Annotated in this window: 82 protein-coding genes; 44 read left to right on the top strand and 38 right to left on the bottom strand. The window is 72.1% G+C overall.

Features of this window, described 5'->3' with window-relative positions:
* Positions 1-374: response regulator (locus tag ABD466_RS28595; RefSeq protein WP_344660292.1), on the bottom strand; the 374-nt coding region annotated here is incomplete at its 3' end.
* 577 nt (positions 375-951) lie between these two features.
* Complete coding sequence (locus tag ABD466_RS28600; RefSeq protein WP_344660293.1) at positions 952-1,542, bottom strand: DUF3000 domain-containing protein; 591 nt, start codon at positions 1,540-1,542, stop codon at positions 952-954.
* A 516-nt stretch (positions 1,543-2,058) separates the two neighbouring features.
* Between ABD466_RS28600 and hemE the strand changes: the two genes are divergently transcribed.
* From hemE to hemQ, 3 genes are all read left to right on the top strand, one after another.
* Positions 2,059-3,186: a uroporphyrinogen decarboxylase gene (hemE, locus tag ABD466_RS28605; RefSeq protein WP_425558768.1), complete on the top strand. Its 1,128-nt coding sequence runs from the start codon at positions 2,059-2,061 to the stop codon at positions 3,184-3,186.
* A 92-nt stretch (positions 3,187-3,278) separates the two neighbouring features.
* Positions 3,279-4,709 (top strand): protoporphyrinogen oxidase, encoded by a 1,431-nt coding sequence (hemG, locus tag ABD466_RS28610; protein ID WP_344660367.1) that lies wholly within the window; start codon positions 3,279-3,281, stop codon positions 4,707-4,709.
* Positions 4,706-5,461: a hydrogen peroxide-dependent heme synthase gene (gene hemQ, locus ABD466_RS28615; RefSeq protein ID WP_344660295.1), complete on the top strand. Its 756-nt coding sequence runs from the start codon at positions 4,706-4,708 to the stop codon at positions 5,459-5,461. The genes hemG and hemQ overlap by 4 nt, the downstream gene beginning before the upstream one ends.
* A 13-nt stretch (positions 5,462-5,474) precedes the next feature.
* On the opposite strand, the gene ABD466_RS28620 is transcribed toward hemQ, so the two are convergent.
* Entirely contained in the window at positions 5,475-5,636 is a 162-nt protein-coding gene (locus ABD466_RS28620; RefSeq protein ID WP_344660296.1) for a DUF3761 domain-containing protein, read from the bottom strand.
* Between ABD466_RS28620 and ABD466_RS28625 the strand changes: the two genes are divergently transcribed.
* From ABD466_RS28625 to ABD466_RS28650, 6 genes are all read left to right on the top strand, one after another.
* The gene (locus ABD466_RS28625; RefSeq protein WP_344660297.1) at positions 5,635-6,087 is read left to right on the top strand and encodes a hypothetical protein; all 453 of its coding nucleotides are present in this window, start codon (positions 5,635-5,637) and stop codon (positions 6,085-6,087) included. The genes ABD466_RS28620 and ABD466_RS28625 overlap by 2 nt on opposite strands.
* Positions 6,088-6,167: 80 nt before the next feature.
* Entirely contained in the window at positions 6,168-7,232 is a 1,065-nt protein-coding gene (locus tag ABD466_RS28630) for an AI-2E family transporter (RefSeq protein WP_344660298.1), read from the top strand.
* 390 nt (positions 7,233-7,622) lie between these two features.
* Positions 7,623-9,263 carry an amidohydrolase gene (locus ABD466_RS28635; protein WP_344660299.1) on the top strand — a complete coding sequence of 547 codons (1,641 nt, stop codon included), beginning with the start codon at positions 7,623-7,625 and terminating at the stop codon, positions 9,261-9,263.
* 144 nt (positions 9,264-9,407) lie between these two features.
* Positions 9,408-12,086 (top strand): DUF4118 domain-containing protein, encoded by a 2,679-nt coding sequence (locus ABD466_RS28640; protein WP_344660300.1) that lies wholly within the window; start codon positions 9,408-9,410, stop codon positions 12,084-12,086.
* Entirely contained in the window at positions 12,083-12,781 is a 699-nt protein-coding gene (locus tag ABD466_RS28645) for a response regulator (protein WP_344660301.1), read from the top strand. Before ABD466_RS28640 ends, ABD466_RS28645 begins: the two co-directional genes overlap by 4 nt.
* Positions 12,782-12,887: 106 nt before the next feature.
* On the top strand, positions 12,888-14,000 hold the full coding sequence (locus ABD466_RS28650) for a hypothetical protein (protein ID WP_344660302.1): 1,113 nt from the start codon (positions 12,888-12,890) through the stop codon (positions 13,998-14,000).
* Between the two features lie 57 nt (positions 14,001-14,057).
* Here ABD466_RS28650 and ABD466_RS28655 read toward each other — a convergent pair whose 3' ends face one another.
* Complete coding sequence (locus ABD466_RS28655) at positions 14,058-14,468, bottom strand: RidA family protein (RefSeq protein ID WP_344660303.1); 411 nt, start codon at positions 14,466-14,468, stop codon at positions 14,058-14,060.
* Between the two features lie 134 nt (positions 14,469-14,602).
* On the opposite strand from ABD466_RS28655, the gene ABD466_RS28660 reads away from it, so the two are divergent.
* Positions 14,603-15,454, top strand: a complete 852-nt coding sequence (locus tag ABD466_RS28660; RefSeq protein ID WP_344660304.1) for a DegV family protein — start codon at positions 14,603-14,605, stop codon at positions 15,452-15,454.
* On the opposite strand, the gene ABD466_RS28665 is transcribed toward ABD466_RS28660, so the two are convergent.
* On the bottom strand, positions 15,435-16,364 hold the full coding sequence (locus ABD466_RS28665) for a LysR family transcriptional regulator (RefSeq protein WP_344660305.1): 930 nt from the start codon (positions 16,362-16,364) through the stop codon (positions 15,435-15,437). The genes ABD466_RS28660 and ABD466_RS28665 overlap by 20 nt on opposite strands.
* Positions 16,365-16,495: 131 nt before the next feature.
* On the opposite strand from ABD466_RS28665, the gene ABD466_RS28670 reads away from it, so the two are divergent.
* Positions 16,496-17,824, top strand: coding sequence for an MFS transporter (locus tag ABD466_RS28670; protein ID WP_344660368.1), 1,329 nt, complete (start codon positions 16,496-16,498; stop codon positions 17,822-17,824).
* 5 nt (positions 17,825-17,829) lie between these two features.
* Here ABD466_RS28670 and leuS read toward each other — a convergent pair whose 3' ends face one another.
* The 3 genes from leuS to ABD466_RS28685 form a co-directional block, all read right to left on the bottom strand.
* On the bottom strand, positions 17,830-20,706 hold the full coding sequence (gene leuS / locus ABD466_RS28675; RefSeq protein ID WP_344660306.1) for a leucine--tRNA ligase: 2,877 nt from the start codon (positions 20,704-20,706) through the stop codon (positions 17,830-17,832).
* A 200-nt stretch (positions 20,707-20,906) separates the two neighbouring features.
* Positions 20,907-21,587 carry a lysoplasmalogenase gene (locus ABD466_RS28680; protein ID WP_344660307.1) on the bottom strand — a complete coding sequence of 227 codons (681 nt, stop codon included), beginning with the start codon at positions 21,585-21,587 and terminating at the stop codon, positions 20,907-20,909.
* Positions 21,588-21,637: 50 nt separating this feature from the next.
* A complete protein-coding gene (locus tag ABD466_RS28685) occupies positions 21,638-23,638 on the bottom strand; it encodes a phosphatidylglycerol lysyltransferase domain-containing protein (protein WP_344660308.1) in 2,001 nt (666 codons plus the stop codon).
* Positions 23,639-23,930: 292 nt separating this feature from the next.
* On the opposite strand from ABD466_RS28685, the gene ABD466_RS28690 reads away from it, so the two are divergent.
* Together ABD466_RS28690 and ABD466_RS28695 are read left to right on the top strand one after the other, a co-directional pair.
* On the top strand, positions 23,931-25,055 hold the full coding sequence (locus ABD466_RS28690) for a peptidoglycan-binding protein (protein WP_344660309.1): 1,125 nt from the start codon (positions 23,931-23,933) through the stop codon (positions 25,053-25,055).
* Positions 25,056-25,326: 271 nt separating this feature from the next.
* Positions 25,327-27,186 (top strand): peptidoglycan-binding domain-containing protein, encoded by a 1,860-nt coding sequence (locus tag ABD466_RS28695; RefSeq protein WP_344660310.1) that lies wholly within the window; start codon positions 25,327-25,329, stop codon positions 27,184-27,186.
* Between the two features lie 283 nt (positions 27,187-27,469).
* Here ABD466_RS28695 and ABD466_RS28700 read toward each other — a convergent pair whose 3' ends face one another.
* A complete protein-coding gene (locus ABD466_RS28700) occupies positions 27,470-28,243 on the bottom strand; it encodes an SDR family NAD(P)-dependent oxidoreductase (protein ID WP_344660311.1) in 774 nt (257 codons plus the stop codon).
* 1 nt (position 28,244) lies between these two features.
* Positions 28,245-29,840, bottom strand: coding sequence for a Rossmann-fold NAD(P)-binding domain-containing protein (locus ABD466_RS28705; RefSeq protein ID WP_344660312.1), 1,596 nt, complete (start codon positions 29,838-29,840; stop codon positions 28,245-28,247).
* A gap of 158 nt (positions 29,841-29,998) precedes the next feature.
* Here ABD466_RS28705 and ABD466_RS28710 point away from each other — a divergent pair, with 158 nt between their 5' ends.
* From ABD466_RS28710 to ABD466_RS28735, 6 genes are all read left to right on the top strand, one after another.
* Positions 29,999-31,231: a PucR family transcriptional regulator gene (locus ABD466_RS28710; protein WP_344660313.1), complete on the top strand. Its 1,233-nt coding sequence runs from the start codon at positions 29,999-30,001 to the stop codon at positions 31,229-31,231.
* A 79-nt stretch (positions 31,232-31,310) separates the two neighbouring features.
* A complete protein-coding gene (locus tag ABD466_RS28715; RefSeq protein ID WP_344660314.1) occupies positions 31,311-32,504 on the top strand; it encodes an acyltransferase domain-containing protein in 1,194 nt (397 codons plus the stop codon).
* 32 nt (positions 32,505-32,536) lie between these two features.
* Entirely contained in the window at positions 32,537-33,574 is a 1,038-nt protein-coding gene (locus ABD466_RS28720; protein ID WP_344660315.1) for a ketoacyl-ACP synthase III, read from the top strand.
* 65 nt (positions 33,575-33,639) lie between these two features.
* Complete coding sequence (locus ABD466_RS28725; protein WP_344660316.1) at positions 33,640-33,891, top strand: acyl carrier protein; 252 nt, start codon at positions 33,640-33,642, stop codon at positions 33,889-33,891.
* A gap of 82 nt (positions 33,892-33,973) precedes the next feature.
* The gene (fabF, locus tag ABD466_RS28730) at positions 33,974-35,218 is read left to right on the top strand and encodes a beta-ketoacyl-ACP synthase II (protein WP_344660317.1); all 1,245 of its coding nucleotides are present in this window, start codon (positions 33,974-33,976) and stop codon (positions 35,216-35,218) included.
* Between the two features lie 22 nt (positions 35,219-35,240).
* Positions 35,241-36,701 (top strand): carboxyl transferase domain-containing protein, encoded by a 1,461-nt coding sequence (locus tag ABD466_RS28735; protein ID WP_344660318.1) that lies wholly within the window; start codon positions 35,241-35,243, stop codon positions 36,699-36,701.
* A gap of 25 nt (positions 36,702-36,726) precedes the next feature.
* Here ABD466_RS28735 and ABD466_RS28740 read toward each other — a convergent pair whose 3' ends face one another.
* Both ABD466_RS28740 and ABD466_RS28745 read right to left on the bottom strand, forming a co-directional pair.
* Positions 36,727-37,752 (bottom strand): glycoside hydrolase family 130 protein, encoded by a 1,026-nt coding sequence (locus ABD466_RS28740; protein ID WP_344660319.1) that lies wholly within the window; start codon positions 37,750-37,752, stop codon positions 36,727-36,729.
* A gap of 14 nt (positions 37,753-37,766) precedes the next feature.
* On the bottom strand, positions 37,767-38,273 hold the full coding sequence (locus ABD466_RS28745) for a tetratricopeptide repeat protein (protein ID WP_344660320.1): 507 nt from the start codon (positions 38,271-38,273) through the stop codon (positions 37,767-37,769).
* Between the two features lie 116 nt (positions 38,274-38,389).
* On the opposite strand from ABD466_RS28745, the gene ABD466_RS28750 reads away from it, so the two are divergent.
* From ABD466_RS28750 to ABD466_RS28765, 4 genes are all read left to right on the top strand, one after another.
* Positions 38,390-39,370, top strand: coding sequence for a DUF5937 family protein (locus ABD466_RS28750; RefSeq protein ID WP_344660321.1), 981 nt, complete (start codon positions 38,390-38,392; stop codon positions 39,368-39,370).
* A gap of 91 nt (positions 39,371-39,461) precedes the next feature.
* Positions 39,462-40,034: a hypothetical protein gene (locus tag ABD466_RS28755; RefSeq protein WP_344660322.1), complete on the top strand. Its 573-nt coding sequence runs from the start codon at positions 39,462-39,464 to the stop codon at positions 40,032-40,034.
* 31 nt (positions 40,035-40,065) lie between these two features.
* The gene (locus tag ABD466_RS28760) at positions 40,066-40,602 is read left to right on the top strand and encodes a SigE family RNA polymerase sigma factor (protein ID WP_344660323.1); all 537 of its coding nucleotides are present in this window, start codon (positions 40,066-40,068) and stop codon (positions 40,600-40,602) included.
* Entirely contained in the window at positions 40,599-41,162 is a 564-nt protein-coding gene (locus ABD466_RS28765) for a hypothetical protein (RefSeq protein ID WP_344660324.1), read from the top strand. The genes ABD466_RS28760 and ABD466_RS28765 overlap by 4 nt, the downstream gene beginning before the upstream one ends.
* Positions 41,163-41,186: 24 nt before the next feature.
* Here the strand turns inward: ABD466_RS28765 and ABD466_RS28770 are convergent, their stop codons facing one another.
* Complete coding sequence (locus ABD466_RS28770; protein WP_344660325.1) at positions 41,187-42,065, bottom strand: LysR family transcriptional regulator; 879 nt, start codon at positions 42,063-42,065, stop codon at positions 41,187-41,189.
* A gap of 70 nt (positions 42,066-42,135) precedes the next feature.
* Between ABD466_RS28770 and ABD466_RS28775 the strand changes: the two genes are divergently transcribed.
* Together ABD466_RS28775 and ABD466_RS28780 are read left to right on the top strand one after the other, a co-directional pair.
* Positions 42,136-43,080 carry a nitrilase family protein gene (locus ABD466_RS28775; RefSeq protein ID WP_344660326.1) on the top strand — a complete coding sequence of 315 codons (945 nt, stop codon included), beginning with the start codon at positions 42,136-42,138 and terminating at the stop codon, positions 43,078-43,080.
* Between the two features lie 35 nt (positions 43,081-43,115).
* On the top strand, positions 43,116-43,712 hold the full coding sequence (locus ABD466_RS28780) for an HAD family hydrolase (protein ID WP_344660327.1): 597 nt from the start codon (positions 43,116-43,118) through the stop codon (positions 43,710-43,712).
* Positions 43,713-43,820: 108 nt separating this feature from the next.
* On the opposite strand, the gene ABD466_RS28785 is transcribed toward ABD466_RS28780, so the two are convergent.
* On the bottom strand, positions 43,821-44,339 hold the full coding sequence (locus tag ABD466_RS28785; protein WP_344660328.1) for a DUF3145 domain-containing protein: 519 nt from the start codon (positions 44,337-44,339) through the stop codon (positions 43,821-43,823).
* 313 nt (positions 44,340-44,652) lie between these two features.
* On the opposite strand from ABD466_RS28785, the gene ABD466_RS28790 reads away from it, so the two are divergent.
* Positions 44,653-45,453 (top strand): DUF2071 domain-containing protein, encoded by an 801-nt coding sequence (locus ABD466_RS28790; protein WP_344660329.1) that lies wholly within the window; start codon positions 44,653-44,655, stop codon positions 45,451-45,453.
* Here ABD466_RS28790 and ABD466_RS28795 read toward each other — a convergent pair.
* Entirely contained in the window at positions 45,405-46,076 is a 672-nt protein-coding gene (locus ABD466_RS28795) for a TetR/AcrR family transcriptional regulator (RefSeq protein ID WP_344660330.1), read from the bottom strand. The two genes, ABD466_RS28790 and ABD466_RS28795, sit on opposite strands and share 49 nt — an antisense overlap.
* Positions 46,077-46,162: 86 nt before the next feature.
* On the opposite strand from ABD466_RS28795, the gene ABD466_RS28800 reads away from it, so the two are divergent.
* Positions 46,163-48,379 carry an MMPL family transporter gene (locus ABD466_RS28800; RefSeq protein ID WP_344660331.1) on the top strand — a complete coding sequence of 739 codons (2,217 nt, stop codon included), beginning with the start codon at positions 46,163-46,165 and terminating at the stop codon, positions 48,377-48,379.
* Between the two features lie 66 nt (positions 48,380-48,445).
* Here the strand turns inward: ABD466_RS28800 and ABD466_RS28805 are convergent, their stop codons facing one another.
* Positions 48,446-49,399, bottom strand: a complete 954-nt coding sequence (locus ABD466_RS28805) for a 2-hydroxyacid dehydrogenase (protein ID WP_344660332.1) — start codon at positions 49,397-49,399, stop codon at positions 48,446-48,448.
* Positions 49,400-49,445: 46 nt separating this feature from the next.
* Between ABD466_RS28805 and ABD466_RS28810 the strand changes: the two genes are divergently transcribed.
* Entirely contained in the window at positions 49,446-49,997 is a 552-nt protein-coding gene (locus tag ABD466_RS28810; protein ID WP_344660333.1) for a DinB family protein, read from the top strand.
* On the opposite strand, the gene ABD466_RS28815 is transcribed toward ABD466_RS28810, so the two are convergent.
* From ABD466_RS28815 to ABD466_RS28825, 3 genes are all read right to left on the bottom strand, one after another.
* Positions 49,985-50,881, bottom strand: a complete 897-nt coding sequence (locus tag ABD466_RS28815) for an amidohydrolase family protein (protein ID WP_344660334.1) — start codon at positions 50,879-50,881, stop codon at positions 49,985-49,987. The genes ABD466_RS28810 and ABD466_RS28815 overlap by 13 nt on opposite strands.
* Positions 50,882-50,886: 5 nt before the next feature.
* A complete protein-coding gene (locus ABD466_RS28820) occupies positions 50,887-53,595 on the bottom strand; it encodes an SCO7613 C-terminal domain-containing membrane protein (RefSeq protein WP_344660335.1) in 2,709 nt (902 codons plus the stop codon).
* A 183-nt stretch (positions 53,596-53,778) separates the two neighbouring features.
* A complete protein-coding gene (locus tag ABD466_RS28825; protein WP_344660336.1) occupies positions 53,779-54,663 on the bottom strand; it encodes an NAD-dependent epimerase/dehydratase family protein in 885 nt (294 codons plus the stop codon).
* Between the two features lie 133 nt (positions 54,664-54,796).
* On the opposite strand from ABD466_RS28825, the gene ABD466_RS28830 reads away from it, so the two are divergent.
* Positions 54,797-55,657 (top strand): helix-turn-helix transcriptional regulator, encoded by an 861-nt coding sequence (locus ABD466_RS28830; protein ID WP_486334157.1) that lies wholly within the window; start codon positions 54,797-54,799, stop codon positions 55,655-55,657.
* Positions 55,658-55,684: 27 nt separating this feature from the next.
* On the opposite strand, the gene ABD466_RS28835 is transcribed toward ABD466_RS28830, so the two are convergent.
* From ABD466_RS28835 to ABD466_RS28845, 3 genes are read right to left on the bottom strand one after another with little or no spacing between them, the layout of a single operon-like run.
* Entirely contained in the window at positions 55,685-57,277 is a 1,593-nt protein-coding gene (locus ABD466_RS28835; RefSeq protein WP_344660337.1) for an FMN-binding glutamate synthase family protein, read from the bottom strand.
* A 10-nt stretch (positions 57,278-57,287) separates the two neighbouring features.
* On the bottom strand, positions 57,288-58,676 hold the full coding sequence (locus ABD466_RS28840; RefSeq protein WP_344660370.1) for a GntP family permease: 1,389 nt from the start codon (positions 58,674-58,676) through the stop codon (positions 57,288-57,290).
* A 29-nt stretch (positions 58,677-58,705) separates the two neighbouring features.
* A complete protein-coding gene (locus tag ABD466_RS28845) occupies positions 58,706-59,266 on the bottom strand; it encodes a gluconokinase (protein ID WP_344660338.1) in 561 nt (186 codons plus the stop codon).
* A gap of 148 nt (positions 59,267-59,414) precedes the next feature.
* Between ABD466_RS28845 and ABD466_RS28850 the strand changes: the two genes are divergently transcribed.
* Both ABD466_RS28850 and ABD466_RS28855 read left to right on the top strand, forming a co-directional pair.
* The gene (locus tag ABD466_RS28850) at positions 59,415-60,161 is read left to right on the top strand and encodes a FadR/GntR family transcriptional regulator (protein ID WP_344660339.1); all 747 of its coding nucleotides are present in this window, start codon (positions 59,415-59,417) and stop codon (positions 60,159-60,161) included.
* Positions 60,162-60,273: 112 nt separating this feature from the next.
* Positions 60,274-62,289, top strand: a complete 2,016-nt coding sequence (locus tag ABD466_RS28855; RefSeq protein ID WP_344660340.1) for an NACHT domain-containing protein — start codon at positions 60,274-60,276, stop codon at positions 62,287-62,289.
* A 67-nt stretch (positions 62,290-62,356) separates the two neighbouring features.
* Here the strand turns inward: ABD466_RS28855 and ABD466_RS28860 are convergent, their stop codons facing one another.
* Positions 62,357-64,195 carry an alkyl/aryl-sulfatase gene (locus ABD466_RS28860; RefSeq protein WP_425558766.1) on the bottom strand — a complete coding sequence of 613 codons (1,839 nt, stop codon included), beginning with the start codon at positions 64,193-64,195 and terminating at the stop codon, positions 62,357-62,359.
* A 180-nt stretch (positions 64,196-64,375) separates the two neighbouring features.
* Here ABD466_RS28860 and ABD466_RS28865 point away from each other — a divergent pair, with 180 nt between their 5' ends.
* The 5 genes from ABD466_RS28865 to ABD466_RS28885 all read left to right on the top strand — a co-directional run bounded on the left by ABD466_RS28865 (position 64,376) and on the right by ABD466_RS28885 (position 67,915).
* Positions 64,376-65,101: a GNAT family N-acetyltransferase gene (locus ABD466_RS28865; protein WP_344660342.1), complete on the top strand. Its 726-nt coding sequence runs from the start codon at positions 64,376-64,378 to the stop codon at positions 65,099-65,101.
* A gap of 75 nt (positions 65,102-65,176) precedes the next feature.
* A complete protein-coding gene (locus tag ABD466_RS28870) occupies positions 65,177-65,899 on the top strand; it encodes a DUF4352 domain-containing protein (protein ID WP_344660343.1) in 723 nt (240 codons plus the stop codon).
* A 148-nt stretch (positions 65,900-66,047) separates the two neighbouring features.
* On the top strand, positions 66,048-66,500 hold the full coding sequence (locus tag ABD466_RS28875; RefSeq protein WP_344660344.1) for a universal stress protein: 453 nt from the start codon (positions 66,048-66,050) through the stop codon (positions 66,498-66,500).
* A gap of 116 nt (positions 66,501-66,616) precedes the next feature.
* Positions 66,617-67,687 carry an alpha/beta fold hydrolase gene (locus ABD466_RS28880; RefSeq protein ID WP_344660345.1) on the top strand — a complete coding sequence of 357 codons (1,071 nt, stop codon included), beginning with the start codon at positions 66,617-66,619 and terminating at the stop codon, positions 67,685-67,687.
* A gap of 63 nt (positions 67,688-67,750) precedes the next feature.
* The gene (locus ABD466_RS28885; protein ID WP_344660346.1) at positions 67,751-67,915 is read left to right on the top strand and encodes a hypothetical protein; all 165 of its coding nucleotides are present in this window, start codon (positions 67,751-67,753) and stop codon (positions 67,913-67,915) included.
* Between the two features lies 1 nt (position 67,916).
* Here the strand turns inward: ABD466_RS28885 and ABD466_RS28890 are convergent, their stop codons facing one another.
* Genes ABD466_RS28890 through ABD466_RS28910 form a run of 5 tightly spaced genes read right to left on the bottom strand, consistent with a single transcriptional unit; the run spans position 67,917 to position 72,149 of the window.
* The gene (locus ABD466_RS28890) at positions 67,917-68,222 is read right to left on the bottom strand and encodes a DUF6510 family protein (RefSeq protein ID WP_344660347.1); all 306 of its coding nucleotides are present in this window, start codon (positions 68,220-68,222) and stop codon (positions 67,917-67,919) included.
* A 2-nt stretch (positions 68,223-68,224) separates the two neighbouring features.
* Positions 68,225-68,980: a ferredoxin reductase gene (locus ABD466_RS28895; protein WP_344660348.1), complete on the bottom strand. Its 756-nt coding sequence runs from the start codon at positions 68,978-68,980 to the stop codon at positions 68,225-68,227.
* On the bottom strand, positions 68,950-69,549 hold the full coding sequence (locus ABD466_RS28900; RefSeq protein ID WP_344660349.1) for a sulfite oxidase-like oxidoreductase: 600 nt from the start codon (positions 69,547-69,549) through the stop codon (positions 68,950-68,952). Before ABD466_RS28900 ends, ABD466_RS28895 begins: the two co-directional genes overlap by 31 nt.
* A gap of 26 nt (positions 69,550-69,575) precedes the next feature.
* A complete protein-coding gene (locus tag ABD466_RS28905) occupies positions 69,576-71,126 on the bottom strand; it encodes a dihydrolipoyl dehydrogenase family protein (protein WP_344660350.1) in 1,551 nt (516 codons plus the stop codon).
* Between the two features lie 51 nt (positions 71,127-71,177).
* Positions 71,178-72,149: an aldo/keto reductase gene (locus ABD466_RS28910; protein WP_344660351.1), complete on the bottom strand. Its 972-nt coding sequence runs from the start codon at positions 72,147-72,149 to the stop codon at positions 71,178-71,180.
* 89 nt (positions 72,150-72,238) lie between these two features.
* Here ABD466_RS28910 and ABD466_RS28915 point away from each other — a divergent pair, with 89 nt between their 5' ends.
* Positions 72,239-72,664, top strand: coding sequence for an SRPBCC family protein (locus tag ABD466_RS28915; RefSeq protein ID WP_344660352.1), 426 nt, complete (start codon positions 72,239-72,241; stop codon positions 72,662-72,664).
* Positions 72,665-72,674: 10 nt separating this feature from the next.
* A complete protein-coding gene (gene chrA / locus ABD466_RS28920) occupies positions 72,675-73,844 on the top strand; it encodes a chromate efflux transporter (RefSeq protein WP_344660353.1) in 1,170 nt (389 codons plus the stop codon).
* On the opposite strand, the gene ABD466_RS28925 is transcribed toward chrA, so the two are convergent.
* Complete coding sequence (locus ABD466_RS28925) at positions 73,833-74,789, bottom strand: SAM-dependent methyltransferase (protein ID WP_344660354.1); 957 nt, start codon at positions 74,787-74,789, stop codon at positions 73,833-73,835. The genes chrA and ABD466_RS28925 overlap by 12 nt on opposite strands.
* Before the next feature lie 365 nt (positions 74,790-75,154).
* Between ABD466_RS28925 and ABD466_RS28930 the strand changes: the two genes are divergently transcribed.
* The 4 genes from ABD466_RS28930 to ABD466_RS28945 all read left to right on the top strand — a co-directional run bounded on the left by ABD466_RS28930 (position 75,155) and on the right by ABD466_RS28945 (position 79,693).
* Complete coding sequence (locus ABD466_RS28930) at positions 75,155-76,291, top strand: sugar ABC transporter substrate-binding protein (RefSeq protein ID WP_344660355.1); 1,137 nt, start codon at positions 75,155-75,157, stop codon at positions 76,289-76,291.
* A gap of 103 nt (positions 76,292-76,394) precedes the next feature.
* Positions 76,395-77,156 carry an ATP-binding cassette domain-containing protein gene (locus ABD466_RS28935; RefSeq protein WP_344660371.1) on the top strand — a complete coding sequence of 254 codons (762 nt, stop codon included), beginning with the start codon at positions 76,395-76,397 and terminating at the stop codon, positions 77,154-77,156.
* Positions 77,157-77,158: 2 nt separating this feature from the next.
* Entirely contained in the window at positions 77,159-78,442 is a 1,284-nt protein-coding gene (locus ABD466_RS28940) for a sugar ABC transporter permease (RefSeq protein ID WP_344660356.1), read from the top strand.
* Positions 78,443-78,493: 51 nt separating this feature from the next.
* Positions 78,494-79,693, top strand: coding sequence for an ROK family protein (locus ABD466_RS28945; RefSeq protein WP_344660357.1), 1,200 nt, complete (start codon positions 78,494-78,496; stop codon positions 79,691-79,693).
* A gap of 17 nt (positions 79,694-79,710) precedes the next feature.
* Here ABD466_RS28945 and ABD466_RS28950 read toward each other — a convergent pair whose 3' ends face one another.
* Positions 79,711-81,048 (bottom strand): cryptochrome/photolyase family protein, encoded by a 1,338-nt coding sequence (locus ABD466_RS28950; protein WP_344660358.1) that lies wholly within the window; start codon positions 81,046-81,048, stop codon positions 79,711-79,713.
* 168 nt (positions 81,049-81,216) lie between these two features.
* Here ABD466_RS28950 and ABD466_RS28955 point away from each other — a divergent pair, with 168 nt between their 5' ends.
* Positions 81,217-82,533, top strand: a complete 1,317-nt coding sequence (locus tag ABD466_RS28955; protein WP_344660359.1) for a Cys-Gln thioester bond-forming surface protein — start codon at positions 81,217-81,219, stop codon at positions 82,531-82,533.
* Between the two features lie 122 nt (positions 82,534-82,655).
* On the opposite strand, the gene ABD466_RS28960 is transcribed toward ABD466_RS28955, so the two are convergent.
* Positions 82,656-83,768, bottom strand: coding sequence for a hypothetical protein (locus ABD466_RS28960; RefSeq protein ID WP_344660360.1), 1,113 nt, complete (start codon positions 83,766-83,768; stop codon positions 82,656-82,658).
* A gap of 233 nt (positions 83,769-84,001) precedes the next feature.
* Here ABD466_RS28960 and ABD466_RS28965 point away from each other — a divergent pair, with 233 nt between their 5' ends.
* Positions 84,002-84,934 (top strand): endo-beta-N-acetylglucosaminidase H, encoded by a 933-nt coding sequence (locus ABD466_RS28965; RefSeq protein WP_344660361.1) that lies wholly within the window; start codon positions 84,002-84,004, stop codon positions 84,932-84,934.
* A gap of 132 nt (positions 84,935-85,066) precedes the next feature.
* Here ABD466_RS28965 and ABD466_RS28970 read toward each other — a convergent pair whose 3' ends face one another.
* Genes ABD466_RS28970 through ABD466_RS29000 form a run of 7 tightly spaced genes read right to left on the bottom strand, consistent with a single transcriptional unit; the run spans position 85,067 to position 97,654 of the window.
* The gene (locus ABD466_RS28970; RefSeq protein WP_344660372.1) at positions 85,067-87,820 is read right to left on the bottom strand and encodes a helix-turn-helix transcriptional regulator; all 2,754 of its coding nucleotides are present in this window, start codon (positions 87,818-87,820) and stop codon (positions 85,067-85,069) included.
* A gap of 59 nt (positions 87,821-87,879) precedes the next feature.
* Complete coding sequence (locus ABD466_RS28975; RefSeq protein ID WP_344660362.1) at positions 87,880-91,380, bottom strand: discoidin domain-containing protein; 3,501 nt, start codon at positions 91,378-91,380, stop codon at positions 87,880-87,882.
* Between the two features lie 3 nt (positions 91,381-91,383).
* The gene (locus ABD466_RS28980) at positions 91,384-93,087 is read right to left on the bottom strand and encodes a glycoside hydrolase family 5 protein (RefSeq protein WP_344660363.1); all 1,704 of its coding nucleotides are present in this window, start codon (positions 93,085-93,087) and stop codon (positions 91,384-91,386) included.
* A 20-nt stretch (positions 93,088-93,107) separates the two neighbouring features.
* Positions 93,108-93,944 carry a carbohydrate ABC transporter permease gene (locus ABD466_RS28985; protein WP_344660364.1) on the bottom strand — a complete coding sequence of 279 codons (837 nt, stop codon included), beginning with the start codon at positions 93,942-93,944 and terminating at the stop codon, positions 93,108-93,110.
* Positions 93,941-95,116: a carbohydrate ABC transporter permease gene (locus ABD466_RS28990; protein ID WP_425558767.1), complete on the bottom strand. Its 1,176-nt coding sequence runs from the start codon at positions 95,114-95,116 to the stop codon at positions 93,941-93,943. Before ABD466_RS28990 ends, ABD466_RS28985 begins: the two co-directional genes overlap by 4 nt.
* Before the next feature lie 7 nt (positions 95,117-95,123).
* Positions 95,124-96,383, bottom strand: coding sequence for an extracellular solute-binding protein (locus ABD466_RS28995; protein WP_344660365.1), 1,260 nt, complete (start codon positions 96,381-96,383; stop codon positions 95,124-95,126).
* 14 nt (positions 96,384-96,397) lie between these two features.
* Positions 96,398-97,654, bottom strand: coding sequence for an ROK family transcriptional regulator (locus tag ABD466_RS29000; RefSeq protein WP_344660366.1), 1,257 nt, complete (start codon positions 97,652-97,654; stop codon positions 96,398-96,400).
* Positions 97,655-98,188: the final 534 nt, after the last annotated feature.

The raw sequence follows: 98,188 nt of genomic DNA on the forward strand, positions 1-98,188 counted from the left end.
GTGATCACCGGGCGGGCGCCGGTGATCACGAAGCCGCGGACGCCGCTGGCCAGCGCGGCGCGCACGGCGCCGGCGTCGTCGGCCGCGGAGACCGCCAGGCCGCCGGCCCAGCCCGCGGCCCGCATCTCGGCGAGCAGCTGCAGGCCGCTGCCGTCGGGCAGGTGGATGTCCACGACCGCCAGGTCGCGGGTGGCGGACATCCGGCTGCGCGCCTCGGCGGCGGTCTGCGCCTCCAGCACGTCGCGGACGCCGAGCGCCCACAGGTGCCGGGTCACCGACTGGCGGACTCGGGGGTCGGCCACGACGACCATCGCGGTCAGCCGCGCCGGCCGGTATGCGATCAGGTTGGCGGTGTTGTCGACGAGTACCGACACCGAACCTCCTCCTGGGGGTGCTGCGAGCTTGTGCTCAGCGGCCGGGTCCGCTCTTCGCGGATCGGTCCATTCAGGTCATCGGCAGATCAAGCAGGCACCTTTAGGGCTAATGCCCGCAACTTCAAGGAAGGGGACGCCGTCGGGCATATGATGATCCGATAAAGCCTTCTGAGCTGGGGAAACGCCCGAAGTGGCAGCACCCGGTCGGGCGTACCGCACCGGCGCCGCCGGAGTGATGAGACGCGTCGTTGGACGTCTTACGTGCGGCTCCGCGACCCGTGGTGCGCGACGGGCGCAAGGGGTCCGGGGCTGGGCCGTACGGGGGAGGCGGCTCGGCTGTTCAGGTGAGCAGGACGTAACACAATGAGGCGGGCGGGAGCCGGAGGACCGGCGGTGCGGGCGGGGTCCGGAATCCGGGCCGGGGACGGCGGGCACGGCGGGGACAGCCGGGGATGGCGAGGAGGGCGGGAACGGTCGGGGAGAGCGGGAATGGCCGGGACGGCAGGGACCGGGGGGATGCCAGAGATGCAAGGGACGGCGGAAACAGCGGGAACGACGGTGGCCCGCGGGGCCCGCGCTACCGCCGCGATCCGGCGGGCAGGTTCGCCACGCCCTCGTACTCCGGCGGCAGCCCGGCGCACATCATCATCAGCCCGCACCACGCCTGCAGGTGCGCCCCGAAGCCGATGCCGTCCGGTCCGGGGACCGGGGTCCAGGACGCGCGGATCTCGACCGCGGTGGTGGCGGGGCGGGCGGACAGTCCGCCGAAGCCCCGCGAGGACGAGCGGGAGACCGTGCCGCTCTCGGCGGTGAAGCCGGCGCCGTGCTCCTCCAGCGACTCCAGCAGCCAGGACCAGCCGACCTCGGCCAGCAGCGGATCGTCGGCGATCTCCGCCTCCAGGTCGGCCTCGACCAGCACCACCAAGCGCCACGCGCCGCGCCACTCCTCGTGGCCGCCGGGCCGGTGCAGCAGCACCAGCCGGCCGGTGGCCAGGTCCTCCTCGCCGGACGCGGACAGCACGGCGCCGCCGATCGCGTGCGTGAAGGGTGCGAGGTTGACCGGTGCGGGCAGCGTTTCGAGGTCGATCACGGCCGGCAGCGGCGCCGCCGACAACGCGGCGACCGCCTCCGCGAACTCCCGCGGGTCGTTCGGGCGGCTGGGTGCCATGGGTGAAGCGTACGCCGCCGCTCCCCGAGGACACCGTGCGGCACGCTGGCGAACGGCGCTTTCCCGTGGCGGGCACTGGCGATCCGGTCCGGGTGGACGGTCCGGCACCGGGCGGCGACGCGGCCACGATCCGGCCACGATCCGGCCGGGACTGCGGGACCACCGGCTCTCGACCGGCGGGCGAACCCGGCTCCCGACGGTGCTCGACCGGCCCGCGACCAGCCCGTCACCGCGCCACGTTCCAGCCCGTCACCCCGCCACGAACCAGCCCGTCACCGCGCCACGATCCCGGCGGCGACCGGTCGGGGGCTCGGGCACCGACCGCCCGCCATCGGCCCACGGCCGGCCCCGACCGCGGCGGTATGCCGACGCCGCGTCGGCAAACCCCTGCTCATCCGGCCACCCCGGCGCCGAGCACCCCGCCGGGCGTGCGACCATCGAAGGGTGACCGACGACAGGAGCGATGCCGTGCGCGAGAGCGTGACCGAGAACCCGAACCCCGCGGTTTCGGCGAGGATGGCAGACCTTGATCCGTCGGCCCCGGAGACGTCCACCGAGGTGCCGGGCCCGCGCGGCGAGACCCCGGCGCGGACCGCCGCCGATTCGCGATCGGCCGTGCGCGACAGCGCCTTCCTGCGCGCCGCGCGGCGCGAGCCGGTCCCGTACACCCCGGTGTGGTTCATGCGGCAGGCCGGCCGTGCGCTGCCGGAGTACAAGAAGGTCCGGGCCGGGATCCCGATGCTCGAGTCGTGCATGCGCCCGGACCTGGTGACCGAGATCACGTTGCAGCCGGTGCGCCGCTACGGCGTGGACGCCGCGGTCTTCTACAGCGACATCATGACGCCGCTGAAGGCGATCGGCGTGGACCTGGAGATCCAGCCGAACGTCGGCCCGGTGATCGCCGACCCGGTGCGGGACTTCGCCGGCCTGGAGCAGATCCGGCCTCTGGATCCGGAAGCCGACCTGCCCTTCATCACCGAGGCGGTCCGGCAGCTGACCGGTGAGCTGGGCGGCACGCCGCTGATCGGCTTCGGCGGGGCGCCGTTCACGGTGGCCAGCTACCTCATCGAGGGCGGGCCGTCGAAGAACCATGAGAAGACCAAGGCGATGATGCACGGCGCGCCGGAGCTGTTCGCCGCCCTGTTGGACCGGCTGGCCGATCTGACCGTCGGGTTCCTGAAGGTGCAGATCGAGGCCGGCGCGAGCGCGGTGCAGCTGTTCGACTCGTGGGCCGGGGCGCTGTCGCCGCGCGATTATCAGCGCCATGTGATGCCGCACAGCGCGAAGGTGCTGGCCGCGGTGGCGGACTACGGCGTGCCGCGCATCCACTTCGGCGTCGGCACCGGCGAGCTGCTGCCGCTGATGGCCGCGGCGGGCGCGGACGTGGTCGGCGTGGACTGGCGGGTGCCGCTGGACGAGGCGTCGCGGCGGATCGGCCCCGGCTACGCGGTGCAGGGCAACCTGGACCCGGCGGTGGTGTTCGCGCCGTGGCCGGTGATCGAGACCAAGGTGCGGGAGATCCTGGACGACGGCGCCCGGACCCCCGGGCACATCTTCAACCTCGGACACGGTGTGCTGCCGGATATGGACCCGGACGTGCTGCAGCGGATCGTCGAGCTGGTGCACGAGGCGTCGGCGCGCTGACGGGAAGCACGGTGAGCACGGTGAGCACGGTGAGCACGGCGGGCACGGCGAGCACGACACAGAAGGCTGCGATCGGCGAGTCTCAGGACTCGATGTCGGGCGAACGGCCGCGCACCGTGGCGGTGATCGGCGGCGGCGTCTCCGGCCTGGCCGCGGCCTGGTTCGTCAAGCGGGCGGCGCCGGAAACGGCCGTGACAGTGTTCGAAGGTTCTCCCCGCCTGGGCGGCAAGCTGGCGGTCGGCGAGGTCGGCGGGATCCAGGTGGATCTCGGCGCCGAGTCGATCCTCAACCGGCGGCCGGAGGCGGTGGACCTGGTACGGGCCGTGGGCCTGGCCGAGGACCTGGTGCACCCGGCGACGGCTTCGGCCTCGGTGTGGAGCCGCGGCGAGCTGGTGCCGATGCCCAAGGGGCACGTGATGGGCATCCCGGGCGACGCGAGCGTCCTGGCCGGCCTGCTGTCCGCGGAAGGGCTGAAGCGGGCCGGGGCCGGGGCGGCGCTGCCGTCACGGGAGCGGCTGCGGGCCGAGGCCGAGGCCGACGACGTCGCGGTCGGCGGGTACGTGGCCGACAGGTTCGGGCGCGAGGTCGTGGACCGGCTGGTGGAACCGCTGCTCGGCGGCGTCTACGCCGGGCACGCCGACGAGATCTCGCTGCGGGCGGCGATCCCGGCGCTGGTGCCGGCGTACGAGTCGGGCGAGCCGGTCGACGAGGCCGTGGCCAAGATCCTCGCCGCGCAGGCGGCCGCCGCCGATCCGAGTCCGGTGTTCGCCGGGATCCGGGGCGGCGTCGGGCGGTTTCCGGCGGCGCTGGCACAGGCCTGCGAAGCGATGGGCGTCGTGATCCGGCGCGAGACCATGGTCAGGGAGCTGACACGCACACCGGACGGGTGGCGGCTGGTGTCCGGCCCGGTGCCGGCGGCGCGGGCGACCGAGGCCGACGCGGTGATCGTGGCCGTTCCCGGGGCGCCGGCGGCCCGGCTGCTCGGTGCGGCCGCGCCGGGCGCCGCCGCCGAGCTCGCGGCGATCGAGTACGCCTCGGTCGCGTTGGCGACCTTCGTGTTCGACGACGCGGCGCTGCCCGCCGGCAGCGGGTTCCTGGTGCCGCCGTCGGACGGCCGGTTCATCAAGGCCTCGACCTTCTCCAGTGTGAAGTGGGCGTGGCTGGCCGAGTCCGGGAAGACGGTGGTGCGGGCCTCGGTGGGGCGGCATCGCGAGACGGCGGACCTGCAGCGCGAGGACGCGGAGCTGGCGGCGCTGGCGCTGGCCGACGTGCGGACCGCGACGGGCGCCGGCACGGCGCTCGGCGAGCCGGTGGACTGGCACGTGCAGCGCTGGGGCGGCGGCCTGCCGCAGTACGCGGTCGGGCACGTGGCGCGCGTGGCCCGGATCCGCGAGGCCGTGAGCGCGCAGCCGGGACTGGCCGTGTGCGGGGCGGCCTACGACGGCGTCGGAATCGCGGCGTGTGTGGCGTCGGCCCAGCGCGCGGCGCAGGAGATCACCCGATCAGGAAGAATGGCGACATGAGCGACAGCAGCGACAACACGAACGAGCAGCGCGCCGGTGTGGTGAGCAACGTCCGCATCGGCAAGCGCGCGGTGGAGCTGAACGAGGTCACGCGGTACGCGATGTGGTCGGTGTTCAAGGTGCGGCACGAGCTGCCGGCCTCCGAGGACGCGCGCGCGGACCTGGCCGCCGAGGTGGAGACGCTGTTCGAGGCGCTGGCCAAGGACGACGTGGTGGTGCGGGGCGTGTACGACGTGGCCGGGTTCCGGCACGACGCCGACGTCATGCTGTGGCTGCACGCCGAGAGCTCGGACCAGCTGCAGGACGCGTACCAGCGCTTCCGCCGGACGGCGTTCGGACGGCTGACCGAGCCGGTGTGGTCGCAGATGGCCCTGCACCGGCCGGCGGAGTTCAACAAGAGCCACATCCCGGCGTTCATCGCCGACGAGCAGTCTCGCGGCTACGTCGCGGTGTACCCGTTCGTCCGGAGCTACGAGTGGTACCTGCTGCCGGACGCGGAGCGGCGGCGGCTGCTCGCCGAGCACGGGATGATGTCGCGGGAGTACCCGGACGTGCGGGCCAACACGGTGCCGTCGTTCGCGCTCGGGGACTACGAGTGGATCCTGGCGTTCGAGGCCGACGACCTGGACCGGATCGTGGACTTGATGCGTCACCTGCGGGGCTCGGAGACGCGGCGGCACGTGCGCGAGGAAGTGCCGTTCTACACCGGCAGGCGGCGCGGGATCACGGAGATCGTGAACGCGCTGCCGTAGGCGCGTCCGGCGCTCAGTAGTACCAGACCTCGACGCCGTTGTGGTGCGAACACGTGCCACTCGGCGTCGTGCTTTCGCTGTAGGTGCCGTCGTGGCACAGCGCCATGGCACCGGCGGGATGCGGTTCGCCGGCGCCGCAGCGGGCGGTGCCCTCGTCGATGGTCGCGTGGTGCATGCAGAGGGCGTGCGCGGCCGTGGAGGGCTTCGACGTCGGAGCGGCGGACGTCTGGTGCGTCGACGAGGCGCTGGTGGTGTGGGTCGTCGGGGCGTGGGTCAAGGCGGGTGTCGTGGCGGGCTTCGCAGAAGGCGAAGTCGACGACGGCGCCGCCGGCGACGACGACGAGGCCTCGGAAGAGGCGGCCGCGCCTTCCGGCGAGGCGGCCGTCGTCGGCGTCGTGTCCGGCGAGGTCGCCGTGGAGCTGGCGCTCTGCCCCGCGCCGACGGCCTGTGGTGAGGCCGATCCGGACGTCGCCGACCCGCACGCCGCCGCTGCCAGAACCGTGAGTGCGCAGGCCAATGCCGACGCCCATCGCTGCCGGAGCATGGGTTCCCCTCCCGAAGGCCAGGCGCCCGCCGCCGGCCAGAACCCCACCTTGGCAGACGTCAGTAGTAATAGAAACGCTTAAGCCCTCGACAGCGAAGACACTGGCGAGACACCGCTTACGGATACCGGGGATCGGCGGCTTCAGCGGTGAGACTGGCGGGCATGACCGAGTCCGCCGTCCCCCGCTGGCTGCCGCGCGCGCTGGTCCTCGCGCTGCTGTTCTACGCCGGGTTCCTGATCAGCCAGTGGGCACTCGGACGGTTGAAGGACCTGCTCGTCACGTTGCTGGTGTCGTTGTTCGTGGCGCTGGCGATCGAGCCGGCGGTGGACGCGATGGCCCGGCGGGGGATGCGGCGGGGAATCGCGGTGATGATCGTGTTCGTGGTGCTGCTGGCGGCGACGGCACTGTTCGTGTTCGCGCTCGGGTCGCTGTTCGTGGACCAGGTGGTGCAGTTCGCGGGGAACCTGCCGCGCTACGTCGACTCGGTCGTGTCGTGGATCAACCGGACGTTCGAGCAGAAGATCTCGGTCCGGGACCTGCAGTCGAAGCTGCTGAGCGACTCGAACGCGCTGAAGACGTACGCGGAGAAGCTGGCGGGGAACGTGTGGGGCGTCTCGTCGTCGGTCCTGGGCGGGGTGTTCAGGACCTTCACGGTGGCGCTGTTCACGTTCTATCTGGCGGCCGACGCGCCGAAGTTGCGGGCGGAGGTGGTGTCGCTGTTCCCCCCGCGGAAGCAGGCCGCCATCACGCGAGCCTGGATGATCGCGTTGGACAAGACGGGCGGATACATCTACTCACGGGCCCTGATGGCGCTGGTGTCGGGGGTCGCCCACGGAATCCTGTTCTGGGCGATCGGGTTGCCGTACGCGCTGGCGCTGGCGATCTGGGTGGGGCTGGTGTCGCAGTTCATCCCGACGGTGGGGACGTATCTGGCCGGAGCGCTGCCGATCCTGATCGCTTTGACGAACGGCCGGCCGGGGGCGGCGCTGGTGATCCTGGTCTTCGTGGTGGTGTATCAACAGTTTGAGAACTACATCCTGCAGCCGCGGATCACGTCGAAGACGGTGGACATCCATCCGGCGGTGGCGTTCGGAGCGGTGATCGCGGGAGCCGCACTTCTGGGCGGGGTGGGGGCGATCATCGCGATTCCCTTGACGGCCACGGCCCAGAGCTTCTTGTCGGCTTATGTGAAGAGGTATGAGGTGGCGGCCAGCGACTCCGGCTGAGGTGTCAGCGGCGTGGATCGGGGGCCGAAGCGATACCGGCTCCTCGAAGCGAGGTGGTGCGGGACAGCGCTGGAGACCCGACGCCTATGGGGCCGGCACGCCCCGCCGCGCACCGACCCCTGGTCGATCCTTCCCCGCCCGGGCCGGGCCCGGTCCCCGATGCGGGATGCCGGGCCCCTCCCGGCCGGTCAGCCGGTGCCCGACGGGGCCGGGTGGGCCTTGTCGAGCGCCAGGTTCAGCGTCACCACGTTCACGGGCCCGCCGTCCCCGCAAGCGGGATGCAAACGCGCCGGTCGGATATGCGCACGAGGCCCAAACATGCGACTGCGTAGCCGTCCGCCTACGATCCGTGAGGTCACCACTTTCCGGAAAGAACTCCAGGTGCAGCCCATGAGCGACATACCGGTGATCCGTCAGGCCGACCTGATCGTCCGCGGCGGCCGGATCCACACGCTGGACGCCGCCGGGAGCGTGGTGTCCTCGCTGGCCGTGGCCGGAGGCCGGATCGCGGCGGCCGGGGACGACCGCGAGACCGCCGCACTCCTGGGGCCCGCGACCGAGGTGGTCGACCTGGACGGGCGCACCGTGATCCCCGGGCTGCACGACTCCCACCTGCACCTGGCCGACGCCGGCAACAGCTGGAACCTGCAGGTGCGGTGGGACGGCGTGCCCTCGCTGGCCGACGCGCTGCGGCTGCTCCGGCGCCGGGCCGCCGAGGCCGTCCCCGGGCAGTGGGTACAGGTGATCGGCGGCTGGTCGGAGAACCAGTTCGCCGAGCACCGGCTGCCGACGGCCGCCGAGATCGCGTCGGTGTCCGAGGACGTGCCGGTGCTCGTGGTGTTCCTGGACGCCGCCGCGTTCCTCAACGGCGCCGCCGTCCGGGCCCTCGGCTACACGAAGGAGACGCCGGACCCGCCCGGCGGCGAGCTCCAGCGCGACGCGGCGGGGAACCCCACCGGCCTGCTGGTCGCCAAGCCCAGCCCGGCGGTGCTGGCGCTGGCGGTGCTGAGCGCGCCGCAGCTGGACGACGAGGGGCGGCTGAACTCCACGCACCGGTTCCTGCGCGAGCTGAACCGGCTCGGCGTGACCGGCGCGGTCGACGCCGGGGCCACCGGCTTCCCGGACTGCTACGGCGCGCTGCGGACGCTGTGGGCGCAGAGCCGGCTGGGCCTGCGTGTGGCGCTGAACGTGTTCGCCACGCATCCCGGCCACGAGCGCGAGGAGCTGGAGCGGCTCACGGCGGACCTGGACCTGGGCAGCGACGACCTGCTGTGGTTCAACGGCGTCGGCGAGGCGCTGACGCTGGACGGCGTGGACTTCTCCAACTTCACCCAGCCGCGGCCTGAACTGTCGGACGCCCTGGGGCGGCATCTGGAGCCGGTGGTGCGGCTTCTGGTGGAGCGGCGGTGGCCGTTCAGCTTCCACGCCACGTACGACGAGTCGATCCGCCGCTTCCTGGGCGTGCTGGAGAAGGTCGACCGGGACCTGCCGTTCGACGGCCTGCGCTGGGCCGTGGAGCATGCCGAGACGATCCGGCCGGAGACCATCGACCGGGTGGCCGCCCTGGGCGGCGGGATCACCGTGCAGCACCGGATGGCCTACCGCGGCGAGCATTTCCTGAAGCGCTACGGCCCGGACGCGGCGCGCCGGGTGCAGCCGGTCATGGAGATGCTGACCCGCGGCGTGCCGGTGGGCGCCGGCACGGACGGCACATGGATGGCGGCGGCGAACCCGTGGGACGCCCTGCGCTGGTTCACGACCGGCACGACGCTCGGCGGCCTGGAGATGTGGCGTCCGGAGGACCGGCTCGACCGGACGCTGGCGCTGCGGCTGTTCACCGGCGGCAGCGCGTGGTTCACCGGCCAGCAGCGGGAGCGCGGGGAACTGGTGCCGGGGATGCTCGCGGACTTCGCGGTGTTGTCGGCGGACTACTTCAGCGTGCCGGCCGACGAGGTCGCGGGGCTGGAGTCGGTGCTGACCGTGGTCGGGGGGCGGATCGTGTACGAGGGCGGGCTGTTCGCGCGGCCGTGAGGGTCCGGGTGCCGGGCCCGCGAAGGCCGCGAGCCCCTCGCCCCATCGCAAACGCGATGCAAACGCCCATGGTCAGATGCGCATTGGCGGGCGTGGGACGATCGATCACGTGGCAGTAGCAGGAACGCACGCGGTGGTCGCGCCATGAGTGCGCGGGGCCGCCTGCGCATCTATCTGGGTGCGGCGCCCGGCGTGGGCAAGACGTACCACATGCTCGACGAGGCGCAGCGCCGGGCCGAGCGGGGCGGCGACGTGGTGGTCGGGTTCGTCGAGACCCATGACCGGCCGCACACGCAGGCGATGCTGGACGGGCTGGAGACGGTGCCGCGGCGCCGGATGGAGTACCGGGGCGCCGAGTTCGAGGAGATGGACCTCGACGCGGTGCTGAGGCGGCGTCCGCAGGTCGCCATCGTCGACGAGCTGGCGCACACCAACGTGCCCGGGTCGCGGAACACCAAGCGGTGGCAGGACGTCGAGGAGCTGCTCGCGGCCGGCGTCGACGTGGTGACCACGGTCAACGTGCAGCACCTGGAGTCGCTCAACGACGTGGTGCAGAAGATCACCGGGGTGCCGCAGCGGGAGACCGTGCCGGACGAGGTGGTGCGCGCCGCCGACCAGATCGAGCTGATAGACCAGGCGCCGGAGGCGCTGCGGCGGCGGATGGCGCACGGCAACATCTACAAGCCGGAGAAGATCGACGCCGCCCTGTCCAACTACTTCCGGCCCGGCAACCTCGGGGCGCTGCGCGAGCTGGCGCTGCTGTGGGTGGCCGGGCGGGTGGACGAGGCGTTGCAGCGGTATCGCGGCCAGCACGGCATCGACAAGGTCTGGGAGACCCGCGAGCGCGTGGTGGTGGCGCTGACCGGCGGGCCGGAGGGGACCACGCTGGTGCGGCGCGCGGCCCGCATCGCGCAGCGGGCCGGCGCCATGAACTCGGATCTGACCTCGGACCTGCTGGCCGTGCACGTGGCCCGTTCCGACGGCCTGACCGGGGCCTCCCCCGCGGCGCTGGCCGAACAGCGCGAGCTCGTGGAGTCGCTCGGGGGCACGTTCCACTCGGTGGTGGGCGACGACGTCCCCGAGGCGCTGTTGCAGTTCGCGCGCGCCGAGAACGCCACGCAGCTGGTGGTCGGGGTGTCGCGGCGGGGCCGGCTGGAGCGGTTCGTCGGCGGCTACGGCATCGGCGAGACCGTGGTGCAGAAGTCCGGCGACATCGACGTGCACATGGTCACGCACGAGCGGTCCGCGGCCGAGCGCAGCCGGCTGGCCGCGCTGCGCCGGGTGCTGCGGCAGCCGGAGACGGGGCCGCGCTGGTGGGGGCCGGTGGCCGGGCTGGTCGTCCCGATCCTGCTGACGCTGGTGCTGGCGAACCTGCGGGACCAGCTGCACCTGGTGAACCAGGTGCTGATCTTCCTGGCCGGGGTGGTCGCGGTGGCGCGGCTGGGCGGGCTGCTGTCGGCGTTCTTCGCCTCGCTGACCGCCTCGCTGCTGCTGAACTACTACTTCATCCCGCCGTTCCACCGGCTGACGATCAGCGATCCGCAGAACATCCTGGCGCTGGTGGTGTTCTCGATGGTGGCGCTGATCGTGGCCTCGGTCGTGGACTTCGCCTCGCGGCAGGAGCGGCGGGCGGCGAAGGCCTCGGCGGAGGCCGAGACGCTGTCCGAGCTGGCCCGGTCGGTGCTGCGCGGCGACGAGGCGATCGGGGCGTTGCTGGCGCGGTTCCGGGAGACGTTCGGGATGGAGTCGGTGGCGCTGCTGGAGCGGACCGAGCCGGCCACGCCGGTGCTGCCCGACGAGGCGGACGACCCGGACGCGTGGCGGATCGTGGCCGCGACGTCGGGGTCGGGGTCGATGCCGTGCCGGACGCCGGCCGAGGGCGACGTGGTGGTGCACGCCGGACCGGACGCGATGCTGGTGCTGCGGGGGCGCACGCTGCCGGCGTCGGACCAGCACGTGCTGACCGCGTTCGCGGCGCAGGCGGCGGTGGCCCTGGAGCGCTCGAAGCTGGCGCGGCAGGCGGCCGCGGCGGTGCCGCTGGCGGCCGCGGACAAGATGCGCACGGCGCTGCTGGCGGCGGTCTCGCACGACCTGCGGACGCCGTTGTCGGCCGCGAAGCTGTCGGTGGCCTCGCTGCGGGACACGTCGGTGGAGTGGTCGCCGCGGGACCGGGCCGAGCTGCTGGCCGGGGCCGAGGAGTCGCTGGACCGGCTGTCGCGGCTGGTGGACAACCTGCTGGACATGAGCCGGCTGCAGGCTGGGGCGCTGAACCTGCGGCTGGAGGACGCGGCGGTGGAGGACGTGGCGGCGATGGCGCTGGACTCGCTGGGGGCCGACCGGGACCGGCTGGAGTTCCGGGACCGGCCGGCGTTCCGGGACCGGGTGCAGTTCCGGGACCTGGAGGACGTGCCGGACGTGGTGGCCGACCCGGTGCTGCTGGAGCGGGCGGTGGCGAACCTGATCGCGAACGCCCTCAAGCACGGCTCGCCGGACCTGCCGGTGCTGATCACGGCGTCGGAGCTGGCCGGGCGGGTGGAGCTGCGGGTGGCGGACCGGGGCCGCGGCGTCCGGCCGGAGGACTGGGACCGGATCTTCACGCCGTTCCAGCGGCTCGGCGACCGGGACAACACCACCGGGGTGGGGCTCGGGCTGGCGCTGTCGCGGGGACTGGTGGAGGCGATGGGCGGGACGCTGACGCCGGAGGAGACACCCGGCGGAGGGATGACGATGGTGGTGTCGCTGCCGGCGGCTCACCATGATGGGCAGGCCGGCGTCCCCGACGACGCCGGCGCCCCCGACGGTGCCGAGGAGCCCGCGCGATGATCAAGGTCCTGGTGGTCGACGACGAACCGCAGCTGCTGCGCGCGCTGCGGATCAACCTCACCGCGCGCAAGTACGAGGTGGTGACGGCGGTGGACGGCACGTCCGCGCTGGCGCTGGCCGCGCGCACCCTGCCCGACCTGGTGGTGCTGGACCTGGGCCTGCCGGACCTGGACGGCGCCGAGGTGATCAAGGGCCTGCGGGGCTGGACCGAGGTGCCGATCGTGGTCCTCTCCGGGCGCGCCGACGCCTCGGACAAGGTCGAGGCGCTGGACGCGGGCGCGGACGACTACCTGACGAAGCCGTTCTCGATGGAGGAGCTGCTGGCCCGGCTGCGGGTGGCGCGCCGGCACGCGGACCGCAACGCGCCGAAGGCCGCGGTGCAGCGGATCGGGGACTTCGACGTGGACGTGGCGGCGCACTCCGTGACCCGCTCCGCGGACGCGCCGTCGTCGGTCCCGGGCAGCGTGCACCTGACGCCGACCGAATGGGGCATCGTGGAGGTGCTGCTGAAGAACGCGGGGCGGCTGGTGTCGGCCAAGCAGCTGCTGAGCGAGGTGTGGGGGCACGGCTACGAGAACGACACGCCGTTGCTGCGCTTCCATTTCACGAAGCTGCGACGGAAGCTGGAGCGCGAGCCCTCGCGGCCGGAGCACCTGCTGACGGAGCCGGGGATGGGATACCGCTTCCAACCCTGACACACTCCGATCATCTGAACGGTCGACGAGTCGCAGAATGTGCCATTGGGTGTAAACGGCGGCGCGCCACGCATAACAGAACGCCGATATCCCGATTACTGGAAGCATGCGTTCCTTGCGTTTCGTGGCCGCGTTGGGACTCGGCCTGACCCCGCTGCTGGGCTCGGCGGCGGCCGGCACCGTGCCGGCCTTCGCCGGCGGCGGCGCCGGCATGACCCTGACCGCCACGATGGAGGGACAGGACCAGCGCCTGCCGGCGGGCACCCGCCACGTGGTGACCATCACCCTCGCCGACACCCCGGGCGAGGCCGACCTGCGCGACGTCTGGATCGGCCTCGACGACCTGGATCCGCATCCCCTGCCGGTGACGTGCCCGGCCGGCGAGAACGGCCACCTGGCGCTGGAGCCGGGCCAGTCGGTGCGGTGCACGGCGACGGTCACCGCCGAGGTCGGCTACCGCACGCTGCTCGCCGAGGCCCGGGCCCGGGTGCCCGGCGGCGGCGACCTGGCCCGCTCGGTGCCGCTGCACTACACCGGGTTTCTGCCGCCGCCCCCGCCTCCGCCGTCGGCGACGCACACCGTGTTGAAGGCGCCGACGACGTCGGAGCCGGCGGCGGGGCGGCCGCATCCCCCGTCGGTGGATCCGCCGGCGGTGGTGGTGGTCCCGGCGGATCCGCCGAGCAACTCGCAGTCCGCGGATCCCCCTGCGCACGGGGCTTGTGGGAGCTCAGCCGCGGAGGAGTGCTGCGCGGACGGGAAGGCGAGCGTGTGCTGCACCGGCGGGAAGGCAGGTGTCGGTGCGGCGAGCGGATGCTGCACCGGCGGGAAGGCAGGTGTCGGTGCGGCGAGCGGATGCTGCGCTGGTAGCACGGGGAGCCAGTGCTGTACTGACGGCAAGGCGAGTCAGTGCTGCGCCAATGGCAAGGCGAGTCAGTGCTGCACTGCTGACAGGACAAGTGGATGCTGCGCTGACTCCAAGGCGAGTGTGTGCTGTCCCGACGGGAAGGCCGGTGCTGAAGCAGCGAGCGGATGCTGTGACCCGCACAGCCACGGCTCCGGCTGCTCCAAGCCCGCCGAGGCCTCGGCCGGCACGCCCCGCAGTCACGGCGCTCTGGCCTTCACCGGCCTGTCGGCCACGATGTTCGGGACGGCTGCCGCGATCGGTCTCGCGCTGATCGCCGGCGGCGCGTTGCTCGTCCGCCGAGTCTCGCGGCGATAGCCACATCATCGGAGCCCGGTTCCGGTCGAAGAGATCAGATCCGGGCTCCGGTGTCGCTCACCCCTCCAGAGCCGCCGTCAGATCCACCTCGATCAGCTGTCCCCCGTATCCCAGCGCCGCCACGCCGAGCAGCGTGCTCGCCGTCCGGAACGCGGGACCCAGCTCCGAGGCGGTCAGGCGGTCCCAGGCCGCGGCGAGGACCGCGCTCTGGTCGCTGACCACGTAGATCACCGAGCGGACCACGTCATGGGGCGTGGCTCCACTGGCACGGAGGATGGTCAGCGCGTTGGCGACCAGCTGGTCGATCTGGGTGTCCAGGTCGGGGCCGACGACCTTCTCGTCGGCGTCGAGGGGGCACAGGCCGGCCAGGTGGGCGGTGCGGCCGGCGGGGGCGATGGTGACGTGGGCGTAGCCGGAAGTGGGGTGGAGGCCGGGCGGGTTGAGGAGGGTCAGGCGGTCGTCGGTCATGGTGGCATTGTGGTCCGGGGCCCAGGGGCGGGTCCTCAGGTTTTCCGGGGCGCGCGGCGGGATCAGGGCCGTCCGGGGGCGGTCCCGGCTCCCGCCCATTTGCCCGGACGCCACCTCCGGATAACCTCGGCGGTATGCCCCGTATCGCGCTCGTCACCGACTCCACGGCCTGCCTGCCCGCCGAGTCGGCGGACGCTCTCGGTGTCACCGCGGTCCCGCTGGAGGTGATCGTACGGGGGGCGCCGCACAGCGAGGCCGCGCCGGACACGTCGAAGCTGCTGGTCGAGGCGTTGCGGGCGCATGAGGCCGCCACGACGTCGCGGCCCTCGCCGGAGGACTTCGCGGCCGCGTACCGGGCCGCGGCGGAGTCCGGCGCCGAGGGAGTGGTGTCGCTGCACATCTCCGCCGAGCTGTCGGCCACGCTGGAGTCGGCGGAGCTGGCCGCGAAGGACGCGCCGCTGCCGGTGCGGGTGCTGGACAGCCGCACCATCGGCATGGCGCTCGGCTTCGCGGTGCTGGCCGCCGCCGAGGCGGGCCGGGACGGCGCGCACGACCTGGACGCGGTCGCCGAGATCGCCGCCAAGCGCTCGGCCACCGCCTCCGCGTTCTTCTACGTCGACACGCTCGAGTACCTGCGCCGCGGCGGCCGCATCGGCTCGGCGCGGGCCCTGCTCGGCTCGGCGCTGGCGATGAAGCCGCTGCTGCACGTGGCCGACGGCCGCGTCGAGCCGCTGGAGAAGGTCCGCACCTCGGCGCGGGCCATCGCGCGGCTGGAGGAGATCGCGGTCGAGCGGGCCGGCGGCGACGGGTCCTCGGTGCAGATCGCGGTGCAGCATCTCGACGCCACCGAGCGGGCCGAGGCCCTGGCCGCCCGCCTGCGCGAGCGCCTGCCCGGGCTCAGCGGGATCACGGTCTGCGAGGTCGGGGCCGTGATCGGCGCGCACGTCGGCCCGGGGGTGCTGGGTGTCATCGTGTCGCCGCTGTAGGGGTCCAGAGCCGCGCGCCCTCGGCGGACCCCGGCCCTGAGGCGAGGTGCCGACGCAGCGCGGCGAGCCCCGGATGCCGGTCGTCGCTCCTCCAGAGCAGCGAGTGCGGGTACGCGGGCGTCGGATCCCGCACCGGAATCCGCCGCAGATCGTGCCCGGCGGGCCAGGCCAGCCGCGTCTTGTCGCCCAGGAACGTCGCCACGTCGGAGGCGCCGGCGATGACGTCCATGAGGTGGTCGGTCCCGAAGTTCGGTCCGATGCCGTCGATGGCGAGCCCGAACGCTGAGGCGAGCTGCTCGTAGTAGACGGCCCACTCGGCGCCCGGGACGATCCCCGGGATCCAGACGCGGTGCCCGGCCAGCTGGGCGAGAGTGACGGTGCGCGCGTCCGCCAACGCGTGGCGGGGGCCGATCAGCACGTCGAGCGGCTCGTCGAGGACACGGGCGCAGGCGACCCCCGAGGGCAGCCGCCGCGACGCCGCGACGTAGCGGAACGTCGCGTCGATCGTCCCGGCCAGCACCGCCGCGATCGCCGTGTCGGCGTCGAACAGGGTGACGACGTCGAGGTCCACGTCCGGATGCGCCTCGTGGAACCCGCGCAGCAGCACGCCGGGCGCGCTCCGCATCGTGATGACGTCGACCCGCAGCGCCCGCGAGCCCGGCCGCACCGACGCGATCGCCTTCTCCTCGGCCTGCAGCAGGGCCCTGGCATGCGGCAGGAACGCCTGGCCGTCGATGGTGAGCAGCGCCCCGCGCGCCGAGCGCGTGAACAGCCGCACCGCGAGCTCCTTCTCCAGCGCGGCGATCCGCTTCGACACGGCCTGCTGGGTGACGGCGAGCTCCGCGGCCGCTTCCTGGAAACGGCCGCCGTTCGCGACGGCGACGAAGGTGCGCACGGCTTCGAGATCCATGGCCGCTCAGCCTAGAGGGACAACCACGGGTTGTGGAAATGGGGACCGATGGTTGTTTGACCTGGGGTTTGTCTGCTCGCTTTGATTCCGTTGACCAGCCGGTGGTTGTGGGAGCGAGCGGTGAGGCGGCGATGGGCGTGGCGGACGGGCGACGGCTGGGGCGGCGGTTCGGGTGGCTGTGGTCGGCGTACGCGGTCAGCACGCTCGGCACCTGGCTGGCGTTCAACGCCTTCAACGTCATCCTGATCAGGGTTCTGCACGCCGGGCCCGCGCGGGTCGCGGCCCTGGCGGCGGCCGGTACGGCGGTCGCGGCGCTGGTGGCGGTGCCGCTGGGGCCGTGGATCGAGGTCCGGCGCAAGCGCCCGGTCATGGTGGCGATGGACTTGGTCCGGTGCGCGGCGCTGCTCACGCTGCCGGTCGCGTCCGCGTTCGGAGTGCTCGGCTTCGCGCAGCTGCTGGCGGTGTCGATCGTGGTCGGGGCCTGCGACATCGCGTTCGGCGCGGCGAGCGGCGCGTACGTGAAGACGATCGTCGCCCGCGAGGACCTGATGGTCGCGAACGGGCGGTTCGAAGCGACGACGTGGTCGTCGATCGTGGTGGGGCCGCCGCTGGGCGGGGCGGCGGTCGCGATGTTCGGGCCGGTGGCGACGGTGGTCGCCGACGCGGTGAGCTTTCTGCTGTCGGCACTGGGGATCCGGGCGATCGGAGGCCGGGAGGCGGACGGCGGGGCGAGAGCCGAGGCGAAAGCCGAGACGCATGAGGAGACGGCGGCCCGGTCGGCGGCCGAGGCCAGGGCGGAGCGGCCGGCCAGGATGGGAAGCGCTGATCTGTCGGCTGGTTGGCGCCACATCCTCGGCGACTCCACACTACGGCCGCTGTTCCTCAACACCGTCGCGGTCAACGCCCTGATCATGGCGACGGAGCCGCTGCTCGCGGTGCTGATGCTCGGGCGGCTGGGCTTCCCGGCCTGGCAGTACGGGATGGCGTTCGCCGTGCCCTGCGTCGGCGGCCTGATCGGCTCCCGCCTGTCGGCGCGCCTGGTGGCCCGGTTCGGACGTCACAGGGTGCTGACCGTGGCCGGAACGCTGCGCGCTCTGCCGCCGATCGGTCTGGTCTTCCTCGGACCGGGGCTGCCCGGTCTGCTGGTGGTCATGGGCGTCGAGACGGCGCTGATCACCAGCGCCGCCGTGTTCAACCCGGTGCTGGCGACGCAGCGGCTGGATCAGACCGGCCCCGGGCTCGTCGCCCGGGTTCTGACGGCCTGGTCGATCTCGACGAAGCTCGGCATCGCCGCCGGCACCGCCGCCTGGGGGCTGCTCGCCGCCGCCACGAGCCCGCGCTTCGGGCTCGGCCTGGCGGGCGCCTTCCTTCTGGCGACGCCCTTGCTGCTGGCCCGCCCACGGAGAAGCCCGGTGCCGATCGTCGACCGATCGGCGCCGGGCCGTGTCGTGGACCTTTAGCCGCCTTACGCCGGCACCACGTTCACCAGCTTCGGCGCCCGCACGATCACCGTGCGCACCCCGCGCCCCTCCAGCGCCCGCTGCACGCCCTCGGAGGCCAGCGCCAGCTCGCGCAGCGCGTCCTCGGCGATGCCCGGGGGCACCTCCAGGCGGTCCTTGACCTTGCCGGACACCTGGACCACGCAGGTCACGGTCTCGTCCACCAGGTAGGCGGGGTCGGCGACCGGGTAGCTCGCGTGCGCCACCGTGTCGGTGTGGCCCAGGCGGGACCACAGCTCCTCGGCGATGTGCGGCGCGAACGGCGCCGCCAGCACCACCAGGGTCTCGGCCGCGGAGCGCGGGACCGCGGGCAGGCGGGTCAGGTGGTTGTTCAGCTCGATCAGCTTGCTGATCGCGGTGTTGAAGCGCATCGCCTCCATGTCGTTGCGCGCGCCGTCGATGGTCTTGTTCAGGGCGCGCAGCGTCGCCTCGTCCGGCTCGGCGTCGGTGACCGTGACCTCGCCGGTCTCCTCGTCGATGACGTTGCGCCACAGGCGCTGCAGGAAGCGGAAGGAGCCGATGGAGGCGCGGGTGTCCCAGGGCTTGGACATGTCCAGCGGGCCCATCGACATCTCGTAGATGCGCAGGGTGTCGGCGCTGTACTCGTCGATCATCTCGTCCGGGGAGATGACGTTCTTCAGCGACTTGCCGATCTTGCCGAAGTGCTGGGTGACCTGCTCGCCCTTGTAGTAGAACGCGCCGTCGACCTCCTCCACCTCGTCGGCCGGGACGTAGACCTCGCGGGCGTCGGTGTAGGAGGCGCCCTGGATCATGCCCTGGTTGAACAGCTTCCGGAACGGCTCGGCGCTGGTGACGTAGCCCAGGTCGAACAGCACCTTGTGCCAGAAGCGCGCGTACAGCAGGTGCAGCACGGCGTGCTCGGCCCCGCCGACGTACAGGTCCACGCCGCCGGTGTCCTCGGCGCTCTTCGGCCCCATCCAGTACTTCTCGGCCTCGGCCTCGACGAAGCGCGAGTCGTCGTCCGGCGACAGGTACCGCAGGTAGTACCAGCAGGAGCCGGCCCACTGCGGCATGGTGTTGGTCTCGCGGCGGTAGCGGCGCGGGCCGTCGCCCAGGTCCAGGGTGACGTTCACCCAGTCGGACGCGCGCGACAGCGGCGGCTCCGGCGCGCTGGTGACGTCGCCGGCCTCGAAGGTCTTCGGCGAGAAGTCGTCGACCTCCGGCAGCTCCAGCGGCAGCATCGAGTCCGGCAGCGCGCGGGCGATCCCGGCGTCCGGTCCGTCGACCGCGTAGACGATCGGGAACGGCTCGCCCCAGTAGCGCTGGCGGGAGAACAGCCAGTCGCGCAGGCGGTAGGTGACGGTGCCCTCGCCGATGCCCTTGTTCGACAGCCACTCGGAGATGGCGCGGATCGCCGCCGGGACCGGCAGGCCCTCCAGCGACACCTCGTCGTTGGCCGAGTCGGTGATCTGCGCGGTCTTGGAGTCGTAGGCCTCGGTCCAGTCGGCGACGTCCAGGGACCAGCCGGCCGGCGGCGCGACGACGATCCGCATCGGCAGGTCGAAGGCCCGGGCGAACTCGAAGTCGCGCTGGTCGTGGGCCGGCACCGCCATGATGGCGCCGGTGCCGTAGCCCATCAGGACGTAGTCGGCGATGAACACCGGCACGCCCTCGCCGTTCACCGGGTTCACCGCGAAGGTGCCGGTGAACACGCCGGTCTTCTGGCGGCCCTCGGTCTGCCGCTCGACCTCGGTCTTGGCGGCGGCCTGCGCGCGGTAGGCGGCGACCGCCTCGGCCGGGCTGGCGAAGCCGCCGGTCCAGGCGTCCTTGGTGCCGGCCGGCCAGGCCCGCGCCACGAAGGCGTCGACCAGCTCGTGCTCCGGCGCCAGCACCATGTAGGTGGCGCCGAACAGGGTGTCGGGCCGGGTGGTGAAGATCTCGATGGTCTTCTCGGAGCCGTCGACGGCGGTCACCGGGAAGTGCACGCGGGCGCCCTCGGAGCGGCCGATCCAGTTGCGCTGCTGCAGCTTGATCGGCTCGGGCCAGTCCAGGCGGTCCAGGTCGGCCAGCAGCCGGTCGCCGTACTTGGTGATGCGCATCATCCACTGGCGCAGGTTGCGCTTGAACACCGGGAAGTTGCCGCGCTCGGAGCGGCCGTCCGCGGTGACCTCCTCGTTGGACAGCACGGTGCCCAGCCCGGGGCACCAGTTCACCGGCGCCTCGGCGATGTAGGCCAGCCGGTAGGAGTCGACGATGGTCGCCTGCTCCTGCGGCGCCAGCGTCTCCCAGGCCCGGCCGTCCGGGGTCGGGCGGGTGCCGTCGGCGAACTGGGCGATCAGGGTGGCGATCGGGCGGGCCCGGTCGGCGTCGTCGTCGTACCAGGAGTCGAAGATCTGCAGGAAGATCCACTGCGTCCACTTGTAGAAGGACACGTCGATGGTGGACACGCCGCGCCGGGTGTCGTGGCCGAAGCCGATGCGGTGGATCTGCTCGCGGTAGCGGGCGATGTTGCGCTCGGTGCTGACGCGGGGGTGCACGCCGTGCTCGACGGCGTACTGCTCGGCGGCCAGGCCGAAGGCGTCCATGCCGATGGTGTGCAGGACGTGGTGCCCGGTCATCATCTTGAACCGGCCCAGCACGTCGGTGGCGATGTAGCCCAGCGGGTGGCCGACGTGCAGGCCGGCGCCGGAGGGGTACGGGAACATGTCCAGGATGTAGGCCTTCGGCTCGGACATGTCGGCCGGGTGGTTCGGGACCTCGAAGGTGTGGTTGGCGGCCCAGTAGTCCTGCCACTTGGGCTCGATATCAGCGGCCACCGCCGCCGTATAGCGGAACTTGGGCTCGTCGCTGGCAGGCTTGGGCTGTGTGGACTGCTCGCTCATCGTCGTCAGGTCTCCGCGGGTACGTCTGTCGGAAGGTAAGTCTGGGCTGGAAAAGAAAAAAGCCCCTCGGACATGGAGGGGAGCCGCGCTGACCCGGAACACTTCGTGAGGCTCCGGCCTGTTTCAGCGCGGCTACATAAGAAGCAGCGTCACAGCCCGCATAGACCCAGGGTACCAGCGGCGTCCCGCGGATATCCGCCCTACCTGCGCATCAGGCCGAGGACCAGCAGGACCTGCGCGAGGTGGTAGGTGACGATGATCGGGACGTCCAGCTCCCAGTCCTTCCGCACGAACCGCGTCCAGCCGATCATCGTGTCCGACAGGGCGAACAGCAGCGCGCCGGGGATGATCCGCAGGTCCCCGGTCCACCACGCGGCGACCACCATCAGCGAGATGACGGTGACATAGGCCAGGACCGGTACGCCCAGCGCCGGGTCCTCCTCCGCGGCGGCCCGGCGGATGCGCATGCCGACCGTGGCGAACATGGCGCCGGCCAGGATCACGCCGACGACGGCGAGGGAGATGGCGTAGCCGCCGTGCGTGTGCAGGGGGACGAAGGCGGCGATGTAGGCGACGTGGGCGAGGAGGAACGAGGCCAGGCCCAGGATGAAGAACTGGGGAACGTCCTCCGGGAGCATGAGGAAGACGTCGCCGACCAAGCTCAGGACGAGTGCCGCCACGGTCGCGACGACGAGGTGGGTGCTCGCGTGACCGTGCGCCGTGGCCAGCGCCGCGCCGATCAGGAACACCATGGTCAGCGGCTTGGCGACGTACTCGGCGGTGCGGGCGCCACGGGACGCCGGATCGCCGGCGCGGCGGGCGACGGCGAGCCAGTCGGCGAGCGCGGCCAGCAGAGTGAGGAGCGTGAGGGCGAGGGGCACAGCCGAAAGCTACTACTCGGTAGGTTGGATGTCAGCCCTTGTCAGCCCGGCTACAGCTTGGCCTCCGGCTTGGCTTTCGGCTTGGCTTCCGACTCGACGCTGGGCTTGGCTTTCGGCTCGACGCTCGGCTCGACTCTCGGCTCGACTTCCGGCTTGGCCTCCGACTCGACGCCCGGCTTGGCTTTCGGCTCGACTCTCGGCTTGGCCTCCAGCTCGACCTCCGCCTCGGCTTCCATTTCGGCTTCCATTTCGGCTTCCGCCGCCGGAGCGGCCGCCGCCTCCAGCGCGGGCGCGCACTTCCGGTGCCGCGGCAGGAACCTCGGCGTCGGGAACGCCAGGAACCCCTCCGCCCGCCCCGCGGCGATCGCGATCCGCGCCAGGTCGCGCGCCTTGGGGAAGCAGAGGTACCGGGGCTCCCACACCGGCCGGTACTTCATGTTGGCCCGGTACAGCGACTCCAGCTGCCACCATCGGGAAAACACCGACAGCACCACCCGGGCCAGCCGCAGGAACGGCCCGGCGCCGATCCGGCCGGCGCGCTCGAAGATGCTGCGGAACATCGCGAAGTTCAGCGAGACGCGCTCCACGCCGTGTTCCGGGCCGGCCTTGATCAGGTCGATCACCATGAACTCGACCAGGCCGTTCTCCGTGCCGCGCTCGCGGCGCATCAGGTCCAGGGACAGGCCGCGGCGGCCCCACGGCACGAACGACAGCAGGGCCCGCAGCACGCCGTCGGCGTCCAGGCACTCGACCATCACGCACTGCGTGTCCGAGGAGTCGCCGAGCCGGCCGAGCGCCATCGAGAAGCCGCGCTCCACCGCGCCGTCCCGCCAGGCGTCGGCGTTGCGCATGAGTTGCGCCATCTCGGCGCGGGGGATGTCGCCGTGCCGGCGGATCCGCGTCCGGTAGCCGGCCCGCTCGACCCGGTTGTAGGCCTGGCGGACCACGCGCATGGCCCGGCCTTCCAGGGTGAACTCGTCGACCTCGACGACCGCCTCGTCGCCGAGTTCGACGGCGTCCAGCCCGAAGCGGGAGAAGACTTTGCCGCCCTCCTCCGAGGCGCCCATCACGGCCGGCACCCAGGCGTGCTGGCGGGCCTCGGCCAGCCAGGCCTCGATGGCGCCGGGCCAGGCCTCGACGTCGCCGATCGGGTCGCCGGCGGCCAGCGACACCCCGCTGACCGGGCGGTAGGCGACCGCCGCCTTGCCGGTGGGCGACCACATCACGTTCTTGTCCCGGCGCAGGGCGAAATAGCCGAGCGAGTCCTGGTCGCCGAACTTGTCCAGCAGCACCCGCAGCCGGTCGTCGTCCCGCGGGTCGTGGCGCACACTGCCGCGCCGGGGCTGGAACAGCGCCCAGGCCACTGCGAGAATCATCACACTTCCCAGGAAGTTGACGGCGACGTCCACCCAGTGCGGCACCTCGACCGCGGTGTCGTACCACCACAGGCCGGTGCCGGCCATACCCGCCTTGAGCGTGTAGAGCGCCTGGTCCCCGAGATTGGTGTGCAGATCGGCGTCGTTCCAGGCCACCAGCGTGACCCCGACCAGCGTCGACAGCGCCAGCGACACGCCGAGCACGATCAGCGCCAAGCGGAAGTTGGCGGCGTCGAAGACGGCGTAGAACTCCTTGCGCGACCAGACCACCAGCGCCATGAACACGGCCTGGATCACGAACGACACGATCAGCGGCGGCAGCGGCTGCAGATCGGCCCAGGTGATCCCGTACAGGGCGTAGCTGATGCCGAGCCAGCCCAGCGGTCCGACGAACACGCCCAGCACCATCGTCAGCCACCAGGCGACCTTTTTGCGGCGGCGGATCGCCGCGGCGAGCATCAGCATCAGCACGCCGAAGCCGAGCGAGGGCACGCCGAGCAGGAAGCCCAGGCTGAACAGGATGTAGTCGGGCAGCCGGTCGATCCGCTGGCTGGTGCGCGGGGACAACGCCGACAGGATCGACATCAGCGCCACGATCCGGCAGTACCACACCAACAGGGTGGGGATGCTGGCCCGGAACCGCCGGGCGCGGCCGGTGTTCGCTGTCTCCGTCATCCGCGCCGTTACCTCCAGGTATGTCATATTTCGTCGCCGATCCCGCTCCAATCTACTCAACGCCGGGGTTCATCCGGGTGCGCCGGGCGGCACGGTGGCGTCGGCTCTCCCCATACCGGGTGGGAGGCGCGGAATTCCTGGTACTCTCCGCATCGCCGCGGGTGGGGCGGTGGTGATCCGATCGCTTGCGGACCGAGTGTTGGGGGGTGTGGCCATGGACCAGCAACCGGGGAGACGACTGCCTGCGCAGCAGGGCCGGGGACGGCCGCCGACGGCGGAGGAGTCGGCCCGGATGAGGCACTACGACGACCAGCCCGACGTCGTGCGGCCGTTCGTGCGGCAGGCCGAGGAGGAAGCCGGCCAGTACCAGCAGCACCAGCAGGATCCGGACGGCGGCGCGGGCCGGCGGCGCGGCGGACCGGCGCAGGAGCCCGGTTACGGCGGTCCGCAGGAGCCCGGTTACGGCGGTCCGCAGGAACAGGGCTACGACCCTCCGCACGAGCAGGGCTACGGCGCCGCGCCCGCGCCGGGTTACGGCCGCGCGCCGGAGACCAGCCTGGTCCCCACGCCGATGCCGGCGCCGCGCGCGGTGGCCCGGCAGATCCGCCCCGGCGACCGGGCGCCGGTCCCGGCCCCGCGTCCGATGAGCGACCTGACCACGACGATGCCGATCCTGGCCGTGCCGGCCGAGGACGGCGACGGATACAACGCGCCCCCCGGCGAGCACGGCCACTTCCACGACGACGCCGACAACGGACGGCACCGCGGCGGATCGCGCTCACCCCGGGCGCTGAAAGCGGCGGCGCTGCTGGTCGGCGTGGTCGCGGCCGGGGCCGCGGTGGCCGGGACGTTCGCGGGCGGATCCGACAAGCCGTCGGCGGGGCCGAAGCCCGCGGGGCCCGCGACCAGCGGAGCCGCCGCCGAGCCCGCGCCGCCGGAAACGCCGAGCAGCAGCGAGGCGGGCGCGCCGGTGTCGTCGTCGAGTCCGTCGCCGTCGGCCACGCCGACGCCGACCCGCAGCACCAAGTCGCCGTCTCCGAAGCCCACGACGCCGGCCTCGACCGCGTCCACCAGCCCGGCCATGGCCTCGCGGCCGAGCAGCAGCGCCCCGCCGCCGACCACCCCGCCCAGCACGCCGAGCCCCCCGCCGACGCCCGCGCCGCCGACGTTCACCTCGCTGCACTACAAGGACACCGGCCCCGCGGTCAGCAAGCTCCAGGCCGACCTGATCGCGGCCGGCTACGGCTACGACATGGCCGGTTACCGGGACGGCACGTTCGACCGCCCCACCCGCTACGCCGTGCAGGACTTCCAGATGAACCACCCCGGGACCGCGGACGCCGACGGCTTCGGCGTCTACGGCCCGGCGACCGACCAGGCGTTGCAGAACTCGATGAAGGGGGCGACCAGCGGATAGCCCCATTCGGCCACGCGGGGGAACATCCGAGTGATAGCGTCTCTGATCACCCTACGGTTGCGCCACACAGCCTACGGAGGATCGGGAGGCAGAGATGTCCGCATCGCGGCGACAGCCACCGGAGCCTGACTTACCCCGGATACCGGTGCGTCTGCCGGATGCCGTGGCCGGCCTCCCCCGTCCCGATCCCGGCCGCACCGGGCCCCGCGACAACGACCCAGACCCAGAGCCGGCGCCCGCGCGCACCGGCCCGAGTACCGAGGAGTTCAGCGTGGCGGAGTTCGACGACGGACGGCGTCCCGGTCCGAGACCGAATCCCGCGCCCGCGGCGCACCCCCGACAACCCGGAGCGGCGCTGCCGGTCCCGCAGCCGCAGGCCCGGCCGAGCGCGGCACGCGGCGAGGCCATGGGGCCCGCGCCCAGTGCGCCGGGTGCGGCGAACCAGCACCCTTCCTGGCAGCCGAACCCGCAGGTCCGCATACCCGGGCCGAGCGCGCAGGCGGCGAATCAGCGTCCTTCTTGGCAGCCGAACCCCGCGGGCCGTACGCCCGCACAGCCCTCGGCGGGCCCGACCGATCAGCACCCTTCGTTCCAGCCGCGCGCGGCGGCTCAGCCTTCGTTCCAGCCGCGCCCGGCGGCTCAGCCTTCGCGGCAGCCCGGCGCCCCGGCGAACCGGCATCCTTCGTTCCAGCCGCATCCGGCGGCACAGGCGCCGCAGCAGCCCGGCGCCGCGGCGAACCAGCATCCCTCGTTCCAGCCGCGGCCCGCAGTCCAGCCTCCGCGGCAGCCGCACGCCGGTCCGCACGCACCGCACGCGTCCGGCCAGGAGCCGGGTCTGACGCCGAACCAGCACCCTTCGTTCCAGCCGCGCCCGGAACGCTCCGCACCGGACGGCGCCCTGTCACAGCGAGTCGGACGTCCCCCGGCGGGGCGGCCGAACGCGGACCCGCCCCGTCGCCCCGAGCCGGAGTGGCTCACCCCCGATGCGGACCTTCGGATCCCGGGGCCGTCCCGGTCGGCCGATCCGGACCGGCTGCCTCCCCGGGCGCCGTCGCGGCTGTCCGACCGGGCCGTCGGCGGTGACGTGGTGCGGCGGCCGGCCACCGAGACCGCGATCATGCCCGCCGCCAGTTCCGGCGACGACGAACCGCCGCCGTCGCTGCGAGGTGCGACCGGCGGACGGCACCGGGGCCCGCGGCGACCGGCCGTTTTCCGGGCGGCGGTGCCGGTCGTGGCGGTGCTCGCGGCCGGCGGCGGGGCGCTGGGGCTGGTGCACGCCACCAGCACCGGGGGTCCGGAGGCGCAGGCCCTGGACTCGGCCTCGCGCACGGCCGACTCGGCGGTGACCACGAACCTGGCGAACGCGCCGTCCTCGGTCGACGCGGGGTCCACCGCGCCCGACGGCGGGCCGGCGACCGGGGCCGACCCGGCGTCCTCGCCTCTGGACGCGCCCACGCCCGCCCCGGGGCACACCTCCGGCGACGCCTCCGGCGTCCACACCTCCGGGCCCGGCACGCCCGCGTCCCCGCCGGCCGCCGGCGGTCCCGGCGGTCCCGGCGGTCCGGGCGGTCCGGTGACGTCCGGCGCCCCGAGCGGTTCGTCCACCTCACCCGTGGCGAACGGTCCGGTCCAGACCTCGACGCCGCCGCTGCCCGGCACGCCGGCGTCCTCGGTGCCGGTCACCAGCCCGACGCCGCCGTCGACCACGCCGCCCCCGGCGTCGTCCCCCACGCCCGGAGACCCGGGCTCCTCGACCACGCCGCCCGCGCCCCCGGCCACGCCGACCTCGCCCCCGTCGACGCCCACGTCGCCGCCCACCTCGTCCCCGACGCCGACCCCGACACCCACCGGGCCGACGACCACGCCGACGCCGACGCCGACCGGCACCACCGGCCAGCCGGCCCCGGCGCGGGTGCTGCAGATCGGCGACACCGGACCGGACGTGGCGGATCTGCAGACCCAGCTGGACCGGCTGGGCGCCCCGACCTGGGTCCCGGTGACCGGGGTCTACGACACCCGCACCGCCGACGCGGTCGCGTACGTGCAGAACAAGCTCAACATCACCGACGATCCGCGCGGGGTGTGCGGGCCGACCACCGCGGCGGCCATCAGCACCCTGGCATCCCGGTAGGACGCCGGCCGCCGCTGAACCGGCCCGGCGGAACAACCGTTTCGACACGAGCGCCGAGACCATCACGGCACCACCCGCCGGGCCGCGCCGGGTCCGGGGAGCTCCCGGCGCGGCCGGCCCGGGCTGGGCACGCCCGGGCAGCCGCGCATAGTGGTGGGTGCACAGTGGTCCGGGTACGGATCACGACCACCCCCGGCACAATGGCGTGATGAGCCAACCCGCTCGAAGCGATGCCGGCGCCGTCACGGCCTGGCTGGAGAGCCGCGGCTAGGCGACCGAGCGGCTACTGCGCGAGGTACCCACCGTCCACCGGCAGCACCACGCCGGTGATGAAGGACGCCGCGTCCGAAGCCAGGAACGCGATGGCCGCCGCGACCTCCGCCGGCTCGCCGAGCCGGCCCAGCGGATGCGCGGCCGACACCGTCGCCAGGTACGCCGGCCCGCCGGGCTCGTCGCGCAACGCCAGCACGCGCTCGGTGCGGATGGTGCCCGGGGCGACGGCGTTCACGCGGATGCCGTGGGGCGCCCACTCGACGGCCAGGTGCTTGGTCAGGCCGGTGGCGACGAACTTCGCCGGGCCGTAGGCGGCCTGGCGCGCCTGCCCGGCCAGTCCCGAGATCGACGAGACGCAGACCACCGCGCCGCCGTCGCCCCGCCGGTGCATGGCGGCGATGGCGTGCTTGCAGGTGAGGAACATGCCCTTGCCGTCGACCGCCATCACCCGGTCCCAGTCCTGCTCCGAGGTCCCGAGCAGGTCCGACAGCGGGAGGATGCCGGCGTTGGCCACCGCGACGTCGAGGCGGCCGTACGCGTCCAGGGCCGAGTTCACCATGTTGCGGACGTCGGCGTCGTCGGAGACGTCGCCGGCCACCGACACCACGGTGCGGCCCTCGGCTTCCAGCTCCTCGGTCAGCGCCTCCAGGCCCGCGGCGTCGATGTCCGCCGCGACCAGACGCGCGCCGTCGCGGGCGAGTTCGCGGGCGGTGGCGCGGCCGATCCCGCTGGCGGCGCCGGTGACGAGGCAGGACTTGCCGGACAGGCTCATGGCTTCGGACATGTCAGACCTCGCTGATCCGGGCCCGGCCGCGGGTCCGCCGGCCCGCCGCGGTTCCCGGCCCGCCGCCCCGCGATCGCGAACGCCCCCGCACCCCCACCCCGGCGCCGGGCCCGTACAGCCGGTAGTACCTTTCGACGAGCCCGCTCTCGGCGATCGAGGCGTCCGTACGCTCCACATCCGGTCCGGCCGCGAACCCGTGGCCGGCCCGGGCCAGGGCGCACGCGCCCCACACCACGGCCGCCATCGTCAGGTCGGACTGGCGGGCCGGGGCGCCCGAGGCGGCGTCGCCCCGGGGCAGGTTCACCGGCAGGCCGTCGGCGAGGACCGTGACCGGGCCGCGCGGCAGCACGTAGCGCACGCCGACCCGGCCGAGGTCCTCGACGCGCTCGGCGCGTCTGGCCAGTCCCTGCATGTCGATCTCCGAGACGCGGCCGGAGACGCTGGCGACGAAGCAGCCGCCGGCCAGGAAGTCCAGATCGTCGCCGCCGAGGCCGGTGCGGCCGGTCGAGGAGACGATCAGCAGCGGCCGGTGCCCGTCCAGGAGCGCCGGGACCTCCGGCGCGGTGAGGTAGCCGGCCTCGTGCGCGGCCAGCAGCCGCGGCCACTCGCTGTCGTGCACCGCGACCCGCATCCGCTGCCCCCGCAGCACCGCCGCCACCTGCTCCCCCACCGTGCCGAAGCCGATGACGAGGGCCGGCGCGCCGTCGAAGCCCTCGCCGGGAAGCAGCTCGCGGATCGAGCGCACCACCGACTCGGCGATCCAGTGCGCCTCGATGCCGCGTTTGACCCTGCTCTGCGCCACGCTGAACACCGGCAGCGGCACCCGCGCCCCGAGGGTCTCCAGCTCCTCCACCCCGGCCATCGACTGCTCGACCACGCCCCGGTACGCCGGGACCAGTTCCGGCGCCAGGTTCAGCAGCGCCGGGAGCACATGTCCGCCGTCGTCGACCACCACGCTCGGCTCCATGACCCGCGCGGCGTGCAGCCGCAGCGCCGTCTCCACGTCGCACAGCGGCAGCACCGCGACACCGAGCCCGTCCAGATGGGCCCGCACCCGCTGCCGCAGCTTGTGCGGGTAGCCCTTGTCCAGCACGGTCATCGCCTCCGGCCGGGCGCCGAGCGCGATCAGGGTCCGTACCTGCACCACCAAGTCCGACAGCAGGTGCCCGACCAGCAGCAGCCCGCACTCCCGCAGCGGCTTGTCCGGCAGGCGGCGGGCCAGCCCGGCGAGCAGCGGCAGCTGTTCGGTGAACGCCTCGCACTCCCACCCGGTGAAGGGCACCGCCTCCAGACACCCCAGCGCCCGCGCCACGTCGGCGTCCCCGAGTCCGGACCGGTCCAGCAGCGTCGCGGAGAGCACCAGCCGGCCGTTCCACCGGTCGCGCGGCGTCGAGGCCGGCGCCAGCGCGATCAGCAGCGCGCTGCCACCGCCCAGCGGCACGAGATGCGCGCCCGGGCCGAGCCGGTGCCGCCCGGCCGCCGCCGGGAAGGCGCCGTCCAGCCGGTCCAGGACCTCGGCCAGCACCAGCCGGCCCTGTTCGGCCGTGCCCTGCAGCTCGGTGATGGTGGTCGCGTGGCCGGAGTGGGTGTCCTTCACAGGCCACGTATACCAGATTGCTGGCATATGACCGTTTCGGCACGGACGATGCCGCATGGCCCGGGCGCGCCGCGGCGCCGATGATCGCCTGTGATCCCGGACACCACGCCGTCACCTGCTCATTACCGCGTGGATCCGCTTTAGGGTCTAATGGCCCCGTGACCTCCAGCACCACCGGCCCCACGGACGACCTCACCCCGGCTCAGCGCGCGGCCGCCGTCCGGCGCCTGGAGAAGGCGATCGGCTCGCTGGCCGGGGTCGCGATCCAGCGTATGGAGGAGCGCCTGGCCTGGTACCGGGCCATGCCGCCGGACAACCGGTCGTGGATCGGGCTGGTGGTGCAGGCCGGCATCGCGGCGTTCGTCGAGTGGTTCCGCAACCCGCAGGACCGGACCGCGATCAGCGCCGACGTGTTCGGCACGGCGCCGCGGGAGCTGACGCGGTCGGTGACGCTGCGGCAGACCGTCGAGCTGGTGCGCACCACCATAGAAGTGGTCGAGGAGGGCATCGGGCAGATCGCGCAGGGGCCGGTGGAGCAGGCGGCGCTGCGCGAGGGCATGCTGCGGTACTCGCGGGAGATCGCGTTCGCCGCCGCGCAGGTCTACGCGCAGGCCGCGGAGCTGCGCGGGGCCTGGGACGCGCGGCTGGAGGCGCTGGTCGTCGACGAGCTGATGCGCGGCGACGTGCTGGACGACACGGTGCGCTCGCGCGCGGCGGCCCTGGGCTGGGACAGCTCGGCGGACCTGGTGGTGGTGGTCGGCGCGACGCCGGAGCCGCTGGGCGGGCGGGACGACGTCCGGCAGCACACCGCCCTGGTGGTGGACGCCGTGCACCGGGCGGCGCGGCGGGCCCGCCTGACGGTGCTCACCGGGGTGCAGTCGGACCGGCTGGTGGTGATCATCGGGAACGCCGAGGACCCGCTGACCGCGACCCGGGCGCTGGCCAACGAGTTCGGGCCGGGGGCGCTGGTGATCGGCCCGGTTGTCGAAGACCTCCTGTCGGCCGGCATTTCCGCCCAAGCCGCCCTGTCCGCGCTGCGCGCCGCCCCGGCCTGGCCGGACGCCCCGCGCCCGGTGCTGGCCGCCGAACTGCTGCCGGAGCGGGCCCTGGCCGGTGACGAGGCCGCGAAGGCTCAACTGGTGGCCGAGGTGTACCGGCCGCTGGAGGCCGCGGGGGCGGCGTTGTTGGAAACCGTGTCCGTGTACCTGGAACAGGCCGCCTCGCTGGAGAGTGCGGCGCGGATGCTGTTCGTGCACCCCAACACCGTGCGCTACCGGCTCAAAAGGGTGAGCGAGCTCACAGGCCTGAACCCGGCGCAGCCGCGCGCGGCGTTCACCCTGCACATGGCCCTGGCCTTGGGAAGGCTGGCGGGACCCGCGAACGGTTTGTAGGAACCCTCCAAGATCCGCGCCGAGATCTTCGTCCAGGCCGCTAAAGGCAAACAAGCGCGGAGCAGACGAGAGTTGAACCGTGCTAGTTCTCGTCGCGCCGGGCCAGGGTGCCCAGACTCCCGGATTCCTCACCCCGTGGCTCGAGGTCCCGGGCTTCGCCGACCGCCTCCGCTGGTGGTCCGCGGTCGCCGGACTGGACCTCGTGCACTACGGCACCGAGGCCGACGCCGACACCATCAAGGACACCGCGATCGCCCAGCCGCTGCTGGTCGCGGCCGGCCTCGGCGCCGCCCTGGCGCTGTTCCCGCACCCGGCCGACGCCTTCCGGATGGTAGGCGCGGCCGGCGGCCACTCGGTCGGCGAGATCACCGCCGCCGCCGGCACCGGCGTCATCACCGCCGAGGCCGCCATGGTCTTCGTCCGCGAGCGCGGCCGGCTGATGGCCCAGGCCGCCGCCACCACGCCCACCGGCATGACCGCGGTGCTCGGCGGCGACCCGGACGCCGTGCTGGCCAAGATCGCCGAGCACGGCCTGGTCCCGGCCAACAACAACGGCGCCGGCCAGATCGTCGCGGCCGGCACGCTGGAGCAGCTGGCGGCCTTCGGAGAGGACGGCCCCGCCGGGGCGCGGCTGCGCCCGCTGGCGGTCGCCGGCGCCTTCCACACCGAGCACATGGCCCCGGCCGTGGCCCATCTCAGCGAACTGGCCAAGGGCATCACCACCCGCGACCCGCGCACCCGCCTGGTGTCCAACGCCGACGGCGCGGTCGTGCACGACGGCCGCGAGGTCCTGCGCCGCCTGGTCGCCCAGGTGTCCAACCCGGTGCGCTGGGACCTGTGCCAGGAATCATTCGGGGAACTCGGGGTAACCGGCATCCTGGAGGTGCCGCCGGCCGGGACCCTGACCGGCCTGGCGAAGCGCGCGCTGAAGGGTGTCGAGACCTTCGCCCTGAAGACGCCGGACGACCTGGACGCCGCGCGCGAGTTCGTGGCCAAGCACGCCGAGTCGGCCGACGCGAACCCGCTCGACGCCGCCCCGACCTGGCGCCTGGTGATCGCGCCGTTCGGCGGCACGGTCCGCCGCGGCACCTTCCGCGAGGGCGACAAGCTGGAGAAGGACACGGCGGTGGCGACGGTCGTCGCCCGCCGTGACGAGCACGAAATCACGGTGCAGCACGAGGGCGAGATCCTCGAGTGGCTCGTGGAAGACGGGGATCCGGTCGCGCCGGGGCAGCCGCTGCTGCGCGTCCATCCGACCGGCTCGTTCGCCTGAGCCAGCCTCATATCCGCTAAAGGGGATCGATCATGGCACAGATAAGGGAGAAGCAGGGCGCGGCGCACACCCGGATCATGGGTGTGGGGGGCTACGTCCCCAGCCGCGTCGTCACGAACGAAGAGGTCTGCACCTGGATCGACTCCTCCGACGAGTGGATCCGGACCCGGTCGGGCATCGAGACCCGCCGGTGGGCCACTCCCGAGGAGACCGTGCTGGAGATGTCCGTCGAGGCCGCCGGCAAGGCGCTGGCCGCCTCCGGCATCACCGGCGACCAGCTCGGCGCGGTGATCGTCTCCACCGTGTCCCACATGCATCAGACCCCGGCCCTGGCCTGCCTGGTCGCCGACCGGCTCGGCACCAACGGCGCCGCCTACGACATCTCCGCCGGCTGCGCGGGCTTCTGCTACGGCGTGGCGCAGGCCTCGGACATGGTGAAGGCCGGTTCCGCCGAGTACGTGCTGGTGGTCGGCGTCGAGCGGCTGTCGGACCTGACCGACGTCCACGACCGCGGCACCGCCTTCATCTTCGGCGACGGCGCCGGCGCGGTGGTGATCGGCCCGTCCGACGTCCCCGGCATCGGCCCGGTGGTGTGGGGCTCCGAGGGCGACAAGTACGAGACCATCACCCAGACCTTCCCCTGGAACGAGCGGCCCGAGAGCACTGAAGACGCTGAGGGTGCTGAGGGCGCCGAGGACGGCGGCCAGGTCCGCGGCCCGTTCCTGCGCATGGAGGGCCAGGCGGTCTTCCGCTGGGCCTCCTACCAGATGGCCGAGGTCTCCCTGAAGGCGCTGGCCGAGGCCGGTGTCACCGCGAGCGACCTGGACGCCTTCATCCCGCACCAGGCCAACATGCGCATCACCGACCGGCTGGTGAAGGTGCTCGGGCTGCCCGAGCACGTGCCGGTCGCCCGCACCATCGCCGAGTTCGGCAACAACTCCGCGGCCACCATCCCGCTGGCCATGGAGCGCATGCTCGAGGACGGCTCCGCACCGCACGGCGGCCTGGCCCTGCTCATCGGGTTCGGGGCGGGTCTCGTGTACGCGGCGCAGGTCGTTAGTCTCCCCTAGGGCTCCGCGACCTCGCGGCAAGCCACTACCCCCTGAAGAAGAAACCAACGAAGGAGCGCCAACACATGGCTCTGACCCAGGATGAGATCCTCGCGGACCTCGCGGACATCGTCGAAGAGGTCGCGGGCGTCGACAAGGAGGAGGTCCAGCTGGACAAGTCCTTCACCGGCGACCTGGACGTCGACTCGCTGACCATGGTCGAGGTCGTCGTCGCCGCCGAGGAGAAGTTCGGCGTGAAGATCCCGGACGACGCGGTCAAGGACCTGTCGACCGTCGGCGACGCCGTCAGCTACATCGAGAAGAACCAGGCCGCCTGAACTCCGACCGAGTTCTAGCCCTGTAGTCGTACGGCCGTCCGGCCGGCAGAACCCGTAGAACCACAGATAGAAGGTAAGGCTCGTGACTGCTCGCAAGTCTGTCGTCGTCACCGGGGTCGGTGCGACCACACCGCTCGGCGGGGACGCCCCCTCGTTCTGGGACGGGATGCTGGCCGGACGCTCCGGCGTCCGGATGCTCACCGAGGACTGGGCCGAAGCGCTGCCGGTGCGGTTCGCCGCGCGGATCGCGGTGGAGCCGTCCGAGCTGCTCAAGCCGGTCGAGATCCGCCGCCTGGACCGCTCGGCGCAGTTCGCGCTGATCGCCGCCCGCGAGGCCTGGAAGGACGCCGGCTTCGAGGGCAAGTTCGCCGACCCCACCCGCCTGGGCGTGATGGTCGGCTCCGGCATCGGCGGCGTCACCACGCTGCTCGACGCCTACGACAACCTGCTGGCCAAGGGCCCCCGCGCCGTCGGCCCGCGCACCGTGCCGATGCTGATGCCGAACTCCCCGGCGGCCTACGTCGGCCTGGAGTTCGACGCCCGCGCCGGCGTGCACGCGCCGGTCTCGGCCTGCGCCACCGGCGCCGAGGCGGTCGGCCACGCCATCGAGATGATCCGCTCCGGCCGCGCCGACGTGGTGCTGGCCGGCGGCACCGAGGCCGCCATCCACCCGCTGCCGATCGCGGCGTTCGCCAACATGATGGCGATGTCCAAGCGCAACGACGAGCCCGAGCGCGCCTCCCGGCCCTACGACGTCGGCCGCGACGGGTTCGTGCTGGGCGAGGGCTCCGGCATCCTGGTGCTGGAGTCGGCCGAGCACGCCGCCGCGCGCGGCGCCCGGGTCTACGCCGAGGCGGCCGGCGTCGGCTTCTCCGCCGACTCGCACGACATCGCCCAGCCCGAGCCGGACGGCCGCGGCGTGGCCGAGGCGCTCGCCAACGCGCTGGCCGACGCGGACCTGTCCCCGGCCGACGTCAAGCACCTCAACGCGCACGCCACCAGCACCCCGCGCGGCGACATCGCCGAGGTCCTGGCCTTCACCAAGGTCCTGGGCTCGGCCGCCGAGGACGTGGCGATCTCGGCCACCAAGTCGATGCACGGCCACCTGCTCGGCGGCACCGGCGCGATCGAGTCCGTGGCCACCGTGCTGGCGCTGCACCACCGGCAGGCCCCGCCGACGATCAACATCGACGAGCTGGACCCGGAGATCACCCTGGACATCGTGCGCGACAAGCCGCGGGCGCTGCCCGAGGGCCAGATCGCGGCACTGAACGACTCCTTCGGCTTCGGCGGGCACAACGTGGTCGTGGCCTTCCGGTCCGTGTGACCCGGCGAGCCCGGAGCGCATCATGAGCGTCACCACCGAAACCGTCCCGGCGCCGGCGATCCCGGCGCCCGCCAGGGCTCCCCGCGAGGACGACCCCCGCAACCCGCTCACGCGGCTGCGGCGGCTGTTCGACGCGGGCACCGCCGAACTGCTGACCCCGGTCGACGACTCGGGCTTCCTGGCCGCCACCGGCCTGGTCGACGGCGTGCCGGCGGTCGCGTACGCCTCCGACGCCACCATCCAGGCCGGCGCCATGGGCACCACCGGCTGCCAGGTCATCCTGACCGCCTACGAGCGGGCCCTGGCCGACGGCAGTCCGATCATCGCCCTGTTCCACTCCTCCGGCGCGCGCCTGCAGGAAGGGGTGGCCTCGCTGCACGCGGTGGGCCAGGTCTTCGCGGCCATGACCCGCGCCAGCGGCCGGATCCCGCAGATCTCCGTCGTGCTCGGCCCGGCGGCCGGCGGCGCGGCCTACGGCCCGGCGCTGACCGACATCGTGATCCTGGGCCCGGCCGGCCGGATCTTCGTCACCGGCCCGGACGTGGTCCGCTCGGTCACCGGCGAGGACGTGGACGCGCTGCGCCTGGGCGGCCCGGAGCCGCACGGCCGGCGCTCGGGCGTGGTGCACGTGGTCGCCGACACCGACGACGCGGCGTACGACAACGCCCGCGCCCTGGCCGCGCTGCTGGGGAACCAGGGCACCCTGGACCCGGCCGCGGTCGAGGACCGGGACCTGGCCCATCTGCTGCCGTCCTCGCCGAAGCGCGCGTACGACGTGCACCCGCTGGTGAACGCGGTGCTGGACGCCCCGGGCGTGGAGCTGCACCCGCGGTGGGCGCCGAACGTGGTGACCGCGCTGGGCCGGCTGGGCGGCCGCACGGTGGGCGTCATCGCCAACAACCCGCTGCGTCTGGGCGGCTGCCTGGACTCCGCTTCGGCGGAGAAGGCGGCGCGGTTCGTGCGGATGTGCGACGCCTTCGGCGTGCCGCTGGTGGTGCTGGTGGACGTGCCGGGCTACCTGCCGGGCGTGGGCCAGGAGTGGGACGGCGTGGTGCGGCGCGGCGCGAAGCTGCTGCACGCGTTCGCCGAGTGCGTGGTGCCGCGCGTGACGCTGGTGACGCGCAAGACGTACGGCGGCGCGTACATCGCGATGAACTCGCGCTCGCTGGGCGCGACGAAGGTGTTCGCGTGGCCGACGGCCGAGGTCGCGGTCATGGGGGCCGTGGCCGCGGTGCGCATCATCCACCGCCGCAAGCTCGCCGAGGTCTCCGAGGACGTCCGGCCGCGGATGGAGCAGGAGCTCGCGGTCGAGCACGAGAAGGTCTCCGGCGGCGTCCAGCGTGCGATCGAGATCGGCGTCGTGGACGAGGTCGTGGAGCCGGACCGGTCGCGGAGCGCGATCGCGGCGGCGATCGTCGCGGCGCCGGGCGGCGCCGGGGGCGACGCGCTGGTGCGGGGCCGGCACGGGAACATCCCGCTGTAGCGCACGCCGGAGCGCACGCTGGAGCTCACGCCACGCAGGGCCCGCTTCCCTTCACCGGGTTGCGGGCCAGGTGTTCCAGCAGTTCGGCGAGATCGCACGTCGCCAGGCAGATCCCCTGGTCGCCGCTGCCGTAGTAGAGGTGGACCGTGCCGTCGAGCACGATCGCGCCGGAGGGGAACGTCACCCTGTTCACCACCCCGTCCAGCTCCTCCACCGTCTGGGGCGTGATGAGCGGTTCCGGGGTCTTCGCGATCACCCGCCAGGGTTCGTCCAGGTCCAGCAGAGCCGCGCTGATCTGCCACTCCGGTTCGATCTCGCTGTCGGAGTTGCAGTAGAAGAACAGCCAGCCGGCGTCGGTGCGGATCGGCGGGGCGCCGAGTTCGGGGCCGCGGCGGACGCGGACCTTGGCCAGCTCCACGCGGTCGCCGGGGATCAGGACCGCGCTGCGGTCGTAGTCCTCGACGACGGCGGCGATGTGGCCGGGCGGCGGGGTGCGGACCGCGTCGAGGTCGTCGAACACGGCGTGCAGGACCGTGGCGCCGGGGGTGTCGGAGCACCAGGTGAAGAACCAGAGGTACTTGCCGTCCACCGGTTCCGGGAACAGGGTCGCGGCCTTGGACGGCGCGCCCTTGGGGCCGACGACGCCGTGCTTGGTGACCGTCTTCAGGTCCGGCGACGTGGCCAGGGCGATACGGACCTTGATGTCCGGGGGCGTGCCCTCGACGGCGGTGTAGTAGATGTAGTACTCGCCGTCGAGGAACACCACCCTCGGGTCCTCGCAGCCCAGGCCGATCTCGTAGGGCCGGTCCGGCACGATCAGCGGCTCGGCGCGCCGCACGAAGCGCACGCCGTCGGTGCTGTCGGCGATGCCGATCGAGGACACGTACTCGCCGGCCGTGCCGAACTCCACGCCGTTGGTGGCGCGGTACAGCATGTGGATGGTGCCGTCCACGCCCCGGACCACGGTGCCGTTCAGCACCGAGCCGGCTTCCCAAGAGCGGTCGGGGTCCCGGGTCAGGATGGGATTGGCGGGATGGCGCTTCATCAACATGCAGACATCCTGCCTTATTCGGCCTCTTCCACGAGGGCACGTCCGTAGTTCGCCATCGACCGGTTATAGCGCGGCAGGTGCTTGGCGAGGGCCACCAGGACCAGTGACAGGCCCTCGCGCTCGCGGCCCAGCGTGGCCAGGCACAGCGCGATCGTGCAGTCGAGGGCGTCGGACAGGTGGTCCTCGCCGTTCTCGCGCTCCTTCTGCAAGGTCGCCAGCGCTTCCTCCACCTGGCCGATGTTGCGCAGCGAACTGGACATCTGGATCGTCGCGCGCCGACGGTTCTCCCCGGTCAGGCCCCCGATCTCGAGCGCGCGCGCGTACAGCGGCACGGCGAGGTCCGAGTGCCCCCAGCTGTCGCGAGCGCTGCCGCGGTGGAAGAGGGCGTCGGCGTCGTCCTCGGGCAGTTCGGCGGCGAGGGCGTCGATCGCGCTGAGGAAATCCGCCTCCTCGTAGTCGTCGATGGCTGCGAACAGGGCGGCGGCGCGGCGGTTGACGTCGGCCTTCAGGTCGGCGGTCACGATGGGCTCCGTTTCCGTGCGGGGGGTTCTCGGTGCGCTGGCGATCCTGCCGGAGCGGTTAGGATCACCGAAAGTCTTTCGGCCACCGCCGAAGGACTCGGGGAAAGGGGCGCGGCATGGCGATCAGTCTCGGGTTCGGCCCGGCCGACCTGGCCCGCTGCCGGTTCGCGGTGTCGCCGGCGTTCGAGACGCTGTCCGCGGTCCGCGACGCCACCGGATCCCAGGGCCCCGGCCACCACCGGCGCTGGCTGGACGGCGTCCGCCCCGCCCTGCCCGGCCTCGCTCTGGAGCCGATCGTGTTGCTCCAGCCGCGCCGCGGCTACACGCCCGACTTCCTCGCCCCGCCGCCGAACTCACCGGTCGGCGACTTCGACGCCGAACTCACCCGCATCGCCGCCACCCCGGCACCGGTGGTCCGCCGCGAGATCGAACTGTCGCTGCGCGACACGCCGGGCGCGGCGGACACCCCCGCCGGCCGGCTGCTGCTCGGCGACCCGGCCGAGGTGCTCAGCCTGCTGACGCAGCTGATCCGCGGGGCGTGGGAGACGCTGGTCGCGCCGCACTGGCCGCGGATCCGGGCGCTGCTGGAGGCCGACGTCGCGTATCAGTCCCGCCGCCTGGCCGAGGGCGGCCTGGACCGGCTGTTCGCCGACCTGCACCCGACGGTGCACTGGACCGGTGACACCCTGATCCGCGACCCCGGCGGCGACGAGCACCACGACCTGGACGGCCGCGGCCTGCTGCTGATGCCGAGCGTGTTCAAGTGGGACGAGGTCGTCGTCATCACCGACCCGCCGTGGCAGCCCACGCTCGTCTACCCGGCGCGCGGCCTGGCCAACGCCTGGGAGCCCCGGCCCGACACCACCGCGGCGGCTCTGACCAAGCTGATCGGCCGCACCCGCGCCCACCTGCTCACCGCGCTGGACGAGCCGGCGTCCACGACCCGGCTGGCCCACCGCCACGCGCTGGCGCTCGGGACGGTGTCCGAGCATCTGGCGGTGCTGCGGGAGGCCGGGATGGTGGTCGGGGAGCGGCACCGGCACGAGATCCGGTACCGCCGGACCCGGCTGGGGGACGCGGTGGTGCGGGGGCACTGAGAACTCGTTCGAGATCGTGTCAACCGGAGTCGGCGCGGCGTAGTTGAGGAGGGTGTGGCAGGGCAGACGGCCCGCCAGCAGGAGGGGTGAGATGGCGAAGAGCAAGCGGAGCCTGCGGACCACCGGGATCGGAGTGGGCCTGGGGGTCCTGGCGGTGACCGGGATCGGGATCGGGGTGTCGCAGGCGGCTTCGGCGAGCGGCGGGGGTCCGGCGCCGACCACCCCGACCGCACCGACCACCGCACCGACCGCACCGACCACCGCGCCGACCGGACCGACCACCGCACCGGCCACCGCACCGACCGGGCCGGTGGCCTCTCCATCGCTGCCGGGCGTCCCTCCGACCTCGGTCGCGCCGTCGCCTTCGGTCCCCGGAACGCCGCCGGCGACGACATGGTCCTCGGCACCAGGTGGTCCCTGGCCGTCGGCCACGCCGTCGTACCCGCCGACCACCTTCAGCCCGGTGCCGTCGGCCACGCCTCCGCGCACGACGATCAGCAGCCCCACGATGGCGCCGACGCCGATCCCTTCGGCCACGTCCTCGGCACCCGGCGGTCCCCGGCCGTCGGCCACGCCGTCGTACCCGCCGACCACCTTCAGCCCGGGAACGCCGGAACCCACGACCTGGGTTTCGACGTCCCCCTCAGCGTCGCCGTCGCGGTGAGCCGCCGGGAGCGCTGACAGGGAGCACAGACTTGCGAGACCGTTCGGGCCGTTCGGAGCCGGACTTCGAAGCGTTCGCGCGCGGAGCCATGCACAGGCTGCTGCGCACCGCGGCGTTCCTGGTCGACGACCGGCACGCCGCCGAGGACCTGGTCCAGATCTCGCTGGAGCGCACGGCGCGGCACTGGCGGCGGATCGGCGGCGACAACCCCGAGGCGTACTCCCGCAAAGTCCTCGTGAACCTGGCGATCGACCGGTCCAAGAAGCTGAAGCGCGGCCGGGACACGCCGATCGGGAGCGCCGCGGACCTCGACCTGCTCGGGGGCACGGCGTCCCCGCCCGCAGACGCCGACGCCGACGCCGACGCCTCCGGCGACCTGGCGGAGGGCCTGGCCGCGCTCCCTCCCCGGCAGCGGGCGGTGATCGTGCTCCGCTATTGGTGCGATCTGGACGAGCGGCAGATCGCCGAGACCCTGGGCATCTCGGCCGGCTCGGTGAAGACCCACGCGTCCCGGGCGCTGAAAACGCTCCACGGCCGACTGACCTCGACGAGTGAGGTGCCACGATGAGCGAGCACGAGCACCCGCCCGAGTCCGGGCGCGAGCACGCCGCGCTGCGCGCTCACTTCGCCGCGCGGGCCGAGGACATCCACCCGTCGGCGGACCTGGCGCGGCGGGTCGCCGCGATCCGTCCTCCGGCGCGCGGCCGACGGCTGTCGCCGCGCGGGTCGGCGCTGGCGGCCGGCGGTCTGGCGATCGGTGCCGCGGCGGCGATCGGTGCCGCGGCGGCGGTCGTGCTGCTGGCCGGGCACCGAGGACCCGCGCCCGACCGGCCCTCTCCCCTGGTGCCCCCGGCGACCACCGCTCCCCCGACGACGCCGGAACAGCCGGTGATCACGCCGGCTCCGTCCACGAGCATTCCCGTCACACCCGGCCAGGGCGCCGCCAGTTCGTCGCCCTGGTTGTCGCGACCCGGGGCGCCGGAGCCTTCCTTCACGCCCGCGACCCCGACCGGCGGCGGGCCCGGCCTGCCGTCGTCGACGTCGAGCGCGAGCGGGAACCCCCCGGCGACGCCGCCCACCGGGCCCACCGCGCCCACCGCGCCCACCACAGCCAGCGCGACGCCCTGATCAGCGGGCTGACGAGCGCCCTGATCACCACCCCGCGGCCGCCAGCTCCCGCGTCACCTCCAGAAACGCGGCCAGCGCCGCCGGCGGCTCCCCGCTCCCCCACACCACCCCGATCCGCCAGCGGGCGGCCTCGTGGTCGATCGGCAGCCAGCGGATGCGTTCCGGGGCCACCACGACGCGGGCGCCGGCCGACACCAGGGCCACGCCGACGCCCGCGGCGACCAGGGCCATCACCGTCTGGAGGTCGTAGGCGCGCTGGAGCACCCGGGGGCGGATCCCCTCCGCGGCGAGGTAGCCCTCCACCTGGTCGACGAAGCCCGGTCCCTTGGACTGCGCCAGGGCCACCAGGCCGTGGGTGGTGATCAGGGCCCGGACCCCGGGGGCCGGGTCGACGTTCGCGGGCACCGCCAGCATCAGGTGGTCGCCGCCGAGTTCGAGCACCGACAGGTCCTCGCCGACCGGGAGCCGGACGAACCCGGCGTCCAGCTGGCCGCGCCGGAGCCGCTCCAGCTGGATCGCGGTGGCCATGTCGTCGAGCGTCACGCCGACGTCCGGGTGGCGGCGGCGGAACTCGGCGACGGCGCGCGGGGCGATGTCGATGGTGGACAGGCCGAACCCGAGGGCCAGGCGGCCGGCGCCGCCGGCGGTCAGGCGGCGGGCGCGCAGCTCGAAGGCGTCGAGGCGCTCGACCGCGTCGCGGGCGTCCGGCAGCAGGGTGCGGCCCAGCGGCGTGAGGCGGGCGCCGAGGCGGCCCCGGCGGAACAGGGCGCCGCCGATCCGGCCCTCCAGGGCCTGGATCTGCTTCGTCAGCGCGGGCTGGGTCACGGCCAGGGCCCGGGCCGCGGCGCCGAACGTGCCGTGGTCCGCCACCGCGACGAAGGCCCGGACCAGCCGGTCTTCCATTCCTCCAGTTTATCGAAGGGGCGGCGGCATTCATTGGACGCATCGAAGACCGCGGGGTTTCGATGGACGCATGATCCTTCGAGCCGCAACCGTCCAGTTCGAACCGCGCCCGGGTGTGAAGGAGTACAACCTCGCCCGGGTCGAGCACTTCGCCCGCTCCGCCGCGGCCGACGGCGTCCAGATCGTCGCGTTCCCGGAGATGTGCCTGCTCGGCTACTGGCACCTGACCAAGCGGGACGCCGGCTACCTGCACTCCGTCGCCGAGGCCGACGACGGCCCCAGCATCGCCCGCGTCAGCGCGCTGGCCGCCGAACTGCACGTCGGCATCGGCGTCGGGCTGCTCACCGCGCGCGACGGCTGGCTGTTCAACGCCTACGCGGTCTGCCTCCCCGACGGCTCGGTCCACATCCACCGGAAGCTGCACGCCTTCGAGCACGAGGCCATCTCCTCCGGCGGCCGCTACACCGTGTTCGACACGCCGTGGGACGTCCGCATGGGAGTGCTGATCTGCTACGACAACAACCTGGTCGAGAACGTCCGCGCCACCGCCCTGCTCGGCGCCCAGGTGCTGCTGGCTCCCCACCAGACCGGCGGCACGGACTCGGTGAGCCCGCACGGCATGAAGCCGATCCCGCTGAGCGTGTGGGAGAACCGGCACACCGACCCCGGGGCGGTCGAGGACGCCTTCCGCGGGCCGAACGGCCGTGGATGGCTGCTGCGCTGGTTGCCGTCCCGGGCCCACGACAACGGGCTGTTCGTGGTCTTCAGCAACGGAGTCGGCCGCGACGACGACGAAGTACGCACCGGAAACGCGATGGTCATCGATCCCTATGGCCGGATCATCGCGGAGTCCTGGGCCATCCACGATGCCATGGTCACCGCCGATCTGGACCTGGACCTTGTTCCGCTGGCCACAGGCCGGCGGTGGCTCCGAGCGCGGCGTCCTGAGCTGTATAGGCCGCTCACCGCGAAGTACGGGGACGAGGTGGACGCGCGGACCGCGCGGTTCAGCTAGGAACGAACGAGAAGAGACGAGAGGAAAGGCACGCCATGCACCCCGACCTGACACCACCGCCGGCTGAAGCTCTGCTCTTCGATTGGGACGGGACGCTGGTCGACAGCGTCGAGGCCAACTACCGGGCGATGTCCCGCGCCGTGTCCGCCGTCGGGCTCGACCTCGGCAAGGAGTGGTTCTTCTCCCGGACCGGCATCTCCTCAGCGGAGATGATCGAGCTTCTGGTCCGCGAACAGGGCGTCACACCGGCGGCCTCGCTCGATGACATCGTCGCCACGCGAGACATGTTCTTCCGCGAGGAGGCTGACGGGATCACAGCGCACGCCGCGGTGCTGGAAGTGGTGGAAGCGGCCCATGGCGGCACCCCGATGGCGATCGCCTCCGGCGGGTCACGGGCCATCATCCTCGACACCTTGCGCCGGCTTCCGTTCCGCGACGCGTTCGACGCCATCGTCACCCGGGACGACGTCGCACGGGGCAAACCGGCGCCGGACATCTTCCGCCACGCCGCGGCGGCTCTGAGCGCCGATCCGGCCGGCTGTGTCGTGTACGAGGACAGCGACGAGGGCATCGCGGCCGCCCACGCGGCCGGTATGCGGGTCATCGATGTCCGGCCGTACACCGGACGGTGATCACAGCGGGTCGCCCGCGCGCCGCCGGCTCGTGAAATCAGCCGTCGAAGACCACTCGTCCGGGTGAACCGCCACCCGGCTCACCCGCGCCGCGCCGCCCGCCGGGCGTCACCCGACCTGGTGCAGCCACCGCACCGGCGCCCCCTCGCCCGCGTACCGGAACGGTTCCAGCTCGTCGTCCCAGGGCTTGCCGAGCAGGGCCTCGACTTCGCGTTCCAGCGTGGACTCGCCGCGGTGCGCACGGGCCAGGGCGGCGCGGAGCCGGTCCTCGGAGATGACGATGTCGCCGTGGGCGCCGGTGGCCGCGCGGTAGACGCCGAGCGTCGGAGTGGACGAGAAGCGTTCGCCCTCGGAGGCGTCGGAGGCGTCCTCGGTCGCCTCGAAGCGTAACTGCTGCCAGCCGCGGAGCTGGGAGGTGATGCGGGCGGCGGTGCCGGCCTCACCGCGCCAGGACAGCTCGGCGCGCCACATGTGGGGCTCGGCGGGCTGGTGCGTCCAGTCCAGACTCACGCGCACGCCTAGGACGCTCGCCACCGCCCACTCGATGTGCGGGCAGAGCGCGCGTGGTGCGGAGTGGATGTAGAGGACTCCGCTTGTCACTGTCTTGTTCGTCGACTGTGCCGTCATCGGGACCTCCTGGCTGTGCTGCGGCGAGGTTCGCCTTCCCCAGCGGCCTTGCCACTCACCACATCCGTGGATTCCCATGTCAGCGGCCTTTATTGTGCCGCACTGTCCGGGCGCGGCACCAGCTGTCTTAGTGCTCTTGCACTCTAAGTGCGGAACAGGGCCGCGCGCAGGCCGCCAACCGGGTGATCTTTCGAGGCCGGAGATACAACCCTTGATATGGGGTGATTCATCCGTTTGAGCAAATGCTCAAAGGGTGCGCTACCATGGGCGTTGAGCAATTGCTCAAACCGAGGGGACGGGGAGGGGCGGGCCCATGAGGACTCCGGGGACGACGATCGCGACCATCGCGCGCCGCGTGCTGGTCACCTACGCGGTCGATCCGGAAGCGGCCGCGGCGGCGCTGCCGGCCCCCTTCCGGCCGGATCTGAGTCTGGGTCCGGCGCTCGGAGGCATCTGCTTGCTGCGGTTGCGGGAAGTGCGGCTGGCCGGGGTCCCGAAGTGGGCCGGGTTGACGATGGAGTCGGCCGCTCACCGGATGGCCGTGGAGTGGGATACGCCGGAAGGCGTGGCGACGGGGGTGTACGTCTTCCGGCGGGATGCCGACTCGGCGCTGGCCGCGCGGTGGGGGAATCTGCATCGGGCCGCCTTCGGCGTCATCGAGGGTGGCGGGCGCTACAGCCTGGCCGCCCAGAGCACCGATGGCCTGATGAGTGTGGCCTTCACCGGGGAACAGGCTGAGGCGATGCCGGCCGGGTCCGTCTTCACCGGCCCGGACGTCGCCTCAGCCTTCTTCCGCTGCGCGAGCATCGGCCACTCGCCGGCGCGAGATGGCGGCGGGCACACCGCGGTGCGACTGGCCACTCCGGTGTGGCGTGGCATTCCGGTCCGTGCGGACTATGTGCAGTCGAGCTTCTTCGAGGACCGGTCGCTGTTCCCACGGGGCGCGGCCGTGTTCGACTCGGCGATCGCCATGCATGATGTGCCGGCGCGGTGGGAGCCGGCCGCAAGTGTTCCGCCGGTCGCAAGTGTTCCGCCGGTTGCGGGTGTTCAGTCGGTTGCGGGTGTTCAGTCGGTCGCGGTGAGCCCGCGCAGCAGCAGGTCGATCGTCCGCTGACGGATGAAAGCCTTCGCCTCGTCGGGGACGTGCCGCCCCAGCGGGCCGTCGGTGGTGAGCACCGCGAATCCGTGGACCATCGACCAGCCCGCGATCTCGGCTCCGTCCCGCCACTGCGGCGCCATCCGGCCCGCGGCGAGCACTTCGTCGAGCAGCCCGCTGAACATCTGGAACGCGGCGGACTCCGCGAAGGGCCTGCCCTTCTCGGTCCCCTCGGGGTGCTCCATCTCCTCGCGGCAGAACGCGGTCTGGAACAGCCCGGTCTCGTTGAACGCGAAGTCCAGATAGCCCTCGGCTGAGGCGCGCAGCCGGGCCACCGCGACGTCGCCGGGGTCGCCGTCGGCCGGGACCGCCTCCACCGCGCGCTCGATCGACTCGGCGAGCTTGGCGAGCGCGGCGTGCTTGACCTCGTCGACGAGCTCGTCGGCGGCCGAGAAGTGGCGGTAGGCGGCGGTCGCCGAGACGCCCACCCGGCGGGCCACCTCGCGGAGCACCACGGCGGCCGGTCCCCCGAGGCGCGCCAGCTCGACCGCGGAGTCCATCAGCGCGTTGCGCAGATCGCCGTGGTGGTAGCTGGTGCGGGGTGCCGTCTTCGGGGTGCCCATCAGATCATCGTGCCTCATGTTGACACCGTTAACAACGCTCCGGCATCCTCGATGTTGACGGCGTCAACTTCCGTGGGCGCGCGATCTGGAGGGGGCTCCACACCATGCTCGGAAGCATCGGACGACTGGCGGTGAGGCGGCCCAAAGCCGTCCTGATCTCCGCCTCGGTAGTACTCATAGCCATGGTCGCGCTGGGCGTCGGCGCCTTCGGGGTGCTGAAGGCCGGCGGCTTCGACGACACCTCGTCGCCGTCGTGGAAGGCGCGCCAGGCGATCCAGAACCAGTTCGGCGGCGAGGACAACCTCGTGCTGGTGGTCCACGCCCGCAGCGGCGGGATCGACGAAGGCGCGGCCGTCCAGGCCGGCAGGGACCTGACGCGGCGCCTGACCGCCGACCACGACCTCGCGAAGGTGGTCTCGTACTTCAGCACGCCGGACCCGGCGCTGCGCTCGACCGACGGCCGCAGTGCGATGGTGCTGGCCCGGGTGCTCGGCGACGACAAGCAGATCCTGGACACGACGAAGCGCCTGCTGTCCGGCTCCGCGGCGGACGACGCGGCCGTGACCATCCGGGCCGGCGGCGAGGCCGCGGTGAACCACGGGGTCAACGGCCAGGTCACGAAGGACCTCGCGATGGCCGAGTCGCTCGCGATCCCGCTCACGCTGCTGCTGCTCGTGGTGGCGTTCGGCAGCGTGGTGGCCGCGCTGCTGCCGCTGGCGATCGGGCTGGTGGCGATCCTCGGGACCTTCGCCGAACTGGCGGTGCTGGGGCGGATCACCGACGTGTCGGTGTTCGCGATCAACCTCACCACGGCGCTCGGCCTGGGGCTGGGGATCGACTACGCGCTGCTGATGGTGGCCCGGTTCCGCGAGTTCCTGTCGCAGGGGTCGAGCGTCCCGGACGCCGTGCTCGGCACGATGCGGACGGCGGGCCGGACCATCGCGTTCTCGGCGTTGACCGTGGCCGCCGCGGTGGCCGCGCTGCTGGTGTTCCCGTTCTTCTTCCTGCGGTCGTTCGCCTACGCCGGCATCGGGGTGGTCGCGATCGCGGCCGGCAGCGCCCTGATCATCATGCCGGCGCTGCTGGCCGCGCTGGGCCACCGGGTGAACGCCGGGCGGCTGCCGTGGGCGAAGAACCAGGGATCGGCCGCGCCGGGGTGGGGCCGGTTGGCCTCCCTGGTGATGCGGCGGCCGGCGCTCATGGCGGTGCCGGTCGTGGCCCTGCTGGCGGTCCTGGCCTCACCGGTGCTGAGCGCCGGGTTCGGGACACCGGACGAGACCGTGCTCCCGTCCAGCGCCCCGGCGCGGCAGGCCGCCGACGCCCTGCACGACGACTTCCAGGGGAACCAGGCGACCGCTGTGCAGATCGTCACGACGGGGCCGGCCGACGCCCCGTCGGTGGCCGCCTACGCCGCGAAGCTGTCGAGCCTGCCGAACGCCGTGCGCGTGGACAGCAGCGCCGGATCCTTCGTCCACGGCCGGCCGGTCGGCGCCGTCCAGCCCGGAGCCGCCGCGCTGGCGACGGGCAGCGCCCAGCGATTGACGCTGTTCACAGCGGAGAACGGGCACTCGGCGACGGCACAGCGGCTGGTGAAGGACGCGCGGGCGGTGCCCGGCCCGAACGGCGCTCAGACGCTCGTCGGCGGCGAGACCGCGCGGCTGGTCGACACCCAGCACGCGATCACGGGGCGGCTGCCGTACGCGATCGGGTGGGTCGTGTTGACGACGTTCATCGTGCTGTTCCTGTTCACCGGCAGCGTCACGCAGCCGCTGCGGGCGCTGGTCCTGAACACCCTGGGGCTGTCGGCCTCGATCGGGACCATGGTGTGGATCTTCCAGGACGGGCACCTGTCCGGGATCCTCGGCTTCACGCCGAGGCCGATGGACACGGCGATGACGGTGCTGCTGTTCTGCATCGCGTTCGGTCTGTCGATGGACTACGAGGTGTTCCTCACCAGCCGCATCAAGGAGCTGCACGCGCAGGGTGCCGACCTGCACGACTCGGTCAGCCAGGGCCTGGCGCGGACGGGCCGCATCGTCTCCACGGCGGCGGGTCTGCTCGCGGTGAGCTTCTTCGCCTTCGGGACGGCTTCGGTGAGCTTCCTGCAGTTCTTCGGGCTGGGGTGCGGTCTGGCGATTCTGATCGACGCGCTGCTCATCCGCGGCATCCTGGTACCGGCCGCCATGCGGGTCCTGGGACGGAGCGCGTGGTGGGCGCCCGGGCCGATGCGGCGGGTGTACGAGCGGTTCGGGGTCAGCGAGGGCGGCGAGGAACAGGTCGTGCCGGTGCCGGAGCTCAGCGTCGCGGGGAAGGTCGGATAAGCGTCGGATAAGCGTCGGCTGAGGTCGGGCTCGAGCCGGTGGTACGGCCCGAGCCCGGCTTCGCTTCTAGGGCACCACCACGTTCGCGAGTTCCTCGCCCGCGGCGAAGCGGCGCAGCTGATCGTCGATCACCTTCAGCGCGCGGGGCAGGAAAGCCGTCGACGCGCCGCCCACGTGCGGTGTGATCAGGACATTCGGCGTCTGCCACAGCGGGTGGTCCGGCGGCAGCGGCTCGGGATCGGTCACGTCCAGCGCGGCCCGGAGACGGCCCGAGGCGCACTCGGCCTGGAGGGCGTCGGTCCGGACCACGACACCGCGGGCGACGTTCACCAGCAGGGCCCCGTCCTTCATCCGGGCCAGGAACGCCTCGTCGACCAGGCCGCGGGTCGCGTCGGTCGCCGGGACCACCACGATCACCACGTCGGCCCGCGGGAGCAGGGCGTCGATGTCGCCGATGGCGTGCACGCCCTCGCGGGCGGTGCGGGCCACGCGGAGGATGTCCACCTCGAACCCGGCGAGGCGGCGTTCGATCGCGGAGCCGATGGAGCCGTGGCCGACGATCAGGACGGTGCGGTCGGCCAGCGCGTCGTCGACGACCGCGTCGTCGTCCTGATACGCCGGCGCCCAGTCGTTCCGGTCCTGCTGGCGGACGTACCGGGGGATGCCGCGCAGGGCGGAGAGGGTGAGCGTCAGAGCCAACTCGGCCGTGGACGCGTCGTGCAGCCCGCGGGCGTTGCAGAGGGTCACGCCCTCGGGGAGGTAGGGCAGCACGTGCTCGTAACCGGCGGTCAGCGTCTGGACCACCTGGAGCCGCGGCATCCGGGCCATCAGCTCCGGGTGCCAGTTCGTGAAGGAGTAGGGCAGAACGAAAAGCTCGACCTCGTCGATCGAGTCGGGGACGCCGCCGGGAGCCTCGATGTCCACCCCGGTGAAGACGTCGGCGACCAGGCCGGGCGGGAGATCCTTCGCGGAGCGGCCGAAGGGGACCCACACGCGGCGGGGGGCTTGCGTCTCGGGCATGAGACGCATGCTACCCAGGCTGACGGCGAAGGCTAGGGTGGCGGCCATGACCATCACACCGGACACCAAGAACTGGACATGGGTGCTGGAGCGCCCGTGCCCGGAGTGCGGCTTCGAGGCCGGGGCCGTCGCGCCCGAGGAGATCCCGGGGCTCCTGCGGGACAACGCCGAGGCGTGGCGGGCGCTGCTCGCCGCCGGGGTCGTGGCGGGCGCTGACGGGCTGCGGACCAGGCCGGAGCCGGCCAAGTGGTCGCCGTTGGAGTACGCCTGCCATGTCCGGGACTGCTGTGAGGTCTACCTCGGCCGCGTCAGCATGATGCTGGAGCAGGAGGACCCGCAGTACCCGAACTGGGACCAGGACGAGACGGCCCTCGCCGAGAACTACAACGCGCAGGACCCGGAGCAGGTGCTGGCGGCGCTGGTCGCCAACGCCGAGCAGCTCGCCGAGCGGTTCGCGGAGGTCGCCGGTGAGCAGTGGCAGCGGACCGGTCACCGGAGCGACGGTTCGGACTTCACCATCGACACGCTCGCCCGCTACTTCATCCACGACCCGATCCACCACTACTGGGACGTGACCGGGCGTCGCTACGAGAGCTGAAGCCCGAACACCCGCGCCGCGTTGTCGTGGCACACGGCGCGGAGCCAGCCGTCGCCGAAGTCCAGGCGCGCCAGCGACTCCAGGGCCTCGGAGTACGGATACGGGATGTTCGGGAAGTCGCTGCCGAACAGGATCCGGTCCTCGAACTCGGCGACCCGCTTGCGCTCCCGGTCCGGGAAGTCGACCCGGCCGAAGAAGTCGGTGAACGCCATCGTGGTGTCCAGCAGCACCCCGTCGTACTGCTCGGCCAGGTCGAGGAACTCGACGTACTCCGGCAGGCCGAAGTGGGCGATGACGGGTCGCAGCCTCGGGTGCCGGGCCAGGACCCGGGCCATGGGCCCGGGGCCGGTGAACGGGGTGCCGACCGGGCCGGACGCGCAGTGCGCGATGACGGGGACGCCGGCCTCGGCGAGGGTGCCCCACACCGGGTCGAGCAGCGGGTCCGCGGGGTCGTAGTCGCCGACCTGGACATGGGCCTTGAACACTCGGGCGCCGGCCGCGACGGCCGCGGGAACGTACCGCGCCGCCTCGGGTTCCGGAAAGAACGTCGCACTGTGCAGACAGTCCGGCGTGCGGGCGGCGAAGTCGGCCGTCCAGGCGTTGAGGCTCTCGGCCATGCCCGGCTTGTGCGGGTAGGCGAGGGAGGTGAAGGCCGAAACACCGTAGCCGCGAAGGATCGCCAGCCGCTCCTGCTCGTCCTGGCGGTAGCGGATCGGCCATTCGCGGCCGAGCAGGGGCCCGGCCGCGTCGAAGTAGGCGCGGATCTTCTCCAGCAGACGATGCGGCATGAAGTGGGTGTGGACGTCGATCAGGCCGGGGAGCCCGAGGTCCTGCCAGAAGCGCCGGACGTCAGTGGTGTCGCCGTTCGTCTCGGTGGGTGGCACGTGGTCTACCGTAGCCCGCCGAACCGGCGGCCGAGCGTGCGGAGGTCGCGGATGCGCCGCTCGTAGGTGACGCCGAGGATGAGCAGCAGCGCCCCGGCCGCCGCGATCAGCGCCCAGCGCGGGACGGCGTTGTAGGCGTCGGCGAGGTACGGCGACAGCTGGGCGATCGCGTCGACCGCCAGGACGCCGCCGCCGATCGCCAGCGGGGCTTGGAGGCGTTCCTTCATCCCGGCGATCAGGACCATCAGGGCCGCGAGCCCGACGAGGGCGGGGCGCAGAAGACCCGGATCGGTCAGCGCCTGGGCCAGAGTGGGCGTCAGCCCGAGAATGAGGCCGAGTCCGTAGCAGGACCACGATGACGCTTCCCGCCGGCGGAAGTAGCCTGCCACGAGCAGAGTCAGGGCGGCGGGGACCGTGTAGGGCTCGACCGTGTGGACGTGTGACTCCCCCAGCCGTACCCAGCTGCTGGCGAGGACCAGCAGCGAGCTGACGGCGCCCGGAACCGCACGCGGCGGCCGCACCGCCGCGACGACACCGGCCGCGACACCTCCGACCAGCAAGGCGATCCAGATCGGATCGAGGCGCAGACCCGCCACTGTTCCGGCCAGAGCCAGCACGTAGACAGCAGGGCCAGTTATCAGGGTACCGATACCTGTCTTCTGGGACGTCAGCCGGTGAACGGCCACCGTCACCACGGCTGCCGCGATGGCGAGCGCCACGCCCCGCGAGCTGAGGTCGGCTTCCGGGGCGAGCCAGCGGTGGATCGTGTCCACCTCGAGACACAGCAGCACCTGGACGAGCGGCAGCCAGGCCAGTGTGAGCCGCCCCTTCCCGAAGCCGATGCCAGGGCCGACGCCTGCGATGAGGAACGCGACCGCCATGGTCGACGCGGCAGGTTCCCCGGCCGCCAGCCCGAGGCTGATCACCGCCGCCACGAGTGCGATCGTCTGGAACACCTCGGTGTACAGGTCGTCGAGCCGCTTGTGCACCACGTACGTGAAGGCGAACAGCCCTGCCGCCGCCGCTGCGAGGACCACGCCGGTCCCGGCGATCGTCGTGCCCTGATAGCGGCCGATCAGCACCGCCTCCAGCACCGCGAGGCCGGCCGCCGCCGCCGCGAGCACCAGCCGGTCCCGCGAGCGCCACCGCGCGGCGGCCATGGCCGTCGTGGCAGCGACCACGGCGACGGCGACCACGGTCAGCGTCGCGGACCGCACCGACCACACCGCCCCATGCACCAGGAAGCAGGCTCCGACGATCGTCATCACCCGGTGGCTCTCCGGCCTGCGGGCCGTCGCCAGCAGGAGCAGCGCCACGCCGAGTGCGAGATCCCAGGCGACCGCGGCGGGGAGCACCCACGCCGCCTCCAGTGGCACGAGCACCAGGTTGGCGAGGACGAGAGCGGCGAGCGCCGGTTCGATGGTCTGGTGCGCCAGCCCCACGCTCTTGGGGATGAGGAACAACGCGGTGACGAGCGCCGCGAGCACGAGCAGTGCCAGCTGGCCGGTTCCGGCCCACCGCTGACCCGCGGCCAGCGTGTGGGTCGAAGCCAGGTGCGAGGCCTGGGACCAGGTGCTGTGCCACACGTCCTGGGCGGTCAGGGCGAACGGGGCCGCGAGCGCCTGCCCGGTGGGCTTGACGGCGGTCAGCAACGCGCCGCCGGCCGTCGCGGCGACGACGGCGTTCGACGCCCGCGCCACGTGTGTCGGTACAGCGAGGAGGACGGCGGCGGCAGCGAGCATCGCGGCGATCTCCACCACCGGGGCGCGCCAGGGCGCGGCCAGGTGCGGGACGATCCCGCAGGCTGCTGCGATACCGGTCGCGGTGGCCACTGCGAGGTGGATCTCGGCATCCTCGTGGCGTGCGGCCCAGACGGCGATGGCCGCGCACGCCGCGAACTCCGCGTAGCCCCAAGCGGAGCGTTCCGGGGAACGGCCGTAGACCGCGGCTGCGCACGCGATGAGCGCGAAGGCCCACCAGGCATAGGTGCTGATGCGCAGGACCTTGGCGTCCACGTGTTCGGCGATCGGGGTTCGGTAGCGGAGGGCCAGCAGGGCGATGGTCTGGAGGCCGTAGACCGCCGCGGCGCTGGCGGGGTGCCCCACGCTCGTTTCGGCCAGGAGCGGGATCACGAGCTGGGCGGCGAGCAGGGCGCAGATGCGGAGCGTCCGGAGGTTGACCGCCGTCGACCAAGCGGCGGTCGAGATGGCGATCACCGCCACGACGGCGCCCGAGTAGGTGGTGGCGGAGATGCCGGTGGCGAAGCCGGTCAGCCGGAGTCCGAAGGCGTCGACGACCAGGAGGGCGATGGCCAGGCCGGCGACGGACTCCGCGGTCGCGGGCAGTCCGCGGTGGGCGGCCGCGGTGGCGGCACCGCCCGCGGAGACGGTGACGAGGGCCATCACCGCCGCGCGGCCGCCGGCGCCGAGCGTGCCCCAGTTGACCGCGACGAAGATGAGCGCGGCGACGGTGAGGAGCAGGACGCCGAGGCCGAGCAGCAGGTTCTGGACCTTGCGCCGGCTCCATTCGACGCGGGGCCGGGGCGCGGGCAGGTAATGCGCGGGAAGGGTCGGCGCGGCGGGCGACGGGACCGCCGGTGCCATGGCGGGGACGCTGGCGCCGCGTAGCGCGCGCAACAGCATGGTGCGCTCGGCGGTCAGGGCCGCGATGCTCTGGTCCACGACCCATAGCCGGGCGGCGGTGAGGCCGGTCAACAAAAGATCGCACGACGGGCACCTGTCCGGCCTGCCGGTGAAGGGCTCGCCGCAGTCAGGGCAACGGGACGCGCTCTCTGGTCCACCACTCATGGCAGCCAGCGTGTCGCATCCCGTCGGACCTCAGAACCCGCCGTCGTACTCAACCTGCCCTCAGGGGGTACTCAGGCTTCTGCTCAGGGTTCACATGGCGTCGGCGTCCTGGGCCTGCCGCATCGTCGGGTACAGGGGCCGGTAGCCGAGCACCCGTCGGGCCTTGGCGTTGTCGGTGATGCCGTACCAGGGGTTGGTCACCGGGCGGTCGTTCATCTCCTGGGTGATTTCCCGGCCCATGTAGCCGTAGATCTCGGCCAGGGTGGTCGCGGAGTCGTCGGCGATGTTGAAGACCTCTCCGTTGATGCCCTCGGCGCGGAGGGCGAGCAGGAGGCCCTGCGCGACGTCGGCGTGGTGGACCATCTGCAGCCGGCGCGAGGGGTGCCAGTCGAGGGTCCGGCTCATGAACTGCTCGATGTGCGGGTCACCGTCGCCGTAGATGAAGGCCAGCCGGACGACACGGAGGTCCAGATCGCTCTGGGCGCGCAGTTTCTGCAGCGCCTCCTCGGCGGCCGACTTCGAGCCCGGGTAGGGCGACGGGAAAGACGACGGCAGCAGAGCCGACTGCTCGGTCTGCGGGCCCGCGTGGCCGTCCCCGTACACCAGGTTGGTGCTGGCGAAGACGAACCGGGTCGCGCCCGCGTCCACCGCGGCGCGGGCGAGGGACACGGCGGCGTCGGTGTTCACCGCGGTCGCCTGCTCGGGCGTCTCGCCGTTGCGGAAGGCGGCGGCCAGGTGGATCACCGCGCCCGCGCCGCGCACGATCTCCTGGAACCCGGCCGCGTCCAGGGCGGTCAGATCGCCGACGACCAGCTCGGCGCCGGCCTGGCGCAACAGCACCGCGGTCGCCGACTCCGGGTCGCGGACCAGGGCGCGGACGGCCTCCCCCTCGGCGAGCAGGCGGGGGACCAGGCGGCTGCCGACGGTCCCGGTGGCGCCGGTCACCAGGATCGGCCGGTCGAAAGTCGTGCTCATCGTCATCACCCCTACGTCGGTTCTTGTGGATACCGATCACGTTGCCGCAGGTGGAAGGCGGTGTGGAGAGACCCGGACATCCTGGGACCGGCGATCCCTGGATAACGGCGGGCCGGTGGGTGATGCTGGTGGGGTGCTCAAGATCGACCGTGCCGAACTCGCCGCCTTCCTGCGGACCCGCCGTGAGCGGCTGCGTCCGGAGGACCTGGGACTGCCCGCGAGCAGCCGCCGGAGGACCGCGGGTCTGCGCCGCGAGGAGGTCGCGATGCTCGCCGGCATGTCGGTCGACTACTACATCCGCCTGGAGCAGGCGCGAGGGCCGCAGCCGTCGGCGCAGTTGCTGGGCGCGCTGTCCCGGGCCCTGCGCCTGACGAAGGACGAGCACGACCACCTGTTCCACCTGTCCGGCCTGATGCCCCAGGACGACCGCCGGGCCCCGACCGACCACGTGCGTCCCGGCGTGCTGCACCTGCTGGACAAGCTCGACGACACCCCGGCGATGGTGGTCAGCGACCGCGCGGACATCCTGGCCTGGAACGCGATGCACGCGGCGCTGATGGGCGATCCGGGCCGGCTGCCCCCGGAGCAGCGGAACATCGCGTGGCAGCACTTCTGCAACCCGGAGGCCGCCGCGTACTTCGAACCCGAGGACTTCGCGCGCAACGGCGAGAACGCGGTGGCCGATCTGCGCGCGCGACAGGCGGCGCACCCGGACGACACGCGGCTGCGGGCGCTGGTCGAGGAACTCAGGACCCGTAGTCCGCGCTTCGCGGAGCTGTGGGAGCGGCACGACGTCCAGCTGCGGCGGTCCGACCACAAGACGGTGCTGCATCCGGTGGTCGGGCGGATCACGCTGGACTGCGAGGTCATGTTCACCCCCGAGCACGACCAGCGCCTGATCATCCACTCGGCGCCGGCCGGCACGCCCGCGCACCAGGCCTTGGCGTTGCTGCGGGTGCTGGGCACCGAGCGGATGGGTGTCGGGCAGAGGTGAGCGGACCCGATCCCGAACAGCCTCCGGCTAGGCCTCCACCGCCACCGGCCGGAACGAATCCGGGTCGGCGGCCCGCCAGTCCAGATCCCACCCGCCGACCGGCTCGCCGAGAAGTTCGCCGGGCTCCAGGTAGTCGTACAGCTCGGCGTAGCTGCTCACCTTCCGCTGGCTGACCCGGCGCCGCACCATCTCGGGACGCAGCTCGTGCGGTCCGGTCAGGCCCATGGCGGCGATGATCTGCTGGGCCTCGGCGACCGTGGCGGCCTGGAACCGCTGGACCCGCACCGCCTTGTCCGGTACGTCCAGCGCCCGGTAGCGCTTCGGGTCCTGGGTCGCCACGCCGACCGGGCAGTGGTTGGTGTGGCACTTCTGGGCCTGGATGCAGCCGACCGCCATCATCATGGCGCGGGCCGCGTTGCAGTAGTCGGCGCCCTGGGCGACGCGCTTGACGATGTCGGTGCCGCGGGCGACCTTGCCGCTGGCGCCGATCCGGATCCGGTCCCGCAGGCCGACGCCGACCAGCGCGTTGTGCACCGTCAGCAGGCCGTGGGTGAGCGGGGTGCCGACGTTGTCCTCGAACTCCAGCGGGGCGGCGCCGGTGCCGCCCTCGGAGCCGTCGACGACGATGAAGTCCGGCGTGACGCCCTCGGCGAGCATCGCCTTGCACACCGCGAGGAACTCGCGCCGCGAGCCGACGCACAGCTTGAAGCCGGTGGGCTTGCCGCCGGCCAGCTCCCGCATCCGGGCGATGAAGAGCACGAGTTCGCGGGGTGTGCGGAACACCTGGTGCGCCGGCGGGCTGATGACCGTCACGCCCTGCGGCACGCCTCGGATCTCGGCGATCTGCGCCGTCACCTTCGCCCCCGGCAGCACGCCGCCCAGGCCCGGCTTGGCCCCCTGGCTCAGCTTCAGCTCGACCATCTTGATCTGCGGGTCGGCGGCCTTGTCCCGGAACTTCTCCGGGTCGAAGCGGCCGTCGGGCGTCCGGGCGCCGAAGTAGCCGCTGCCGATCTCCCAGATCAGGTCGCCGCCGCCCTCACGGTGGTAGGGCGAGATCCCGCCCTCGCCGGTGTCGTGGGCGAAGCCGCCGGCCCGGGCGCCCTTGTTCAGGGCCAGGATCGCGTTCGCGGACAGTGCGCCGAAGCTCATCGCGGAGACGTTGAGCAGGGCCATCGGATAGGGCTGCGTGCAGTCCGGGCCGCCGACCATGACCCGAGGCTGTTCCGGCGTCGGCTGTTCCGGCGCCATGGAGTGCTCCAGGAACTCGTAGCCGGAGGCCTCGACGTCGAGTTCGGTGCCGAACGCCTGGTCGCCGTGGATGCCCTTGGACCGCTCGTAGATGACGGTGCGGGTGTCGCGGTCGTAGGGACGGCCGTCGGTGTTGCGCTCGATGAAGTACTGCTGCATCTCGGGGCGGATGTACTCCATCATGAACCGGACGTGGCCCAGGACCGGGAAGTTGCGCAGGATGGAGCTCCGCCGCTGCACCATGTCGTGGATCCCGAGCAGCACCAGGGCCGCCAGGGGAACGAGAGCTATCAGCCAGAAGAGCGAGAACGACACCGCCCACGCCGCGAGCAGCGTGAGCAGTGCCAGTGCCGGCAGCGTGAGCAGTCCCATGCCGCGCAATTTAGTGCACGACCGTCCCCAGGATCAGGATGACCACGATGGACACCGACGACAGGATGGTCTCCATCGCCGACCAGGACTTGAACGTCTGCTTGACGTCCATGCCGAAGAACTCCTTGACCAGCCAGAAGCCCGCGTCGTTGACGTGCGACAGGAACAGCGAGCCGGAGCCCACGGCCAGGGCGAGCAGGGCGGTGGAGGTGCCGCTGCCGGTGCCGGAGGCCGCGATCGGCGCGATGATGCCGGAGGCGGTGACCGTGGCGACCGTCGCCGAGCCGGTCGCCAGCCGGATGCCGACCGCGATCAGCCAGGCCAGCAGGAGCAGCGACAGGTGCGAGTGGTCGGCGGCCTTGCCGATGGAGTCGGCGATGCCGGTGCCGACCAGCATCTGCTTGAAGCCGCCGCCGGCGCCGATGATCAGCAGGATGCCCGCGATCGGCGGCAGGGCCGCGCCCATGATGTCCGAGGTCTGCTTGCGGCCGAAACGGAGCACCAGCGCGGCGTAGGCGACGCCGATCACCAGCGCCATGATCGGGTCGCCGATGAAGTCCATGACCCGGTGCAGTTCGGACTTGGCGTCGTCGTCGGCGACGTCGACGACCGTCTTGGCGAGCATGATGGCCACCGGCAGCAGGATCACCGACAGGGTGGTCCACACCGACGGCGTCTCGCCGTCCTCGCGTTCGGTCAGCGTGTACTGCCGGGCCAGGCTCTCCGGCGGGTGCGGATGCACCTTCCCGGCGATCCAGGTGCCGTACAGGGGCCCGGCGATGACCGCGGTCGGGATGGCGACGATCACCCCGAGCAGCAGGGTGGTGCCGAGGTCGGCGTGCAGGGCGCTGATCGCGACCAGCGGCCCGGGGTGTGGCGGGATCAGGCCGTGCAGGATCGACAGACCGGCCAGCGCCGGGATCCCGACCCGCAGGATCGAGCCGCCGGTGCGCTTCCAGACCAGGTAGATGATCGGGATCATCAGCACCAGGCCGACTTCGAAGAACATCGGGATGCCGACGACCATCGCGGCCAGCACCATGGCCCAGGGGGCGCGCTTCTCGCCGACCCGGTCGACGATCGCGCCGACCAGCCGGTCGGCCCCGCCGGAGTCGACGAGCAGCTTGCCGAGCATGGCGCCGAGGGCCACGACCACGCCGACGTTGCCGAGCACACCGCCGACACCGGTGGTCAGCGTGCTGATCAGCTTGTCCGCCGGGATGCCGCCGGCCACGCCGACGAACAGCCCGCCGACCAGCAGGGCGAGGAACGGATGGATCTTGACGACGGCGGTGAGCAGCACCACCAGCGCGATGCCGGCCAGGGCCACGACGATCAGCCGGGTGTCGTGGCCGGTCCAGGCGGTGTTCTTGACGGCCGCCGCGGCGGCCTGGGACAGGGATGCGGATATGGGGCCGGCGGACACGCTCACGCGCGTATCTCCTTGATCTCCTCGTCGTGCGCCGCCTCGACGGCTTCCAGATGTTCGGCGCGGACCAGCTTCTCGGCGACGGCCAGCGGCTCCTCGTCGACCGGGACCCGCACCGGGTTCTCGTCGTCGGTGGGCGGCTCCAGGTCCGCGAACTGCGTGTCGAGCAGCTCCGGCGGGAAGAAGTGGCCGTTGCGCGCGGTGAGCCGACGCGCCACGACGTCACGGTCGGCGTCCAGATAGATCAGGCGCACCTGCGGCCGCCCGGCCCGCAACCGGTCGCGATAGACGCGCTTGAGCGCCGAGGACGTGACGACCCCCGGACGCCCCTTCTCCCCGGTGGCGTCGATCCAGGCCCCGATGGCGTCCAGCCACGGCCACCGGTCCTCATCAGTGAGCGGATGCCCGGCGGCCATCTTCTCGATGTTCGCCGCCGGATGGAACGAGTCCGCCTCGGCGTAGTCCCACCCCAGCCGGCCGGCCAGCAGCGAGCCGATGGTGGTCTTGCCGCTCCCGGACACACCGGTGACCAGCAGGATGGGCGGTTTCTCAGATGACATGGCGGTAAGTCTCCTTTGACCGGGCCCGAGGAGGGGCCACGCGCCACCGTAGGGTAAAAAGTATGAAGATTGAAGACTCAGTGATGATTCCGTAATACGGAGCGGACGCGGGATGATGGACCGGCACACCGAGCCACGGGAGGAACACATGCCGGAGTCGCCCCGGTCACCGGAAGCGCTGGAATGGGGCAGAGGCCTGGCCGGCCGCGTCGCCGACGCCCTCGGCCGCGCCATCGCCGCGGGCGACCACGCCCCCGGCACCGTCCTGCGCACCGAGGACCTGGAGGAGCGGTTCACGGTGAGCCGCACCGTGGTCCGCGAAGCGGTGCAGGCACTGCAGGCGAAGCGGCTGCTGCGCAGCAGCCCGCGCGTCGGCCTGACCGTGCGCCCCATGGCGGAGTGGCACCTGTACGACCCGGACGTGATCCGCTGGCGCCTGGCCGGCCCCGCCCGGACCGCGCTGCTGGACGAGCTGACGGAACTGCGCGGCGCCGTGGAACCGACGGCGGCGGCGGCCGCGGCCCGGCGCGGCGACCGGGAACAGCGCACGAAGTTGCTGGAGTGCTCGGCCCGGATGCGGGCGGCCGCGGCCGCGAAGGACCGGAAGGCGTTCCTGGAAGCCGACGTCGACTTCCACCGGCAGGTGCTGAGAATGTGCGGCAACCCCCTGTTCGCGCAACTGGCACCGGTGACCGAGGAGTTGTTGCGGGGACGCGCCGAACTGAAGCTGCTGCCCAGCGCACCGGATCCGGCCGACGCGAACCGGCACGACGCCGTGGCCGTGGCCGTGGCGGCCGGCGACGCGCAGGGCGCCGAAGCGGCGATGCGGGCGGTGGTGGCGGAGTCGCTGGCGGACATCCACATGCGGTTGGACGCACGCGAAATCGAACTTTGACATGAGTGGTTTGATCCTGACCTGAGCGGCGCCCCCGGCAGAGGGACACGTATCGATTCTGGATGCCGCCGACGCCTGCCGCATGACGAGCCGCGTCCCTATCGTGGGCGGCATGCGGTACAAGGGGGTTTGGATATCAGGGGTCTGCGTCCTGGGCGTCGTCGGCGCGTTCGCGTGGCTGTGGCAGAGTGCTCTCTCACGCAGCTCGCTCGGCCAGGTCGATCCGGTCAGTGCCACGATCAGCGGCGCCAGCCTCGTGGTCAGCCTGGTCGGGCTGGTCGCCACGCTGCGGACGGCCCGGGGCGAGCCGGACCCGGCGGCCGGGGCGAAGCGCCTGGCGCTGGAGGTCCGGGAGGCCGAGAGCGCGGCCCGCGCACAGTTGCTCGGCGGCACGCGGAAGATCGACGTGGAATTCGTCCTTCGCCCGGCCCGCAACGACGCGTCCGGCGCCGCGCGCAAAGGCTCACTGGCGGACGTGACCGGCTACTTCCGCGACCTGGATCCGCCTCGCCTGATCGTCACCGGCAACCCGGGTTCGGGGAAGACAGTGGCCGTCATCGAGCTGATCCTGGGCCTGCTCGCCGATGACGCGCCGGGCGCTCCGGTCCCCGTGCGGATGTCGGCGGCGTCGCTGGACGCCGACGGTTCCGTCACCGACTGGCTCATCTCCCACCTGCGTGAGCAGTACCGCCTCTCGAAGTCCGGCGCGCGGGCCCTGGTCCGGGCCCGCATGGTCCTGCCGATCATCGACGGCCTGGACGAGACGACCGCGGACTCACAGCCCGGCTACGCGTCTCCAGCCGCCGAAGTCCTGCGAGCCTGCAACACTTATCTGGACGGCACCGACCGGGGAGCGCTCGTCATCACCTGCCGCAACGACCAGTACACCTCCCTCGTCGACGCCGGAGAACGGCTCGCCGAGGCCGCCCACGTGGAACTGAAAGCGGTCGGCCTGATCGCTGCCAAGAAGTACATCAACGGCCGCGTCCACGACGACACCCGCTGGGAACCGGTTCTGGCCGACCTCCGGCGCAACGGCAACAAAGCCCTCGCCACCGCGCTGTCCACGCCATGGCGCCTGGCCTTGGCGACGACCGTGTACGAACAGCGCGATTCCGAAACCGGCCGCTATAAAAGGGAGCCCGCCGAGCTGGTCGATCCGGCGCTGGGCAGCGAAGAGGCCATCCGCAACCACCTGCTGGACACGTACATCGCGGCGGCGGTCGCCCAGCACGGTGGACGGGCGTCCCGCTACGACGAACGGCGGACCCGGCGCTGGCTCACCACGCTGGCCCGGCACCTCGACGCCACCGGTTCCACGGACATGATGCTGGACGAGTTGTGGCCGCTCGCCGGCCGCCGCCTCCCCCGCCTTCTCGCGGTGATCCCGGCCCTGTTGCTGTTCGCGCTCCTGGGAAGCGCGGAGGGCCGGTTCCTGGTGACCGGCCTGGCGATCGTGCCGGCCGGCGCCGTGTTGATCTGGTGGATCAGCAACGGCAAATGGTGGCCCCAGCCGGTTCGGCTCGACATCGGACGCCTGGCGAAACCGATGCGGGCACTGCGATCTCCCGCGGATCTGGTGATCTTGCTGACAGCAGGAGTGATCGCTGCGGTCATCCTCCCCATCGTGGACAGCGCAGACTTCACCTATCGGGGCGCCGCGGCGGCGACTGGAGTCGCCTTGCCGCTCCTGCTGATCGGATCGGTCAGCGTCGTCCGCCTGTCCGACTCCGGCACGATCCCAGCGCGCCCCGTCGACCGCGTCCAATTCGCGGTGACGCTGTGGATTGTCGCCGCGGCCTTCCTCATGGTGCTCGTCGTCCTCGGGCTATGGCTGAGCCACAGCGTCAACCACTCCTCGGTGTCTCATCTCGTGCTCGCCGAGATGAGCGTTGTCACGGCTGTTCTCTTCGCAACCATCTTCACCACGACCTTCGCCGTGCTCTTGGCGCCGCAAGCTGTGCTCTACGTGGCGATGCTGCTGTGCAGTCGCCGATGGACCAAGCACCCGCTTCCGTGGCGCCTCAACCGCTTCCTGTCCTGGAGCTCCGAAGCCGGCTTGCTTCGCACAGCGGGCACCTCATACCAGTTCCGCCACAAGGAGCTCCAGGACTACCTCGCGCGCTGACCTCAGTGCCGTCGACCGCCCAGCATCCCACCCCTCCACGTGCAGCCGGCGAGCGAGCAGTGGGTTTTCACGGGGTGACGATCGCGAAGTTCGGATCGGTTTCGTCCAGCACGCCGACGATCCGCTGGAGCACCGAGACGTCGCCGGAGATCTTGACGCCTTCCAGACCCTTGCCGGCGAGCAGCGCGAGGAACTGCGGCTTGGTCAGGGTGAAGGAGGCGTCCGCGGCAGCGGAGCCGGAGGCCGGGCTGTACGTCAGCACCCCGTTCTTCAGGGTGAGCCGGTAATGCTCGTCGAGGTCGGTGAAGTGCCAGTCCGACACCGCCTTCAGGTCCCACGCCTTCGGCCCGTTCACCCGGATCGCCATCGTGTCGAACAGTTGTGGCACGCTCAGCGCCGTCGCCATGCCGCTCGTGCCGGACGTCGTCTGCGCCACGCCCCCGCGCAGTTCGCCGGCGCCCATGAGGTAGCAGTTGCGCCACGTCGCGCACTCCGCGCCCAGCGCCAGGCGCTCGAAGACATCCGCCAGCAGGTTCTTCGCTTCCTGGTTCTCCGGGTCGGCGAACACCGCGTGCTTCAGCAGTTGTGCGGCGAACCGCGGGTCCCCGGAGTCGGCGTATTCGCGGGCCTTGGCGACCAGGTTCGGCACGCCGCCGAAGCAGTCGGCGTACCGCTTGGCCGTCTCCACCGGTGGCTGCTCCCACAGGTCCGACGGGTGCCCGGAGTACCAGCCGAGGTAGCGCTGGTAGATCGCCTTCACGTTGTGGCTCACCGAGCCGTAGTAGTCGTGGGTGTGCCATGCCTCCTGCAAGGCCGGCGGCATCTCGATCAGTTCCGCGATCTCAGAACCCACATAGCCCTGGTTCAACAGGCGCAGTGTCTGGTCGTGCAGGTAGCCGTACAGGTCCCGCTGCGTCTCCAGGAAGTCGCGTATCTCCGCCGTGCCCCACGTCGGCCAGTGGTGCGAGGCGAACACCACGTCGGCCCGGTCGGCGAACAGGTCGATGGCCTCGCCGAGGTAGTGCGACCAGATGCGGGCGTCGCGCACCAGGGCTCCGCGCAGCGTCAGGATGTTGTGCAGGTTGTGGGTGGCGTTCTCGGCCATGCACAGCGCCCGGCGGTCCGGCAGCAGGAAGTTCATCTCCGACGGCGCCTCGGTGCCCGGCGTCGACTGGAAGACGAACCGGACTCCGTCGACCGTCTCCTCCTGGCCGGTCGCGGTGATCGACTTCGTGGGCGGCAGCAGGCCCACGGTGCCGACGGACGCGGCGAAGCCGAGCCCCATGCCGACCTTGCCGCGGGGCCCGGCCTCCACGGACGAGCCCGAGTAGTACATGCCGCGCCGCAGCATCGCGGTGCCGACGTAGACGTTCTCGGCCACCGCCTCGGTCATGAAGCCCTCCGGCGCCAGGATCGGCACTGAGGAGCCGGGCTCCACGACGCCCTCGACCCCGCCGAAGTGGTCGACGTGCGAGTGGGTGTAGATCACGCCGGTCACCGGACGGTCGCCTCGCACCTTCCGGTACAGCGCCAGCCCGGCCGCCGCCGTCTCGGCCGAGACCAGCGGGTCGACCACGATCACGCCCCGGTCGCCCTCGATCAGCGTCATGTTCGACAGGTCGAAGCCGCGGATCTGGTGGATGCCCTCGGTGACCTCGTAAAGACCGGCGCGGGCGGTGAGCTGCGACTGCCGCCACAGACTGGGGTTGACCGTGTCCGGGCAGTCGCCCTGCAGAAAAGCGGTCGCTTCGAAGTCCCAGGCCACCTTGCCGTCGGCGGTCCGGATCTGCTGCTGCTCCGGTCCGGCCAGGAACCCCCTGTCGGCGTCGGCGAAGTCGGTGCGGTCGCCGAAGTCGGCGCTCCCCGATGCGGTCACGGCTGCTCCCTGCGCTGGGCGGACATTCATCTCCGCCATGCTGGGAGCGGCCGCGGAACCCCGCCACCGGGGAGCGCCGTTCGGTACCGCTCAGCCGGTGCGCCCAGGTCAGCTACGACGTGGACGAGGAGTCGCCGGCGGCGAGCGGAACGAGGGTGAGGCGGGGGGTGGCGAGCACGTGGTCCATGGACCTCACGCTAGCTTGGTCGTATGGATCCGGTCTCCGTCGCGGACTGCGAAGCCGCTCAGACGTGCTGGTATCGGTGCCGCGCCGCACTGCTCGGAGAAGAGTGGGGCGACGGGCCGTTGGCCTGGATGCGTGAGGACGATCATCTGCACCTGATGTTCCCCACCCGGATCCCACCCGACGCGCTGCGACGCGGGCTGGAGCGGGCGCGGGACTCGGGCGTGCGGTCGGTCGGCGCGTGGCTGGGGTTGGAGACCGACGCCTCGGCGCTGATGGCGGCCGGGTTCGAGCGCGGGTGGGCGCCGTGGTGGATGACGGCCCCGGTGGGCGACGTCGGGGCCGCGGGCGATCCCCGTATCGAGCTCCAGGAGGACACGTCCGACTACCACGGCGAGTACGCCGGCTACCGTGCCTCCCTCGCACTGACCCGCGAGCGACCGCAGCACTCTTGGTACGCCGCCGCCTACGACGACCGCGGCGGTGGCTTCGCGGGCCGGGCCTGGTCGCATCTGACAGGCGAAACGGCAGGCGTCTTCGACATGGAGGTCTGGACGCCGTTTCGTCGGCGGGGCCTCGGAAGCGGGCTGCTGCGCGCGGTGGTCGCGGCGGCGGCGAAGGCGGGAGCACAGCACGCGGTCCTGAACGCGACGCCGGAGGGCAAGCTGCTCTACGAGTCCTGCGGATTCCGGCAGATCGGGGAAGGCATCACGTGGTGGCTCCGCCTGACGGACCACCCCGAGCAACGTTGAAGAAGTCCCGCTAACCTTGCATCGCTCCCACACGAGGAGCGGTATCCACGGGGATTGATTTCATGGGGGTGGACGATGTCGAGAAGCGCACAGCGTTCCAGGGCGACCGGGCGGGCGATGTTCCTCGCCGGGATACTCGCGTTGTCGGCGGCGGCGTGTGCGTCGCAGGGTTCGTCGGCAGCCGGGGGAACCGCGACGACGAGCGGCGCCGCGGGCACCACCACCACGGTGAGCGGATCGGCGTCGGGCTCGGCCCCGTCGTCGAGCACCACCGCCGAGGCTTCGCAGAGCTCTTCGTCGGCGGACACCGGCGCGGCCTCGTCCTCGTCCTCGGCGCCCGCTTCACCCGCGGACGGCGACTCCACCGGCGGGGCGCTGGCCGCCACCAACAAGCTCACGGACACGGTCACCCAGGGCGGCTTCCGCTTCAAGATCCACTCCGTCTCCCTGCCCTACGCCCCGCCCGCGGGGACGTCCTTCCCGTCGATGGACCCGTTGCAGTGGATGATGATGGACTTCGAAGCCACCAACGTCACCGACGGCGAGCTGCCGTTCTCCACGATCGGCGCGTTCGACGTCTTCGACAGCGAGAAGAACCACTACCAGGCCTCGATCGTCGGCTGGGAGGCGCTGCCGAAGGACAAGCGCTTCCCGGAGGACGACTTCAAGCCCGGGCAGACGATGTCCGGCGAGATCATGTTCCTGGTCCCGAAGGACGCCAAGGGCCTGCTTCTCCAGGTGAACGGGAACATGTTCCATCAGAGCGGGCCTAAGCCGGTGCTTCCGATGGGGCGTTAGGGGCACCGGCGGCCGCCGCCGCGCGTGCCGTAGGCGCCGGTTTCCCCGAGCTGGCGGACGATGCCCAGGACGAGGATGACGGCGACCGCCCGTATGGTGGAGTAGTCAGCGACGCACTGTGTCGTCCAGCACGGAATCGAGGTCGCCGATGTCGCACAGCTTCGAACTGGGTACCGACGGTCCGAAGGTGATCCTGGCGGGCATCGACGGCTCCGAGTCCTCGATCCGCGCCGCCGCCTACGCGGCGGGCCTGGCCCGCCGCCAGCACTCAAAGCTGGCGCTGGTCTACATCCGGCCGCTGGCCTCCTCGCTCTCCCCCGCCGCCGCGGCGGAGATGGCCACCGTCCGCGACGAGATCGCCGATGACCTGCGCAAGCAGATCGAGGAGTACGTCCGCAACCTCCCCCAGGGCACCTTCGCCGACTGGGACTTCCACGTCGGCGAGGGCGATCCCTACCGCGGCCTGGTCGACTTCGCCACCCGCCTCAAGGCGGACGCGGTCGTGATCGGCGCCTCGCAGCAGGCCGGACACCGGATCGTCGGCTCGGTCGCGGTACGGCTGGTCAAGGCGGGGAAGTGGCCGGTGACAGTGGTGCCGTAAGCGGTGGTGTCGTGTAGGCGGTGATGCCGTAGGCAGTGGTGCCATAGCAGTAACGCCCCAGGCGGCGCGGCCCCGATGCGGGCGCCGATGTCGGTCGGCTCTGCCAGGGTGATCACATGGCCGGAACCAGCGACAGCACCGAAACCAGCACCCCTCTCAGCACCAATCTCAGCGCCGATCCCAGCACCAGCCCCCGCACCGCACAAGCCGCGACCAGCGCCGACGGCACCGCGGCCCCCGAGCTCATCGCCCTGCCCGCGGGCCACCGCCTCGCCGTCCGCCGCGCCGGCCACGGCGGCGTGCCCCTCCTCCTCGTCCACGGCTTCCCCTGCACCAGCCTGATCTGGTCGCGCGTCATCGGGCCGCTCGCCGACGCGGGCTTCGACGTCGCCGCACCGGACCTGCGCGGCTACGGCGACTCCGACCTCGTCGCCGACGACGTCTACGACCTGGCCGTCTTCAGCATCGACCTGGCCGCGCTGCTCGACGTCCTGGGCTGGGAACGGGCGGTCGTCGTGGCCCATGACCTCGGTGCCTCCACCACCCTCGACTTCGCCAACCGCTTCCCGGAGCGGGTGGAACGCGTCGTGCTCCTGGACGCCACGGCGCCCGACCTGTCCGAGGCGTACGCGGCCGCCGGGATCACGGCGTCCGGCCCGGACCGCCGGATCCTGTTCGACTACCAGGCCAATCAGGGCCTGCACGCCGACGAGCTGCTCGACATGCTGAACACCCCCGAGCGGCGCCGTCGCTACGTCGGCGAGTTCTTCGGCCATCGCCTGTGGTCCCCGTCGGACGCCTTCAGCGACGCCGACCGGGAGGTGCTGACCGCCGCCTACGCCGACCACGACCGGCTCCGCGTCGCCTTCCGCGACTACGAGATCGTCATGGGGCGCCGCCGGACATCCCTGCCGACGATCGAGGACCGCGGCCTCGACCAGCAGGTGATGGTGCTGATCGGCGCCGACGCGGCGACCCTCGGCGATCCCCGCACGGCCGAAGCCCGGTGTGAGGTCGCCTATCCGCGGCTCGTCGGCCCGTTCTGGATCCGGGGCGCGGGCCACTTCCTGGGCTGGGAGAAGCCGAAGGTGGTCGTCGGCGCGGTGCGGAGCTTCTGCGCCGACCTCCTGGCCGGCGACGGCGCCTTCACCGCACCGGCACGGCGGACCAGTTCAGCAGGAACCTGAGCCCCTCGGCCGACGGCGTGTCCGGCGCCGCGGTGTAGGCGACGAGCAGCTGGTCGGGGTGGGGTGCCCACGCACTGGGTCAGCATCGACGCCATCCAGCGGGCGACGGGCCCGAAGGAGGTGTACCAGGTCGAGGGTGCGACGCACGTCGACTCGTACGAGGTGGACGAGCACGTCAGCGACGCGGTGGCGCGCCTGACCCGGTTCTACCGCGAGAACCTGGGCTGATTCACTCGCCGAGCCGGATCCGCAGGCTGACCGTCCCCCGCAGGTCGAGCCACGCCTCGTCGGTGCTGCGCACCAGGCGCAGCACGACCTGGCCGCAGTCCGGGCACCGGGCCACCAGGCCGGGGGCCGGTCCGTAGACGCGCAGCCGCGCGATCGGGCCGACGGCGCCGCAGCCGGTGCAGCGGCCCTCGGCCGTAGTGACGTCCACGGTGAACAGGTCGGACAGCGGCCCGGCGAGGGCGTTGCCGTCCTCGTACTCGCCGTCGTCGTAGGTGATCCCGGGCTCGTCGCCGAACGGTTCGGTCATCGTCAGCCTCCTGTCGGGCCGAAGCGTTCGGTGCGGATCCGGTCGGGGTCCTGGCCGAGGGCGACCAGCAGGTCCGCGGTGTGCTCGACGAAGCCGGTCGGGCCGCAGACGTAGGTGGTGGGGCCCGCGGCGGCCGGCCAGGCGACCGCGGCCAGGTCGGGGCCGGTGAGGCGGCCGGGCCGGCGGGCCCAGCCTTCGGGCGCCTCACGGGTGTAGAGGAACGTGACGTCCAGGCCCGGGTCGGGAGTCCGCAACTCTTCGAGGTACATCCGGTCCTGCGGGGTCCGCACGGAGTACAGCAGCCGGAAGGGCGCCTCAGCCCCGGTCTGCCGCCGCGAGCGGATCATCGCCATGAGCGGCACGATGCCGGAGCCGCCGGCGACCAGCAGCACCGGTTCGGGCTGCGCGGGCTCCCACACGAACCAACCGCCGACCGGGCCGCGCAGTTCGAGGCGGTCGCCGTCCAGGACGCCGTTGGTCAGGTAGGAGGAGACCTCGCCGTCCTCGACCTCCTGCACGGTGAGCTCGACGCGGTCGCCGTCGGGGGCCGAGGCGATGGAGTAGCTGCGCTGGGTGCTGTAGCCGTCCTCGGCGGTCAGGCGGACGTCGACGTGCTGACCGGCCAGGTGCCCCGGCCAGCCGGGCACGTCGAACACCAGCGTGCGGGCCGCCGGGGTCTCCGCACGCTGCCCGACCAGGGTGGCGACCCGCCACCGCAGCCGTTCGCCTAGTCGCCCTGGTATCGCTGCTCGCGCCATGGGTCTCCGTAGTCGTGATAGCCGGCGCTCTCCCAGAAGCCGGGCTCGTCCTGCATCAGCAGCTGGATGCCGCGCACCCACTTCGCGGACTTCCACAGGTAGAGGTGCGGGACCAGCAGCCGGGCCGGGCCGCCGTGCTCGGGCGGCAGGTCGGCGCCGCCGTAGCCGTAGGCGATCCAGGCCTTGCCGTCGAGCAGGTCCGCCAGCGGCAGGTTGGTGGTGTAGCCGCCGTAGGAGTGCACGAGCGCGTATTCGGCCGCGGTCTCGACGTCGCCGAGGAGCGTGTCCATCGACACGCCCTGCCAGGTCGTGTCGAACTTCGACCACTTGGTCACGCAGTGCAGGTCCACCACCGGACGCTCGGACGGCAGCGCCAGGAGCTGCCGCCAGTTCCAGCTGTGCCGGTCGCCGGTCTCGGTGACCACGGTGAACTCCCAGACGTCGCGGCTGACCCGCGGCGTGGGGCCCGCCGACAGCACCGGGAAGTCCGTGACCTCGTACTGGCCCGGCGGCAGCCGGTGTTCCGAGGACTGCCGCCGGCCGTGGAAGCCGCGCGAGACGATCGCCATCCCATTCCGCCCTTTCGTCCCCGGCCTCAGCCGCGGTAGGTCTCCAGCAGTCGCAGCCACACCTCGCCGATGGTCGGGTAGGCCGGGACCGCGTGCCACAGCCGGCTCAGCGGGACCTCGGCGGCCACCGCGACGGCCGCGGAGTGCACGAGCTCGGCGACGCCGGGCCCGACGAACGTCACGCCGGCCAGCACCCCGCGGTCCTCGTCGACGACCGCGCGGGCGCGGCCGCGGTAGCCGTCGGCGTACAGCGCCGCGCCGCTGACGTCGCCGAGGTCGTAGTCGACGGCCCGGACGCGCAGCCCCCGGCGGCCGGCCTCGTCCAGGGTGAGGCCGACGGCGGCGACCTCCGGGTCGGTGAACACCACCTGGGGCACGGCGGCCAGGTCGGCGGTGGCGACGCTGCGGCCCCAGGGCCGCAGGTCCAGCGGGCGGCCGTGGACGCGGTCGGCGATCACGCCGCCGAAGACCCGGCCCTGGTACTTGCCCTGATGGGTGAGCAGGGCCCGGTGGTTGACGTCGCCGGCGGCGTAGAGCCAGCCGCCGTCGACAGCGGTGACCAGGCCGGTGTCGTCGACGGCGAGCCAGTCGCCGGGCTTGAGGCCCACGGTCTCCAGTCCGAGGTCGGCGGTGGCGGGGCGGCGCCCGGTGGCGAACAGGACCTCGTCGGCGGCCAGGGTGCCGCCGGAGGCGAGGGTGAGGACGACGCGGTCGTCCGCGTCGCGGCGGACCTCGGTCACGGACTCGCCGAAGCGCAGGTCGACGCCGGTGGCGGCGAGGCTCTCGGCGACGAGTTCCCCGGCGAAGGGCTCCATGTTCGCCAGGACGCCCCGGTCCCGGACCAGCATCGTGACCGCGCTGCCGAGCCCGCGCCAGGCCGTGGCCATCTCGACCGCGACGACGCCGCCGCCGACCACGGCCAGGTGGCCGGGCACGCTCTTGGCTCCGGTGGCCTCACGGCTGGTCCAGACCCGGGCGCCGGCCAGGCCGGGCAGGTCCGGGAGCGCGGCCTGGGAGCCGGTGCAGACGGCGACGGCGTGGCGGGCGTGCAGGACGCGCTCGCCGCCGTCGGGGGTCCGGACCACGACGCGGCGCGGGCCGTCGAGGCGGCCGTGGCCGCGGACCAGGTCCAGGCCGGCGTTCTCCAGCCAGGCGACCTGGCCGTCGTCCTTCCAGCCGGAGACGAAGGAGTCGCGGCGGGCCAGGACGGCGGCGGTGTCCGGGACGCCGGTCACCGCCTGTTTGGCGCCGCCGACGTGGCGGACGTCGTTCAGGGCGGCGACCGGCCGCAGCAACGCCTTGCTCGGCATGCAGGCCCAGTAGGAGCACTCCCCGCCGACGAGTTCGTGCTCGACGACGGCGACCCTGAGCCCGCCGGCGTGGACGCGCTCGGCGAGGTTCTCCCCGGTCGGTCCCGCACCGAGGACGATGACGTCGTAGACGTCGTGGTCGGCGAAGCCCCCGTCCGGCAGTCCGTCGTCGCCTGTCGAAGGCGCCACGCCTTCACGGAAGACGGGTGCCCCTTCGGACACCATCTTCTCGGCTCGGCGTACGTCGACCTCACTCACGGGCTCCATGTTCTCCTCCATTCGCCGTCTGCGCATGCCGAGCGGCGGACTTACCCGGTATCAGGCGGTTGAAGCGAGGAGGTCGAGCTGCGCGACGCTGAGGCGGAGCGCGCCGGCGGCGACGTTCGCCTCCAGGTGCGCGAGGTCGCCGGTGCCGGGGATCGCCAGGACGTGCGGACCCTGGGCCAGGGACCAGGCGAGGCGGATCTGCTGCGGGGACGCGCCGTGGGCGCGGGCGACGGCGAGGACACCCGGGTCCTCCGGAGCGGTCGCCGGGTCGGGCGCGGAGCCCGACGCGCGGGCGCCGGCGATGGCGAAGAAGGGGACGAAGGCGATGCCCAGGTCGCCGCAGGCCCGCAGCAGGCCGGCGGAGGCCGGGTCGCCGAGTCCGAAGCGGTTCTGCACGGCGACCACGGGGGCGATGGCGCGCGCCTCGTCGAGCTGCGCGACGCTGACTTCGGACACGCCGAGGTCGCGGATCAGGCCCTCGGCGCGCAGGTCGGCCAGCGCACCGAAGTGCTCGGCGATGGACGCCTGCCCCATGGTGCGGAGGTAGACGAGGTCGAGGTGGTCGCGGCCCAGCTGGCGGAGGTTCTCCTCGACGTCGCCGCGGAGCTGGTCCGGCCGGGCGGCGGCCTCCCAGGCGCCGGAGCGGTCGCGGCGGGGGCCGACCTTGGTGGCGACGAGGACCTGGTCGCCGTACGGCGCCAGCGCCGCGCCGACGATCTCGTTGGCGGAGCGGAGCGCTGAGAAGTAGAAGGCTGCGGTGTCGATGTGGTCCACGCCGAGGTCGACGGCGCGGCGGACGACGGCGACGGAGGCGGCGCGGTCGCGGGGCGTGCCGCCGTGGAACGCGGCGGTGCCGGTGAGGCGCATGGCGCCGAAGCCGAGGCGGTGGACGGTGCGCCCGCCGAGCTTCCAGGTGCCGGAGGCGGAAGCCGAGACGGCGCGGGGGCCGGGTGCGGGTGCGGTGACGGCGGCGGCCGTCGGAGCGTCGGAAGGAACGGATGCAGAGTTCTGTGCTGTGGTCACGGCGACTTCTGCCAGACGCACGCCGGCTTGCGCCATGATCGCCGTCCGAGATACTATGTGCGCATAGTAAATTCGAGGGAGGGCACATCATGTGGGAGTACGAGTTCACCGCCGAGGCCGAGGTCGCGCCGCACGCCGTGTGGAAGCTGTGGGCCGACCCGCTGGGCTGGCACACGTGGAACGACGGGGTGGGCGAGGTCGTGCTGAACGGGCCGTTCGCCGTCGGCACCACCTTCACGATGACTCCGCCCGGTCAGGACCGGATCCAGCTGACCATCACCGAGGTGACCGAGGACCGGGCGTTCGTCGACGTCGCCGAGGGACCGGGCATCACCGTCACCACCTATCACCTGATCGAGGACCTCGGCGCCGGCCGCACGAAGGTCACCTACCGCACCGAGATCACCGGTGACGCCGCCGACGAGCTCGGCCCGCGGATCGGCCCCGAGATCTGCGGCGACTTCCCCGACGTCGTGGCCAGGCTGCTCGACCTGGCGGCAACCTCCACCCTCTAGAGTCGGCCCCGTGCCCGAAGCCCCCAGCGTCTCCCTGCCCACCATCGCCCGCGAGTGGCTGCGGATCGGCGTCACCGGCTTCGGCGGGCCGCCCACGCACATCGTCCTGCTGCGCCGGCTGTGCGTGACCGACCGGCACTGGATCGAGGAGCCCGAGTTCGAGGACGCCATCGCGGCGGTGAACCTGCTGCCGGGACCGGCGTCCACGCAGCTGGCGATCTGGTGCGGCTGGCGGCTGCGCCGCACGGCCGGCGCGTTGCTGGCGGGTTTCTGCTTCATCGTGCCCGGGCTGGTGCTCATCATCGGCCTGGCCGCGGTGTTCCTGGCGGCGCATCCGCCGAAGGTCGTGCTGGGCGCGTCCGCCGGGGCCGGGTCGGCGGTGGCGGCGGTCGCGCTGCACGCGGCGTGGGGGCTGGCCCCGGCCAGCTGGAAGCGCATTCAGCGGGCCGGCGCGGACGTCGCGAACACCCCGGCGAAGACACGCTGGCTGACCTACGCCACCCTCGGCGCGCTGTCGGCCGCGCTCATCGGCCCCTGGCTGGTGCTGGTCCTGCTGGCCTGCGGCCTGATCGAAGTGGCGGTACGGCTCCGCCCCGCGGCCGGCGTCCGCGCCCTCCTCCCGTTTCTGGCTCCGGCGACGAGCGCCACCGGGGGCCTGCTGGCGCTGGCCTTCACCGCCTTCAAAGTCGGCGCGCTCTCCTACGGCGGCGGCTTCGTCATCATCCCGCTGATGCAGCACGACGCGGTGCGCACCCACCACTGGATGTCCTCCAGCCAGTTCCTCGACGCCGTCGCGCTCGGCCAGATCACGCCGGGGCCGGTGGTGCAGACGGTCGCCGTCGTCGGGTACGCGGCCGCGGGGGTGGGCGGTGCGCTGCTGGCGGCGGGAGTGGCGTTCGCGCCGTCGTTCGTGTTCGTGATCGCCGGCGGTTCGCACTTCGACCGGATGCGCGGCGACAAGGGGGTGCAGGCGTTCCTGACCGGCGCCGGGCCCGCCGTCATCGGTGCGATCGCCGGTTCGGCCATCCCGCTGGCCGCCGCGCTGGACCACCCGTGGCAGTTCGTCCTCCTGGCCTCGGCCGCGGTCTGGCTCCTCGTGCTGCGCCGCGGCGTGGTGTCGGCGCTGCTGCTGGCCGCGGCGTGCGGGGCGGCGGGCGTCGCGCTCGGCCTACCGGTCTGAGATCAGGCCGGTCCCCCGCACCACGGCGGCCATGTCCGCGAACTCCGGCACCACGTACAACAGGAACGGATCGCTGCTCACGAACAACCCGAACAGGGTCGCGACGGCGTCCTGCCGGCCCAGCCGGCACGCGTGGAAGTAGGCCTCGACGATGTACGGCACCGACTCCTGGTACCGCACCTTCGTGCCGGCGCCGTACGCGCACCAGTCCGTGGCGATGTCCACCAGGTAGCCGCGCACCTCGGCGTTCGGCTCGGCGTCGGGGATCCGGACCGGCTTCATGCCGTCGAAGGCCTGCATCAGGGCACTGACCCGCTCGTTGCGCCGCTCCCGCAGCCGCACGATCCGCGGGTCCACCTCGGCGGCCGGCACCCCCTCGCGCTCGAACCACGGCAGGCTCACGTTGCCGTACATCCGCCGCAGCGCGACGTGCGTGTACTCGTGCATCAGCGTCGCCGCCAGCCGCACCGCCGCCACCTCGTCGTCCACCCGGCGGGCACTCGCGTCGGCCGCGTAGACCGCCGCCGGCCCCTCCAGCGTGACGCCGGAGGCCGCCGGGAAAGGGCAGGCGGGGCACCCGGTCCCGAGGTGGCACTCCGCGGTGCGCTGGCACCGCAGCACCTTGCCCTTGAACAGCATCGTCACGAACTTGTGCTCGGGGTCCGGCCAGGGCCGTCCGGAGAGCAGGTCGGTCCCGCCGTGGGTCTGGCTGGCGGCGATCATCAGGATGTCGGCCAGCGGCGGGAACCGGGACGCGGTCTCCTCCAGCAGCCGCAGCGCCCGGCGGTACAGGCCGAAGGTGGCGGCCTCCTCCCGGTCGAGCACCCGCCCGCAGTTCAACAACACGTCACGAACTCTCACCGCCGCGCCGGGCGGCACGGCCGGCAACGGGGCGCGCGTCTTCGCCGCCGCCGCGTCGACCGTCGTCCCGCCCAGGTAGCCCATGGAATCCCCTCCGCCGGTTTTCCCGTCCGTTCCACGCTAGAGGACTTATCAACGTTCGAGAACGCACCCCGGTGCGGGGTAACCCCGCCACCGGGCGCCCGGCCGGTGCGCCCCTTACGCCCGCCGCGCGGCCGCCACCTGCCGTTTCCGGATTGTTATCGACTACAACAAACTCGACCCCCCGGACCCCCTTCCGGACCGGCTCGCGCTCGAATATGTTCCCGTCAACAACAAACGGCCGGCCGGCCTCGTTCGTCAAGCACAGCCCAGCACTGCCCAGCACCACTCCCCCGGGAACCCCGGAAGCCAACCCGGAATGCCCGGACTCCCACCCACCAGTCCTCCGTCCCAAGAAGGGGTATCGGATGAAGAAGCAGATGCTGCGTGTCCTCGTCGCGACCGCGGCCACCGGACTCGCGCTCAGCGCGTGCAGCAGCGGCAAGTCCGTCTCCAGCAGCTCTTCCGGCTCCTCGAGCACCGGTTCCGCGGCCAGCTCCTCCGGCGGCGCGAGCGGCAAGAAGCCGTTCATCGGCGTGATCCTGCCGGACAGCAAGTCCTCGGTCCGCTGGGAGAGCCAGGACCGGCCCTCCCTGGAGGCCGCGTTCAAGGCCAAGGGCCTGAAGTACGACATCCAGAACGCCCAGGGCGACAAGAACCAGTTCCAGACCATCGGCGACCAGATGCTCAACGAGGGCGTCACGGTGCTGGTGATCGTCGACCTGGACTCCGGCAGCGGCTCGGCCGTGCTGGCCAAGGCCAAGGCCCAGGGCGTGGCGACCATCGACTACGACCGCCTGACCCTCGGCGGCGGCGCCGACTACTACGTCAGCTACGACAACGTCGCCGTCGGCAAGCTGCAGGGGCAGGGCCTCCTGCAGTGCCTCAGCGGCCAGACCAAGCCGACGGTGGCCGAGCTCAACGGCGCCCCCACCGACAACAACGCGACGCTGTTCGCGCAGGGCTACAACAGCGTGCTGGACCCGAAGTACGCCGACGGCACCCTGACCAAGGGCCCGAACCAGTCCGTGACCGGCTGGGACAACCCCACCGCCGGCACCGACTTCGAGCAGATGCTCACCTCGACGCCGAACATCGGCGGCGTGCTGGTCGCCAACGACGGCATGGCCCAGTCGGTGATCGCGATCCTGAAGAAGAACCACCTCAACGGCAAGGTCCCGGTCACCGGCCAGGACGCCACCGTCGCCGGGCTGCAGTCGATCCTGGCCGGCGACCAGTGCATGTCGGTGTTCAAGGACACCAAGAAGGAGGCCGCCGCGGCCGCCGAGCTGGCCATCGCCCTGGCCAACGGCACCCCGGCCAGCAGCGCCACGGCCACCGTGCACGACCCGCAGCTGAACAAGGACGTGAAGTCGGTGCTGCTGACCCCGGAGGCGATCACGAAGGCGAACATCAACGACGTGTTCACCGCCGGCGGGGCCGACAAGGCCCAGGTCTGCACCTCCGAGTTCGCCTCGGCCTGCTCGGCCGCCGGCATCGGCTGAGCACGCCGGCCGGGTCCCGCCGCCCACCGCAGCGGGCGGCGGGACCCGGCCGCGCGAGCACCAGGCTTCATCTCAAGAAGGAGTGTCAGCACCCGTGTCCGCGGTGTCATCGGAACCCACCCTGTCCCTGAAAGGGATCCACAAGAGCTTCGGCCCCGTCCACGTCTTGCGCGACGTCGACTTCGAGGCGCACGCCGGCCAGGTGACCGCGCTGGTCGGCGACAACGGCGCCGGCAAGTCCACGCTGGTCAAGTGCATCGGCGGCATCCACCCCGTCGACAGCGGCGAGATCCGCTACAACGGCGAGTCCGTCACCATCGGCAGCCCGCGCGAGGCCGCCTCGCTCGGCATCGAGATCGTCTACCAGGACCTGGCGCTGTGCGACAACCTGGACATCGTCGGCAACATGTTCCTGGGCCGGGAGTCCAAGCGCGGCGTCGTGCTGGACGACGAGCAGATGGAGCAGATGGCCCAGCGGACGCTCACCAGCCTGTCGGTGCGCACCGTGCGCTCGGTCCGCCAGCCGGTGGCCAGCCTGTCCGGCGGCCAGCGGCAGACCGTGGCCATCGCCAAGGCCGTGCTGTGGAACAGCAAGGTCGTCATCCTCGACGAGCCGACCGCCGCGCTCGGCGTGGCCCAGACCGCCCAGGTGCTGGAACTCGTGCGCCGCCTGGCCGACACCGGCCTGGCCGTCATCCTCATCTCCCACAACATGAACGACGTCTTCGCCGTCTCCGACCGCATCGCAGCCCTCTACCTCGGCACCACGGCCGCCCAGGTGAAGACCTCCGAGGTCACCCACTCCCAAGTGGTCGAGCTGATCACGACCGGCGGCAGCGACAGCCTGGGCCGAAAGGACTCCTAGCGATGGGAACCCTCACCACCGCCTCCGCGTCCGACGACCGGACGGCCGCCGGACCACCGGCCTCCCCGTTGACCTCCTACCTGCGCGACTACTGGGCGCGCGTACGCTCCGGCGAGATCGGCTCGCTGCCGGCCGTGGCCGGACTGCTGGCGCTGTCCACGGTCTTCGAGATCCTGCGGCCCAAGCTGTTCCTGACCAAGGCCAACATCGCCAACCTGTTCACCCAGGGCGCCGGCGTCACGATCATCGCCATGGGGCTGGTGTTCGTGCTCATCATCGGCGAGATCGACCTGTCCGCCGGGTTCACCGCCGGACTGTGCGCCACCGTGATGACGCTGCTGATGACCAAGGAGCCGGGGCTGCCGCTGCCGCACGGCAACAGCTGGTACGTCGGCGTGCCGGCGGCACTGGTCACCGGCATGCTGGCCGGGGCGCTGATCGGCTGGATCGTCTCCAAGGTCGCGGTCCCGTCCTTCGTCGTGACCCTGGCCGCGTACCTGGCCTTCCAGGGCGTGATCCTGATGCTGCTCGGCGAGGGCAACATCGTCCGGATCAGCGACCCGAACATCCTGCGGCTGGAGAACACCAGCCTGGACCCGGCCGTCGGCTGGATCCTGTACGTGCTCGTGGTCCTGGCCTACGCCGCGGTGCGGATCCTGAAGGTCCGCCGCCGCGCCCACTCCGGCCTGGCCTCCGAGCCGCCGACGCTGACCGCCATCCGGATCGGCTCGCTGGCCGTGCTGCTCGGCGTGCTGGTCTTCGTGCTCAACATGGAGCGCAGCCTGAACCCGGCGCGCTCGCTGAAGGGCGTCCCGGTGATCGTGCCGGTGATCGGCGCGCTGCTGCTGCTGTGGACGTTCGTGCTGAACCGCACCGCCTACGGCCGGCACCTGTACGCCGTCGGCGGCAACCGCGAGGCGGCGAGGCGGGCCGGCATCGACGTCACCAAGGTCCGGATATCCGCGTTCGTCATCTGTTCCCTGATGGCCGCGGTCGGCGGCATCATCCTGGCCTCCCGGGCCAACTCCGTGGACGCCAACACCGGCGGCAGCGACATCCTGCTGAAGTCGGTCGGCGCGGCGGTGATCGGCGGCGCGAGCCTTTTCGGCGGACGCGGCCGGGCCCTGGACGCGGTCCTGGGCGGCGCCGTGATCGCCGTGATCGACAACGGCATGGGCTCGCTGGGCTGGGCCTCCGGCACGAAGTTGGTCTTCACCGGTATCGTGCTGCTGCTGGCGGCCGGTGTGGACGCACTCTCGCGCAAACGGGCCGCGGCCGGATCGTGACCCGGCCGGTGTCAGCTGCCGCCCACGGTCCGGAAGGGGAGTCCGCTCTTGGTGCGTGCTGCGCAGACGACTGAAGACCTGCGCCGCTCCAACCTGTCGGCGGTGCTGCGGCAGGTCCACTTCTCCGGGCCGATCTCCCGCACCGACCTGACCGCCCGCCTGGGACTGAACCGGTCGACCATCGGAGCCCTGACCTCCGAACTGGCCGACGCCGGCCTGGTGACCGAACAGGCCCAGGCCGGCGGGGGCCGCACCGGCCGGCCGTCCCTGCTGGTGCGGCCGGAGTCGGGCCGGGTCCACGCCCTGGCGGTGGCGGTCGGCGTGGACCGGATCACCGCGGCCCGCGTGGGCCTGGGCGGCGTGGTGCTGGACCGCCGGGACACCGGCACCTCCCGCGAGGAGTTCTCCCTGGACTCGGTGGTGGGCACGGTGCGGACCTTCGCGGAGTCGCTGCGCCAGGCCGCCCCGTCGGACGCCGTGAACATCGGCACCGGCGTGGCGTTCTGCGGCATAGTCCGCGGCGACGACGGCGAGGTCTGCTTCGGCCCGAACATCGGCTGGGACGCCGAGCCCCTGGGCCGGGCCCTGGCCGACTCCCTGGCCGAGGTCTACGGCCGCCACCGCCCGGTCAGCGTCGGCAACGACGCCGACCTGGGCGCCCTGGCCGAACACGCGCGCGGCGCCGCCACCGGCTGCGACGACGTGATCTACCTGCACGGCGACGTCGGCATCGGCGCCGGCATCATCGCCGGCGGCACCCTGCTGTCCGGCACCGACGGCTTCGCCGGCGAGATCGGCCACATGGCGGTCCGCCTGGAGGGCGGCAAACTCTGCGGCTGCGGCGCCCGCGGCTGCTGGGAGACCGAGATCGGCGAGTACGCGCTGCTGAAGGCGGCCGGCCGCGAAGGCGTCGGCCGCGAGGCGGTGGAGGCCGTGGTCCTGGCCGCCCGCCTCGGCGACACCGACGCCCAGCAGGCCCTGCTGCGCGTCGGCGACTGGCTCGGGTTCGGGGTCGCGAACCTGGTGAACATCTTCAACCCCCAGATGATCATCATGGGCGGCATGCTCCGCGGCGTGTATCTGGGCGCGGCGACGCACGTACGGGGCCGGCTGCGCACGTCGACGCTGGCGACCCACCGCGAGTCGGTACGGCTGCGGACCCCGGTGCTGGAGGACGACGCACCGCTGATCGGGGCGGCGGAACTGGCCTTCGCGCGTCTGCTGGCGGATCCGCTGGAGGCGGGGCGGTAAGCAGAGCCCTGCCCTGCTCAGAACAACGGGGTCGCGCCGCGCACCGAGGCGACCTTGCCCCCGTCGACGGAGACGATGGGCTCGGGATACCCGCGCTCGGTCAACGCCTCCGCCCCGAGCCGCCACGGCTGGTGCACCTCGGCCGCGTCGGCCAGGTCCGCGAGTTCGGGCACGTAACGGCGCACGTACTCCCCCTCCGGGTCGTAGCGCGCGGCTTGACGCAACGGATTCAGCACGCGGTTGGGGCGGGTGTCCATGCCGGTTCCCGCGACCCACTGCCAGTTCAGGGTGTTGTTGGCGACGTCCGCGTCGAGAAGGTGCCGGGCGAAGTGCGCCGCACCGGCCCGCCAGTCCAGGCCCATCGACTTGGTCAGGAAGCTGGCGGTGATCAGGCGCGCGCGGTTGTGCATCCAGCCCTCGGCGACCAGCTGGCGCATGCCGGCGTCGACGATCGGGATGCCGGTCCGGCCTTCCCTCCACGCCGCCAGCGCGTCCGGATCGTCGATCCACTCCCCGCGCGGGCGCAGATCCGTGTGCGCGGCATCCGGACGGGCGGCCAGGACCTGGTGGTGGAAGTCGCGCCAGCACAGTTGCCTGATGAAGGCCCGGGCACCGTCCCCCGCGTGGTCCCGCGTCGCCCGGGCGACGAGTTCGGTGGCCGAGAGGCAGCCGAAGTGGAGGTAGGGCGACAGACGGGAGGTGGCGTCGGCGGCGAGGTCGTCGTGGACCTCCTCGTAGTCGTCGACCGTCCGGCTCAGCCAGCGCCGGGCCCGCTCGCGCCCGGCGGTCTCGCCCCCGGGCAGGCTGTTCTCACCGGTCCCGGCCTCCGGCAACGGCAGACTGCCGACATCCGGCACCGTCAACCGCGGTACGGACGCCGGCGCCCGCAGCGGAGCCTCGGCCCAGCGCCGCCAGTACGGAGTGAACACCGAGAAGTGGTCACGATCAGCCGGGCGGATCTCGCCGGGAACCTGAACCGTGTGAACCTGCTCGTGGCGGTGCAGCGCCACGCCGATCGCTTCGAGCTCTGAGGCGAGACGCTGTTCACGGTCCCGCGCGTAGGCCGTGACGTCGGCGGCCACGTGCACCCGCGTCGCCTCGGTCTCGGTGACGACGCGACAGACTTCCTCGACCACGTCGCCGGCCCGCAGCACGAGGCGTCCGCCCTTCCGCCGCAGTCCCTCGTCCAGATCGGCGAGCGCCTGGCTCAAGAACCTCATCCGTGTCTCGGGGATCCGCGAGGCGATGGCGTCGTCCAGGACGAACAGGGGCACCACAGGGTCCTGAGCCGCCGCCGCGAGAACAGGATTGTCATGAACCCGCAGGTCCCGGGTGAACAGTGCTACGGCGGTCACCGCTCCATTACACCAGCCCCGGCCGTCTGGATCCGGGAGGCACTCACCCCGCGAAATTATGACGAATCATCAGTGCTCGACGAAACCGGTGAGTATACTCCCGCCGTCGGCTCGCACAGCTCCGCCGGCCAACGACTCACTGCACACCACCTAAAAGGGATGGGATCCATGCAGAACTCGACGTCCACTTCCGGACGCAGGCTGGCCGCCGCCATGTTCCTCGGGGTCACCTCCGCCGCGATGGTGGCCGGTACCGCGCACGCGGACGGCGGCGTCAAGGGCGCGACCGTCGACAAGACCCTGCTCGACAGCGAGACCGATCACCCTGTGGTCATGACGCACGCCGACGGCACAAAGACGACCGATCACACCGTGCTCATACCGTTGAAGGTGAAGGGCGCCGGCGACGACCTGCTGACCTACTGCATCCAGCAGACGGTCGGGCTCGACCGCGACCAGCTTTACGACGAGCACGACTGGGCGTCGCAGGCCGGCAAGAACGGCATCGACACGGCGCATCTCCAGGGGATCAAGTGGATCCTCAACCACTCCGTCCCCCAGCTCAGCACCGCCGCCCTGGGCACCGCCGCGACCGCGGCCGGCGACAAGGTCAGCGGCCTGACCGACGACGAGGCGGTCGCGGGCACCCAGGCGGCGATCTGGGCCATGGCCGATCCCACCGGGAAGACCGCGATCGACAAGAGCGCGCAGTACACGAAGGACGGAGACGACAACGTCTACCTGATCTTCACCTACCTGACGGCGCAGGCTGGCCTCAACACGGGCGGCACCGACCAGCCGCAGGCGTCGCTGAACGTCGGCCCGGCCGTGCCGCTCCCGAAGGATCAGTCGTACCACGCCGGCGACAAGGTCGCCTTCAAGGTGACGAGCAGCGACACCTCTCACGCGTTCATCTCGCTGGCCCTGGACGACCCGGCCAAGACCGGGGCCAAGCTGCTGGACGCCGACGGCAAGCCGATCGACCCGAAGGCGATGTTCAAGAGCGGTACCACCGTCTACGTCCAGCTGGCCGCCTCCCCCACCCAGGGCAAGGTCACGCTGACGGCTTCGGGCACCGTGACGGGCATCGAAGCCGGCCGCATCTTCCTGAACGAGGACCCGAAGACGCCGTCCCAGAACCTCATCCTGGCGCAGTCGAAGAACGCACAAGTCTCGGGATCGAGCGAGCTGTCGTGGGTTCCGAAGGTCGTGACCCCGCCCACCACCCCGAGCACCACCCCGTCGACCACGCCGAGCACGCACCCGTCGACGACGCCCTCGACCACGCCCTCGTCGACCACCTCGTCGACCACTCCGTCGACCACGCCCACCACCAGCACCACCACGCCGGGCGGGAACCTGGCGCACACCGGTGCGGGCAACACGATGGCCATCGGCGGCGGAGCGCTGGCCCTGGTCGCGGCCGGTGGCGGCATGGTCGTCTACACGCGGCGCAAGAAGGCGACGCAGGGCACGCACGCCTGACGCGGTAGCGAGCGCGAAAACCTCGAAGCCCCGCGGCGACCGGCATCCCGGATCGCTGCGGGGCTTTCGCGTTGGCGTGCCAGCGGCACAGCAGCCCAGCGGCTCAGGCGCTCAGCGCCTCGTCAGCGCGCGAGCGCCGCGACGATGTCCGCCGCCACCTTCTCCGGCGGCGTCGACGTGGCGTCTCCCTGACCGGCGGGCGTGTTCGCGGAGACGTCGATCAGGTAGGGGCCGTCGATGACGATGACCTCGTGCAGGCCGGGCATGGTGAAGACGGTGGCGGGCAGGCCCGCGACGGTCGGCGTCTGGAGCGCTGAGCCGGGGAACCGGCTCGACTGGCAGCGCTGGATGTAGGACGTGCGGTCGGTGAGGTAGGCCGAGACGGTCGCGTTGTCCTGGAACTGGTCGATGGTGGCCGAGAACGCGCTCTGGACGGCGTACTCGCGGTGGGCGTAGGCGGTGCCGAGGACCGAGTAGTCGGGGAGCGTGGCGTTGTCGGCGCAGCTCGCGCTGCGGAACAGGCCGCCCGGGTCGGTGGGCTGGGACACCAGTCGGGGTCCGGAGTCATCGGCGTGGTCGGTGGCGCTGGTGCCATGCGGGAATGAGGACACGCCGGCGAGGATCGCCGCCAGCTGGTTGCCGGTCAGCCGGCCCTTCGGGGTGCCGGTGGGCGGCACGCCGCCGCCGGAGGATCCGTCGCTCGTGGGGGCGCCGCCGGGTTCCGAGCCACCGGACGTGTCCTGGGTGCCGACGCGGGTCTCGAAGCTCTTCGTGTCGTTCTGGCAGCCGGCCTGGACGCCGCTGGTCTCGATGCCGGCGACGCTGTTGTGCCCGCACTGCCAGCCGCCGTCGACGGTCGCGAAGCCGCCCGAGCCCTCCTTGGCCGCCGCACCGTAGTCGGCGTAGATCTTCTTGGCCTCGGCGCAGGACAGGGGCCCGCCGGTGATGAACAGCCGGACGGCCGCGCCGTTGCTGTCAGTGCCGATCTGGCCGCAGTCCGGGCCGTCGGGTGACGCCGCCGACGTCGAAGCGCTCGACGGGTTCGCGGAATTCGGCGAGGAGGCCGCGGAACCGGCCGCCCCCGAGGCGCCCGAGGCGCCCGAGCCGCTCGAAGAACCCGAAGAGCCTGGGGGCTGGACCCCAGCGCTCTTCGCCTTCCCCGAACCGCCGCACGCGCCGAGCGTCAGGACCAGAGCCGTCGCGACGACGGCGACACCGTTGCGGGAAACCGACACGGCCGCAGTATGCAGGGCGGCCGCCACCTCCGGTAGAGGCGAATAACCCTCGAATCAAGCCTCTGATGCAGTTGTCCGCTTCACCCCGGACCCTGAATCGCTGAAACGGGATCGTGGATCGATGGCCAGCCCTTGACACCCTCCCGGGCCGGGTGCATATTTCACTTCGCTGAAACGCTTTACCTCTGTGTAGCACGTCTCTTTGTCACCTTCTCCCAGAAGGAGCTTGATCGATGCAGCTCAGATCCCGAACTCGGTGGACCGCCGCGCTCGCCGGCACCCTGACCCTGGCGTTCTCCGCCGTGGCGGGTGTCGCACAGGCCGCGCCCCGGGGCTCCGCCGCCACCGCGGCCGCGAAGCCCGCCGCGGCCAAGAGCGGCCCGGTCTCGGTCGCATACGTCGAGGTCAACAGCAACAGCATGGTGAACGTCGGCAAGTACAAGCTGGCCGACAGCGGCGCCAACGTCTTCGACATCGGCGTCATCTTCGCCGCCAACATCAACTACGACGGCACCAACGCCTACCTGTACTTCAACCCGCAGGTGCAGAGCGTGCTGGACAACGCGGCGACGCAGATCCGGCCGCTGCAGGCGAAGGGGATCAAGGTCGAGCTGTCGATCCTGGGCAACCACCAGGGCGCCGGCTTCGCCAACTTCCCGTCCAAGGCCGCCGCCTCGGCGTTCGCCAAGCAGCTGTCCGACGCCGTCACCAAGTACGGGCTCGACGGCATCGACTTCGACGACGAGTACGCCGACTACGGCGTCAACGGCACCGGGCAGCCCAACAACAGCTCGTTCGTGTACCTGATCCAGGCCCTGCGCGGCTACATGCCGAACAAGCTCATCACGCTCTACGACATAGGCCCGTCCTCGACACGGCTCTCCTACAAGGGCGTCAACGTCACCTCCATGTTCAACTACGCGTGGAACCCCTGGTACGGCTCGTTCGACGTGCCCGACATCGCGCTGCCCAAGAGCCGCCTGTCCCCCGCGGCCGTCGACTTCGGCTCGACCGACTCGGGCACCGCGGCCGATCTCGCGCAGCAGACCGTCGACGGCGGCTATGGCGTGTATCTCACGTACAACCTGACCAGCACCGACATCCACGACTACATCTCCAGCTTCACCAACGTGCTCTACGGAGCGAACGCGGTCTACACCGGCTGAGAAGGCACAGCGAGAGCGGCGGGGCCGGCGCGGACGACGCGCCGGCCCCGCCGCTCTCGCAACGCACCGATCTGGAGACATTCGGCCTCGACGAATCGTCTCGCCTGGCTGGCGGAGCAGGGTCTGTAGCTGTCAGCTCGCCATCCGGTCCCCGTCCGAGCGGCTCAGGGCGTCGCGCAGTGCGGCGCGCGTCGTGATGCCCAGCTTCGGGAAGATGCGGTACAGGTGCGAGCTGACCGTGCGCGGTGACAAATGCATCCGCTCCCCGATCTCCTTGTTGGTCAGCCCGCTCGCGGCCAGGTCGGCGATCCGCCGCTCCTGCCACGTCAGCGAGGCCAGGTTCAGGATCGAGGCGCGCGGCGCGCTGCCGGCGGCCCGCAGCTCCAGGTGCGCGCGCTGGGCCCAGGCGGCGGCGCCGAGGCGGTCGAACGCCTCGGCCGCCTGCACCAGCAGATGCCGCGCCGCGACGCGGCCCTTGACGTGCCGCACGCGGATCCCGTGGGCCAGGCGGATCCGGGCGAGGTCGAACGGGAACCGTGCGGCGTCCGGGTGGGCTTCGGCGAGGGCGAACATCTCCTCCGCCTCCTGCTCGCCGTCCGCGGTCATGGCCAGTGCGCCGTACGTGAGCAGCGCCAGGCGCGGCGAGATCCCGGGCAGGCCGGCGTCGCGGGCCGCCAGCGCGTGCTGCCGGGCCTGCTCGGCACGCCCGGTGTGCCGGGCGGCCTCGACGAGGTCGAGCAGCATGCGCGGGGCCTGATACATGTACGGCTGGAACGTGCCCGGCGCGGTGACGCCGACGGCGTACAGGTACGCGGCCTCGTAGTCGCCGGTGTTCAACGCGGCCAGGGCGCCGCCGGCGTCGGCGAGCTGGGTCAGGAACCCCAGACCGCGCGGCCGGGCCCAGGAGTCGACCTCGGCCTGGAGGTCCCGCGCCCGCGCGACCTGACCGCGCAGCGCCGCGAGGTACGCCAGGTATCCGCGGCCCTGCATGGCGAACAGCTCCAGGCCGTGCTCGACCGCCACCTCCAGCGCCCGCCGCCCGCACCGCTCGGCCTCGTCCCACTCCCCGACCGCGATCTGGTCGAGCATGATCAGGTGCAGCATCACGATGCCGCTGGCGGCCGCGCCGGTCTCCAGCTCGCGGTCGACGACGCGCTGCAGGTGCGGACGGTACTGGCTCAGGACGTCGAGATGGTAGGCGGCCACGCCGAGCCGGGTGACGTCCCACGGCTCCAGATCCCCCAGCCGGCCCGTGGCCTGCTCCACCTGCCCGACGCCGGCGGCGCCGTGCCGGACGACGTCGCTCCATGTGCCGCTGAACAGCCGTGACTCCGCGGTCACGACCTCGCCCAGCGAGTCCAGGAGCGCGTGGGTGCGCTCCCACATGGCGGCGTCCCCGGCGTACTGGCTCATCGCCAGCAGCAGGTCGACGAGCCGGGTCAGGACCTCGCCGGACTCGGGCGCCCCGGCGTCGCGCAGGCTCTCGATCGTCGTCGTGACCTGACGCCACGTCGACCGCACGTCGCCGTTCTGGTACAGCGCCTGGTACGCGGAGGCGATCACCGCCGCCGGGGATTCGGCCACGCCCGCTCCGGCGTCGGCGACCACCAGGCGGTGGGCCTGCCCGAGCTGCGCGGCGTGGCCGGCGATGAACGCCGCGTCGGCGAGCCGCCGCGACCGGTCGGCGTGGCTCTCGCTCAGTTCGGCGGCGCGGGTCAGCCACGCGACGGCGGCCAGGGCGCCGCCGCGGCGGGTCACCGACTCGGCGGCCGCTTCGAGGATGTCGGCGACGTCGTCGTCGGGGTCGACGGTGGCGGCCGCGAGGTGGGTGGCGCGCCGCTCCAGATGGTCCCGGTGCACCTGGGCCAGCACCCGGTGGGCGGCCCGGCGCTGGTTCGGGGTGGCCATCTGGACGATGGTGGACCGCACCAGCGGGTGCCGGAACGTGAACTCGCCGGTGCCCGGCTCGATATCGAGCAGCCCGGCGGCCACGGCTTCGTCGGCGTCGCGCATGCGGTAGAGCCCGGAGGGGGCCTGGCCGGGGCGGCCACCGGTTCCGTCGAGCGCGCCCATGAGCAGCTCGGCCCGCACGCTGGGGCTCAGGGCCGCGATCCGCGTCCCGTACAGGTGTTGCAGGCGTCGCGGCACCGCTACGGCGTGCTGGCCGAACAGGTCGTCCGGCATCTCGTCGCCGGAGCCTCCGGTGAAGTGCGCGGGCAGCTCCCGCAACGCGAGCGGGTTGCCCTGCGCCTGGTCGAGCACCAGGCGGCGGACCTGCGTGCTGAGCGCGGGATGGTGCTGGTCGAGCAGCCGCGCGGCGTCCTCCTCACCGAGTGCCGACACCGTCAGCTCCGGCAGGCCGGTGGATTCGAAGCGCGAGGCGACGTCGGAGCGGACCGCCGCCAGCAGCGTGACCGGGCTGCCGGCCAGCCGCCGGCCCACGAAGCCGCAGACGTCGGTGCTGGCGTCGTCCAGCCACTGGCCGTCGTCCAGGACGAGCAGCAGCGGCTGGGACGCCGCGGCCTGGGACAGCAGCGCGAGCACCGCGATGCCCAGGGCCATCACCGAGGGCGGTTTGCCGCCCCCGGTGAAGTCCGGGTAGCCGAAGACGGCGTCGAACACCGTCCGGCTGCCGTCGTCCAGCCCCGAGGCCTCGGCCAGCAGCGGGTGCACCAGCTGGTGCAGCCCGGCGTAGGGCAGCCCGGCCTCGGCCTCGATCCCGGTCGCGCGGACCACCCGGCGGCCGTCCCGGAGCGCGAGCTCGGCCGCGTGGTCGAGCAGGGCGCTCTTGCCGACGCCGGTCTCGCCGCGCAGCACCAGCGCCCGGCCGGAGCCCGCGGTGACGAGCTCGGCGAGCCGTTCCTGCTCGTCGGCCCGGCCGATCATCGTCGTCGTCGTGGCAGACACGTTCCACCTCTCTTACTGCTGGAAAGCCCGCGGTCCGGCTATTGGAAGGCCCGGAGCTCGGCGACCGACCACCAGGCTCCGCTCGCGCCGGTGCCCTGGGTCAGCGTGATCCGGACGTACCTGTCCTGTACGAAGGGGAAGTTCACGGCCGTCCACGCCCCGGTGCCGACGCCGTCGGCGACGGTGGTCCAGGTCGTCCCGTCCGCCGACACCTGCACGGTGAACCCGCGCGGGTAGTCGTTCGCTGAGGTTCCGGCGTCCAGCACCACGTGGTTGAACCACTGCTGGCCGCCCATGTCGATCTGCACCCACTGCCCGGCGGCCTGGGCCGCTCCGCTGGTCCAGCGGCTGGACAGCGAGCCGTCCAGGACGTTCGCGGTGGCCGCGCCCGATCCGGTGGAGGAGGCGGTGACAGCCCAGCCGGTGCGGGCGTTCTCCTGCTCGCCGTAGACGTTCAGCTCGGCGATCGACCACCAGTTGGCGGCGGTGCCGGTCTGAGTGACGCGCAGGTAGCGTGCCGTCTGCGGCGCGAACGTGGCGATCACCTGCTGCCCGGATCCGGTGCCGGTGGCGGCGGTGGCCCAGGTGGTGCCGTCGTTCGAGGTCTGGATCGCGTAACCGCGCGGGTAGTCGCCGCCGAAGGCCGCGCTGTCGAGCAGGACCGTGTCAAAGGTCTGCGTCTTGCCCATGTCGACCTGGTAGTACTGGCCCGGGGTCTGGGCCGCGCCGCTGTTCCAGCGCGTGGTGGCCGAGCCGTCCAGCGGGCCGGCGAGGGTGGTGCCGGGGCCGGTGCCGGAGGCCGAGGCGGTCCAGCCGGTGCGGGAAAGCGGCGGTTCGGCGTAGGCGTGGAACTCGGCCATCGTCCACCAGGTGCTGGAGGCGCTGGTCTGGGTGAGCTTGATGTAGCGCGCGTAGACCGGCGGGAAGGCGAGGTACTGCTTCGCGCCCCATCCGGTTCCGCTGCGGACGGTGGTCCAGTTCGTACCGTCGGCGGAGGTCTGCACCGTCAGGCCGCGTGCGTAGTCGAACAGGTCGGTGGAGCGGGTCTCGACGGAGACGCCGCTGACGACCTGCGCGGTCCCCATGTCGACCTGGAACCACTGTCCGGGCGCCTGGTCGGTGCCGGAGGCCCAGCGGGTGGCGGTGTTCCAGTCCAGCGCGTCGGCCGGCGGCGCGGTCGCCGACGAGGACGACGCGGTCGCGGTCCAGCCGGTCTGGCTCAGCGGTGTGGCCTGCGCGTACGGTGCGCCGGTGGCGACCTTCGCGACGTCGTTCTGGAACGGTGTGTTCGGCTGGAAGGCCGAGGTGGCGAAGGCGCCGAGCTTGGCGCTGACGGTCGCGGCACTGTCGTTGTCGATGATCGGGGCGGGGCTGGCGTTGGAGTTGTACAGGCCCCAGTACCCGCCACCGAGGTCGGCCTGGCCCTGGGTCACCTTGTAGGTCCAGTTGCTCCAGGACACGTTCAGGGCATTGAGACCCGTCAGCCAGCGGCGCCAGACGTCGTCGTACTGGTAGAGCTGGAACTCGCCGGCCAGGATCGGAGTGGCCCAGTTCGGGTCGGCCTGCTTGGCGGCGAGGGCCGCGAGCTGGTTGGTGACCAGGGTGTTCTGGGCATCAGCGGACAGCGGGTCGGCCATGTCGTAGGGGTGGACTTCGTACATCACGTTGGTCCAGCCGTACGTCGACGGCTTGGTCGTGCCGCTCCAGCTGAAGAACGCCTCCATCATGACCACGTGGTCCGGGTCGGCGGCGCGGACCGTCTGGTAGAGCCGGTTCTCGTAGGCGGTCTTCTTGGCGTTGTCGGCTGCGCTCTCGTTGAGGGCCAGCAGCGGCTCGTTCATGAGGTCGTAGGCGGCGACGGTGGGGTTGCCGGCGTAGCGGGTGGCCATCTGCTGCCAGATGGTGGTGACCCAGTCCTGGTAGGTGGTGTTGTTCCAGAACTCGTTGGGGCTGGCGGCCAGGCGGCCGCAACTGGCCCAGGGGCAGTCGCCGCCGGGCAGGGTGTGCAGGTCGAGGATGACGTAGATGCCGCGCTGCCCGGCCTGCTGGATGAGCCAGTCGATGCGGTCCCAGGCGGTGGTCTTCCAGGTACCGTCCGGGTTCAGCAGGGTCTGCCAGCCGATCGGCAGGCGGACCATGTTCAGGCCCAGGGCCTTGATGTTGTCGAGGTCGGAGGACTGGATCCAGGTGTCGCGGTAGGTGTCGACCACGCTCTGCGCCGTGGTGGCGCCGAAGCGCTGGGTATAGGTGAGGTTCATGTCGTAGTCGTCGCCGATGAGCGCGACGTCGACCTTGCCGATGGTCAGGGCGGCGGTCTGGGTGCCGGCCTCGGTGAGCTTGAAGTAGCGCGCCCGGACGGCCGGGAAGTTGATCGGGGTGGACAGCGGGTAGCCGGTGCCCGCGGCGACCTGGGTCCAGGTGGTGCCGTCGTCGGAGACCTGGACCGTGTACGAGCCCGGATAGTCGGTGGCGGACGTGGAGGTGAACTGGACCTGGTTGAAGGTCTGCTCGGAGCCCATGTCCGCCTGGATCCACTGCCCGGCGGAGCTGGTCACGGTCCAGGCGCTCTTGGTGAAGTAGGGCGTGGAGTAGACGTCGACGCCGGCGACGGACCACGGCACGCTCTTGGTCCCGGTCTGCACGAGCTTCAGGTAGCGGAAGGTCAGTGAGGCCGGCAGCGTCGAGGTCGTGATCTGGCCGGAGCCGATGCCGTCGGTGTACTTGGTCCAGGTGGTGTCGTCCGGGGAGCCCCAGACCTCGTATTCGGCCGGGAACTGGCCGGGGTTCGCGGCTCCGGCGTCGAACAGGACCTTCCACACGGAGGTCTGGGCCCCGAGGTCCACCACGCAGGTCTGGCCGGAGACCTGGTTGCCGGCGGTCACGCAGTTCGGCGTGAACGGCAGCACCGGATCGTTGAAGACGTTGATCTCCGACACGGTCCACGGTGCGGCGGCGGTGCCGGTCTGGGTGACCCGCAGGTACCGGGCCACGCGGGGCGGGAAGGCGATCGACTGCCGCTGCGCGGTGGCCGCGCCGGTGGTCACAGTGCTCCACGTGGTGCCGTCGTCGGACACTGTGACCTGGTAGGAGGCGGGGTACTGGCCGGCGTTGGCTGCGGCGTCGACGTAAACGCGGTCCAGCTGGGTCGGGGCGCCCATGTCGACCTGGAGCCATTCACCGCCGGTCTGGGCGGCGCCGGTGCTCCAGCCGGTGGTCGCGTCGCCGTCCAGCGCGTTCGGCGCGGCCGTGCTCGCCGCGGACGCGGTGGCGGTCCAGCCGGTGCGGTCCAGGGCGAACTCCCCGAGCGGGGACATCCAGTCCTCCTGGGTGAGCCAGCCGCCGAGGTTGGTGCCGCGGAGGGTGACGACGCCGCCGGTGCCGGAGGCGTTGCGCAGCACGGTGCCGTTGGTCTTGAGGAAGTCGCCGGAGGCAAGCGCCGCGTGGGCGGGAGCGGGAGCGGCGGCGGGGGCGACCGTGGCCGCGGCGAGTGCGGCGACGGTCAGGGCTATTCGGTGCCGAAACGTGGCGTGGGTCCGCATGTGTCAGGCCGTCCTGAGGTCGAGGTGGTCGATGACGGTGGCGTCCGCGGTGGCGCGCAGGCGGACGCGGTGACGGCCGGCGGGCAGGTCCGCGGAGCTGACGTAGCTCCAGCCGGCGGGGGCGGCGGCATCGGCGATGGCGGCGTTATCGGTGTTGGCTGCGTTATCGGTGTTGGCTGCGTTATCGGTGTTGGCGGCGTCATCGGTGTTGGCGGCGTCATCGGTGTTGGCGGTGTCGTCGGGCGCAGGCACGGCGGCGACGCCGTCGAGCAGGATTTCCGGCGCCGAATCGCCGGCCTGGCGGAGCACGCTCACGTGGACCGCCGCGGGCTGGGTGAGCTCGAACCGGTACTCCACCCAGTCGCCGGCGTCGAGCCGGAGGTGGAGCTGGTCGGAGGCCTCGCGGGCCTCGCCCCAGATGTGATGGAAGTTCGGCTTTCCGTCCTCGGTCTTGTCGGCGAGGATCGTGACCCGCTCGTCGGCCCGGAAGCCGGCCAGCGGCCGGGCGGAGGCGGTCTGGTAGGAGACGCCTTCGCCTTCGTAGCCGAAGCCCCACGCCGGGATGTGCAGCGGCGGGGTCTTCAACAGGGCGCTGATGAGCTCCGGCCGCCAGCGGCAGCGGGAGACGGCGAAGCGCGGGATCAGGTCGGACAGCGTGGCCCAGGCCGCCTCGGCCGAGGGCCGCGGGCCGGTGCCGGCGGCATAGGCGACGATGTCCCACCAGCCCTCGGGCGGTTCGACCGAGCACGGCGAGGAAAGGGTGTCGATCTTCTTCCAGGGCCAGAAGTTCCAGCCGATGCCGTGGTCCTCGTAGAGGGTGAAGGCGGTGTGGATCCAGTCCGGGTTGTTCTCGCCGCCCTCGCCCATGTAGAGCGGCAGGCCGAGACGCTCGCCGGCGTCGAGGTAGGGCTGGATCCAGGCGCGGTCCGGCGGCTGCCAGTAGCCGTGGAACTGGAGCAGCGAGTTCTCGTCCCAGACCTCGAAACCGGTGAAGTTGGTGGCCCAGTGCGAACCCTCATACATGATCAGGTGATTCGGGTCGACGTCGCGGATCGCGGCGGTGAGGTCTCGGTAGAGGGCGATCAGCCGGTCGGCGTACGAGTACTGGTATTCCTCGGGCAGCGGCTCGTTGAGCAGGTCGTAGGCGGCGACGACGGTCTCGTCCCGGTACCGCTCGGCGATGTACCGCCACAGGGCGATGGTCAGCACACGGTTGCGCGGGTCCTCGAACAGCGCCGGGGTGCCGAGGGAGTCGTCGATGTTCTTGCCGGTCTGCCCGCCGGGCGCGCCGTGCAGGTCGAGCACGACCCACAGCCCGTGGCGGCGGCACCAGTCGATGAGCCGGTCGACGAGCGCGAAGCCCTCCTCGATCGGGGTGCCGTCCTCGGTCCACACCACGCGGGCGTTGATCGGCAGCCGGACGTGGTCGGCCCCGAGCGCGGCCATTCGCGCGATGTCGTCGCCGGTGATGAAGGAATCCCGGAACGCGGTCCAGAAGGCGGCGGCGCGCTCGGCGCCGACGAGCTCGGCGAACAGCCCCTCGATGCCGCGGGGAGCCATGGGTCCCGGCTCCACGAACTTCCACATGTAGCCCTCGGGCAGCAGCCAGTTGCCCAGCCCGAAGCCGCGCAGCAGCAGCCGGCGTCCGCGGCCGTCGTGGACCTCGCGGCCGCTGCGGTGGACGAACCCTGTGAAATCCCGTGACATGCGCCTGTCTCCCCCTGATCTCATTTCAAGCCCGACATGGTGAAGCCCCGGACGATCTGGCGCTGGAACACCACGAACACGACGAGGACCGGCAGGACCATGAACGTGGCCCCGGCCAACTGCAGCGAGGGGTCCACGCTCTGCTGTTTGTTGAGCAGCGACAGGCCCACCGCGACGGTGTACTTGCTCTGGTCGTCGGCCACGATCAGCGGCCACAGGAAGCTGTTCCAGCCGGCGATGAACGTCAGCACCGCCTGGACCGCGAGGATCGGCCGCGACATCGGCAGCACGATCGAGCCGAACGTCCGCCAGGGCCCGGCGCCGTCGATGCGCGCGGCCTCCAGCAGCTCGTCCGGGATGGTGCCCATGAACTGGCGGAACAGGAAGATGCCGAACGCGCCGACGAGGGTGGGCAGGGCGATGCCGAGCAGCGTGTTGGTCAGGCCGAGGAAGTTCAGCGTCAGATAGGTCGGGATCATGGTGATCTGGACCGGCACCATCATGGTGGCCAGCACCATCGCGAACATGACGCCGCGGCCGCGGAAGCGCATCTTGGCGAAGGCGTAGCCGGCCATGGCCATCAGCACCAGGCCGACGCCGTCGATCGCCACCACGATCAGGGTGTTGATCAGGTAGGTGCCGAACCGCTGGTCCTCGAACAGCCGCTGGTAGGCGTTGACGGTCGGATGGTGCGGCACCAGCGCCGGCGGGTCGCTCCGGGACTCCGACAGCGGTTTGAAGGAGGACGACACCATCCAGATCAACGGGAACGCGACGAGCAGGGCGCCCAGGCTCAGGACGATCCCGCTCGCCCACGGACGCCGTTTCAGGGCCTGCACGCTCCGCACCGCGCTCACCGTCGCTCCCCCGCCCGGCGGGCCAGCCACAGCTGGAAGGCGGTGACGGCGAAGATCAGCACGAACAGCACCAGCGAGGCCGCCGAGGCGAAGCCGAACCGGTTGAGCTCGAAGCCTTCCTTGTAGATGTAGAGGGAGGCCGAGGTGGTGGCGCCGACCGGGCCGCCGCCGGTGAGGACGAACGGCTCGTCGAAGAACTGCATCCAGTTGATCAGCGTGGTCACCGTCACGAAGAACAGCGCGAAGCGCAGCAGCGGGATGGTGATGGAGAACGCCTGCCGCACGCGGCCGGCGCCGTCGAGCGCGGCGGCCTCGTAGTACTCGCGCGGGATGTCCTGCTGGGCGGCCAGCAGGATGATGACGTTCAGCCCCAGCGCGCGCCAGATCGCGACCAGCGCCACCGACACCTTGGCCCACGTGGGGTCGGCCAGCCACGGGACCGCCGGCAGGCCGACCGCGTCCAACAGGTGGTTGAGCAGCCCGAACTGGGAGTTGTAGAGGTTGGCGAACACCAGCGACACCGCGACGATGCCGGTGACGGCGGGCACGAAGTAGAACGCGCGCAACGCCCGGAACAGCAGCGACCGGCTGCGGTTGAGCCCGATCGCGACGGCCAGCGAGGTCACCACGATCACCGGCACGCCCATCACGATGAACAGCGCCGTGTTACCGAGCGCCGGCCAGAAGTCGGAGTCCGATGCCAGCAAGCTGGTGAAGTTCTCCAGCCCGACGAAGTGGACCTTGCCGAGGTCCCCGAGCCCGCCGACGTCCAGATCGGTGAGACTGACCACGGCGGCCAGCCCGATCGGCAGGACGCCGAAGGCGAACAGCAACAGGAAGGCGGGGCTCACGAACAGGTAGGGCGCGGCGCGGTCAGCACGGGCCGTCCAGGCGGCGCGGCGGTCGGCGGACGCTCGGCTCGACTGGCCCGACTGGCCAGAGCGGCCCGAGCGGCCCGAGCGGCCCGAGCGGCCCGATTGGCCCGACTGGCTCGACTGGCTCGACCGACCGGGCTCGCCGGACTGGCCGGACTCGCTAAGGACGCCGGACTCGCCGACCTCGCCGTCCGTGCGGATCCGGCCGATCCGCGCCACCAGGCTGCTCCGTCCGAGCCGCCCCATGCTGGGCACCGCGGCGCCGGAGCCCTGCTCCGGCACCACCGCGCGGGTCACGGTCGTCTCACTTCGGCTGCCCCTGCGCCGCCTGGTCGATCTTGCCCAGGGCCGAGGAGATGTCGGCACCCTGCAGGGCCGCCTTGTTCAGCGCGTCGAGCAGATCCTGGTCGGCCTTGTCCCAGGCCGGGTTCAGCGGCAGCAGCTTGGCGTCGTCGAGCTGCTTGACGTAGACCGCGACGTTCGGGTCGGCGGTCAGCGCCGGGTCGGTCATAGCCGTCTTCACCGACGGCAGGTCGCCGTCGATCTGGAACCACTTCACCTGGGCGGCCGGCGTGGCCAGGAAGTCCAGGAGCTTCAGGGCCGACTCGGTCTTGGCCGAGTTCTTCCAGATCCCCAAGCCGGAGCCCGCGAACAGCGAGGTCCCCGCCGCCGGACCGGCCGGCAGCGGCGCCACCGCCCACTTGCCCTTCAGGTCCGGGGCCTGGGTCTCGACGCTCTTGGCCAGGTAGGGCCCGCTGATCAGCATCGGGGCGGCCCCGGAGATGAAGCCGGCGACCTGGTCGAAGTCGGCGGCGGTGGGGACGGCCTTGTCCTTGTAGAAGGACAGGTAGTAGTCCAGGGCGGTGCGCATCTGCGGGGTGTCCAGCTTGATCGCGCCGGACGCGTCGGTGACGTCGCCGCCGGCCTGCCAGGCGAACTCCGCGGGCAGCGCGAGGTCCCACTGGGGGATGTAGTACCCGTACTTGCCCGAGCCGCGCTTGGCCAGCGTGACCGCGTCGTCGTGGAGCTCGGACCAGGTGGTCGGGGGCTTGCTGATGCCGGCGGCGGTGAGCAGGTCGGTGCGGTAGAACAGCACGCGGGTGTCACTGGTCCACGGGACCGTGTAGAGCTTGCCCGCCGGGTTCAGGGTCTTCAGCGAGGCGCCTTCGAGGTAAGCGCCGTCCTGCAGCGCGGGGTGCGCCGCGGCGTAGGAGCTGAGATCGGCCAGCGCGCCGGCCTGCTGGAAGGTGGGGACCAGGGAGTAGCCGACCTGGACCACGTCCGGACCGTTGCCCGAGGCGACGGCGGTGGTGAGCTTGGTGTGGATCTCCGACCACGGGATCGCCTGCACGTCGACCTTGATGCCGGTCTGCTTGCTCCAGTCGGCCGTCAACGTCTTGAAACCGTTTCCGGCGTCGCCCATGACCCACATCTTCAGGGTGCCCGAGCCGGACGACGCCGCCCCGCCGGACCCGCCCGACCCGCAGGCGCCGACGGCCGCGGCCACGACCAGTGCGGTCGCCGTGGCGGCGACTCTTCGCAAGGCCACACTACGTATTCGCATCTGGGCGGTTCTCCTCAGTCCTTGGTGTTTCGTTGACGCGCGACGCGGGTGGCGGCGTGGCCGCGCTCCGCCGGCTGCGGTGCCCGCAGCTCTCCGTCGATCAGGCGCTCCAGCGGGAGCAGGGCCGAACCGGTCGCGATGGCGTCCTCGCCCAGCTGGCAGGGCACGACCGCCACCTGCTGGCCGGGACGGGCCAGGGAGTAGGCGCGGACGGCCCGTTCCAGCTCCGCGCCGCGCACCGCCATCAGCCGCTGGCCGAGCCAGCCGCCGACCACGATCCGCTCCGGGTTCAGCATGTTGACGAGGTTGGCCAGGCCCAGGCCCAGCACCTCGATCGAGTCGTCGAGGATCCGGACCGCGCGCGGGTCGTCGTCCGCCACCGCGGCCAGGAACCGGTCCACGCCGTGGGTGCCGGTGAAGGCCAGCTCGTCCTCGTCCGGCAGCCAGCGACGGACGATGGCGTCCCCGCCGACGTGCGCCTCCAGACAGCCACGCGAGCCGCACTGGCAACTGGGCCCGCCTATCGAGATCTTCGTGTGGCCCCACTCCCCGGCGCTGCCGGACAGCCCCTGCAGCACCCGCCCGCCGTTCACGAAGCCGGCGCCGATCCCCCGGCCGACCAGCACCACCGCCGCCTCGGCGCTGCCCCGGGCCGCGCCCAGCCAGTGCTCGGCGATGGTCAGGGTCTTGGCCACGTTGTCCGCGAACACCGGCACGTCGCCGAGATCGAAGACGGTGTCGATGGACAGGTGCCGCCAGCGCAGGGTCTGCGCGAACAGCGTGGAGGAGCCGTCGGCGGAGTGCTCGACGATCCCCGGCAGGCCCAGGCCGATGCCCACCAGCGAGGCCATCCGCTCCGGATGCGCGGCCCGGAACCGGTCCAGCGCCTCGCGGATCGCCGCGGCCACCACCTCGCCGGTGACGGTGCGCCGGTCCAGCTCGACCCGGACCTCGTCGTGCCGGCGCAGGCTCAGGTCGAACAGCTTGACCGCGACCCACTCCTCACCGAAGTCGGCGCCGACCACATGCGCGCCGTCCGGCACCACACCCAGCCGGGCGATCGGCCGACCGCCGACCGAGGGCACGAAGCCGAGCTCCCGCACCAGCCCCTCCCCGATCAGGTCGTTGACGACATTGGTGACGGTGGCGGCGGACATCCCGCAGGCGGCCGCGAGATCGGCCCGGGTGGTCTCGCCGTCGAGCACCATCCGCCGGAACACCGCCGCGCGGTTGCGCTGCCGCAGATCCCTCGACGTCGCGCTGTGCGTCATCCCCGCCCCTGTCGTTTCACCACTAAAGTTAAGCCTTGAAATTATGGGACGCGCGGACCCGTGTTTTCAACCCTCCGGGTGAAACAGCAGGTGAAGAAGCCCTCGAACTCGGCGGGCAGGCCGCCGTCATACCGCAACGGTAATGAGACCGCCCCTTGAACCGACCTAGGTCGTTCGACTGTGGGCTGGTTGCAGCACCTGTTCGGCGGCGCGACGAAGGGCGTTTCGTTCTATTTGGTGCCTGTCTATAGGCATCTGGGCGGCCCGCGAGCGGCTACCACTTAAATTAAGGCAAGGTAAATCAGGGCTGCTAGAAACACCGAGGGCTCCCTCTCCACGCTGCGGATACTCCGGATCACAGTCACCTGACTGGACCCCGCCCCGCCGCCTTGCCGGGCGCAGCGTCGGGTCGCGTCACTGCGGTTGGGTCTGCCGGTCTGGCTTCGCGTTCGCGCCCAAGGGCGGGGCGCGATGCCTCCGGCGGCCCTCCGGGGGCGCCTGCGCGGCGGGCGGCCTCGGCTCTGGGGGATCCCA

Source organism: Catenulispora subtropica (genome assembly GCF_039531675.1).
GTDB lineage: Bacteria > Actinomycetota > Actinomycetes > Streptomycetales > Catenulisporaceae > Catenulispora > Catenulispora subtropica.

Bases quoted from the DNA above. Each gene is read 5' to 3' on its own strand.
- ABD466_RS28600 (WP_344660293.1), bottom strand. From the start codon at position 1,542: ATGGCACCCAGCCGCCCGAACGACCCGCGGGAGTTCGCGGAGGCGGTC.
- hemE (WP_425558768.1), top strand. From the start codon at position 2,059: ATGGCAGACCTTGATCCGTCGGCCCCGGAGACGTCCACCGAGGTGCCG.
- hemG (WP_344660367.1), top strand. From the start codon at position 3,279: ATGTCGGGCGAACGGCCGCGCACCGTGGCGGTGATCGGCGGCGGCGTC.
- hemQ (WP_344660295.1), top strand. From the start codon at position 4,706: ATGAGCGACAGCAGCGACAACACGAACGAGCAGCGCGCCGGTGTGGTG.
- ABD466_RS28625 (WP_344660297.1), top strand. From the start codon at position 5,635: ATGCAGAGGGCGTGCGCGGCCGTGGAGGGCTTCGACGTCGGAGCGGCG.
- ABD466_RS28620 (WP_344660296.1), bottom strand. From the start codon at position 5,636: ATGCACCACGCGACCATCGACGAGGGCACCGCCCGCTGCGGCGCCGGC.
- ABD466_RS28630 (WP_344660298.1), top strand. From the start codon at position 6,168: ATGACCGAGTCCGCCGTCCCCCGCTGGCTGCCGCGCGCGCTGGTCCTC.
- ABD466_RS28635 (WP_344660299.1), top strand. From the start codon at position 7,623: ATGAGCGACATACCGGTGATCCGTCAGGCCGACCTGATCGTCCGCGGC.
- ABD466_RS28640 (WP_344660300.1), top strand. From the start codon at position 9,408: ATGAGTGCGCGGGGCCGCCTGCGCATCTATCTGGGTGCGGCGCCCGGC.
- ABD466_RS28645 (WP_344660301.1), top strand. From the start codon at position 12,083: ATGATCAAGGTCCTGGTGGTCGACGACGAACCGCAGCTGCTGCGCGCG.
- ABD466_RS28650 (WP_344660302.1), top strand. From the start codon at position 12,888: ATGCGTTCCTTGCGTTTCGTGGCCGCGTTGGGACTCGGCCTGACCCCG.
- ABD466_RS28655 (WP_344660303.1), bottom strand. From the start codon at position 14,468: ATGACCGACGACCGCCTGACCCTCCTCAACCCGCCCGGCCTCCACCCC.
- ABD466_RS28660 (WP_344660304.1), top strand. From the start codon at position 14,603: ATGCCCCGTATCGCGCTCGTCACCGACTCCACGGCCTGCCTGCCCGCC.
- ABD466_RS28665 (WP_344660305.1), bottom strand. From the start codon at position 16,364: ATGGATCTCGAAGCCGTGCGCACCTTCGTCGCCGTCGCGAACGGCGGC.
- ABD466_RS28670 (WP_344660368.1), top strand. From the start codon at position 16,496: ATGGGCGTGGCGGACGGGCGACGGCTGGGGCGGCGGTTCGGGTGGCTG.
- leuS (WP_344660306.1), bottom strand. From the start codon at position 20,706: ATGAGCGAGCAGTCCACACAGCCCAAGCCTGCCAGCGACGAGCCCAAG.
- ABD466_RS28685 (WP_344660308.1), bottom strand. From the start codon at position 23,638: ATGACGGAGACAGCGAACACCGGCCGCGCCCGGCGGTTCCGGGCCAGC.
- ABD466_RS28690 (WP_344660309.1), top strand. From the start codon at position 23,931: ATGAGGCACTACGACGACCAGCCCGACGTCGTGCGGCCGTTCGTGCGG.
- ABD466_RS28700 (WP_344660311.1), bottom strand. From the start codon at position 28,243: ATGTCCGAAGCCATGAGCCTGTCCGGCAAGTCCTGCCTCGTCACCGGC.
- ABD466_RS28720 (WP_344660315.1), top strand. From the start codon at position 32,537: ATGGCACAGATAAGGGAGAAGCAGGGCGCGGCGCACACCCGGATCATG.
- ABD466_RS28725 (WP_344660316.1), top strand. From the start codon at position 33,640: ATGGCTCTGACCCAGGATGAGATCCTCGCGGACCTCGCGGACATCGTC.
- ABD466_RS28735 (WP_344660318.1), top strand. From the start codon at position 35,241: ATGAGCGTCACCACCGAAACCGTCCCGGCGCCGGCGATCCCGGCGCCC.
- ABD466_RS28740 (WP_344660319.1), bottom strand. From the start codon at position 37,752: ATGTTGATGAAGCGCCATCCCGCCAATCCCATCCTGACCCGGGACCCC.
- ABD466_RS28750 (WP_344660321.1), top strand. From the start codon at position 38,390: ATGGCGATCAGTCTCGGGTTCGGCCCGGCCGACCTGGCCCGCTGCCGG.
- ABD466_RS28755 (WP_344660322.1), top strand. From the start codon at position 39,462: ATGGCGAAGAGCAAGCGGAGCCTGCGGACCACCGGGATCGGAGTGGGC.
- ABD466_RS28765 (WP_344660324.1), top strand. From the start codon at position 40,599: ATGAGCGAGCACGAGCACCCGCCCGAGTCCGGGCGCGAGCACGCCGCG.
- ABD466_RS28770 (WP_344660325.1), bottom strand. From the start codon at position 42,065: ATGGAAGACCGGCTGGTCCGGGCCTTCGTCGCGGTGGCGGACCACGGC.
- ABD466_RS28775 (WP_344660326.1), top strand. From the start codon at position 42,136: ATGATCCTTCGAGCCGCAACCGTCCAGTTCGAACCGCGCCCGGGTGTG.
- ABD466_RS28780 (WP_344660327.1), top strand. From the start codon at position 43,116: ATGCACCCCGACCTGACACCACCGCCGGCTGAAGCTCTGCTCTTCGAT.
- ABD466_RS28785 (WP_344660328.1), bottom strand. From the start codon at position 44,339: ATGACGGCACAGTCGACGAACAAGACAGTGACAAGCGGAGTCCTCTAC.
- ABD466_RS28790 (WP_344660329.1), top strand. From the start codon at position 44,653: ATGAGGACTCCGGGGACGACGATCGCGACCATCGCGCGCCGCGTGCTG.
- ABD466_RS28795 (WP_344660330.1), bottom strand. From the start codon at position 46,076: ATGAGGCACGATGATCTGATGGGCACCCCGAAGACGGCACCCCGCACC.
- ABD466_RS28800 (WP_344660331.1), top strand. From the start codon at position 46,163: ATGCTCGGAAGCATCGGACGACTGGCGGTGAGGCGGCCCAAAGCCGTC.
- ABD466_RS28805 (WP_344660332.1), bottom strand. From the start codon at position 49,399: ATGCCCGAGACGCAAGCCCCCCGCCGCGTGTGGGTCCCCTTCGGCCGC.
- ABD466_RS28810 (WP_344660333.1), top strand. From the start codon at position 49,446: ATGACCATCACACCGGACACCAAGAACTGGACATGGGTGCTGGAGCGC.
- ABD466_RS28825 (WP_344660336.1), bottom strand. From the start codon at position 54,663: ATGAGCACGACTTTCGACCGGCCGATCCTGGTGACCGGCGCCACCGGG.
- ABD466_RS28835 (WP_344660337.1), bottom strand. From the start codon at position 57,277: ATGGGACTGCTCACGCTGCCGGCACTGGCACTGCTCACGCTGCTCGCG.
- ABD466_RS28845 (WP_344660338.1), bottom strand. From the start codon at position 59,266: ATGTCATCTGAGAAACCGCCCATCCTGCTGGTCACCGGTGTGTCCGGG.
- ABD466_RS28850 (WP_344660339.1), top strand. From the start codon at position 59,415: ATGCCGGAGTCGCCCCGGTCACCGGAAGCGCTGGAATGGGGCAGAGGC.
- ABD466_RS28855 (WP_344660340.1), top strand. From the start codon at position 60,274: ATGCGGTACAAGGGGGTTTGGATATCAGGGGTCTGCGTCCTGGGCGTC.
- ABD466_RS28860 (WP_425558766.1), bottom strand. From the start codon at position 64,195: ATGAATGTCCGCCCAGCGCAGGGAGCAGCCGTGACCGCATCGGGGAGC.
- ABD466_RS28865 (WP_344660342.1), top strand. From the start codon at position 64,376: ATGGATCCGGTCTCCGTCGCGGACTGCGAAGCCGCTCAGACGTGCTGG.
- ABD466_RS28870 (WP_344660343.1), top strand. From the start codon at position 65,177: ATGTCGAGAAGCGCACAGCGTTCCAGGGCGACCGGGCGGGCGATGTTC.
- ABD466_RS28875 (WP_344660344.1), top strand. From the start codon at position 66,048: ATGTCGCACAGCTTCGAACTGGGTACCGACGGTCCGAAGGTGATCCTG.
- ABD466_RS28880 (WP_344660345.1), top strand. From the start codon at position 66,617: ATGGCCGGAACCAGCGACAGCACCGAAACCAGCACCCCTCTCAGCACC.
- ABD466_RS28890 (WP_344660347.1), bottom strand. From the start codon at position 68,222: ATGACCGAACCGTTCGGCGACGAGCCCGGGATCACCTACGACGACGGC.
- ABD466_RS28895 (WP_344660348.1), bottom strand. From the start codon at position 68,980: ATGGCGCGAGCAGCGATACCAGGGCGACTAGGCGAACGGCTGCGGTGG.
- ABD466_RS28900 (WP_344660349.1), bottom strand. From the start codon at position 69,549: ATGGCGATCGTCTCGCGCGGCTTCCACGGCCGGCGGCAGTCCTCGGAA.
- ABD466_RS28905 (WP_344660350.1), bottom strand. From the start codon at position 71,126: ATGGAGCCCGTGAGTGAGGTCGACGTACGCCGAGCCGAGAAGATGGTG.
- ABD466_RS28915 (WP_344660352.1), top strand. From the start codon at position 72,239: ATGTGGGAGTACGAGTTCACCGCCGAGGCCGAGGTCGCGCCGCACGCC.
- ABD466_RS28925 (WP_344660354.1), bottom strand. From the start codon at position 74,789: ATGGGCTACCTGGGCGGGACGACGGTCGACGCGGCGGCGGCGAAGACG.
- ABD466_RS28930 (WP_344660355.1), top strand. From the start codon at position 75,155: ATGAAGAAGCAGATGCTGCGTGTCCTCGTCGCGACCGCGGCCACCGGA.
- ABD466_RS28940 (WP_344660356.1), top strand. From the start codon at position 77,159: ATGGGAACCCTCACCACCGCCTCCGCGTCCGACGACCGGACGGCCGCC.
- ABD466_RS28955 (WP_344660359.1), top strand. From the start codon at position 81,217: ATGCAGAACTCGACGTCCACTTCCGGACGCAGGCTGGCCGCCGCCATG.
- ABD466_RS28965 (WP_344660361.1), top strand. From the start codon at position 84,002: ATGCAGCTCAGATCCCGAACTCGGTGGACCGCCGCGCTCGCCGGCACC.
- ABD466_RS28970 (WP_344660372.1), bottom strand. From the start codon at position 87,820: ATGATCGGCCGGGCCGACGAGCAGGAACGGCTCGCCGAGCTCGTCACC.
- ABD466_RS28975 (WP_344660362.1), bottom strand. From the start codon at position 91,380: ATGCGGACCCACGCCACGTTTCGGCACCGAATAGCCCTGACCGTCGCC.
- ABD466_RS28980 (WP_344660363.1), bottom strand. From the start codon at position 93,087: ATGTCACGGGATTTCACAGGGTTCGTCCACCGCAGCGGCCGCGAGGTC.
- ABD466_RS28995 (WP_344660365.1), bottom strand. From the start codon at position 96,383: ATGCGAATACGTAGTGTGGCCTTGCGAAGAGTCGCCGCCACGGCGACC.
- ABD466_RS29000 (WP_344660366.1), bottom strand. From the start codon at position 97,654: ATGACGCACAGCGCGACGTCGAGGGATCTGCGGCAGCGCAACCGCGCG.